The sequence below is a fragment of the Hafnia alvei genome (assembly GCF_034424155.1).
GTDB classification, from domain to species: Bacteria; Pseudomonadota; Gammaproteobacteria; order Enterobacterales; family Enterobacteriaceae; genus Hafnia; species Hafnia alvei.
On record NZ_CP139992.1, the window covers coordinates 3,684,915 to 3,800,257 of the forward strand.

The 115,343-nt window shown below is 50.5% G+C and carries 98 protein-coding genes and 1 other RNA gene (2 of these 99 cut by a window edge); 39 read left to right on the forward strand and 60 right to left on the reverse strand.

Translation table 11 applies throughout. The features are described 5' to 3' along the window. Positions 1-745 carry the beginning of a ferrichrome porin FhuA gene (gene fhuA, locus U0008_RS17215; protein WP_412101730.1) on the reverse strand. Its footprint begins 1,421 nt before the window's first position, so only the first 745 of its 2,166 coding nucleotides appear in the window; its start codon is at positions 743-745; its stop codon lies off the left edge, out of view. Between the two features lie 764 nt (positions 746-1,509). On the opposite strand from fhuA, the gene ompC reads away from it, so the two are divergent. Beyond that, positions 1,510-2,646, forward strand: a complete 1,137-nt coding sequence (gene ompC / locus U0008_RS17220; protein WP_043495319.1) for a porin OmpC — start codon at positions 1,510-1,512, stop codon at positions 2,644-2,646. A 181-nt stretch (positions 2,647-2,827) separates the two neighbouring features. Here the strand turns inward: ompC and mrcB are convergent, their stop codons facing one another. Both mrcB and hrpB read right to left on the reverse strand, forming a co-directional pair. Next, on the reverse strand, positions 2,828-5,392 hold the full coding sequence (gene mrcB / locus U0008_RS17225; protein ID WP_043495321.1) for a bifunctional glycosyl transferase/transpeptidase: 2,565 nt from the start codon (positions 5,390-5,392) through the stop codon (positions 2,828-2,830). A 106-nt stretch (positions 5,393-5,498) separates the two neighbouring features. Continuing rightward, positions 5,499-7,937, reverse strand: coding sequence for an ATP-dependent helicase HrpB (hrpB, locus tag U0008_RS17230; RefSeq protein ID WP_043495323.1), 2,439 nt, complete (start codon positions 7,935-7,937; stop codon positions 5,499-5,501). Positions 7,938-8,028: 91 nt separating this feature from the next. On the opposite strand from hrpB, the gene thpR reads away from it, so the two are divergent. From thpR to panD, 9 genes are all read left to right on the forward strand, one after another. Beyond that, positions 8,029-8,589: an RNA 2',3'-cyclic phosphodiesterase gene (gene thpR, locus U0008_RS17235; RefSeq protein ID WP_043495325.1), complete on the forward strand. Its 561-nt coding sequence runs from the start codon at positions 8,029-8,031 to the stop codon at positions 8,587-8,589. Between the two features lie 55 nt (positions 8,590-8,644). Then, positions 8,645-9,352 (forward strand): DNA/RNA nuclease SfsA, encoded by a 708-nt coding sequence (gene sfsA, locus U0008_RS17240; protein WP_043495326.1) that lies wholly within the window; start codon positions 8,645-8,647, stop codon positions 9,350-9,352. A 192-nt stretch (positions 9,353-9,544) separates the two neighbouring features. Beyond that, the gene (gene dksA / locus U0008_RS17245; RefSeq protein WP_025800273.1) at positions 9,545-10,000 is read left to right on the forward strand and encodes an RNA polymerase-binding protein DksA; all 456 of its coding nucleotides are present in this window, start codon (positions 9,545-9,547) and stop codon (positions 9,998-10,000) included. A gap of 151 nt (positions 10,001-10,151) precedes the next feature. Then, positions 10,152-11,027, forward strand: a complete 876-nt coding sequence (gene gluQRS, locus U0008_RS17250) for a tRNA glutamyl-Q(34) synthetase GluQRS (protein ID WP_043495328.1) — start codon at positions 10,152-10,154, stop codon at positions 11,025-11,027. 151 nt (positions 11,028-11,178) lie between these two features. Then, a complete protein-coding gene (pcnB, locus tag U0008_RS17255; protein ID WP_038503004.1) occupies positions 11,179-12,573 on the forward strand; it encodes a polynucleotide adenylyltransferase PcnB in 1,395 nt (464 codons plus the stop codon). Further along, entirely contained in the window at positions 12,570-13,049 is a 480-nt protein-coding gene (gene folK / locus U0008_RS17260; protein WP_043495330.1) for a 2-amino-4-hydroxy-6-hydroxymethyldihydropteridine diphosphokinase, read from the forward strand. The genes pcnB and folK overlap by 4 nt, the downstream gene beginning before the upstream one ends. Before the next feature lie 221 nt (positions 13,050-13,270). Then, a complete protein-coding gene (gene panB, locus U0008_RS17265; protein WP_025800277.1) occupies positions 13,271-14,065 on the forward strand; it encodes a 3-methyl-2-oxobutanoate hydroxymethyltransferase in 795 nt (264 codons plus the stop codon). A 68-nt stretch (positions 14,066-14,133) separates the two neighbouring features. Then, positions 14,134-14,994, forward strand: coding sequence for a pantoate--beta-alanine ligase (gene panC, locus U0008_RS17270; protein ID WP_025800278.1), 861 nt, complete (start codon positions 14,134-14,136; stop codon positions 14,992-14,994). A gap of 127 nt (positions 14,995-15,121) precedes the next feature. Continuing rightward, positions 15,122-15,502, forward strand: a complete 381-nt coding sequence (gene panD, locus U0008_RS17275) for an aspartate 1-decarboxylase (protein WP_008814566.1) — start codon at positions 15,122-15,124, stop codon at positions 15,500-15,502. A gap of 269 nt (positions 15,503-15,771) precedes the next feature. Here the strand turns inward: panD and U0008_RS17280 are convergent, their stop codons facing one another. The 13 genes from U0008_RS17280 to U0008_RS17340 form a co-directional block, all read right to left on the reverse strand. Then, positions 15,772-17,091, reverse strand: coding sequence for a polysaccharide deacetylase family protein (locus tag U0008_RS17280; RefSeq protein WP_043495346.1), 1,320 nt, complete (start codon positions 17,089-17,091; stop codon positions 15,772-15,774). A gap of 243 nt (positions 17,092-17,334) precedes the next feature. Next, positions 17,335-18,189 (reverse strand): tagatose bisphosphate family class II aldolase, encoded by an 855-nt coding sequence (locus U0008_RS17285; protein WP_025800280.1) that lies wholly within the window; start codon positions 18,187-18,189, stop codon positions 17,335-17,337. 12 nt (positions 18,190-18,201) lie between these two features. Continuing rightward, a complete protein-coding gene (gene agaF, locus U0008_RS17290) occupies positions 18,202-18,645 on the reverse strand; it encodes a PTS galactosamine/N-acetylgalactosamine transporter subunit IIA (protein WP_043495348.1) in 444 nt (147 codons plus the stop codon). A 9-nt stretch (positions 18,646-18,654) separates the two neighbouring features. Next, entirely contained in the window at positions 18,655-19,548 is an 894-nt protein-coding gene (locus tag U0008_RS17295; RefSeq protein ID WP_025800282.1) for a PTS system mannose/fructose/sorbose family transporter subunit IID, read from the reverse strand. Continuing rightward, entirely contained in the window at positions 19,538-20,329 is a 792-nt protein-coding gene (gene agaW, locus U0008_RS17300) for a PTS N-acetylgalactosamine transporter subunit IIC (protein ID WP_025800283.1), read from the reverse strand. Before agaW ends, U0008_RS17295 begins: the two co-directional genes overlap by 11 nt. A gap of 12 nt (positions 20,330-20,341) precedes the next feature. Beyond that, positions 20,342-20,824, reverse strand: a complete 483-nt coding sequence (gene agaV, locus U0008_RS17305; protein ID WP_025800284.1) for a PTS N-acetylgalactosamine transporter subunit IIB — start codon at positions 20,822-20,824, stop codon at positions 20,342-20,344. A gap of 17 nt (positions 20,825-20,841) precedes the next feature. Beyond that, a complete protein-coding gene (locus U0008_RS17310; protein WP_043495350.1) occupies positions 20,842-22,020 on the reverse strand; it encodes an SIS domain-containing protein in 1,179 nt (392 codons plus the stop codon). After that, positions 22,017-23,333 (reverse strand): D-tagatose-bisphosphate aldolase, class II, non-catalytic subunit, encoded by a 1,317-nt coding sequence (locus tag U0008_RS17315; protein ID WP_043495351.1) that lies wholly within the window; start codon positions 23,331-23,333, stop codon positions 22,017-22,019. The genes U0008_RS17310 and U0008_RS17315 overlap by 4 nt, the downstream gene beginning before the upstream one ends. Before the next feature lie 42 nt (positions 23,334-23,375). Further along, complete coding sequence (gene agaR, locus U0008_RS17320; RefSeq protein ID WP_043495353.1) at positions 23,376-24,149, reverse strand: transcriptional repressor AgaR; 774 nt, start codon at positions 24,147-24,149, stop codon at positions 23,376-23,378. Between the two features lie 480 nt (positions 24,150-24,629). Further along, entirely contained in the window at positions 24,630-25,094 is a 465-nt protein-coding gene (locus tag U0008_RS17325; RefSeq protein WP_025800288.1) for a YehS family protein, read from the reverse strand. Between the two features lie 129 nt (positions 25,095-25,223). After that, a complete protein-coding gene (locus tag U0008_RS17330; protein ID WP_043495355.1) occupies positions 25,224-25,676 on the reverse strand; it encodes a PTS sugar transporter subunit IIA in 453 nt (150 codons plus the stop codon). Positions 25,677-25,917: 241 nt separating this feature from the next. Beyond that, complete coding sequence (locus tag U0008_RS17335) at positions 25,918-26,688, reverse strand: ABC transporter permease (RefSeq protein WP_025800290.1); 771 nt, start codon at positions 26,686-26,688, stop codon at positions 25,918-25,920. Further along, on the reverse strand, positions 26,685-27,632 hold the full coding sequence (locus U0008_RS17340; RefSeq protein WP_025800291.1) for an ABC transporter ATP-binding protein: 948 nt from the start codon (positions 27,630-27,632) through the stop codon (positions 26,685-26,687). Before U0008_RS17340 ends, U0008_RS17335 begins: the two co-directional genes overlap by 4 nt. A 353-nt stretch (positions 27,633-27,985) precedes the next feature. Here U0008_RS17340 and can point away from each other — a divergent pair, with 353 nt between their 5' ends. Then, complete coding sequence (gene can / locus U0008_RS17345; protein WP_025800292.1) at positions 27,986-28,636, forward strand: carbonate dehydratase; 651 nt, start codon at positions 27,986-27,988, stop codon at positions 28,634-28,636. 89 nt (positions 28,637-28,725) lie between these two features. Here the strand turns inward: can and U0008_RS17350 are convergent, their stop codons facing one another. Beyond that, positions 28,726-29,094, reverse strand: a complete 369-nt coding sequence (locus U0008_RS17350) for a DNA-binding protein (RefSeq protein ID WP_043495357.1) — start codon at positions 29,092-29,094, stop codon at positions 28,726-28,728. A gap of 420 nt (positions 29,095-29,514) precedes the next feature. Here U0008_RS17350 and U0008_RS17355 point away from each other — a divergent pair, with 420 nt between their 5' ends. Further along, complete coding sequence (locus U0008_RS17355) at positions 29,515-29,820, forward strand: YmdA family protein (protein ID WP_043495358.1); 306 nt, start codon at positions 29,515-29,517, stop codon at positions 29,818-29,820. Positions 29,821-29,879: 59 nt separating this feature from the next. Here U0008_RS17355 and hpt read toward each other — a convergent pair whose 3' ends face one another. From hpt to cueO, 3 genes are all read right to left on the reverse strand, one after another. Then, positions 29,880-30,416: a hypoxanthine phosphoribosyltransferase gene (hpt, locus tag U0008_RS17360; protein WP_025800295.1), complete on the reverse strand. Its 537-nt coding sequence runs from the start codon at positions 30,414-30,416 to the stop codon at positions 29,880-29,882. Between the two features lie 220 nt (positions 30,417-30,636). Continuing rightward, positions 30,637-31,242 (reverse strand): nitroreductase family protein, encoded by a 606-nt coding sequence (locus tag U0008_RS17365; RefSeq protein ID WP_043495359.1) that lies wholly within the window; start codon positions 31,240-31,242, stop codon positions 30,637-30,639. A gap of 104 nt (positions 31,243-31,346) precedes the next feature. Beyond that, positions 31,347-32,969, reverse strand: coding sequence for a multicopper oxidase CueO (gene cueO, locus U0008_RS17370; protein ID WP_043495361.1), 1,623 nt, complete (start codon positions 32,967-32,969; stop codon positions 31,347-31,349). Between the two features lie 263 nt (positions 32,970-33,232). Here cueO and U0008_RS17375 point away from each other — a divergent pair, with 263 nt between their 5' ends. Then, the gene (locus U0008_RS17375; RefSeq protein WP_025800331.1) at positions 33,233-33,580 is read left to right on the forward strand and encodes a YacC family pilotin-like protein; all 348 of its coding nucleotides are present in this window, start codon (positions 33,233-33,235) and stop codon (positions 33,578-33,580) included. 86 nt (positions 33,581-33,666) lie between these two features. Here U0008_RS17375 and yacL read toward each other — a convergent pair whose 3' ends face one another. The 3 genes from yacL to acnB form a co-directional block, all read right to left on the reverse strand. Further along, positions 33,667-34,032 (reverse strand): protein YacL, encoded by a 366-nt coding sequence (gene yacL, locus U0008_RS17380; protein WP_043495363.1) that lies wholly within the window; start codon positions 34,030-34,032, stop codon positions 33,667-33,669. Between the two features lie 196 nt (positions 34,033-34,228). Beyond that, on the reverse strand, positions 34,229-34,882 hold the full coding sequence (locus U0008_RS17385) for a tellurite resistance TerB family protein (protein WP_043495365.1): 654 nt from the start codon (positions 34,880-34,882) through the stop codon (positions 34,229-34,231). 163 nt (positions 34,883-35,045) lie between these two features. Next, a complete protein-coding gene (acnB, locus tag U0008_RS17390; protein WP_043495367.1) occupies positions 35,046-37,643 on the reverse strand; it encodes a bifunctional aconitate hydratase 2/2-methylisocitrate dehydratase in 2,598 nt (865 codons plus the stop codon). 532 nt (positions 37,644-38,175) lie between these two features. Here acnB and U0008_RS17395 point away from each other — a divergent pair. Then, the gene (locus tag U0008_RS17395) at positions 38,176-38,433 is read left to right on the forward strand and encodes a hypothetical protein (protein WP_043495368.1); all 258 of its coding nucleotides are present in this window, start codon (positions 38,176-38,178) and stop codon (positions 38,431-38,433) included. An 83-nt stretch (positions 38,434-38,516) separates the two neighbouring features. Here the strand turns inward: U0008_RS17395 and lpdA are convergent, their stop codons facing one another. The 4 genes from lpdA to pdhR all read right to left on the reverse strand — a co-directional run bounded on the left by lpdA (position 38,517) and on the right by pdhR (position 45,710). Next, positions 38,517-39,941 (reverse strand): dihydrolipoyl dehydrogenase, encoded by a 1,425-nt coding sequence (lpdA, locus tag U0008_RS17400; RefSeq protein WP_025800335.1) that lies wholly within the window; start codon positions 39,939-39,941, stop codon positions 38,517-38,519. Positions 39,942-40,232: 291 nt separating this feature from the next. After that, positions 40,233-42,107 carry a pyruvate dehydrogenase complex dihydrolipoyllysine-residue acetyltransferase gene (gene aceF / locus U0008_RS17405; RefSeq protein ID WP_043495370.1) on the reverse strand — a complete coding sequence of 625 codons (1,875 nt, stop codon included), beginning with the start codon at positions 42,105-42,107 and terminating at the stop codon, positions 40,233-40,235. A gap of 13 nt (positions 42,108-42,120) precedes the next feature. After that, positions 42,121-44,784 carry a pyruvate dehydrogenase (acetyl-transferring), homodimeric type gene (aceE, locus tag U0008_RS17410; RefSeq protein ID WP_043495372.1) on the reverse strand — a complete coding sequence of 888 codons (2,664 nt, stop codon included), beginning with the start codon at positions 44,782-44,784 and terminating at the stop codon, positions 42,121-42,123. 161 nt (positions 44,785-44,945) lie between these two features. Continuing rightward, on the reverse strand, positions 44,946-45,710 hold the full coding sequence (gene pdhR / locus U0008_RS17415; RefSeq protein WP_025800338.1) for a pyruvate dehydrogenase complex transcriptional repressor PdhR: 765 nt from the start codon (positions 45,708-45,710) through the stop codon (positions 44,946-44,948). A gap of 867 nt (positions 45,711-46,577) precedes the next feature. On the opposite strand from pdhR, the gene U0008_RS17420 reads away from it, so the two are divergent. The 3 genes from U0008_RS17420 (at position 46,578) to U0008_RS17430 (ending at position 50,575) form a co-directional block, all read left to right on the forward strand. Next, entirely contained in the window at positions 46,578-47,975 is a 1,398-nt protein-coding gene (locus tag U0008_RS17420) for an amino acid permease (protein WP_043495375.1), read from the forward strand. Positions 47,976-48,195: 220 nt separating this feature from the next. Continuing rightward, complete coding sequence (locus U0008_RS17425) at positions 48,196-49,599, forward strand: glycoside-pentoside-hexuronide (GPH):cation symporter (RefSeq protein WP_025800341.1); 1,404 nt, start codon at positions 48,196-48,198, stop codon at positions 49,597-49,599. Between the two features lie 25 nt (positions 49,600-49,624). Continuing rightward, positions 49,625-50,575 carry a glycoside hydrolase family 43 protein gene (locus U0008_RS17430; RefSeq protein ID WP_043495377.1) on the forward strand — a complete coding sequence of 317 codons (951 nt, stop codon included), beginning with the start codon at positions 49,625-49,627 and terminating at the stop codon, positions 50,573-50,575. A gap of 753 nt (positions 50,576-51,328) precedes the next feature. Here the strand turns inward: U0008_RS17430 and ampE are convergent. Next, positions 51,329-52,183: a beta-lactamase regulator AmpE gene (gene ampE, locus U0008_RS17435; RefSeq protein ID WP_025800343.1), complete on the reverse strand. Its 855-nt coding sequence runs from the start codon at positions 52,181-52,183 to the stop codon at positions 51,329-51,331. A 20-nt stretch (positions 52,184-52,203) separates the two neighbouring features. Next, the gene (gene ampD / locus U0008_RS17440) at positions 52,204-52,761 is read right to left on the reverse strand and encodes a 1,6-anhydro-N-acetylmuramyl-L-alanine amidase AmpD (RefSeq protein WP_025800344.1); all 558 of its coding nucleotides are present in this window, start codon (positions 52,759-52,761) and stop codon (positions 52,204-52,206) included. 211 nt (positions 52,762-52,972) lie between these two features. Between ampD and nadC the strand changes: the two genes are divergently transcribed. Next, positions 52,973-53,863, forward strand: coding sequence for a carboxylating nicotinate-nucleotide diphosphorylase (gene nadC / locus U0008_RS17445; protein ID WP_025800345.1), 891 nt, complete (start codon positions 52,973-52,975; stop codon positions 53,861-53,863). Between the two features lie 7 nt (positions 53,864-53,870). Here the strand turns inward: nadC and U0008_RS17450 are convergent, their stop codons facing one another. Then, complete coding sequence (locus U0008_RS17450) at positions 53,871-54,053, reverse strand: hypothetical protein (protein WP_131000539.1); 183 nt, start codon at positions 54,051-54,053, stop codon at positions 53,871-53,873. Here U0008_RS17450 and ppdD point away from each other — a divergent pair. The 3 genes from ppdD to hofC are packed head-to-tail and all read left to right on the forward strand — an operon-like array spanning position 54,045 to position 57,130. Continuing rightward, a complete protein-coding gene (ppdD, locus tag U0008_RS17455) occupies positions 54,045-54,527 on the forward strand; it encodes a prepilin peptidase-dependent pilin (protein WP_051874177.1) in 483 nt (160 codons plus the stop codon). The two genes, U0008_RS17450 and ppdD, sit on opposite strands and share 9 nt — an antisense overlap. A gap of 44 nt (positions 54,528-54,571) precedes the next feature. After that, on the forward strand, positions 54,572-55,927 hold the full coding sequence (locus tag U0008_RS17460; RefSeq protein WP_051874178.1) for an ATPase, T2SS/T4P/T4SS family: 1,356 nt from the start codon (positions 54,572-54,574) through the stop codon (positions 55,925-55,927). Positions 55,928-55,933: 6 nt separating this feature from the next. After that, a complete protein-coding gene (hofC, locus tag U0008_RS17465; RefSeq protein WP_043495380.1) occupies positions 55,934-57,130 on the forward strand; it encodes a protein transport protein HofC in 1,197 nt (398 codons plus the stop codon). A gap of 84 nt (positions 57,131-57,214) precedes the next feature. On the opposite strand, the gene U0008_RS17470 is transcribed toward hofC, so the two are convergent. Continuing rightward, a complete protein-coding gene (locus U0008_RS17470) occupies positions 57,215-58,261 on the reverse strand; it encodes a GMP reductase (protein WP_025800349.1) in 1,047 nt (348 codons plus the stop codon). 394 nt (positions 58,262-58,655) lie between these two features. On the opposite strand from U0008_RS17470, the gene coaE reads away from it, so the two are divergent. From coaE to yacG, 3 genes are all read left to right on the forward strand, one after another. Then, entirely contained in the window at positions 58,656-59,279 is a 624-nt protein-coding gene (coaE, locus tag U0008_RS17475) for a dephospho-CoA kinase (RefSeq protein ID WP_043495381.1), read from the forward strand. Continuing rightward, entirely contained in the window at positions 59,272-60,024 is a 753-nt protein-coding gene (gene zapD, locus U0008_RS17480; RefSeq protein ID WP_025800351.1) for a cell division protein ZapD, read from the forward strand. The genes coaE and zapD overlap by 8 nt, the downstream gene beginning before the upstream one ends. A gap of 64 nt (positions 60,025-60,088) precedes the next feature. After that, a complete protein-coding gene (gene yacG, locus U0008_RS17485; RefSeq protein WP_025800352.1) occupies positions 60,089-60,283 on the forward strand; it encodes a DNA gyrase inhibitor YacG in 195 nt (64 codons plus the stop codon). A gap of 72 nt (positions 60,284-60,355) precedes the next feature. Here the strand turns inward: yacG and mutT are convergent, their stop codons facing one another. The 19 genes from mutT to mraZ all read right to left on the reverse strand — a co-directional run bounded on the left by mutT (position 60,356) and on the right by mraZ (position 82,374). After that, complete coding sequence (gene mutT / locus U0008_RS17490) at positions 60,356-60,745, reverse strand: 8-oxo-dGTP diphosphatase MutT (protein ID WP_040045447.1); 390 nt, start codon at positions 60,743-60,745, stop codon at positions 60,356-60,358. 106 nt (positions 60,746-60,851) lie between these two features. After that, positions 60,852-63,560, reverse strand: coding sequence for a preprotein translocase subunit SecA (secA, locus tag U0008_RS17495; protein WP_025800354.1), 2,709 nt, complete (start codon positions 63,558-63,560; stop codon positions 60,852-60,854). A 75-nt stretch (positions 63,561-63,635) separates the two neighbouring features. Next, a complete protein-coding gene (gene secM / locus U0008_RS17500) occupies positions 63,636-64,163 on the reverse strand; it encodes a secA translation cis-regulator SecM (RefSeq protein WP_025800355.1) in 528 nt (175 codons plus the stop codon). A gap of 260 nt (positions 64,164-64,423) precedes the next feature. Next, a complete protein-coding gene (gene lpxC, locus U0008_RS17505) occupies positions 64,424-65,341 on the reverse strand; it encodes a UDP-3-O-acyl-N-acetylglucosamine deacetylase (protein WP_025800356.1) in 918 nt (305 codons plus the stop codon). Positions 65,342-65,454: 113 nt separating this feature from the next. Next, a complete protein-coding gene (ftsZ, locus tag U0008_RS17510) occupies positions 65,455-66,615 on the reverse strand; it encodes a cell division protein FtsZ (protein ID WP_025800357.1) in 1,161 nt (386 codons plus the stop codon). A gap of 69 nt (positions 66,616-66,684) precedes the next feature. Next, positions 66,685-67,941 carry a cell division protein FtsA gene (ftsA, locus tag U0008_RS17515; protein ID WP_025800358.1) on the reverse strand — a complete coding sequence of 419 codons (1,257 nt, stop codon included), beginning with the start codon at positions 67,939-67,941 and terminating at the stop codon, positions 66,685-66,687. Then, entirely contained in the window at positions 67,938-68,804 is an 867-nt protein-coding gene (gene ftsQ / locus U0008_RS17520; protein WP_025800359.1) for a cell division protein FtsQ, read from the reverse strand. Before ftsQ ends, ftsA begins: the two co-directional genes overlap by 4 nt. A gap of 1 nt (position 68,805) precedes the next feature. After that, complete coding sequence (locus U0008_RS17525; protein ID WP_025800360.1) at positions 68,806-69,726, reverse strand: D-alanine--D-alanine ligase; 921 nt, start codon at positions 69,724-69,726, stop codon at positions 68,806-68,808. Next, a complete protein-coding gene (murC, locus tag U0008_RS17530) occupies positions 69,719-71,176 on the reverse strand; it encodes a UDP-N-acetylmuramate--L-alanine ligase (RefSeq protein WP_040045448.1) in 1,458 nt (485 codons plus the stop codon). The genes U0008_RS17525 and murC overlap by 8 nt, the downstream gene beginning before the upstream one ends. A 105-nt stretch (positions 71,177-71,281) precedes the next feature. After that, positions 71,282-72,361 (reverse strand): undecaprenyldiphospho-muramoylpentapeptide beta-N-acetylglucosaminyltransferase, encoded by a 1,080-nt coding sequence (murG, locus tag U0008_RS17535; protein WP_043495383.1) that lies wholly within the window; start codon positions 72,359-72,361, stop codon positions 71,282-71,284. Further along, positions 72,358-73,512 carry a cell division protein FtsW gene (gene ftsW, locus U0008_RS17540; RefSeq protein ID WP_230676541.1) on the reverse strand — a complete coding sequence of 385 codons (1,155 nt, stop codon included), beginning with the start codon at positions 73,510-73,512 and terminating at the stop codon, positions 72,358-72,360. The genes murG and ftsW overlap by 4 nt, the downstream gene beginning before the upstream one ends. Before the next feature lie 83 nt (positions 73,513-73,595). After that, positions 73,596-74,912, reverse strand: coding sequence for a UDP-N-acetylmuramoyl-L-alanine--D-glutamate ligase (gene murD / locus U0008_RS17545; protein WP_043495385.1), 1,317 nt, complete (start codon positions 74,910-74,912; stop codon positions 73,596-73,598). Between the two features lies 1 nt (position 74,913). Beyond that, complete coding sequence (gene mraY / locus U0008_RS17550) at positions 74,914-75,996, reverse strand: phospho-N-acetylmuramoyl-pentapeptide-transferase (protein WP_025800365.1); 1,083 nt, start codon at positions 75,994-75,996, stop codon at positions 74,914-74,916. Then, a complete protein-coding gene (murF, locus tag U0008_RS17555; RefSeq protein WP_043495387.1) occupies positions 75,990-77,366 on the reverse strand; it encodes a UDP-N-acetylmuramoyl-tripeptide--D-alanyl-D-alanine ligase in 1,377 nt (458 codons plus the stop codon). The genes mraY and murF overlap by 7 nt, the downstream gene beginning before the upstream one ends. Continuing rightward, positions 77,363-78,850, reverse strand: a complete 1,488-nt coding sequence (gene murE / locus U0008_RS17560; protein ID WP_043495389.1) for a UDP-N-acetylmuramoyl-L-alanyl-D-glutamate--2,6-diaminopimelate ligase — start codon at positions 78,848-78,850, stop codon at positions 77,363-77,365. The genes murF and murE overlap by 4 nt, the downstream gene beginning before the upstream one ends. Beyond that, positions 78,837-80,600 (reverse strand): peptidoglycan DD-transpeptidase PBP3, encoded by a 1,764-nt coding sequence (locus tag U0008_RS17565; protein WP_043495391.1) that lies wholly within the window; start codon positions 80,598-80,600, stop codon positions 78,837-78,839. The genes murE and U0008_RS17565 overlap by 14 nt, the downstream gene beginning before the upstream one ends. 51 nt (positions 80,601-80,651) lie before the next feature. Next, positions 80,652-80,972: a cell division protein FtsL gene (ftsL, locus tag U0008_RS17570; protein ID WP_004094561.1), complete on the reverse strand. Its 321-nt coding sequence runs from the start codon at positions 80,970-80,972 to the stop codon at positions 80,652-80,654. Beyond that, positions 80,969-81,913, reverse strand: a complete 945-nt coding sequence (gene rsmH, locus U0008_RS17575; RefSeq protein ID WP_025800369.1) for a 16S rRNA (cytosine(1402)-N(4))-methyltransferase RsmH — start codon at positions 81,911-81,913, stop codon at positions 80,969-80,971. Before rsmH ends, ftsL begins: the two co-directional genes overlap by 4 nt. 2 nt (positions 81,914-81,915) lie before the next feature. Then, on the reverse strand, positions 81,916-82,374 hold the full coding sequence (mraZ, locus tag U0008_RS17580; protein ID WP_004094563.1) for a division/cell wall cluster transcriptional repressor MraZ: 459 nt from the start codon (positions 82,372-82,374) through the stop codon (positions 81,916-81,918). Positions 82,375-83,253: 879 nt separating this feature from the next. Here mraZ and U0008_RS17585 point away from each other — a divergent pair. After that, the gene (locus U0008_RS17585) at positions 83,254-83,721 is read left to right on the forward strand and encodes an L-alanine exporter AlaE (protein ID WP_043495393.1); all 468 of its coding nucleotides are present in this window, start codon (positions 83,254-83,256) and stop codon (positions 83,719-83,721) included. Between the two features lie 61 nt (positions 83,722-83,782). On the opposite strand, the gene cra is transcribed toward U0008_RS17585, so the two are convergent. The 5 genes from cra to leuO form a co-directional block, all read right to left on the reverse strand. Then, the gene (gene cra / locus U0008_RS17590; RefSeq protein WP_025800372.1) at positions 83,783-84,787 is read right to left on the reverse strand and encodes a catabolite repressor/activator; all 1,005 of its coding nucleotides are present in this window, start codon (positions 84,785-84,787) and stop codon (positions 83,783-83,785) included. A gap of 185 nt (positions 84,788-84,972) precedes the next feature. Continuing rightward, entirely contained in the window at positions 84,973-85,464 is a 492-nt protein-coding gene (ilvN, locus tag U0008_RS17595) for an acetolactate synthase small subunit (RefSeq protein ID WP_025800373.1), read from the reverse strand. A gap of 2 nt (positions 85,465-85,466) precedes the next feature. Next, entirely contained in the window at positions 85,467-87,185 is a 1,719-nt protein-coding gene (gene ilvI, locus U0008_RS17600; protein WP_025800374.1) for an acetolactate synthase 3 large subunit, read from the reverse strand. A gap of 334 nt (positions 87,186-87,519) precedes the next feature. Continuing rightward, positions 87,520-89,322, reverse strand: coding sequence for an AMP-dependent synthetase/ligase (locus U0008_RS17605; protein WP_025800375.1), 1,803 nt, complete (start codon positions 89,320-89,322; stop codon positions 87,520-87,522). Between the two features lie 376 nt (positions 89,323-89,698). Further along, the gene (gene leuO, locus U0008_RS17610) at positions 89,699-90,652 is read right to left on the reverse strand and encodes a transcriptional regulator LeuO (protein WP_025800376.1); all 954 of its coding nucleotides are present in this window, start codon (positions 90,650-90,652) and stop codon (positions 89,699-89,701) included. A 785-nt stretch (positions 90,653-91,437) separates the two neighbouring features. On the opposite strand from leuO, the gene leuA reads away from it, so the two are divergent. From leuA to leuD, 4 genes are read left to right on the forward strand one after another with little or no spacing between them, the layout of a single operon-like run. Then, positions 91,438-93,024 carry a 2-isopropylmalate synthase gene (gene leuA, locus U0008_RS17615; protein WP_040045389.1) on the forward strand — a complete coding sequence of 529 codons (1,587 nt, stop codon included), beginning with the start codon at positions 91,438-91,440 and terminating at the stop codon, positions 93,022-93,024. A 2-nt stretch (positions 93,025-93,026) separates the two neighbouring features. Next, entirely contained in the window at positions 93,027-94,118 is a 1,092-nt protein-coding gene (leuB, locus tag U0008_RS17620) for a 3-isopropylmalate dehydrogenase (RefSeq protein WP_043495395.1), read from the forward strand. A 2-nt stretch (positions 94,119-94,120) separates the two neighbouring features. Then, entirely contained in the window at positions 94,121-95,533 is a 1,413-nt protein-coding gene (leuC, locus tag U0008_RS17625) for a 3-isopropylmalate dehydratase large subunit (RefSeq protein ID WP_040045391.1), read from the forward strand. A gap of 15 nt (positions 95,534-95,548) precedes the next feature. Next, entirely contained in the window at positions 95,549-96,151 is a 603-nt protein-coding gene (gene leuD / locus U0008_RS17630; protein ID WP_025800380.1) for a 3-isopropylmalate dehydratase small subunit, read from the forward strand. Positions 96,152-96,290: 139 nt separating this feature from the next. On the opposite strand, the gene U0008_RS17635 is transcribed toward leuD, so the two are convergent. Next, complete coding sequence (locus U0008_RS17635; protein WP_043495397.1) at positions 96,291-97,763, reverse strand: DASS family sodium-coupled anion symporter; 1,473 nt, start codon at positions 97,761-97,763, stop codon at positions 96,291-96,293. A gap of 249 nt (positions 97,764-98,012) precedes the next feature. Then, the gene (locus U0008_RS17640; RefSeq protein ID WP_043495399.1) at positions 98,013-99,191 is read right to left on the reverse strand and encodes a sugar efflux transporter; all 1,179 of its coding nucleotides are present in this window, start codon (positions 99,189-99,191) and stop codon (positions 98,013-98,015) included. Positions 99,192-99,427: 236 nt separating this feature from the next. On the opposite strand from U0008_RS17640, the gene sgrR reads away from it, so the two are divergent. Then, on the forward strand, positions 99,428-101,146 hold the full coding sequence (sgrR, locus tag U0008_RS17645) for an HTH-type transcriptional regulator SgrR (protein WP_043495400.1): 1,719 nt from the start codon (positions 99,428-99,430) through the stop codon (positions 101,144-101,146). Positions 101,147-101,239: 93 nt separating this feature from the next. Here the strand turns inward: sgrR and U0008_RS17650 are convergent. Then, positions 101,240-101,315: non-coding RNA, sX9 sRNA (locus tag U0008_RS17650), on the reverse strand. Positions 101,316-101,507: 192 nt separating this feature from the next. Between U0008_RS17650 and thiB the strand changes: the two genes are divergently transcribed. Genes thiB through thiQ form a run of 3 tightly spaced genes read left to right on the forward strand, consistent with a single transcriptional unit; the run spans position 101,508 to position 104,748 of the window. Beyond that, positions 101,508-102,476 carry a thiamine ABC transporter substrate binding subunit gene (gene thiB, locus U0008_RS17655; RefSeq protein WP_226929847.1) on the forward strand — a complete coding sequence of 323 codons (969 nt, stop codon included), beginning with the start codon at positions 101,508-101,510 and terminating at the stop codon, positions 102,474-102,476. Next, entirely contained in the window at positions 102,452-104,056 is a 1,605-nt protein-coding gene (thiP, locus tag U0008_RS17660; RefSeq protein WP_043495402.1) for a thiamine/thiamine pyrophosphate ABC transporter permease ThiP, read from the forward strand. The genes thiB and thiP overlap by 25 nt, the downstream gene beginning before the upstream one ends. After that, the gene (thiQ, locus tag U0008_RS17665; protein WP_043495404.1) at positions 104,053-104,748 is read left to right on the forward strand and encodes a thiamine ABC transporter ATP-binding protein ThiQ; all 696 of its coding nucleotides are present in this window, start codon (positions 104,053-104,055) and stop codon (positions 104,746-104,748) included. Before thiP ends, thiQ begins: the two co-directional genes overlap by 4 nt. A gap of 7 nt (positions 104,749-104,755) precedes the next feature. Here thiQ and U0008_RS17670 read toward each other — a convergent pair whose 3' ends face one another. Further along, positions 104,756-105,523: a DedA family protein gene (locus U0008_RS17670; protein ID WP_043495406.1), complete on the reverse strand. Its 768-nt coding sequence runs from the start codon at positions 105,521-105,523 to the stop codon at positions 104,756-104,758. Between the two features lie 910 nt (positions 105,524-106,433). Here U0008_RS17670 and U0008_RS17675 point away from each other — a divergent pair. From U0008_RS17675 to U0008_RS17700, 6 genes are all read left to right on the forward strand, one after another. Then, positions 106,434-108,788, forward strand: coding sequence for a DNA polymerase II (locus U0008_RS17675; protein ID WP_043495408.1), 2,355 nt, complete (start codon positions 106,434-106,436; stop codon positions 108,786-108,788). A gap of 230 nt (positions 108,789-109,018) precedes the next feature. After that, complete coding sequence (gene rapA, locus U0008_RS17680; protein WP_025801445.1) at positions 109,019-111,925, forward strand: RNA polymerase-associated protein RapA; 2,907 nt, start codon at positions 109,019-109,021, stop codon at positions 111,923-111,925. An 83-nt stretch (positions 111,926-112,008) separates the two neighbouring features. Then, the gene (rluA, locus tag U0008_RS17685) at positions 112,009-112,662 is read left to right on the forward strand and encodes a bifunctional tRNA pseudouridine(32) synthase/23S rRNA pseudouridine(746) synthase RluA (RefSeq protein WP_043495470.1); all 654 of its coding nucleotides are present in this window, start codon (positions 112,009-112,011) and stop codon (positions 112,660-112,662) included. 164 nt (positions 112,663-112,826) lie between these two features. Further along, entirely contained in the window at positions 112,827-113,978 is a 1,152-nt protein-coding gene (locus tag U0008_RS17690) for a double-cubane-cluster-containing anaerobic reductase (RefSeq protein ID WP_040045402.1), read from the forward strand. A 10-nt stretch (positions 113,979-113,988) separates the two neighbouring features. Continuing rightward, the gene (locus U0008_RS17695; protein WP_043495409.1) at positions 113,989-114,777 is read left to right on the forward strand and encodes an acyl-CoA dehydratase activase; all 789 of its coding nucleotides are present in this window, start codon (positions 113,989-113,991) and stop codon (positions 114,775-114,777) included. Continuing rightward, positions 114,767-115,015, forward strand: coding sequence for a putative Se/S carrier protein (locus U0008_RS17700; RefSeq protein ID WP_043495411.1), 249 nt, complete (start codon positions 114,767-114,769; stop codon positions 115,013-115,015). The genes U0008_RS17695 and U0008_RS17700 overlap by 11 nt, the downstream gene beginning before the upstream one ends. Positions 115,016-115,070: 55 nt before the next feature. Here U0008_RS17700 and djlA read toward each other — a convergent pair whose 3' ends face one another. Next, positions 115,071-115,343: the final stretch of a co-chaperone DjlA gene (gene djlA, locus U0008_RS17705; protein WP_025801440.1), read on the reverse strand. It continues 564 nt past the right edge of the window; 273 of the gene's 837 nt are visible here — the last part of the coding sequence; the start codon falls outside the window, past its right edge — the gene reads right to left on this strand; it ends in the stop codon at positions 115,071-115,073.

Here is a 115,343-nt window from a genome sequence, read left to right on the forward strand (position 1 = left end):
GGAAATATGACAAGAACGTGAAGTTAGTTTGCTCGCTCGGACGCCAAGAGAACGTTGGGGCAATGGCGTAACGTTTCTGCTTGGCACCGTCCTGCTGTTCGTTATTAGAACGCGCCATACCAGTTAAACGGTATGAGAACTCTCCGTTATCATCCAACGCATCGCTGAAATCAAAACCCGTTTGGAACAGGTTATCTGTCCCCATTTTAAACTGCACTTCTTTCAACGGTTCTGTCGTCGGACGCTTGCTGACCATAGAGATGATCCCGCCAGGGTTGCTTTTGCCATAAAGCACTGACGTTGGCCCACGCATGAGTTCGACACGCTCAAGCATATAAGGATCAATGACGGCGTCGTTATAGAAATCGCCCTGTAACTTCAAACCGTTCAAATAGTTATTCTGGTTCAAACCAACCGAAGAGAAACCACGAATGATGGCAAAGTCATAGGTGCTGGAGGCGCCGCGGCTGTTAACCGTTACGCCAGGCGTATAGCCCAAAGCCTCTTTGACCGATTTTGGCTGGCGGATTTGCATTTCTTCATAGGTTACAACCGAGACAGACTGTGGAGTCTTCTCAATTGGCGTATCGGTTTTCGTTGCCGTTGCGCTGCGCTTAGCGGCAATCGTTGGCGCGGGACCCCATGCGCTCTCCTGCTGAACACCACCGCCGGCGGTGACAACCAGCGTGTCGTCATTTTGATTTTTTTGAGTTGTATCAGCAGCATTGGCGAAAGAGGCCCACATCCCCAAGCTGGCAGCAATAGAAACTGCAACCTTGGTTCGTGAATATTTGAACGATGGTAAAGTCATGTTGGTTTCTCTGGCGAAAGACAAATAATAAAGCAAACGAGAATGATTATTATAAAGATCGCATTTTATGCGTAACTAAATGTAAAGTTCAAGAGAAATTAATCCTTATAAGAACCAAGGGAACAAAAAATAGCCTTTATTTTAATAAGGCTTAAATCAATAGGTTTTATCTATCTAAAAAGAGGATTGAATCATGATGTAAATATAAATGAGACGTATTTCATAGTTATGTAATTGTTATATTTGGTTTGCGTAAATGGTTTAATTAAAACCATACAAAGAATGGATTTAAAGATGCGGAATCGGTGCCATATTCTATTTATTGGCGCTTACTCATCACGGTGCAATTTTTCACCTTACAAAACGAGGCTACACCTACCTTTGCGCCTCTACGCATTTTTATTTAAATTAAACAAAACACTTAATTAAGCACCAATTAAATCAATGAAATTTAATACAACATTAAATAAAAAACTCTCAATTACTTATTAAAAAAGTATAATTTCCAACGAATCATAATTCACCAATATTGTAATTTATTATATTTATATTCCTCGTCACAAAATTAATTATTTATTTCATGAACCATATTGTCTTTTAATAACCAAGAGTTTTATCCTGCTAGCGTTTTAAAAAGGAATCGTTATTAAACATAAGGGATAAGAATAATACAAAAGCGTCAATTCAAGGAAATGATAATGAAGCGTAAAATTCTAGCGGTGGTAATTCCTTCTTTATTAATAGCGGGCATGGCACATGCCTCTGAGATTTATAATAAAGATGGTAATAAATTAGATCTGGAAGCTAAAGTCGATGCGCGCCATCAGTTCTCTGACGCCAGCAGCCAAGATGGTGATGAAACCTATTTACGTGTTGGCTTCAGAGGCGAAACCCAAATCAACGATCAACTGACCGGCTTTGGTCAGTGGGAATATAACGTCCAAGCTCAAACCACTGAGTCTGAAGGCGTTGGCAGCAATGGTAATGCCACACGTTTGGCTTTTGCTGGCTTAAAATTCGGTGATTTTGGTTCGTTTGATTACGGTCGTAACTACGGTGTCGTATACGACGTTGAAGCGTGGACCGATATGCTGCCAGACTTCGGTGGCGATAGCTACACCCAAACTGACGTGTTCATGAACACCCGTGCCAATAACCTTGCAACCTATCGTAACACCAACTTCTTCGGTCTGGTTGATGGCCTGAATTTTGCTCTGCAATACCAAGGCGCTAACGATAATGGTGGGGCTGAAGGCAACAACGGCACCAACAATGGCGACCGTAAAATTGCCACTCAAAACGGCGATGGTGTTGGTTTCTCTACCACTTATGACACCGGCATGGGCCTGAACTTTGGCGCATCTTATGCGGCTTCTAACCGCACCTATGACCAAGAACATCGTTCATTGGCAGGCGGTAATACCGCTGATGTTTGGACTTTGGGTGCCAAATATGACGCGAACAATGTTTACCTGGCCGTTATGTATGCTCAAACTCAAAATATGACCGCCTTCGGTGATACTGACGGGTATATTGCTAACAAAACTCAAAACGTTGAAGTCACGGCTCAGTACCAGTTTGATTTCGGCCTGCGTCCATCTTTAGGCTATGTTTATTCTAAAGGTAAAGACCTTGACTATAACGCCGGCGGCAAACATTACGATAACGAAGATTTAGTTAATTACATTGATGTTGGTACCTACTTCTACTTCAATAAAAACATGTCTACCTACGTTGACTATAAAATCAACTTGCTGGATGACAATAATTTCAGCCGTTCAGCAGGCCTGATGACCGACGACGTTGTTGGTGTTGGTTTGGTATACCAGTTCTAATTTAGCTTAATCATTGCATTAATGAATATCGCGGGTGGCTTAGGCCACCCGTTTTTATTTGTCTATAAAATGATCACCAAAGCGATTTAATACTCCATTGACCACCTTGCTTATTATTCATTATTCATCTAATAAAAAAGGCCTCTTAACAAGAGGCCTTTTCGTTCACACTAGAATATTATTAGTTACTGCCAAACATATCCTTAATCCAACCGGCTACACCATCACTACTTTGTTGTTGCTGTGCTGGTTGCTGCTGCCCTTCAGTTTGTGGCTGCTGAGTCTGGGCTGCCGGTTGCTGCGCTGCGGATGCAGCACATAGCCCCTCAGGGTTTTCCGTCCATACAGGAATGCTGCGCGAACCGCCACCGTTGCACACAAAGTTACCAGATTCATCAATATTCATCGTGGTAATCCCTTCCGGTGGCACCAAATTCAGTGGCAGCGGAGTCTGGTTTTCCAGATAGCGACGATAAAGCGTTAACGCACCGTTTGCACCGGTTAACTTGGCCGGGCCATTGTTATCACGCCCAACCCATGCAATGGTCACCTCTTTACCATCAACACCGGCAAACCAGCTATCTCGCAGATCGTTTGTGGTACCCGTTTTCGCCGCCAGATGGTAATTACCAAATTTAGCCGTCAGAGAACGCGATGTCCCACGTGCAACAACCTGCTGCATACCATACAGCGTCAGATAAGCTGCCTGCGGTGGCACCACGCTTTGTGCCTGCGGCAAGCTTTGATACAGCACGGTTCCATCTTCTGCAATCACCGAACGCACGGCCGACAGCGGCGCGCGATTCCCACCCCCAGCAATCGTTTGATACTCCTGCGCAACTTCCATCGGCGTGAGGCTAATCGCCCCCAGCAACATGGATGGAACCGGATTAATCACATCTTTAGGAATACCTAAACGCTGCAATGTCGCACTGATTTGATCTAACCCTACCGCCATACCCAGATTCACCGTCGGCACGTTCAGCGAGTTCGCCAACGCATCCACCAGCATCACCTGACCACGATACTGACGATCGTAGTTTTTCGGCTGCCATATGCTGCCATTTGGCTGCTTCAGCGAAAGTGGCTGATCCGCAAGCCACGTGTTCAGACGATATTTATCTGGCTCGCTCAACGCGGTGAGATAAGTCGGTGGTTTTGCCAGAGAGCCCACTGAACGGCGGGCGTCCATTGCGCGGTTAAAACCAGCAAACTGTGGCTGAGCACCGCCTACCATGGCACGAACTTCGCCGCTGAAACGGTCTACAATCACCATGGCAGCTTCAAGATCGTTCACATGACGCGCCGCTTTCAGTGCAGGAACGCCATCTTCCACCGCTTTTTCTGCCGCGTCTTGCGACACCGGATCGAGCGTGGTGAAGATTTTCACCCCAGACAAATCATTGATCTTGTTGCCCAGTTTTTGCTGTAGCTCTTGGCGAACCATTTGCATAAACGCAGGCTGTGGCGAGATAACGCCGCCTTTTGGCTGCACGCCGAGCGGACGAGCACTCAGCATATCGTAAAGCTCTTGGTCGATGATCTGCTGGTTTTCCAGCAATTTCAGCACCAGATTACGACGCTCTAACGCCAGTTTCGGGTTACGCCACGGGTTATACAGCGAAGCACCTTTTACCATGCCTACCAGCAATGCTTGCTGGTCGAGGCTAAGTTCATCAACCGGACGTCCGAAATAGTAGAGGCTCGCTAACGGGAAGCCACGGATCTGATCGCTTCCACTCTGGCCCAGATACACTTCGTTGAGATACAGCTCCAAGATGCGATCTTTGCTATAGCGATAATCAACGATCAGCGCCATATACGCCTCGTTGATCTTACGCCACAGCGAACGTTCGTTAGATAAAAACAGGTTTTTAACCAGCTGCTGCGTCAGCGTGCTACCGCCCTGTACCGCACGTCCGGCAGTAAGGTTAGCCACCACAGCACGACCAATGGAATAGAAACTAATCCCATCATGCTGATAAAAATGGCGGTCTTCGGTCGCAATCAGCGTATCCACTAACAGATCGGGGAATCCGCTGCGCGGTACAAATAAACGCTGCTCACCGTTGGGAGACTGCAACATGGTAATTAAGCGCGGATCCAAGCGGAAGAAACCAAACTGGCGCTGGTTGTCCATATTTTGGATCTGGCTTAGACGATCGTTGCTGAATACCAAACGCGCATGGATCTGCCCTTCTTTTCCGTCTGGAAAATCAAACGGGCGGCGCAACAAATCAATATTGTTGCCGTTCACCGAGAATTCACCCGGACGCGTGATGCGGCTCACCTGACGGTATTGCATACCTTCCAGCAAATTCACCATCTCTTTTTTGCTGTAGGACATTCCAGGCTCGAGATCGACCATCCGGCCATAGACGGTCGCTGGCAGCTGCCAGACTTTCCCATCGATACGGCCACGGATCTGCTGATCCAAATAGAAACCGTAAATCGCCAGCAGCACAAAGACGATCAGCGCTAGCTTGATCAGCAAACCTAACAGCTTGCGTTTACGCGATTTTTTCACTTTCTTACGCGCCACGTCGTCCTCTCTGTCTTCATCATCATAATCATCATCTTCTTCGTAATCGTCATGATCGTCCGCGGTATCACGGAAATCATCGCGATAGTCATCGTCCTCGTCGTCATAACGGCGACGGCGATTAGGTACCGCTTTACGGGACGGTGGAGTGCCACCTTTTTTACCCTTACGTCCGATCGGCTCGCGATCGTCATCCCTAGACATTGTTCAGTTCTCCGGCAGTGGCGCCTAATCTGTTCCTCACCGCCGAAATGGGGAAGAGGAAACCTCCGAAATTAGCGCAGCATCATGGCTGCGCCGTAGGAATTTCTTACTGGTAGCGTTTCGTTCGACGCGTCGGCAGCGCATTTCCCGGATCGTCCGGCCATGCATGCTTTGGATAACGCCCTTTCATCTCTTTTTGCACTTCACGGTATGAGCCCTGCCAAAACGCGGCCAAATCACGGGTAATTTGTAGCGGACGATGGGCTGGCGATAACAACTCCAACACCAACGCCACTCGCCCTTCGGCGATTTTAGGGCTGTGCTGCTCACCAAAGACCTCTTGCAAGCGCACGGCTAACACCGGTGGTTTATCGCTAAAATACTGTAGCGGTAAACGCGATCCTGTCGGCACAGTGTAATGAGTCGGCAGCGCGGTATCTAGACGCTGTCGCATCGACCAATCCATTAAGCTCAACAGTGCATCGGTCAGATTGATATTCTGTAAACCGCGCAGATCGCGCACGCCGTCTAGCGCAGGCAGTAGCCAGCTTTCTAGCGAATCCAGCAGACTATCATCATCTACCGTAGGCCAGTTAACTTCTGGTAACCACTGCGCTGCACACTGTAACCGTAAACGCAGCTGCTTGGCAGAGTCGCTCCAATTCAAAGCGCTAATACCCTGATTGCGAACCCAATTTAGTAGCGCCAGCGACAGCTCCTCAGCCGATGGTTTAGCCAGCGGCTGTGCCTTAATCACTAAGCGCCCTAGCTGCTGGCGCTTCCATGCGCGTAGCGTACCTTTCGCTTCATCCCACTCCACGCTGGTTTGCTCGCTGATCAGATGCGGCAGGCGGGCGGCTAAAAGATCAATATCACAAGGCAACGCCAGCAAAATACGCGCTTCGCTGTTATTCACGCCCTGCAAAAGATTCGCCACAATCAACCACGGCGTCCGCGCCAGCGCGTCATCGGCTTCCATTGCCGCACCGAGACCATTCGCCAACAAATAACGCCCATCTTGCCCACGTAGATTAGCAATACGATCGGGAAAAGCATGAGCAAGCCAAAATGCAGTATCGTCGAGCGCGACGCGCCCCTTCCCGTTCCCCAAACGCTTAATCAGTTGATTGGCGCGGCGTTGCCAATGGCTCTGCGGATGATAAAGCGCATTGCGTAGATCGACGCCGCCGTTCCGCGGTGGCTCTTCAATGATAGCGGCCAGCAACGCCGCCGTCGCAAGCGCATCCTCACCGGCGCTTTGCGCGGCACAGAGCATTGCCGCCAATCGCGGATCGCTACCCGCATCGCCCATAGCGCGACCGGTTGGCGTTAAGCCGCCCTGTTCATTAATTGCCCCGAGCTGAAATAACAGCCGCTGCGCGGCAGAGATCGCCGCAGTCGGCGGCGTATCCAGCCATTTTAACTGAGAGACATCGTGACATCCCCACTGCAAAAGATTCAGCCACAGGCTGCTCAGATCGCTATGGAGAATTTCGGCTTCGCTATATTCTGCGGTACGTTCGGCCTGTTCTGCCGCCATTAGGTGCCAGCAGATACCCGGTTCTAAGCGCCCCGCGCGCCCGGCACGCTGCGTCATGGAGGCCTGACTGGCTCTTTGCGTAACCAGCTTCGTGAGCCCGCTACGCACATCGAATTGGCTGACACGCTCAAGCGTGCTGTCGATAACTAAACGAATCCCGTCGATGGTCAAACTCGTTTCCGCAATATTGGTGGCCAGCACCACTTTGCGCCGCCCTGACGGTGATGGATCAATCGCCTTCTGCTGCTCGGCCAGCGGCAACGCGCCATAAAGCGGACAAATATCGGTATTGGCATCCACGCGCTGTTCGAGCAGTTCGGCGGTACGCTTGATTTCTCCCACGCCGGGTAAAAACAGCAGCAGCGAGCCTGACTCTTGGCGTAACAAATTCAGCGCCGCATGAGAAGCGCTGTGATCCAGCCGTTCATGCGCAGACACCGGCATGTAACTGCGCACCACGGGGAAGCTGCGTCCTTCGGAACGGATCACCGGTGCATCGGGCAGTAAATGAGTCAAACGCGCGTCGTCCAGCGTGGCAGACATAATCAGCAAACGCAGATCGTCACGCAATCCTTCCTGCACATCCAACAACAGCGCCAAGGCTAAATCAGCCTGCAAGCTGCGCTCATGGAACTCATCGAGGATGACCAGCGATACGCCTGATAGCTCGGGATCCTGCTGAAGCATACGAGTCAAAATACCTTCGGTAACCACTTCCAGCCGCGTTTGCGCGCTAACTTTGGTTTCGGCACGCATGCGGTAGCCTACGGTTTGCCCCACAGTTTCACCCAGTTGTTGCGCTAAGCGATGAGCCACGCTGCGCGCTGCCAACCGGCGAGGCTCAAGCATGATGATTTTACCGTTCAGCCAATCAGCCTTAAGCAATTGCAACGGTAGCCAAGTTGACTTACCCGCACCGGTGGGTGCATTCAGTAGCACCTGAGCTGAAGATTGCAGCGCGGCCAATAATGATTCAAGAACCGCAGCAACAGGAAGTAAAGACACGAAGGCTCCAAACTAATTAGGATTAAATGCTTTAACATCGACTAGACGGCATTGTAGCATTCAGCGGTGAAACTAAGAGAAACCAGAAAGCATGTCTGATACCCGCCGCCTATTTTTTGCCTTACCAATACCGCCCAAAACCCAACGTGCGTTGGTGAAATGGCGCGCAGATCAGTTTTCTGCCGAAGCGGGGCGCCCTATCGCCGCCGCCAATCTGCACATCACTCTGGCATTTTTAGGTGACATCAGTGAACAGAAATCTCAGGCCCTGCAAAATATGGCTGCGCGGATCAAACAACCGGCTTTTAGCCTCGATCTCGACGACGCGGGCCATTGGCCGGGCGCGGGCGTTGTCTGGCTGGGCACCCGCCGCGCACCGCGGGGGCTGCTGCAATTGGCCGAGCTTTTACGCTCGCAGGCTGCGCGTAGCGGTTGTTATCAAAGCCCTTTACCTTTTCACCCCCATATCACGCTGCTACGCGGGGCGACGAAAGCCGTAGCACTCCCGCCATCAGGGTTTCATTGGCCGATTGATTTTGAATATTTCACGCTCTACTCGTCGGAGTTCCGCCGTGGCCGAACCCGCTACGAGCAAATTGCCGCTTGGCCGCTCATTACGCCGAAAAAAACGTCGGAAAACACGGAGTACTGAATTTTCAGAATTATCTCGGCATATATATAGAAAGAAAAAAATATAGAGAGAACTTATGATTTTTTCCCCCTCGCTAAAATCAGCGCGCTTGCTTCAACGCTACAAACGTTTTTTAGCCGACGTTCGCCTTAATGATGGCACTGAAATGACGATGCACTGTGCCAATACCGGTGCGATGACAGGATGTGCAACGCCGGGGGATACGGTTTGGTATTCCACGTCAGACAACATTAAAAGAAAATATGCGCATTCTTGGGAGCTTACTCAGACTCAGCAAGATCACTGGATTTGTGTAAATACCATGCGTGCCAATACGTTAGTGCAAGAAGCCATCGAGGCTGGACGCATCAACGAATTATCTGGTTACACAAAACTACGCACCGAGGTGCGCTACGGTGAAGAAAATAGCCGTATCGACTTGTTATTACAGGCAGAAAATCAACCTGACTGCTATATTGAGGTGAAGTCTGTGACCCTGCTAGAACAGGATTGTGGTTACTTTCCCGATGCTGTTACGCTACGCGGGCAAAAGCACCTTCGGGAGCTGGCGCTGCAGGTACAAAACGGACAACGCGCAGTACTGTTTTTTGCCGTACTGCATACCGGTATTACGAAGGTTGCGCCAGCACACCATATTGACCCGCAATACGCGGAATTACTGGCGCAAGCCTGTGCGCTTGGCGTAGAAGTTATATGCTATGGTGCACAGATTAACGCGGAAGGAATGGAGCTAAACATCCCGTTGCCGTTTGGGTTGTCTTGAGCCCGCTATTTCGTCTTCTGTTGAAAAAAACGACAAAAAACGCAGAGCAGCTCGCCAAATACGCCGTCCTTCACACCATTGTCAAGCATTATGCAGGAATAATTGCCAACGTTAACGGCATCTGCTATTTATAGCGGCCTGATTTTTCCCCCATTTGGGGATCGCTAATGCGTGTTATGTAGGAGAAGCAACATGCAAGAAGGGCAAAACCGTAAACCGTCGTCCTTAAGCATTCTCGCCATCGCTGGGGTGGAGCCGTACCAAGAGAAGCCAGGCGAAGAGTACATGAATGAAGCCCAGCTGGGTCATTTCAAACTGATTCTTGAAGCGTGGCGTAACCAGCTCCGTGACGAAGTTGACCGCACTGTGTCCCATATGCAGGACGAGGCGTCGAACTTCCCGGACCCGGTAGACCGTGCGGCACAGGAAGAAGAATTCAGCTTAGAACTGCGCAACCGCGATCGTGAGCGCAAACTGATTAAAAAGATCGAAAAAACTCTGAAGAAAGTCGAAGACGACGATTTCGGCTTCTGTGAGTCTTGCGGTGTTGAGATCGGTATTCGTCGCTTAGAAGCGCGCCCAACGGCCGATCTCTGCATCGACTGTAAAACTCTGGCTGAAATCCGCGAAAAGCAGATGGCCGGTTAATCTGGGATATTAAGATCCTCCAACGCCCTAAACGGGCGTTGATAGTTTCACTAACCCAGCCTCACCACGGCGTTAATGCAGGAAGCCAACACCGTGGTGAATTCTTCCCGTACTGCGGCATGACGCCGACGTAACGAAATTCATCAAACCCATGCCATCACATCACTATATTGGCCGCTTTGCCCCTTCTCCATCCGGTGATTTACACTTTGGTTCGCTTATCGCCGCTCTCGGTAGTTATTTACAAGCTCGCTCACGGCAAGGCCGTTGGCTCGTCCGCATCGAAGATATCGATCCGCCTCGCGAAGTTCCCGGAGCCGCCAGCCGTATTTTGCGTACGCTTGAGCACTATCAACTGCACTGGGATGGCAGCGTGCTGTATCAATCGCACCGCCACGATGCCTACCGCGCCGCACTCGACTCCCTGCGCCATGAGCACAAAGCCTATTTCTGCACCTGTACCCGCAGCCGTATTCATTCCCTCGGTGGATTTTATGATGGTCACTGCCGCGCTCTGCATCTGGGGCCTGAGCACGCCGCGCTGCGCTTACAGCAAACCGAGCCGGTGTATGGATTTGAAGACGCGCTCCATGGCTGGCTAGCCGCCGACCGCGCCATGGCTGAGGAAGATTTTATTATTCACCGACGCGATGGCCTGTTTGCCTATAATCTGGCCGTGGTGGTAGACGATCATTTTCAGGGCATTACTGAAATTGTGCGCGGTGCCGATCTTATTGAGCCAACGGTGCGTCAGATGGCACTGTATCAGCAATTGGGTTGGCAGGCCCCGCGCTATCTGCACCTGCCTTTGGCGCTGAACCACGATGGAAACAAGCTGTCGAAGCAGAATCACGCCGAACCTATCCCAATGAGCGATCCTCGTCCTGTGCTCATTTCAGCGCTTAGCTTTTTGGGGCAGCCGGTCGTGAAGAGTTGGGAAGATTTAAGCACCGAAGCGCTGCTAGAATATGCAGTCGCTCATTGGGACGTACGACAAATCCCCAAAAACTCACGATTAATGCCGTGAATTTATCAGCGGCATTCTCAAAATGCCCTGCTTAGGCTATGATGACCCGCTATTTTTTCTGCATATACTCATCAGACCTCAAGTTGCTGGCATTAGCTAGGGCTTGAATGATTCAGAGCATACGACTAACAAGACACTATCGAGGTGCACCATTTTTACCCGAGTCGCCAACTTTTGCCGTAAGGTTTTAAGCCGAGAGGCGGAGAGCGCACAAGCGGAGGAGTCACGTTCAATGACGGTGATCCCGCGCGATCAACATAACATTTCGCGCCAACAAATCAGTGAGAACGCCCTCAAGGTTCTCTATCGCCTGAACAAATCAGGATACGAAGCGTATCTGGTTGGTGGTGGCGTGCGCGATCTGCTGCTCGGTAAACAGCCTAAAGATTTTGACATCACCACCAGCGCGACGCCGGAACAAGTGCGTAAACTGTTCCGTAATTGCCGTCTCGTTGGCCGCCGCTTCCGCTTGGCCCATGTGATGTTCGGCCCTGAAATTATCGAAGTTGCTACCTTCCGTGGCCACCATGAACACGCCGGTGATGGCAAAAATATCTCCCAGCAGGCTCAGAACGGCATGCTGCTGCGCGACAACGTCTATGGCAACATCGAAGAAGATGCCCAACGTCGCGATTTCACCATCAACAGCCTGTATTACAGTATTTCAGATTTCACGGTGCGTGATTACACCGGCGGCCTGCGTGATTTGCAGGAAGGCCGTATTCGCCTGATTGGCGATCCTGAAACGCGCTACCGCGAAGATCCTGTTCGCATGCTGCGTGCGGTGCGCTTTGCTGCCAAACTGGACATGACTATCTGTCCACAAACCGGCGAACCGATCCCACGTTTAGCTTCATTGCTGCATGAGATCCCATCGGCTCGTCTGTTTGAAGAGTCGCTGAAACTGCTGCAATCCGGCTATGGTTTTGCAACTTACACGCTGCTGTGCGAATACCAGTTGTTCCAACCGTTATTCCCAGTGATTGCGCGCCATTTCACGCCCAACGGCGATAGCCCGATGGAACGCATCATCAATCAGGTGCTGAAAAACACCGATCATCGTTTGCAAAACGATATGCGCGTGAATCCAGCATTCCTGTTTGCGGCCATGCTGTGGTATCCGCTGATTGAGCTGGCGCAGAAAATCAATGACGAGAGCGGTCTGACCTACTACGACGCCTTTGCATTGGCGATGAACGACATTTTGGATGAGCAATGCCGCACGCTGGCTATTCCAAAACGAATTACCGCATTAGTGCGTGATATTTGGTCATTGCAATTGCGCTTATCCCGCCGTCAGGGCAAACGCGCGCATAAACTGATGGAACAACCGAAGTTCCGCGCGGCCTTTGATCTGCTGGCGTTGCGCGCTCAGGCAGAGAATAACCATGAGCTGCAGCGTTTGACACAGTGGTGGGACGAGTTCCAGAAAGCGCCTCTGACACGTCAGAAAAGCATGGCGAATGAGCTGGGCGATGATGGTGTTCGCCGCCGTCCGCGTCGCCCACGTCGTCGCGCACCGCGCCGTGAAGGCAGCAGCGAATGACACGCGTCTATATAGCCTTAGGCAGCAATTTGGCTAATCCTCTGCATCAGGTTCAGTCGGCGCTTAACGCGCTGGCCGAACTGCCGCAGACGACGCTGATTGCAACCTCATCGCTATATCGCACACCGCCGCTCGGGCCTCAGGATCAGCCTGATTACCTGAATGCGGTGGTGGCTTTAGACACGGATTTATCCGCTGAAAATCTGCTAGACCATACGCAAAAAATCGAGCAGGAGCACGGTCGCGTGCGTAAAGATGAACGCTGGGGCCCACGCACGTTGGATCTCGATATTTTGCTGTTCGGCGATGAAATAATAAACACCGAACGCTTAACCGTGCCGCATTACGACATGAAAAATCGTCAATTCATGCTATATCCACTCGCTGAAATTGCCCCCGAATTGCGTTTTCCTAGCGGTGAAAGCCTGCAATCTGTCATCGCACAACTGAGCGCTGAGCCACTCACGCGGTGGTAACGTATGCCGTTATATCAATGAAATAACTATAAATAATTACTCTCTGATATATATCCTTTCCTTACTACTTTGCTTAATTCCCTTTCTATTTCCATCAGTTACTGATGTTTCCCCCCTAATACCTTTCCCGAGCAATAGGCCGATAAAGCGCTATCCCTAGGGCATAACATCTCTTAGAATGCGCTTTTGTTTCAGTCTGAATGAAGCCGTCAGGGGACACCATGAAGCCGACCAGCATCACCCATCTGTTACAGTTAAAACAACAAAAAACAAAATTCGCCACCATCACCGCTTACGATGCCAGCTTCGCCAAGCTGTTTGAAGATCAGGGCATCCGCGTCATGTTAGTGGGTGATTCACTCGGAATGACGTTACAAGGGCACGACTCCACGCTGCCTGTCACCATTGAAGATATCGCCTACCATACGCGCGCCGTGCGTCATGGTGCGCCACACTGTCTTTTACTCGCCGATTTGCCTTTCATGACCTATGCCACGCCGGAACAAGCCTGCATAAATTCAGCTACGCTGATGCGAGCCGGAGCCAATATGGTCAAGCTGGAAGGCGGTAGCTGGCTCGTTGAAACGGTGCAAATGCTAACCGAGCGCGCGGTGCCGGTTTGTGCACACCTTGGCTTAACGCCACAGTCTGTGAATATTTTTGGCGGCTATAAGGTTCAGGGGCGCGACAAAGACGGTGCCGACAAGCTGCTCGAAGATGCGCTGGCATTAGAATCCGCCGGTGCTCAGCTGTTAGTTTTAGAATGTGTGCCTGCGGCGCTGGCAAAAACCATCACCGAAGCGCTGCGTATTCCGGTTATCGGTATTGGCGCGGGTAAAGACACCGACGGCCAGATTTTGGTCATGCACGATGCCTTGGGGATTACCGGCGGACATACGCCTAAGTTTGCCAAGAACTTCTTAGCGGGCCAAAGTGATATTCGCGCAGCCATTCGTCTATACATTGAAGAGGTTGAACAGGGTTTGTATCCGGCTGCGGAGCATACTTTCAACTAATCGGTCAGTCCGTGTCTAGCCTCTCGTCAAAGGGAGGTTAGCGTGGCTCATAAGTTTGGAGAACCACTGTGTTAATCATTGAAACAATCCCTTTGCTACGTCGTGAAATCCGCCGTTGGCGTCAAGAAGGCAAGCGCGTTGCGCTGGTGCCGACGATGGGAAATCTGCACGAAGGTCATCTCACGCTGGTTGAAGAAGCGAAAGCGCGGGCTGATATTGTCGTCGTTAGCGTATTTGTGAATCCGATGCAGTTTGATCGCCCTGACGACCTCGCTCGCTATCCGCGTACGTTGCAGGAAGATTGTGAAAAATTAACGCGCCTAGGCGTGGATTTGGTCTTCGCTCCGTCTGAAAAAGAAATCTATCCGAAAGGCTTAGAACAGCAGACCTACGTCGATGTACCGTCACTCTCTACCATGCTGGAAGGCGCAAGCCGTCCGGGACATTTTCGCGGCGTCTCGACCATCGTGAGCAAACTGTTCAATCTCATCCAGCCAGACATTGCCTGTTTCGGTGAGAAAGATTTTCAGCAGTTGGCGCTGATCCGCAAAATGGTTGCCGACCTCAGTTTTGATATTGATATCGTGGGCGTGCCTATCGTTCGCGGTCAGGATGGGCTGGCGCTGAGCTCACGTAATGGCTATCTCACGCCTGATGAACGTCGCTTAGCCCCTCGCCTATATAACATCATGAGCCATTTAGCGACTCAGTTGGAAAACGGCGAACGCAACATCGACGAGCTGTTAGAACAGACCGCAGGTCGCTTGCGGGAAGCCGGTTTACAGCCTGACGAACTGTTCGTTCGCGATGCTGACACTCTGCTAGACGTGAATGTGGATACACAAACCGCGGTGATTTTGGTGTCTGCATGGTTAGGTAAAGCGCGTCTGATTGATAACATGCGCGTGCCATTCAACGCAGAAAGCTAATTGTTTTGCATACAGTGGTAAACTTATTTATTAAAATATAGTAGACCGCTTAATCGGTAACAAAGAGAACTGCCGCCTCTGATTTCAGGGATGGCCGCCATCAATAGATGTTAATGAAGGTATTGTTATGGTACGCACTATGTTGCAAGGCAAGCTGCACCGCGTCAAAGTGACTCAGGCAGATTTGCACTACGAAGGTTCCTGCGCCATCGATCAGGATTTTTTAGACGCCGCGGGGATCCTGCAATATGAAGCTATCGATATCTACAACGTAGATAACGGTCAGCGCTTCTCGACCTACGCGATTGCCGCCGAACGCGGTTCAAAAATTATTTCCGTCAACGGTGCTGCGGCTCGCTGTGCATGCGTCGGCGATACTATGATTATCTGCTCTTACGTACAGATGTCTGATGAACAGGCTCGCTCACACAATCCTAAAGTTGCCTATTTTGAAGGTGATAATGTGATGAAGCGCTTGGCTAAAGCCGTTCCAGTGCAGGTGGCGTAATTATTTAGTTTCCCCGCTCTCATTGACCCCACCCTAACCCTCCCCTTCGCAGGGGAGGGAACCGTTCTGTGATGTTTATATGAATCTCGTGCGGCTCCTCCCCCTGCCAAGGGGGAAGCTGGGAGGGGGTTGCTGCAATAACGAATACCCCACCCTAACCCTCCCCTTCGCAGGGGAGGGAACCGTTCGGCGATGTTTAAACGAATCTCGAGCGGCTCCTCCCCCTGCCAAGGGGGAGGTTGGGAGGGGTCTTTCACAACAGCAAAATATTATTTCACCGCCGCCGCTGGCACCTTAACCACACCAGCATCCGGCTTTTCTGGCACCGGCTGTGGCTTGTTAGCAATCAATGACGCCATGCTTTGCACCGAATCCGTACGCAGCACATATAAACGCTTCAACGCGAACGGGTTGTCCCCCATTCGAACCCTTCCTTTCACCGTCGTCACCGCTAGATGAAATCCTGCATCACGCGCCGCGTCCATCGCCTTTTGGTTATAGCCTCCGAAGGGATACGACAAATATTGAACATGCGGATTAAACTGCGACAGCGCCCTTCTCGAATGTTGGAAATCAAACAAAATATTATGATAAGAACGGCTGAATAAAATCGGCTGTTTGTTTGCACTCACGCGATGTAAAAAGTGCGTATGCGACTGGATATCAAATACATCCTGCATCTCACGCAGTTCTGAAATGCTCGTAAACTGTAACCCGTTAGGGTTCCAAGCCTGCGGATGACGTTTGATGCGCGAAGAGATAATAAACGCCGTCGCGCGTTGCCCATTCTGTTTGAGCACCGGATACGCATAGCGATAGACCGATTTGAGTCCATCATCAAACGTCAGCACCACCGCTTTAGCGGGTAAGTTCATGGTGCCGTTTAAGTAGCCTTCCAACTGATACATAGAGAGCGTGGTATAGCCAGCCTGTTTCAAATAGGCCATTTGGTTGCTAAATGCCACGTCAGACGTTGTGGTCGACGTATGGCGAAAACGCTTATTCTCTTCATTTTTCAGGATATGATGGTAAGTCAGCACCGCAATGCCGTTATCCAGCTCCGCGTCCAGTTCGCTCACATAGCCAAGACGATCGCCTAAGTTGATTTCATACCATGTCTGGTTAAGACGATCCTTTTGTTTATTCAGGATCGGATAACGCAGGTTTTCCTCCAGCGTAGCGACTGGCGCACTTTGATTATCAGCTTGGCTATACACGGCCACCGAGCGACTGGTGACAAGATTTTGAAAACTTTTCTTGCGCAGATCGCCCAAGTTATCACGCGGCGCTTCAGGGTTTTTACGCTCGCTCAGATCTTCACGCGCGATAAAGCCAGTGCCGTTGCCAAAGCGAAACTCGTAATACTCAGCGTCGGCCTGAAAGACGTTCAGCACCTGTCCCTGCTTAATTTGCCCAACGGGGATCACATGCTCTCCCACCAGCGAATAAATTTCACTATCACGCTCGGCTTGCATGTATTGATATTGCTGCCAGCTATCGGGCAACAAGTCTGCAAGGGCCGTTTGCGGTATAAAAATAACATAGAGAGAAAACAGCAATCCGGCTGTTATTGATTGAAATAGCTTCATTTTTATATTTAGAAAAGTCAGGTGCCATCAGGCATAGAAATCATTCAGGAACAACAGAATAGCATGGGTGATGGGTTAGGTGCATGGTTAAAAGAGGAACAGGAAATGGTAGTGTAAACTTATGAGGCTCCCCCTCCCAACCTCCCCCTTTACAGGGGGAGGGGCCGATCGAGATCCGTATAAACGTTACTGCACGGTTCCCTCCCCTGCGAAGGGGAGGGTTAGGGTGGGAGCAATCCCCCACTAAAGCTTCCCTTCACTCCCACAGATTCTAATCTTCTCCTCAACCACTTCGCGCATGGCCTGTTTACCCGGCGTGATATATTTGCGCGGATCGTTCGCGTCAGGATGTTCGGTAAAGTAGCTTTTTACCGCATCCGCAAACGCGATTTTCAGATCGGTGGCAACGTTCACTTTGCAGATCCCAAGCCCTATCGCCTCACGTACCATATGTTCTGGAATACCCGATGCGCCGTGCAGCACCAGCGGTATATCAACGGCCTTGCGCACTTCGGCCAAACGAGCAAAATCCAAATGCGGTTCGCCATGGTACAAGCCGTGCGCCGAGCCGATGGCCACAGCGAGGGAATCAATGCCAGTGCGCTGAACAAACTCACGTGCTGCGGCAGGATCGGTAAAGAAGCTGTCTGCGCTGTCAACGTTTAGGTCATCTTCTTGCCCGCCTAACCGCCCCAGTTCAGCTTCCACGCTCACGTCATAACGCTGACATAGACGCACCACTTCAGCCACCGTGCGAATATTCTCTTCAAACGCAAAGTGCGAACCATCAATCATGACCGAGCGTACGCCGGCGGTCACTTTGGCACGAATATCGTCCAATTTTTCGTGGTGATCCAAATGCAGCGCTAGCGGTAAATCATGTAGGTGCGCAGCTTCTTGGCAAATAGATACCAAATAATCAGTGCCGGCGTAGGTAAATGTGCCCGGAGTACCGGCTAAAATCACCGGCGATCTCAGCGCGGCCGCGGTTTCCACCACCACTTGTACAGTTTCTAAATTATGAACGTTGAATGCGGGTACGGCGTAACCTTCGCGCTGAGCCTTTTTGAGCATTTCCCGGTTTGAAATCAGGTACATAAAATGGGCTCCTTAAATACCGTCTAAGCTGACGGAATCATTTTGTTGTTGATTACACTTTTGTTCTTCGTGCCACAGGCTGGTCACACCACGCCGCCCGCACTCCAGCGCCATATCGCGAAACGACTGAGGGTTCATCCCTTCTCGCTCTAGCATCATCTCTGCCGCAAGCTGCATATTGGTGCCGGTAATCACTTGATAATCTGCATGTTGCTTAGCAATTATCGCTGCCTGCCGAAACGGCGAGCCACCCAGTAAATCGCTCAGGATCACCACGCCTTCCCCGCTATCACAGGCCGCACAGGCTTGCTCTAACATCACCATCAGCTCAGTAGTGCTCACGCCTTCAGGAAAATCCACCGCACGGCATTGCGACTGCTCACCAACCACCTGTTCCACGCCCTGCAACAGTCCGCTGGCAAAGCGGCCATGTCCGGTAATCACTAGACCTAACATCGCGCCTCCTTAAAGGAATCCAATAAACTTGCCAACCACGCCAAACAACACCGTTAAACCGATCAGTTTCACCGGTGAAAAACCGCGTTTCATTAGCCAAAACACCAGCAGCGTGAAGCACAGCGGCAAAAGATTGGGCATCAGCTTATCCAGTACGTCTTTCTGGAGCGCGACGCTGGCTTTACCCGCATGCATCACTAACGGCGTTGAGAGATGAACATACGACGCCACCAGCGCCCCGATCACCGTCATCCCGACAATTGACGCCGCATGAGATATCTTTTTGGTGTGAGTTTTTAGCAGCGCCAACGCGCTGGTGCCTGCATGGTAGCCGTAATGCGCCAGCCCGAAACGCAGGCCAAAATGCACAACGTTGAACATCAGCAGGAAGACAATCGGCCCAAACAGGCTGCCCTGAAGCGCTAACGAAGCACCGATACCGGCGCAGATTGGCAGCAGGGTGAGCCAAAACAGTGCATCACCAATGCCGCCCAACGGCCCCATCAGCGCCACTTTGACCGCACGGATGGTGGATACCTTTTCTTTGCTGCCTTCCATTGCCAGCACCAGGCCGGAAAGGAATGTCACATCGAAGGGATGCACATTGATAAACTCCATGTGCATTTTCATCGAGTTCGCCAGATCCTGAGGGTTCTTATGGATCTTGCGCAGGCCAGGGATCAGGGTATACAGCCAGCCGCCCGCCTGCATACGTTCATAGTTGAACGAGGCTTGTAACAGCAAAGAACGCCATGCCATGCGATTTAGGTCTTGCTTGGTCAAGGCTTCCGCTGGCGTGCTGTCGATATAGTCGTCTTGCTCAACTTGGCTAGTCGCCAAGGCCTGCGCCATACGCTGCTCGGCTTTGGCCGCCATCACAGCTTCGTTGTCATTAAATCCCATCTTCCATCTCCTGAGCATGAGTCGAAGAAGAAGGCGCGTTAGTATCGCCATCCTGTTCGTTGCGGGAACGGTTAAAGAAGTCGATCAACGCGATGGCGAATGCGCCCAAAGCAACGGCGATAATCGGCATATTGAGAAAGGTCACGGAAATAAAACCAAGGATGAAATAAGCCACATAGGTCTTTTTCATCATGATTTTCATCAGCAGTGAGAAACCGATGGCGGGCATCATTCCGCCTGCAACGGCCAGACCATCCAGCAGCCACGTTGGCGCTTTCTGCACCATCGCACTGGCGGCGTCGGCACCGAAGTAAACCGGTAAGAAGGCCACAATGAAGTAGAAGCAGAATAGAATAGCTATGCCGAGATAGTTCACGCGCTCAATGCCGCGCCAGTTGAGCTCTTGTACCATTTTGTCGCACTTGTGCATCATCGGGGAAAACGCCGTGAACAGCAGCGTGATACAGCCCTGCACCGCGATAGCAAAAGGCACCGCAATGCCTATCGCTACTTTGGGGTCGGCATGGGTCAGAATGGCAAACGCGGTACCAATGACTCCGCCAATGACCACGTTTGGCGGCTGAGCCCCCGCCAGCGGCACCATTCCCATCCAAACGAGCTCTAATGAACCACCGACCAGCAGGCCGGTTTGCACATCACCTAAAATCAGCCCGACCAGCGGGCCAATTACTACCGGACGATGGAAATGGGTGAGACCATCGAACAGGTCTACCCCCGCCAGTCCGGCTAATAAGCCAATCAATAACGCATCTGTAAACATGGTTTACTCCGGTTATGCTAAGAGTTTGGCAATGGATTCACCGGACTCATCCGGCACGCGCCGAACTTCACAGGTGATACCCAGTCTCTCCAGTTCGCGAAACGCCGCCGTATCGCTGTCATTCACGGATACGGTTTTGTGGATCTGCCGTTTTCCCTCGGCAAAGTGCATATTGCCAACGTTGACGAAGTTGATTGGCACTCCGCCTTTCACCAACGTGAGGACATCCTGTGGGGTTTTGCATACGATGAAAATTTTCTGCCGATCGGCCGCTTTATGAATCACGTCGATGGTTTTCTCCAGCGTGAAATAGCGGGTTTGAACGCCTTCCGCCACCACCATATCCATCAGGTTTTGCTGTACCGGATCGGCTGCTGCGGCGTCATTGGCAACCAAAACCAAATTAGCCCCTAGCGTATTTGTCCACGTCACACCTACCTGTCCGTGAACTAATCGGTTATCAATGCGGGTCATTAAAATATTCGGGGTCGACATGCTCCACTCCTGACTTGTTATTTTGCTAAATGAGTGTTGATGGAACGAACTGCGGTAAACGGATAGATTTCCACCCCTTTCACCACGCGGTTGACTTCCCCTGTCGGGCATGGATTATCTGGCGTCATGCCCAGTGCCAAAGACGTTTCAAACGCCAACATCTGCAAATACATCAGATAAGGAAATAGCAGCCAGATATCATCCAGATCGCTATCGAGTACGGTATGGAAATCTCCCGGCGTACCGCTCAGCGCTACGATCTGCTTAGCCAGATCATCATGGCGCAGTTCACGCAGTAAATCAGCGTCATAGCGGTGGCAATAAGCCTCGGAAGACATCATCAGCAGCACCAGCGTGTCGCCATCCACCATGAATTTCGGCCCATGGCGCACGCCCATTGATGAGTCATAGCGTGTGGCAATCCGTCCGGCGGTGAGTTCGAGCATCTTCAGCGCGGCTTCCTCGGCGATACCGGTAAAACAGCGTCCGCCTAAGACCATCGCGCGCTTAAATCCGCTGTTCGCCAGCGCTTTTACCTGCTGTTGCCAATGCTGTTGTTCACGACTGCACAGCGCGGTCATCTGTTGTAACGACGGTGCGCTCTGCGCTAGCGTTAACGGCCCTAGCAGCAGAACGGTAGCCAGCGTCATGCAGCTAAAGCTGGAGGTCATGGCAAAACTTTGATCGTGCGAACCCTGCGGCATAATCAGCGAGCAGACATTGCGTCGCCCTTCTGCGTAGCGCGCCAGTGCCCCATCGGGGTTGCAGGTCAGCATTAAATGGTGGCAATGCGGCAATATCTGATCGGCTAAGCGCACGGCCGCGACGCTTTCAGGGCTATTGCCTGAGCGTCCGTAGGACACCAGCAACGTAGGCCGTTCAGGGTCCAGATATTGCAGCGGCGAAGGTACAATATCGGTGGTGCCATAGGCCACTACGTCCAAACCACATTGCTCGCGCAGCCAAGGAGCCAGCGCACGTCCCACAAACGCAGAAGAACCCGCACCGCATAACACAATTTGCAGAGTAGGATCGGCCAATAGCGGCTGCAAAAACGGCTTCCAATATCCCTGACTCTCGCTCAACTCATCGTGAAGCTGTCGCCACAGGCGTGGCTGCTGATCGATTTCACGCGCGGTATGTAGCGCATGGTGCTCATGCAGCCATGCTTCAGAATAGGAAAACAGCTCACTCATGCTAAGGCTCCTTGCGCCTGAGATTGGATAGTTTCAGCCTTGGGTTCGCAGGCTTCGGCGTAGCTCAAAAGTACACGCTGTATTTTGTCTAGAACCCACTGCTGTGGATCTTGACCCAGCGTTCCGGCGTTCAACGCCTGTGCCTGTTCGGGGAGATACTGGCTGAGCAGCGCCATCGGAACCGGATGACTGCGCAGATTATTCATCAGTAAATCAACGGCCTGTTGTACCTGAGGATGAGGCCAGTAGTAGCGAACGCGGTCGCTGAGGCTGTATTGGCGATCGATAAATTGTTGGTGTGGAGAACCGTGGTAATAGCGATTCCACTGCTGCGGCTGCTCGCGCATCACCTGCTCCAGCGTGTCACGTAGATGTGCCGCTTTAAGCTCACCGTTCCATTCACGATCGATACGATCGAGAGCAAACAGGGCTTCACGTAACGCAAAGGTTAAGGCTGGGCCAACTTTTAAGATCGCAAAGTGATCGCGCACCAGCTCGCGATAGGCATGCGGCGTTTGGTAGTCGGTGGAATGAGCTTCATAAATCATATGCGGCTGGCTTTCGATAAACTGGCTCAGCGCCTGTGCTTTTTCCGGCTGGTAATGCACCACGCTGTGGTGATCAAACTCGACGCCCGGCTGTACGACTAGCGCAATCACTCTTTCCCACACGCTGTCCAATCCAGCCTTGCACCATGCTTTTTGGTGAATATCCAGCGTCGCCGCCGCGGCCTGCGGCGTGGTCACCTGCATGCCGTCCATATCTTCTTGAGCACCGCCGGGAACCGGAACTTCGGTGCCAATCACATACACAGGACGTTCACCACCCACCTGCTGCCATGCATTTTCTGCCACTGCACAAAGGCGAGCCGCACGTGCGGCAACTTCCATATCCCCCAAAGGAACAGGATCGCCGAGGCATGACATAGAACAATCGAGATGGATCTTGCGAAAACCGGCGCTCACGTAATCATGAATCAGCGTTTCCGCGAGCTGCATGGCTTCATCAGCGCTGCGCTCCTGCCAAGCATTGGGCCCGAGATGATCGCCGCCTAACCACACCCGTTCGCGCGATAACCCAACGCGGTCGGCCTGTGCCCAAACCGCATCACGGAACTGCGCGGGAGTCATACCGGTATAGCCACCAAACTGGTTAACCTGATTTGAGGTTGCTTCAATCAAGACCGCGCTGTGGCGGGCTTTCGCCAGCAGTAAGGCACTTTCTAATACCCACGGATGCGCGGAACAGACCGAATAGATCCCCACCGCCTCGCCCGATTTGTGGCGACGGATAAGCTGTAATAAAGGCTGCATGATGTCTCCATGCAGGCATATTTAATCGATCAAGAATGTCGATCAGTCGTCGGCAATAATCACTTCTACGCCGAGTTCTGTTAATGCCCGCTTGTAGTTGTCGGGGATCCGGCTATCTGTGATCAGCCGGTGGATCTGACCGGCCTCACGGATCATGCAGAAGCTTTTGCGGCCAAATTTGCTGGAGTCCACCACGGCGATAATTTCATGTGCCACCTCGCACATCACGCGGTTGAGGTGAGCTTCGCCGGTATGTGGCGTGGTTATTCCTGCTTCCAGGTCAAACCCATCGACGCCCAGAAATAAGGTATCAAAGCGATGTTGACGCAATTGCTGTTCTGCAGCCGGACCATAGAGCGAATAGGAGTTCTGACGAACGCTTCCGCCCAGCACCATCACTTCAATCCGTTCAAACCCCGCCAGTTCATAGGCGATGTTCAGCGCGTTGGTCATGACAACCAGATCGCGTCGCCCCTTGAGGTGCGGCGTAATCTGCGTTGTGGTCGATCCAGAATCTAAAATCAGCGTATCGCCGTCTTTCACGTACTCCGCCGCTTTGGCAGCGATACGCGATTTAACGTCGCGATTCATGCGCCCTTTGTCTTGCAAAGGCCGATCAAACGCGAATTGCTGATTAAGCATGGCGCCGCCGTAAGAGCGCAGCGCACAGCCTTTTTGTTCCAGATAACGCAGGTCGTTACGGATGGTGACGCTCGATACCCCAAACCGCGCGCTAAGAGGTTCAACGCGCACGCTGCCCTCGTGGCACAACAGGTCAATAATCTGTTCGCGGCGTTTTACGGTATCTAACGTCATATCCATGACTCCTTGGAGTGTGGTGTTTGAATCAAGAAGCTTTCGCTCTCTTTCGAATGCATTACAGCAAAGGCAGTGAAGTGAAATTGTGATCGCGGTTACAGCCTACTTTTTGGGCAAAATAGGCCAAAAAACCTTTCGATGTAAAATACAGTGAAAGCCAGACAACGAAACAACGAAGGGGGAAATTTGTGAGTTGAATAGCTCTCTAGCGCTTCTCACAGAGAAAATACCCGTTAAAAAACGAAAGCAGGTTCTTTTGAAGTGAAGGGTTAAGATTTTATTTAGTGAAGTGACAGTGATCACATTTTAAAAAGTTAGCAATAAATCTGACGCGACTTTGCTGTCTGATTTTAGCTATGGATATGGTGGCTGTTAGGCAGGTAATACCGAAATACAGATGGCAGTTTTAACGCGGCGAGAAATAAAAAAACCGCTACAACGGCAGAACCGTGAGCGGTTTTTTTAACGCCGTTAGAATTAGCCTTTACGCACGCGTGCAGCTAAACCTTTCAGGAAGTAACGCAGCAGTTGGTCACCACATTCACGATAATGTTTGTGGCCGTCGGCGCGGAAAATAGCGCTCAGCTCGGATTCGGTAATCGCGAAATCCTGAGATTTTAAGATCTCAATAATATCCACGGATTTCAGCTCAAATGCCACGCGCAGCTTTTTCAGAATAATGTTGTTGGTGATACGGCGTTCAACTTTTGGCGCAGGATACTTTTCGTCTTTGCCACGTTTGAAGAAGATCAGGCCATTCAGGAAATATCCCATTACGACGTCAGGGCAAACCTTAAAACCTTCTTCGCCTTCTTTGGTTACGAAGCTCGCCATTTCTTCCAGCGTCACCTTGGTGTCGGCCAGAGCTAAGATGCTGATCATTTTCTCATTATTCAGATTCAGCATGTAGCGAACGCTGCGTAAAACATCATTATTCATCATTACCGGGTACATCCTCTCGATTTTAGTTCGCAAAAAGCGTCAGGGCGCATTATAGAGATATTCTGTGCTTCACGTTGAAGAAATCGTCATCCGTTTGCATTGAAGGCTCTATTCCCACGCTTTTGGCTTCTAATTCTCGATGTTACAGGCCTCCGAACTACGCACCATTACCGTTGGATGGCGGTTTTGTTCGTGCCACAAACTGGTCGCTTGCCCACGTGTTAGCTCTAACGCATGGTCGCGGAACTCAGAAGCGGTGAGAGCCCCACGCTGAGGGAACAGCTGAATCATCGCACCTAAGCTAATTCCCACCACCACTTCGCATTTAGAATGCTTATGGCTCATCAACGCTGCGCTGCGAAACGGCGCCGCGCCTAAAATATCGGTAATAAAGACGACACCATCACCGCTGTCTGCGGCGTGCAGCGCATCGCACATCATTCGGCTAAGCATATTGGTGCTCAGCCAATCAGTGTATTCCACGCTGATACATTGCTCTGGCAGCGCCCCCAGCAAATGCTTGAGTGATTTTAGCGTACCACTGGCAAAGCCAGTATGTCCTGCTAAGACAATCCCTAACATGCGCGTTCTCCCCTTGCTGCTTGATACGGCATCCTGCCGTTCGTCGCCATAATAAATAATAAAATCTGCTGCTGGCTTTTAGGAGCAGACTCTCAGATTAGTCTCATAAGTATTAGGGTTTATCAGGAAATGACGTTCACCGCAGCAAACATAATCAATGACGATGCAGGAGTGTGAGATAAGGCAGAAATGATGCTATTTAAAACAAAAAAGCCCCCGTTTTCACGGAGGCTTGGGGCGATTAGGAACGCAGACCGCGCCCACGCTCAATGAGGTACCACGCCAACAGGTAGAACACCACGATAAATGCCAGCAGTACCACGAAGGTAAAGATAAGCGGCACATCGTTAATGCCTAGGAACCCAAAGCGGAAGCCGCTGATCATATAGACGATAGGATTCAGCTTAGATATCGCCTGCCAGACAGGAGGCAGCAGGGTCAGCGAATAGAATACGCCGCCCAGATAGGTCAATGGCGTCAGCACAAAAGTTGGCACCAAGCTGATATCGTCAAAGGTTTTAGCGAATACGGCGTTCAGCAGCCCGCCTAGCGAGAACAGGATGGCAGTACACAGCAGCGTTGCCGCCACAATGCCCCAGCTGTGAACATGGAATGGCACGAAGAATAATGAAACCAGCGTCACCAGAATCCCCACGCAGACGCCACGAGCCACGCCGCCGCCGACGAAACCGGCGATGATCACGTGCGTTGGCACTGGCGCAACCAGAAGCTCTTCAATGTTGCGCTGAAACTTCGCGCTGAAAAACGACGACGCCACGTTGGCATAGGAGTTCGTAATCACCGACATCATGATAAGACCCGGCACGATAAACTGCATGTAATCAAAACCATGCATTTCGCCGATGCGAGAACCGATCAGATTGCCGAAAATGATGAAGTACAGCGTCATGGTGATAACCGGAGGCACCAACGTTTGGATCCAAATTCGGGCAAAACGATGAACTTCTTTGGTCCAGATACTTTTCAGCGCGACCCAATAGAGTGCGTTCATGCCTTTTTCTCCGTATTCACACGCGGTTTTTCATCATGGTCGTGGACTAAGGTCACGAACAGCTCTTCCAAACGGTTAGCTTTGTTACGCATGCTCAATACCTGAATTCCCTGTGCGCTTAGCTGGCTGAATACGCCATTCAAACCTTGCTCACGCAGCACTTCAACCTCCAGCGTTGAGGTATCACGCAGGTGGTGCTTATAACCATCAAGCTTCGGTAGTGGGCTTTTCGCCGCCAAATCCAAAATGAAGGTTTCAGATTTCAGCTTTGAAAGCAGCTCTTTCATCGAGGTGTTTTCGACCAGCTCACCGTTCTGGATAATGCCGATGTTGCGGCACAGCATCTCAGCTTCTTCCAGATAGTGCGTGGTCAGAATAATGGTGGTTCCTTGAGCATTAAGCTCTTTCAAGAATCCCCACATTGAACGACGCAGTTCAATATCGACACCCGCGGTCGGTTCATCAAGAATCAGTAGTTTTGGCTCATGCATCAGCGCACGGGCGATCATCAAACGGCGTTTCATGCCGCCAGAAAGCATACGAGCCCGCTCGTCACGTTTTCCCCAAAGATCCAACTGCTTGAGGTATTTCTCCGCACGAACCAAGGCTTCTGAGTGCGTGACGCCGTAATAGCCTGCCTGATGAACAACTATCTGCATCACCGTTTCAAACGGGTTGAAGTTGAACTCCTGCGGCACCAAACCCAACTGGCGTTTAGCGTTAACGATGTCACGGTCGATGTCATAACCGAACACGTTGACCTTACCGGAGGATTTATTCACCAAGGAGCTAATAATGCCGATGGTGGTCGATTTCCCTGCGCCATTTGGCCCAAGCAGGGCATAGAAATCGCCAGCCTCAACCTGTAAATCAATACCGCGCAGCGCCTGCACGCCACCCGCATACGTTTTGGTGAGCTGGGAAAGTTCCAGTGCGTTTGTCATTATGATTAGCGTACCTTTGCGCCTGAGCTATCAGGCTTTTTTTGGAACGGTTCCCAAACAGTAATAAGCAGAAACCGTCAATAATCGGGATGTGAACGTTGACCGAAGAGTGTCTATTTTACATAGCCATAACAGTATTAGCTACCGTATTTACGGCTTATAGGCACCTGATGCTAATATACTTTTTGAGGAACATTTGCATAACTTAATGTTAACGGATGGTAATTTTTTCAAGGAATAACGCCGTTATTTTCTATGCCATTTTTTGCTGAAGGCACTGTTCCGATTTCAAAACTGTGACGATTAGCCTATATTAACCATCGCAAACCGCATGTTACAGACGATTAACCTCAATGAAAGAAATCGAAAAACTTATTGCGAATAACCATGCATGGTCGGATACCGTGAGCCAAGAAGACCCAGAATTTTTTGGTCGTCTTGCTCAATCACAACGTCCGCGCTTTCTATGGATTGGTTGTTCTGATAGCCGTGTACCGGCTGAACAGTTAACAGGGCTGGAAGCTGGCGAACTCTTTGTTCACCGTAATGTTGCCAATCTGGTTATCCATACCGATTTGAATTGCCTGTCGGTTGTTCAATATGCCGTCGACGTATTACAGGTTGAGCATATTATTATCTGTGGCCACTTGGGCTGCGGCGGGATTGAGGCTGCGGTCGAAAATCCTGAGCTTGGGCTGATCAACAACTGGCTGCTGCACATTCGCGACCTATGGTACAAACACAGCTCGCTGCTGGGTGAACTCCCGCCAGAAAAACGCTTGGATACCCTGTGCGAACTGAACGTGGTTGAGCAGGTCTATAACCTCGGTCATTCCACCATCATGCAATCAGCATGGAAACGTGGGCAAAAAGTGATGATCCACGGATGGGTTTATGGTCTGAAAGATGGCCGCCTGCGCGATCTGGATATCACCACCACGAGCCGTGAAACCCTCGAACTGCGTTATCGCAACGCCATGTCTACCCTGCTGCAACAAGGCTAATTAGACACTTGCGTGACAACACAACCGCTGACGTTCTTAATGTGATAACAGCGGTTGTGTTTCCTTTCCAATAAACGCTGTCGTCATCTCTAGCGCAACGCTAATGATGATGCCAAACGAAAAAACAACGCATTAACCCCTTCTAATAATGCCAGCTCAACGAGCTTTTCGCGTTGCAGCAACGGTATTTTTCCACACACATCGTCCCATAGCTGTGTCCCAATGCTTTCATCATTCGACTTGAGTCGATAAAACGCCCTCGTCTCGTTTACCTGATGTAAATGCAGCACCTCTTTAACCTCTTCAGGCAGGCTATCGATATGGTATTCAATCGTTTTCCCATCGCGCTTACGCCTTATCCATTCCGATTTTCTCGCATGCGAATGCAATCCCTGCGACGTTGTGGGCAAAGGCGCTATCTCGGTGAGTTGTTTCGCCGTAAACCATTCTGATTCCATAATCACTTCCTTCCCAAGGGATACTCGGTATCCACATTAATAGAAATTGCTGTAACGGGAATTAGTAATAACACCATTTCTTAAAATTGATAATTTAAGAATGTTTTATAGAAAATTAACTATTAAATTTAACCATAGAAACAAGCAATTAATAAAAACAAAATATTCACCACCCAGATCAATTAACGGATGAACATCTAAAGTTTTATTTTATATTGTAATTTAAACTTAAATCACTTTTAACTAACGCTTATTATTGCTAGATTACGCTTCCACAACGCAACAAAAAAACAACATCCATAGGAAGGATAAAAATCGAAAGATAGCTTATGTTTTTAGTTGTGTTATTTAGTTAATGAATAAATTAACTCACCACGCAATGGAAGGCTAAATACTCAATAAACACTATTTGAGGTAATTATGAGCCTATATCGTTCATTTCTTTTTTTAACAACCGCTATTACGCTAATGCTCTCAGCCTATGCCAGTGCAGTTGATGGAGTCATCCATTTTATTGGCAGCATAGTTGATAGCGATTGTAATATCAGCCAAATACAGTCATCGCTTCAGGCAAGCTGTTACAGAAATGGAAAAGTGTTCAGACAGACCACGACAATTAATGAATCGAATGGAAAAGTATTTTTGCCTGAGAATCTTGGCTGGACTCAAATTGAGCCAGTGGATGAAGAGAAGAATTTAAAGCTTCTTACCATTAACTATTATTAAATAGTCTAAACAAAAACGCCGTCAACAATGACGGCGTTTTTTTGTATCAACAAGCTAACTTATTCGTCTAACATGACCACCTTGCCGATATAAGGCAGGTGACGATAACGCTGAGCGTAGTCAATGCCGAATCCAACCACGAATTCGTCAGGAATAGCGAAGCCAACATATTCAACTGGAACATCAACTTCGCGGCGGCTTGGTTTGTCTAATAAAGTACAAATAGCCAAAGATTTAGGGCCACGCAGGGCAAATAACTCACGCACTTTGCTCAGGGTATTACCTGAATCAATAATGTCTTCAACGATCAATACGTCTTTTCCGCGAATATCCTCATCCAAATCTTTCAGGATTTTAACGTCACGGGTGCTATTCATACCGTTGCCATAGCTAGACGCGGTCATGAAATCGACTTCATGCGGAACATCAATCTGGCGGCAAAGATCAGCCATAAACATAAAGGAACCACGTAGCAAACCAACCAGAACCATCTCGCTGCCGCTATCACGGTAATCTGCTGAAATCTGACGGCCTAGTTCAGCAATACGCTGACGCACTTCCTGTTCAGAGATCATTACTTCAACTGTATGTTTCATCGCTATATACCTTTAGACCGAGTCCTGTAAATCGTTCTTTCACCTCTACCAACCCTTCATCATAGCGCCAAAATGCACCGAGTTGCCGCATTCATGCTGACAGTTTTTAATGATGAGAGGAGGAGTGGAGCGTTTAAGGGCGCAGAGTATAGCAAGGTAATAGAGCGCCGTCATGGGCAGCGCTCTTCTCATCACCTACATAAATAATTTTGCTAAGAAATTAAAAACGGTCGGTTTTAACAATTTGCTCAAACGGCAACTTGCCGATACGTGGATACGGTTGGCTCACGCCTTTTCCGATCGCGATCATCAGGCAAATTTCATAGTGTTCTGGCTTATTGATGATTTTCCCAACGGCGTCAAAATCAAAACCATCCATAGGGCAGGAGTCGTATCCATGCGCCTTAGCAGCCAGCATCAGCGTTTGGGCAAAGATACCCGCGCTGCGCATAATTTCGTCACGTTGGGTCTGCGCTTTGCCACGATAGTAGCTATCCACGGCAGGCACCATATATTGCTGCACAGGCTCGGCGGCTTCTGCCCAAATATTTTTTACCTGAGATTCCCAGCTAGAGAGATCGCCGCACAGCACGACCAGCATCGACGCATCGGTAACCTGAGCTTGGCCCCATGCCGCTTCACGAATTTTCTCACGCTGGGCGCGGTCTTCAATCAGCAATGGACGCCAATGTTGCAGATTAAACGCACTTGGCGCATTTTGCAGCGCAATATTCAGCAGCTCTTTTTTTTCGTCCAAAGTCATGACATAACCAGCATCAAACTGCTTAGTCGCACGACGCTGTTGGATCACTTCGATAGCATTCATTTTCAGTTCCGTCCTCATTATTACTTTCACCAAACCATTGTCATTAAATTAGACCAGTTGTCTAGTGATGCTTTGAGGCTGTTAGATTTTTACGCTTAATAAGCTCAGCTCACCGTAAACGACATCATCATTCCCGTATCTTCATGCTCGAGCAGATGACAATGCGCCATGTACGCGCGTTCTTTCGGTGCTTCGTGATCGAATTTCACCAAAACTTCGCTTCGCCATCCTTCAACACGTACCGTATCTTTCCAGCCACTACGATGAGCCGCTGGCGGTTTACCGTTTTCAGAAAGGATACGGAACTGCGTGCCATGGATATGGAATGGATGCAGCATCATGTCGCCTTCACCGGAAATGGTCCATTTCTCGTAGGTGCCACGTTTCACATCAAACATCGGTTTGGCCATATCAAACGCAATACCGTTGATTTTGTTGCCGTGCATGAAGTCATAACCCGCAGACATTTGGTTATCCTGCTCCATGCCGCCATGATGCATTTTCCCATGGCCCATCTGACCATGAGTCATTTGCCCCTGCATCTGACCGTGATCCATACCGGCCATATTACCGTGACCTTTCATATCCATGCCTGCCATCGACGCCATGCCATAGCGCTGCATCATCATTTGCATGCCCATCATGTCGAGTTGTGGATCCATCATCAGCTGTAACCAACGCGTTTTCACATTATCCGCGGCGGGAACAGCAGGCATATTGACTAAAGCATCAGGCAATTTTGCTTCGTTACTCTTCAGCGTAGGCTGAATATGCAAAACAGGCAGAGCGCGATCGAACGGCGGCAGCGTCATCCCCATTTGTTTGACCGGCAACGTGATAATATCGAACGCCTTACCGTCGCGAGTATCCACTAAAACCTCAAAACGCTCACCCATCAGGATCGGCAGTTCCGTCAATTTAACCGGCTCGCCCAGCAATCCACCATCGCTGCCCACCACATACAAAGGGCGTCCGTCGCTGGTCGCCAGATTTAATGAACGCGCATTACATCCGTTGAGGAACCGCAGTCGCAACCATCCACGCGGCGCGAGGTGCTGAGGGTATACTGTGCCGTTGGTCAGCATCATATCGCCAAACCATCCTACCGCCGCCGTAATGATATCGAGCTGGTAATCAATATGGCCTTTGGCATCAAGGCGCTTGTCTTGCAGGATCACCGGCACATCATCAACGCCCCACTCTTTGGGCAATGGCAGCTTGGTGCTTTCCTCATCATCAATAATAATCAGACCGCCTAGCCCCATCGCTACCTGACGTCCGGTTAAACCATGCGTATGCGGGTGGAACCATGCGGTTGTTGCGGGTTGATCCACTTTAATTTCAGCCGTCCACATTTTGCCAGGCTCAATCACCGCCTGCGGGCCACCGTCAGACGTGCCCGGAATTTCCATGCCGTGCCAATGCATGGTGGTTGCCTCTGGCAGTGCGTTAGTAACATTAATCGCGACGTCCTTACCTCGCTGCAAACGCATGGCAGGCCCTAACAGCGGGCCATTAATGCCCCACGTTGGGGTTTGCATCCCCGCCTTCCATTTCATGCTACCGGTTTGTACATTCAGCGCTATTTTTCCTGCGGCATCTGGCGTGAGTAGCGCAGGGATCGGTAATGTAGGATGCTCGGCGGCAAAAGCAGCACGGCTCCATAAAGGTAAGGCGCTAGATGCACCCAGCATGGCAGTCAGTTTGATAAAGTCGCGGCGAAGCATGTCAGATTCCCTTGTGCGTCAGTGAGTAGACTCGGTTAAACTTAGACGTGTTTAGCTTCATACGTGAAGCTACGAAATGTTTAGCTGCAGTTAACTATTGCCATTTTAGGGTAGACCTTCCAGTAAGGGGAAAGTCAAGCTAGCACTTGATTTAATGGAAAGTAGGTTCCAAAAATTGATTGATGAAATGAGCAAGAAACACTGTAGAAACAGGGCTGAAATATGATACCGTCAAGCTACAACTACATAATGTGCATCTGTTTATGAAAAAAACCTCGCTGGTGCTTTTGCTTTTAGGTTTGCTGAGTTTTACCTCTGCCAGCCAGGCTCTTGATGATATGCAATCCGAAGATTTAGCCGATCTCACCGCTATCTTCGTATTTCTAAAAAATGACTGTGGTTATAACGATTTGCCCAATGCGCAAATCAAAAAAGCGATCGTCTTTTTTGCCAATCGTAACGGATGGGATTTATCCAACTATAACACCAAGAAAATGAAAGCGTTGGGTGAAGATAGCTATCACGATCTCAGCCGAATTTCGATGCCAACCGCAACGAAATGCAAGTATCTCGCCCGAGATTCTCTGAGCCTGCTCGCTTACGCTAACTAATCTATCCCCATAGCAGCCATTTAAACGGCAGAGCTTATCTGCCGTTTAATATATCAGTGAAAGATAAACTCAGCGTCTCAACTGAACTAACGTGTCGAAACGATAAAAGCGCGATATTTCTCTAGCGCCAGTAAAAAATCTTCTAAGCCACAGAATGAGAGGCTTTCTTCATCGTAGTAACTCATCCCCTCTTCCATTTCATCACCTTCCACCGCCATCTGATTAGCGCGAACCATCACTTCTTCACCGTCTAACCACAGCGTGTATTCATGCCCGGTTAACTGCCACTGGCGTTCGCTGCCTTTCACCTCAGCCGCGGCCTGCTCCACCTGAGTCAGCAAAGCCAAATCGCCTTTAACCTCCTCGTTTAGCCAGTGCCCAATGACCTCGTGCCCCATCGAAAATACGGCGACAACCTGCCCCGTTACATCATGGCGAAATTCATAATCCATCGTTCAGCCCTCCGCGACTTTCCCCTATTTTTTCTGGGGATGACCTACTTATAGTGTAAACATCCATCGCGTAGCTGCACTGTCAAGGCTCGCAAACTGGAAAAATAAAACGGAGGCCTTGGCCTCCGTTGCGCGTTATCTGCCCGATTTTCACTGGAAAACCGGCGCGGTATATCAGCAAAAATAGCGTCGAGGGTCAAGCCAGCTCGCGTTTCTTCTCGCTGATATCGTGCTCAATTCCTTGCTTCACATCGGCGGGGATTTTCAGAGCCTGCGCCAACGCATCCAGATAGCTACGCTCCATAAAGTGATCGATGTCGATCACCACACAGCTGAGGTAATAGACCTCAAGCGCCTCGTCTTCATTCTTAATATCTTGCGCTAGCAGCGCTGGATTTAACGGTTGTGCCAATGCCTCTTGCACCCAATGCTCTGCTTCAGCGCCAAGACCGAGTTCGTGCAGGCTATTGTCAATGGCCTGACGCTCAGCATCGTCAACGTGCCCATCGCTTTTTGCCGCAAACACGATTGCCTGAATCAGGCGCTTGGTTCGTGTATCAATCGGCGACGTGCGCATGCCAAACTGGGGTTCGTCCTGATGCGTCTCTTTGACTCGTTGTTTATATTTATTCCACAACACCGCACCTACCGCGGCAGAACCACCGATAATCAGCGCATTTTTGCCGAACTTACCCGCCATTTTACGGGTGGATTTATTGCCTAAGAGCACACCAACTAAGCCACCTAACGCGGCCGGAGCTAATAATTTACCAAACCCTTCAGACCCGCCGATCGATTTAGTTTTATCACCGAGCATAGATTGAATCTGCTGCATCCAACTGTTTTTCATAACACACCCCATAGGCGCAATTTATTGATGTTATTGCATGCAGATTACGGATTTATCTGTCAGTTTACGTATGGGAAGTGAAAACTTGCTTATGGCGTGAGCTGGAGGATAGCCGATAAAAAAGGAGGCCGAAGCCTCCTCGATATTCAGTCACATCTGAAAATTAAACCGCGGTCTGGAAAATCACGCCGTCAGCTTTTTCAGTGTACTGTTCCAGCTTGTCAAAGTTCAGGTAACGGTAGGTGTCTACCGCCGTTTTATCCACCTGTTCCATGTATTGCTGATACTCTTCTGGATTTGGTAAACGGCCTAACAGTGAAGCCACCGCAGCCAGCTCGGCCGAGGCCAGATACACATTTGCTCCCGTGCCTAAACGGTTCGGGAAGTTACGTGTTGAAGTCGATACCACCGTTGCGCCATCGGCCACTCGTGCTTGGTTACCCATGCACAGTGAACAACCAGGGATCTCAACGCGGGCGCCACTCTTACCAAAGATGCTGTAGTAGCCCTCTTCGGTCAGCTGAGCCGCATCCATCTTAGTTGGCGGTGCAACCCACAAACGCGTTGGCAGTTGGCCTTTATGCCCATCCAACAGCTTACCCGCGGCACGGAAGTGACCAATGTTAGTCATACACGAACCGATAAAGACCTCGTCGATCTTCTCGCCAGCGACGTCAGACAACAGACGCGCATCGTCTGGATCGTTTGGCGCACACAGAATGGGCTGTTTGATCTCGGCCAGATCGATGTCGATCACTGCCGCATATTCTGCATCCGCATCGCCTTCCAGCAGTTGTGGATCGGCCAGCCATTTTTCCATGCCCTGAATACGGCGCTCAATGGTGCGACGATCGCCGTAGCCTTCTGCGATCATCCATTTCAACAGAACGATGTTAGAGCTCAGGTATTCCGTAATCGGTGCTTTATCAAGTTTGATAGTACAACCCGCGGCAGAACGCTCAGCGGAAGCATCCGCCAGCTCAAACGCCTGCTCAACTTTCAGCTCTGGCAAACCTTCGATTTCCAGAATGCGGCCAGAGAAGATATTTTTCTTACCTTTCTTCTCAACCGTCAGTAGGCCCTGCTGAATCGCGTAGTAAGGAATGGCGTGAACCAAGTCGCGCAGGGTAATACCCGGCTGCATTTTACCTTTGAAGCGCACCAGCACAGATTCAGGCATATCCAACGGCATCACGCCGGTTGCAGCGGCAAACGCCACCAAACCAGAACCCGCAGGGAAAGAGATCCCGATTGGGAAACGTGTATGGGAGTCACCGCCGGTACCAACGGTATCAGGCAGCAGCATGCGGTTCAGCCATGAGTGAATAATGCCATCGCCCGGACGCAAAGAGACACCGCCACGGTTCATAATGAAATCAGGCAGCGTATGGTGCGTGGTCACATCTACTGGCTTAGGATAAGCCGCTGTATGACAGAACGACTGCATCACTAAATCAGCGGAGAAGCCCAGACAAGCCAAATCTTTCAGCTCATCGCGCGTCATTGGCCCCGTGGTATCTTGCGAACCCACAGACGTCATCTTAGGCTCACAGTATTGCCCCGGACGAATGCCTTTGGTGCCACAGGCACGTCCGACCATTTTCTGCGCCAGAGAGAAACCTTTGTTACTCGCAGCGACAGGTTTAGCGATACGGAATACTTCGCTGTGAGGCAGATTCAATGCTTCACGTGCTTTGGTGGTTAAACCACGGCCAATGATCAGTGGAATACGGCCACCGGCACGCACTTCATCCAGAAGCACTTCGGTTTTCAGCTCGAATTTTTCCAGCAGTTCATTCGTTTCGTGATTGCGCACTTCGCCTTTGTACGGGTAGATATCAATCACATCGCCCATATTCAGCTTAGAAACGTCAACTTCGATCGGTAATGCACCCGCATCTTCCATCGTATTGAAGAAGATCGGGGCAATTTTACCGCCGAGAACCACACCGCCACCGCGCTTGTTTGGCACATGAGGAATATCGTCGCCCATAAACCACAGCACGGAGTTAGTCGCTGACTTACGCGAAGAACCGGTTCCGACCACGTCGCCAACATAGGCCAGCGGGAAACCTTTTTTGTTCAGTAATTCAATTTGCTTGATCGGGCCCACGCTGCCCGGCTGATCGGGAACAATGCCGTCGCGTTCGTTTTTCAGCATCGCTAATGCGTGCAGAGGAATATCGGGACGAGACCACGCGTCAGGAGCAGGAGATAGATCGTCGGTGTTGGTTTCACCGGTCACTTTAAACACGGTTACGGTGATTTTCTCGGCCAGTTCTGGGCGAGATAAATACCAGTCGGCATCTGCCCACGATTGTAAAACCTGCTGCGCATGCTTGTTGCCGGCTTTGGCTTTCTCTTCCACATCATAGAAGTTATCAAACATCAGCAGCGTATGAGACAGCGCTTTCGCGGCGATTGGTGCCAGTTTGGCATCATCGAGGGCATCAATAAGGGGATGGATATTGTAACCGCCCTGCATGGTACCGAGCAGTTCAACGGCTTTTTCTTGAGAAACCAGAGGAGAGGTCGTTTCGCCTTTAGCAACAGCGGCTAAAAAACCCGCTTTGACATAAGCGGCTTCATCAACACCCGGTGGCACACGATTGATCAGCAAATCTAACAGAAATTCTTCTTCACCAGCGGGCGGCGATTTCAGTAACTCAACCAACCCAGCCATTTGCGTCGCATCCAGTGGTTTAGGAACCACGCCTTCTGCCGCACGTTCAGCGACGTGCTCGCGATATTCTTTTAGCACGACTTTATCCTCGCTCTCATTGTTGGAGTCATTATGTGTGCAGAGGGTGTGTTTCGTAGTACGTTCTCGATACGGTGTAAAAACCTACTACGGAACACACCCACCACCGGGTTACGGGTAAGTAAGATGCCTTTAGAGCGTTGTCCCACGCTCTGAAAGTACCCCCAAAATAATTCAAGCTGATTGAAGGCAGCAAACCTGTGAGTCCCTAGGAACTTACTCAAGTAAGTGACTAGGGTGAGCGGGTGCAGCCAACGCATAAGCAGCTTGAAGTATGACGGGGATAAAACCTTTCAAGTTACAAGGTCTTCATAAGTAGAGTACCCGGTTATGCCCGTCCAGCATATCAGGATTTAACTCGGTTGTTAAACTGTTCACATAAAAGCAACATAAATAGCGCATAATGCAAATTGGTATCGTTCTGTAACAGTATTAAATGTTGAAAACTGATAAATCTTGATCTGTTCTAGGATCTAAGCGCGGTTTTTTTCGCTATGATCCACTATCACCACGAGTAGATGCAGGATGCGGAATGATACTTAAAAGGAAGTCGAAAACTTTTTATCTTACAGTGCTACAGATTGCCTCCGTTTTGTTGGCCGTCGCAGCACTGTTCTTCCTGATAGACAATACTCAGTCGCAGTATCTGGTACTCAACGGAAACGATCTCGCGCACACCGATTTAGACAATGGCCCCATGATTTGGGGAATGAATTTCTTCTTGTTTGCGCTTTTGATTGGAGTATTGCTGTTCACCATCGCCTTTTTTATTGGATTTAAAGACGATTAGCAGCATGAATTGCGGTTGAAAATGACATAAAAAAACGGCTCCCGAGGGAGCCGTTTTGCATTTCAGCGTAGTCCGCGAAAAAATTATTTCTTCTTCGCTTTCGGATTCGGCAGGTCAGTGATGCTACCTTCGTAGATCTCTGCGGCCAAACCAACGGATTCATGCAGCGTTGGGTGAGCATGGATAGTCAGCGCGATATCTTCAGCGTCGCAACCCATCTCAATGGCCAGACCGATTTCACCTAACAGCTCGCCGCCGTTAGTACCGACAATGGCACCACCGATGATACGGTGAGTTTCTTTGTCGAAGATCAGTTTGGTCATACCGTCGGCACAATCGGAAGCGATAGCACGACCTGAAGCAGCCCACGGGAAGGTGGAAGTTTCATAGCTGATGCCTTTTTCTTTCGCTTCTTTCTCGGTCAGACCAACCCAGGCAACTTCTGGCTCAGTATAAGCAATAGAAGGAATCACCTTAGGATCGAAGTAGTGCTTCATGCCCGCGATAACTTCAGCGGCAACGTGACCTTCGTGAACACCTTTGTGTGCCAGCATTGGCTGACCGACGATGTCGCCGATAGCAAAGATGTGCGGTACGTTGGTACGCAGCTGTTTGTCGACGTGGATAAAGCCACGCTCGTCAACTTCTACACCCGCTTTGCCTGCTTCTAGCAGTTTACCGTTTGGTACACGACCGATAGCAACCAGAACCGCATCGTAACGCTGTGGTTCTGCTGGCGCTTTTTTGCCTTCCATCGTGACGTAGATACCATCTTCTTTGGCTTCTACCGCGGTCACTTTGGTTTCCAGCATCAGGTTAAACTGCTTGCTGATACGCTTGGTGAAGACTTTCACCACGTCTTTGTCAGCGGCAGGGATGACCTGATCAAACATTTCAACAACGTCAATCTGAGAACCCAGCGCGTGATAAACGGTACCCATTTCCAGGCCGATAATACCACCGCCCATCACCAGCAGACGTTCTGGGACTGATTTCAGCGCCAGCGCATCGGTTGAATCCCAAACGCGTGGATCTTCATGTGGAATGAACGGCAGCTGAATTGGACGAGAGCCCGCAGCGATAATCGCGTTGTCGAAGTTAATCACGGTCGTGCCGTTTTCGCCTTCAACTTCCAGTGTGTTAGCACCGGTGAATTTGCCCAGACCGTTAACCACTTTCACTTTACGGCCTTTTGCCATCCCAGCCAGACCGCCGGTCAGCTGAGTGATCACTTTTTCTTTCCAGACACGAACTTTATCGATGTCAGTTTTCGGCTCACCGAAAACAATGCCGTGCTCTGCTAAGGCTTTGGCTTCTTCAATCACTTTAGCGACGTGCAGCAAAGCCTTAGAAGGGATACAACCGACGTTTAAACATACGCCACCCAAGGTGGAGTAACGTTCAACGATGATGGTTTCTAGACCTAAATCCGCGCAACGGAAAGCCGCAGAGTAACCTGCAGGGCCCGCCCCAAGTACCACGACCTGAGTTTTAATTTCAGTACTCATCATGACCTCTTTATTGTTTGTCCGGCGGGTGCGACATCATCCACATTGATAACATCACTGCCAACGTCATTGTTTGGCTCACAACCTTTATTTCCAAAGGAAAGAGGAGAGTCATTCATAACGCCCATCTACCACCGGGACGCTCGTACTGCCCATAGTTTACAAAAATGTTAACAATTCTGTAAAGCTTTGATCGGGTGACGAAAGTCTCACTATCCAATGCTGAACCGTATTAGCTCCAGCACTGACGCACTTGAAGAAAAAAGCCGGCCGTTTGGCCGGCTTTTAGGGTTACATCACCAGGCGACGAATGTCTGACAGCATATTGTTGATGATGGTGATAAAGCGAGCACCATCAGCACCGTCAATCACGCGGTGGTCGAAGGAAAGAGAAATCGGCATCATCAGACGCGGCATAAACTCTTTACCATTCCATACCGGCTCAATCGCTGATTTAGAAACACCCAAGATAGCGACTTCAGGCGCGTTAACAATCGGCGCGAAGTGGGTTGTACCCAGGCCACCGATGCTGGAGATGGTGAAGCAACCGCCCTGCATTTCGCCAGCCGTCAGCTTGCCATCACGCGCTTTCTTAGAGATCACCGTCAGTTCACGGGACAGCTCAGTAATGCTCTTCTTGTTAACGTCTTTGAAGACAGGAACAACCAGACCATTTGGCGTATCAACCGCAACACCGATGTTGATGTATTTCTTCAGCGTCAGGCGCTGCGCATCTTCAGACAGAGAGCTGTTGAAACGTGGCATCTGCTCAAGCGCTGCCGCAACGGCTTTCATGATGAAGACCACTGGGGTGAATTTCACGTCCAGTTTACGTTTCTCAGCTTCGGCGTTCTGCTGTTTACGGAACGCTTCCAGATCGGTGATATCTGTTTTGTCGAAGTGCGTAACGTGCGGGATCATCACCCAGTTACGGCTCAGGTTAGCACCAGAGATTTTCTGGATACGACCCAATTCCACTTCTTCGATTTCACCGAACTTGCTGAAGTCAACTTTCGGCCAAGGCAGCATGCCCGGAATACCGCCACCCGCAGCCGCTGCCGGAGCAGATTCAGCGCGTTTAACCGCATCTTTCACGTAAGCCTGAACGTCTTCACGCAGGATACGACCTTTACGGCCAGAACCTTTGACTTTCGCCAGGTTCACACCGAATTCACGTGCCAAGCGACGGATAACCGGCGTTGCGTGAACGTAAGCGTCGTTTTCAGCAAACTCGCCCTTCGATTCAGCTTTAGCCGCTGGCGCAGGGGCCGCTTTCTGTTCTTGTTTAGCTGGAGCCGCGTCCTGTTTAGCCGCTGGTGCAGCCGCAGGTGCCGCGCCTTCTACTTCAAAGGTCATGATCAGTGAACCGGTTTTGACTTTATCGCCGGTCGCGATCTTGATTTCTTTAACCACACCCGCGAACGGAGCTGGGACTTCCATAGAGGCTTTATCGCCTTCTACGGTAATCAGTGATTGTTCAGCGGCCACTTTATCGCCCACTTTTACCATCACTTCAGTCACTTCAACTTCGTCACCGCCGATGTCTGGAACTTCAACATCTTTCACCGCTGATGCAGCCGCAGCAGTTGGAGCCGCTGACTGTGCCGGTGCAGAAGCGGCAGGCGCAGCGCCAGCCACTTCGAAGACCATGATCAGTGAGCCAGTTTTCACTTTGTCACCGGTCGCAATCTTGATCTCTTTAACCACGCCCGCAAACGGTGCAGGAACTTCCATAGAAGCTTTGTCGCCTTCTACGGTGATCAGAGACTGTTCCGCTTCAACGGTATCGCCTACTTTCACCATCACTTCGGTGACTTCAACTTCGTCGGCGCCGATGTCTGGAACTTCAACATCTTTTGCTGCAGCGGCGGCTGCCGGAGCAGGTGCGGCCGCTGGTTTCTCTTCGGCTTTGGCAGGTGCAGCGGCTGCTGCACCTTCGGCTTCAAAGATCATGATCAGTTTGCCGGTTTCGACTTTGTCGCCCACGGAAACTTTAATTTCTTTAACTACACCGGCCTGTGGTGATGGGACTTCCATGGAAGCTTTGTCACCTTCAACGGTGATCAAAGACTGTTCGGCTTCCACTTTATCGCCCACTTTTACCATCACTTCGGTAACTTCAACTTCATCAGCACCGATGTCCGGTACATTAATTTCGATAGACATTCTTCTGTACCTCTTATGCCAGACGCGGGTTAACTTTTTCTGGGTTGATGTCGAATTTCTTAATTGCATCAGCAACCACAGAAGCTTCGATTTCACCGCGTTTAGCCAGTTCACCCAGTGCAGCAACCACAACGTATGAAGCATCAACTTCAAAGTGGTGACGCAGGTTTTCGCGGCTGTCTGAACGACCGAAGCCGTCAGTACCCAGTACGCGATAATCGCTGGCTGGAACGTAAGTACGAACCTGTTCTGCGAACAGCTTCATGTAGTCGGTAGACGCAACCGCTGGCGCATCGTTCATCACCTGAGCGATGTACGGTACACGTGGAGTTTCGGTTGGGTGCAGCATGTTCCAACGCTCACAGTCCTGACCATCACGAGCCAGCTCGGTGAAGGAAGTTACGCTGTAGGTATCAGAACCCACGCCGTATTCTTCAGCCAGGATCTTAGCCGCTTCACGAACGTGACGCAGGATAGAACCTGAACCCAGCAGCTGTACCTTACCTTTGCTACCTTCCAGAGTTTCCAGTTTGTAGATACCTTTACGGATACCTTCTTCTGCACCCTGCGGCATTGCCGGCATGTGGTAGTTTTCGTTCAGCGTAGTGATGTAGTAGTAAACGTTTTCTTGTGCTTCACCGTACATGCGCTCCAAGCCGTCATGCATGATGACTGCCACTTCGTAAGCGTATGCTGGATCGTAAGAGATACAGTTCGGGATAGTCAGAGACTGAATGTGGCTATGGCCATCTTCGTGCTGCAGACCTTCACCGTTCAGGGTTGTACGACCTGAAGTACCACCGATCAGGAAGCCACGTGCCTGTTGGTCACCCGCTGCCCAGCACAGGTCGCCGATACGCTGGAAACCGAACATGGAGTAGTAGATATAGAACGGGATCATTGGCAGATCGTTGGTGCTGTAAGAAGTTGCCGCCGCCAGCCAAGATGATGCTGCACCCAGTTCGTTGATACCTTCCTGCAGGATCTGACCTTTTTCGTCTTCTTTGTAGTAAGCAACCTGCTCACGGTCCTGCGGGGTGTACTGCTGACCGTTAGGGCTGTAGATACCGATCTGACGGAACAGGCCTTCCATACCAAAGGTACGCGCTTCGTCGGCGATGATTGGAACCAGACGATCTTTGATCGACTTGTTCTTCAGCATCACGTTCAGGGCACGAACGAAAGCGATGGTGGTAGAAATTTCTTTGTTCTGCTCTTCCAACAGAGAACCGAAGTCTGACAGCGCAGGCATTTCCAGTTTCTCGGTGAAGTGAGTCAGACGAGTTGGCAGGTAGCCTTGCAGCGCCTGACGGCGTTCGTGCAGGTACTTGGACTCTTCAGAATCTTTATCAAACGTCACGTATGGCAGTTTTTCGATTTCAGAATCAGCCACAGGTACGTTGAAACGATCACGGAACTGGCGCACGCCGTCCATGTTCATTTTCTTAACCTGGTGAGCGATGTTCTTACCTTCGGCGGTGTCACCCATGCCATAACCTTTAACGGTGTGGGCAAGAATAACGGTCGCTTGGCCTTTGGTATCTTTCGCTTTTTTCAGTGCAGCGTAGACTTTCTTAGGATCGTGGCCGCCACGGTTCAATGCCCAGATTTCGTCATCGCTCATGTCTTTAACCAGAGCGGCGGTTTCAGGGTAACGACCGAAGAAGTGCTCACGAACGTAAGCGCCGTCTTTGGATTTGAAGGTCTGGTAGTCGCCGTCCAGCGTTTCGTTCATCAGCTGGATCAGTTTACCGCTGGTATCTTTACGCAGCAGCTCATCCCAACGGCTACCCCAGATAACCTTAATCACGTTCCAGCCAGCGCCTTCGAAGATGCCTTCCAGTTCGTTAACGATTTTGCCGTTACCGGTGACTGGGCCATCCAGACGTTGCAGGTTACAGTTGATGATGAAGCACAGGTTGTCCAGTTTTTCACGCGTTGCGATAGTGATCGCACCTTTAGATTCTGGCTCATCCATCTCACCGTCGCCCAAGAAAGCGTAAACGGTTTGTTCAGAGGTGTCTTTCAGGCCACGGTGTTCCAGATATTTCAGGAATTTAGCCTGATAGATTGCACCGATTGGGCCCAGACCCATTGATACAGTTGGGAACTGCCAGAATTCAGGCATCAGTTTAGGATGCGGGTAAGAGGACAGGCCTTTACCGTGAACTTCCTGACGGAAGTTGTTCATCTGTTCTTCGGTCAAACGGCCTTCAAGGAAGGCACGAGCGTAAACGCCCGGAGAAATGTGGCCCTGGAAGTACACCAAATCGCCGCCGTCTTTCTGGTTACGAGCGCGGAAGAAGTGGTTAAAGCAGACTTCGTATACCGTTGCGGAAGACTGGAAAGAAGCCATATGACCACCCAGTTCCAGATCCTTTTTCGATGCACGCAGAACAGTCATGACCGCGTTCCAACGAATCGCTGAACGGATGCGGCGTTCCAGCTCCAGATTACCTGGGTACGCAGGCTCGTCTTCTACCGCAATGGTATTGACGTAGTTGCGGCTGGTCGCTCCGGTAGGCAGGTTTACGCCGCCTTTACGGGCTTCACCCAATACTTGATCAATCAGGTACTGAGCGCGCTCTACACCTTCTTCACGGATGACCGATTCGATCGCCTGCAGCCAGTCGCGGGTTTCGATCGGGTCCACGTCATTGTTTAAACGTTCTGACATGGTGGTATTCCTTATCTGTCTAATGGTTTGTCAGGAGCCTGTCTTCGTGTGTTTTCTTCATGTCGGGAAAAAACACGAAGACAGGCCCAATCAGGGTTTAGTTGCCTAGTGGTGTTGCAATAAAACGGATTATCAAAGGGCTAAGCTTTCACAATCCGTTTTTAATCCTTGCGTTGCTGGAGTCTGCGCAGCGACCGCTCACGGCGGCTATGCTCACGATTGAGTTCCAACAAGATATCCTCAATAAATGCCAGATGGCGGTGCGATGCTTCACGAGCTTTCTCTGGCTCGCGTGCCACAATCGCCTCAAAAATGCTGGCACGATGGTCGTTTACCTTGGCCAACATTTCACGGCGCGAGTAAAGCAACTCAAAGTTCTGTTTCACGTTTTGCTCCAGCATCGGCGCCATACAGCGCAGCAAATGCAGAAGGACCACGTTATGTGCAGCTTCGGTCACCGCGACCTGATACTGCATCACCGCATCCGCTTCAGCGTCTAAATCGCCGCTTTCCTGCGCCTCTTGAATAACCAGATGGCAAGTGCGAATACGGGTTAAATCTTCGTCTGTGCCACGCAGTGCTGCGTAATAAGCAGCAATACCTTCAAGCGCATGACGGGTTTCAAGCAAATCGAATTGTGATTCTGGATGGTCTGCCAGCAGTTCAGCCAAGGGATCGCTAAAACTTTGCCAGAGGTTGGTTTGAACGAAGGTACCGCCTCCCTGACGACGCAACAGCAATCCTTTTGCTTCTAGCCGCTGTATCGCTTCTCTTAAAGAAGGTCGAGACACATCAAACTGTTTCGCCAGCTCACGCTCGGGAAGAAGTTTTTCTCCTGGGCGCAGCGTGCCTTCCAGAATCAGATATTCCAGTTGCTGTTCGATGACATCTGATAGTTTCGGTTGACGAATTTTGCTGTAGGCCATGTCGCTCTTTTCTTCTCTGCGAGTGCTTCTTCTTATTAACGTTATTTTGTTCGCGAGCCGCTTAAAATCTCTGCGAGTGGCGCAAAGTCAATTGGTAATACCAATTTCAAAAACGTGACGCTAAAGTAACAAAGTATTCACCTGCTGTCCATACAGGCTTTGATTGAAATCATGAAAGCGAGCATTTTTTAACAAAGTCACTCAAACAACACAGCAATACTATAACTGTAACGTGGTAATACCATTTACGAGGCAAGAAAGTATTTTAACTTTATTGAAACTAAAAGACACTCAAGCTGAAGCGTGAAAGCAGTGCAAAATTCGCATAACAATTCAAATAAACGAATAGTTATTTAATCACCAGATGTACTAACAATGCTAATTGCTTGAAGATAAATATGTTACGCGCGGTAGGTAAAATTAGGTAAAGAAGTCACGGCTATACGGTGTTTATCAAATCCGCTCGCTCAGCCAGCATGAAATTTATCCAATCGGCAATTCTCCTCGTCCTCCAAAAGAAGTACCTCCACCACCGGTGCTTCATTTTGTAAAATATTGCTTTTTTTTCGTCTCTTTCGCCAATTTCGCTCAAAGCGTCTATTTTATAAACAATGCTCATTTTCTCTGAATGAATGAGCAAAAACTCATTGAGCTCTCTCTGTGATCTATATCGGTATTTAACATTATAAATGTGGTGCAATTTCTTTCGCTTATCATTATTCTCCAGTCATTGGTAGCCAATAAAACAAATCAAATTGGCAATCCATGTAAACAATAAATTACGCATTTCGTATTTTAATAATTACAAATGACAGTAACAGTGAGCCAGAGGTCGTTTTCGACCGGCGTATTTAGAGGATGAAAGACATGAGTGATCAGCAGCATCGCGCTCAGCCTCACGGTGAACAACTGAAAAGGGGATTGAAAAATCGCCATATTCAGCTGATTGCTCTGGGTGGTGCCATCGGCACCGGACTGTTTTTAGGTATTGCACAAACCATCAAAATGGCGGGCCCTTCCGTTATTTTGGGCTACGCAATTGGTGGTTTTATAGCGTTCCTGATAATGCGTCAATTGGGTGAAATGGTGGTTGAAGAGCCTGTAGCAGGGTCTTTTAGCCACTTTGCCTTTAAATACTGGGGGAACTTTGCAGGTTTTGCCTCGGGCTGGAACTATTGGGTTCTTTACGTGCTCGTGGCGATGGCAGAGCTCACCGCCGTCGGCATTTATGTTCAGTACTGGTTCCCCGATATCCCTACATGGGTTTCTGCGGCCGTCTTCTTCCTTGCGATTAACGCCATTAACCTTGCGAACGTCAAAGTCTACGGTGAAATGGAATTCTGGTTTGCCATTATCAAAGTCGTCGCCATTATCGGCATGATTGTGTTCGGCGCATGGCTCTTACTGAGCGGCCACGCAGGGCCTGAAGCCAGCGTGACGAATCTGTGGCAGCAAGGTGGATTCTTCCCTAACGGCACGATGGGTCTGGTGATGGCGATGGCCGTTATCATGTTCTCATTCGGTGGGTTAGAACTAGTTGGCATCACCGCAGCCGAAGCCGATAACCCAGAGAAAAGCATTCCTAAAGCCACGAATCAGGTTATTTACCGCATTCTGCTTTTCTATATTGGCTCTCTGTCTATCCTACTTTCGCTTTATCCGTGGGGCAAAGTAGTGGAAGGCGGCAGTCCATTCGTGATGATTTTCCACGAATTAGACAGCAACGTGGTCGCCACCATCCTGAATATCGTGGTGTTGACCGCTGCGCTATCGGTTTATAACAGCTGCGTGTATTGCAACAGCCGTATGTTGTTTGGTTTAGCCAAACAGGGCAACGGGCCGAAAGCGTTATTGAAAGTCGATGGACGCGGCGTTCCCGTCGTAGCGATTGGGCTATCGGCTGCAGCCACTCTGCTGTGCGTGCTGATTAACTACGTCATGCCGGGCAAAGCCTTTGAGCTGCTGATGGCGCTGGTTGTTTCTGCCTTGGTGATCAACTGGGCGATGATTAGCTTAGCGCACCTGCGTTTCCGTGCGGCTAAAAATCGTGAAGGCGTGGTACCTAAGTTTCAGGCGTTTTGGTATCCGTTCGGCAACTACCTGTGCTTAGCATTCCTGTGCGGGATCTTAGTCATCATGTACTTCACGCCGGGTATTCAGATTTCCGTGCTGCTGATACCGGTATGGCTGATTATTCTCGGTATTGGCTACGCCATCAAACAGCGCAATCAACGCAATACGAATAGCGTATCCAGCCACTCGTAAGCGATTTTCTTTAATATTCTTAAAGCCTCCGCATGCCGGAGGCTTTATTTTTATGATGCGCTTTCTTTGCGAAAGCGAAAATTGTTACCCCGTTCACAGTTCCAAGTCAGTAGCACATTTATCCATCTCGCCAGCTAAACCTTTACCCATAGAATCAAGGTATTCGAGCACATAATCCTCATCAAGATAGCTAAATAATTTCTATGTGAGGATGTTAGCCATGAATGAAAACAAGCTCTCGGTAAAAGAAAAGATCGGGTACGGAATGGGGGATGCGGGTTGCAACATGATCGGCGGTGCCATCATGATGTTCCTGAGCTATTTCTACACCGATATCTTCGGTTTAGCTCCCGCATTAGTTGGCGTGTTGCTCCTCTCAGTGCGTGTTTTGGATGCCGTTACCGACCCGATTATGGGCGCTATTGCCGACCGCACTCAAACCCGCTGGGGGCGCTTTCGTCCTTATCTACTCTGGGTATCATTCCCTTACGTCATTTTCAGCGTATTGATGTTTACCACCCCAGAATGGACTTATAACAGCAAAGTTATCTATGCGTTCGTGACCTATTTCCTGATGTCACTGACCTATACCGCCATCAATATTCCTTATTGCTCACTGGGCGGCGTTATCACCGCCGATCCCAAAGAGCGGGTTTCCTGCCAGTCTTACCGTTTCATCATGGTTGGGATCGCCACGTTGATTTTGTCTTCTACCCTTCTGCCAATGGCGGATTGGTTTGGCGGCGAAGATAAAGCGAAAGGCTATCAGATGGCGATGGGCGTGCTGGCGCTGATCGGTCTCTTCATGTTTCTGTTCTGCTTTGCCACCGTTCGCGAGCGTATAAAACCCGCAGTTCCCAGTAATGATGCTCTGAAACAAGATTTACGCGACGTATGGAAGAACGATCAGTGGGTACGTATTCTGCTACTCACGTTCTGCAACGTCTGCCCGGGCTTTATTCGCATGGCCGCAACCATGTATTACGTGGTGTGGGTAATGGAAAAAAGCACGCATTTCGCCACTCTGTTTATCAGCTTGGGCGTGATTGGCATGATGTTCGGCAGTGCGCTGGCGAAACCGTTAACCGATCGCTACTGCAAACTTAAGGTCTTCTTCTGGACCAATATCGTGCTCGCGATCTTCTCCTGTGGCTTCTATTGGGTAAACCCTCACGCGACCACTCTGGTTCTAGTGCTCTATTTCTTGCTCAATATCCTGCACCAGCTCCCTTCCCCGCTGCACTGGTCGCTGATGGCCGACGTTGACGACTACGGCGAATGGAAAACCGGTAAGCGCAGCACCGGGATCAGCTTCTCAGGCAACCTATTCTTCCTCAAAGTCGGATTAGCCGTGGCAGGTGCGATGGTGGGATTCTTACTTTCAGCTTACGGCTACGACGCCGGTGCAGCACGTCAGAGCGACAGCGCCGTAGGCGGCATTATCCTGCTTTTCACCATCATTCCGGGGATTGGCTATTTGATTACCGCAGGTGTTGTGCGCCTATTGAAAGTTGACCGCAATATGATGATTCAAATTCAGAGCGATCTGGCTAAACGCCGTGAAAACTATCAAGAGCTCAATGCGCTAATCGATGCCAAACAGGCGAAGCCACATACCGTTTAATCCACGAGATATCAGGGAGCTATACATGACCGTTTTTCCTAACCCGCTGATTGAACAGCGCGCCGATCCCTATATTCATTTGCATCAGGATGGTTGGTATTACTTCATCGCTTCGGTGCCCGAATACGATCGCTTGGAGCTACGTCGCGCCCAAACGCTAGAACAACTGGCCGACGCGAAACCCGTGACGATTTGGCGCAAGCCAGAAAATGGCCCAATGAGCCACCTGATTTGGGCGCCAGAGCTGCATTTCTTCAATGGGCAATGGGTGATTTATTTTGCCGCCGCACATTCGCCAGAGATTAAAGAAGCGTTATTCCAGCATCGAATGTTCGCTCTAACCTGCAACGACGCCGATCCGCTAAGCGGAAACTGGATTGAGCGCGGCAGAGTCATCACGCCGCTGGATACATTTTCACTCGATGCCACCAGTTTTGAATACCAAGGTAAACGCTATTATCTTTGGGCGCAGAAAGATCCTGAGATTTACGGTAACTCTAATCTTTACCTCGCTGAGCTTGAAAACGCATGGACGATAAAAGGCCAACCAGTGATGTTGAGCAAACCTGAACTGGAATGGGAAACGTGCGGTTTTTGGGTCAACGAAGGGCCTGCGGTCATTCGTCGTGGGGGAAGAGTTTTTATCACTTACTCCGCCAGCGCCACCGATGAAAACTATTGTATGGGGCTGCTATGGGTGAAAGACGGCGCCGACATTCTAGACGCCTCTCAGTGGCATAAAATGCAAAAGCCCGTATTTGGCACCGCACGCCATAACCGCCAATTTGGTCCGGGGCATAACAGTTTTACGCAAACCAAAGAGGGGGATGACGTACTGGTTTACCACGCCCGTAACTACACTGAAATCGAAGGCGATCCGTTGTATGACCCCAACCGCCACACGCGTATCAAAATCTTTGCGTGGGATGAGCAAGGGATGCCAGTGTTTGGGGAGCCGTTGGCGGATAATAGGTAGGAGGGTATCTGGGGGGCGATTCAAATGATATTGCGGTGAAAGGTTTCGTCTGCCGGTACTGTATGTGTATATGTTAGAACTGTGAAAGTTTTCGTACGCCAGTACTGTATTAGATCAGTGAAAGGTTTCGTCCGCCTGTGAGCAAATATACTCCCATGAAACCAATGGCGTAGGCGTCCGATGAGAGCCCCGTTGCGCGGGGGCTCTCAACTCACGCGCTTTTATCCGAGACGCCATCTCCGCTCCGGTTTGGTATCGCCCATCCAGGGCGCCCCAAACTCCGCCGGTACATCCCTGTACCGGCGGCTCTCTCTACCAAAACTTAAACAATTAAAAGAAAAGAGAGAAATAAAAAGATAAGAAGACAAAAAAATCTTTTGTCTTTTCATGTTTAAAGAATGCATTTTAGAGCCGCCAGCAGGGATGCTGGTGGCAGGTTGAGGGCGCACAGGACGTGCGCTCCGAAACCGGTCGGCCAAACAACGCGGTAAAAAGCGCGAGAGTCGAGAGGTTGCGCGCCAGCAACCTTTCGTCGGACGCCTACGCCAATGGCTTCATAGAAACACAAATGCTCACTGGCGGACGAAACCCTTCATCGTTCTAACATAAAAGAGCCCGGATGCAAGGCGGCGGCGATTGAGCCGCCTTGCTCGGACGCCAGCACAATGTTTATGTGAAACTCGGTGTATTCGGCGGACGAAACCTTTCACTGTTCTGACATATACAGTGCTGACAGACGAAGCCCCACTCCACCTACATTAACGCCCCATAAATCGTCAGCAGCGCCACAACCACCAGCAACACCATAGTGATCTTTCGCGCTAACGTTACCGCCGCACGCGGCGTCTTAATCGGATCGAGATGTGGATCGCGCGCTAAGGAGAACTGAGCCAAATTAGTCAGCACTTTATATTGCGACGTATGAACATCACCCAGTGACGCGATCCATGCTGGCAGCGCCCTTTCACCATGGCCTAGCAGCGCATAGGTCACACCGGCTAAACGCACGGGGATCCAATCAAGCCAGTTCAGTATCAAATCCACGCCTGATTGTGCGCGCAATAGCGGTGAAGCCTGACGTGTTAGCCATGTTTGGTAAGCACGTAGCATGGCATATCCTGCTAATGCAACGGGGCCATAAGGACCGGCTACCACAAACCAAAATAGCGGCGCGAGATAGAAACGAAAGTTAATCCAAACCAGCGCATTTTGCAGTTCACGCAAACGAACATCAGCCGTGCAATCCGTCGGTAAACCATGAATCAAGGCCAGCTCAGTCGCCATCTGATCGGTGGCATGTTCATCGCCTTTGCGAGCAGCCGCCAGATAGGCTCGATAGTGCTTACGGATCTCACCGGCACCAATACAAAACAGCGCAATGATAATCCACAGCGCCAATGACAGCACACCGAAGAACATGCCGTGTGCAGCCCACAAAGCGGCAAACACCACCGCCATCCAAACAATCGCCATCAGCAATGTTTTGAGCAACGATGCACCCGAACCCATGCGAAATACCGGCTCAAAACGGTGATCGATTTGCCAATGGTGGCCGAGCTTAAACAAACGCTCCCACGCTAATACCAGTAACAACGAAAACAGAGTCATGCTTCTTAACTCCCAACTTTTTATTTATTTTTTATGTAACGACTTAAAATCTGGCGATATTCATCCCAGAAAAACATTGGGCCTGGATCGGTTTTTCGTCCTGGCGCAATATCGCTATGTCCAGTCACACGCTGAGGCGTTATCGGGTATTCATCCATCAGCAATGCGTTAATTTCAGCCAGCTTGCGATACTGCTCGGGCTCAAACATTTGGGAATCCGTGCCCTCTAACTCAATGCCAATCGAAAAATCATTGCAGCGTTCACGCCCTTCAAAACAAGAGACTCCCGCATGCCACGCTCGGCGATTAAAAGGCACATATTGAATCACAGTTCCATCGCGGCGAATCAGGCAGTGTGCTGAGACACGTAAATGCTGAATTTCAGCAAAAAAAGGATGCTCATCGGCACGTAATGTCCCGGTAAAAAGCTGGCTGATATACGGCCCGCCAAACTCACCCGGCGGTAAGCTAATATTATGAACCACCAGCAATGACGGCTCTTCACCATCTGGGCGATCGTCAAAATGAGGCGAAGGCACGCGCTCAACGCCAACAATCCAGCCGTCTTTTAATCGCATTTCTTACTGCTACTCCTGACCGAATGGGTGTTGTCTATAGCCAACATAATTAGAGTTGCAGCCAACACAGATGCAGCTTCAAGTATGACGGCTATATATGGTACTTATAGCGGCAACAGAGTAGCATGATTATTCTTAATACTTGGACCTATATCAACAGTCCAGGTTTATGGCCTGAAGGTCATCACCTGCTACTTTCGGAGTTTTTATTATGCCGACACGCCGCTACAGCGCCGATACGCGCCGAGCCGAGCTGTTAGAACGTATTGAAAACGACATCCCTTACGCGGTGTCTCTGGCTCTACGAGAAGATCTAGGCGGCGAGGTAGACGCTGACCGTGATATCTCTGCGCAACTATTGCCAAACGATAGGGAAGCCACCGCCACCATCATCACCCGTGAAGCCGGTGTGTTTTGCGGCGTTCGCTGGTTAGAAGAAGTTTTTCTGCAGCTAGGGCGGAAAGTCACTATCGAGTGGCAAGTGAAAGATGGTGACACATTGGTTCCAAATCAATGCCTGTGTAAACTGACCGGCCCTGCCCGCATCCTACTGACCGGCGAAAGAACCGCGTTGAACTTTTTACAAACGCTCAGCGGCGTATCAACAACGGTCAGCCACTATGTGAAGATTTTGGCCGGAACAAAAACGCAGCTGCTCGACACGCGAAAAACCATCCCCGGTATGCGAACCGCGCTGAAGTATGCGGTATTGTGCGGCGGCGGAAGCAACCACCGCCTTGGGCTTTCTGACGCTTTCCTAATTAAAGAAAACCACATCATCGCCGCCGGTTCGATAAAAAAAGCCGTCGAACAAGCATTTTGGATGCATACCGATGTGCCGGTCGAAGTGGAAGTCGAATCCATCGACGAGCTCAGAGAGGCGCTGGATGCCGGAGCCGATATTATCATGCTCGATAATTTCACCACCGATATGATGCGTGAAGCCGTGGCGCTAACCGGCGATCTCGCCCAGCTAGAGGTGTCTGGCAATGTGACCGATGAAACGCTGCGCGAGTTTGCTGAAACCGGCGTTGATTTCATTTCGGTCGGAGCCCTCACCAAACATATTAAAGCGCTCGATCTCTCCATGCGTTTTCAGTAGTACCTGATTAAAGCGTTAAGCATTCCCCTACGCCATATTGCGGCGCTGTTCGCAATATGGCGTGGAAACCTGCAACAGGTTTGAATTTCTCGTCAATCACCTTTCCAGTCTTATCCTTCGGCACTTGGCTGCCACGATCGCTCATTGCATGCTGCGCTACACAACACAGCGGAGACTCATCATGCAGCAAACAACGATTCCTCACTTAATAGCCCATCATCAAAGCGGCTTTACCCTCATTGAGCTAATGGTCGTGATCGCCATCATCGCCATTCTCAGCGCCGCAGGCATTCCGGCGTACCAAAGCTATATCCAAAAAGCGGCGATGACCGACATGTTACAGGCCATGATGCCCTATAAAACGGCGATTGAGCTGTGCGCACTGGAACAAGGTAGCCTCTCTGAATGCAATATCGGGGCGAGTGGTATCCCTCAAAGTAAAAGTACAACGTATGTCAGCAGCCTCAACGTGTCTCAAGGCATTATCACTGCGGTAGGGCAGCAGGCGTTAAAAGGATTAACCGCATCGCTCACACCACAGTTTGACAGCACCAGCGGAGATCTCAGTTGGCAAAAAAACTGTCAGGCGTCGGGTGAAAACAGCGCACTTGTCACCGCCTGCGAGCAGGTTCTGCGCTTCCCATCCGCAGGAGGCTCTCAGTGAACCAGCCACATATTGAGCAGCTATGCCACCAATTTGGCTGCGTCATGATCGAAGCTGATAGCCAAGCGATCCAGATCGCAGGGCCTCACGCAGTGGCTCCGAGCAAACTCATCGACGCAATAAAATTCGCCAGCGGGAAATCCGTCGTTTGGCATGTGTGGGGCGTAGCCCAGCTAGAGTCAGCCCAACAACATCATGCAACAGTATTAAACCCACCAGACAGCACCGGTGATGATGTTAAAACCAAGCAGTTACTCGAATATATTATTCAGCAAGCGCTCAAGCGAAGAGCCTCAGACATCCATCTTGAACCTAGACGAGACGGCCTAAGCGTTCGCCTACGCATTGATGGCGTATTACAGCCGCTGCGGATCCCGAGCGGCAGCGAAACTCTGCGCATCATCCCTCGGCTAAAAGTGATGGCTGAACTGGATATCGCGGAACGCCGCATTCCACAGGATGGGCAACTTAACATCGCGCTAAATGCCCAGAGCGCAACCTTTCGTATTTCCACCCTGCCCACTCGGCTTGGTGAAAAAGTGGTACTGCGTCAGGTGCAAGATGGGGCTCAGCCTTTCGAACTCGACGACTTGGGGTTCGAACCCCAAGCGCTTAGCACGTTTAAATCCACATTGAGCAAACCTCAGGGGCTGATTTTAGTCACAGGGCCAACGGGAAGTGGAAAAACAGCCACGCTCTATAGCAGCCTTAACTATTTGCATTCGCCAGAGATCAACATTTGCAGCGTAGAAGATCCGGTTGAGTCGCCGTTGGAAGGTGTCAACCAAACCGCAATTAACACCAAAGCCGCGCTCGGATTTACCACCGTCCTACGTGCGCTGCTGCGTCAAGACCCCGATGTAATTATGATCGGCGAGATCCGCGATGCTGAAACGGCGGAGATTGCTGTCAATGCAGCACAAACGGGGCATCTGGTGCTATCTACACTACATACCAATTCTGCTAGCGAAACGCTGGTGCGTTTATCTCAGCTAAATGTTAAGCCTTACCTTATCGCCGCCAGTTTGAGCCTCGTTATCGCACAGCGGCTGGTGCGCAAACTTTGTCAGCATTGTCGCCAACGCGATCACACCGCTCAAAAACTCACCCCCAGCCAGTGGCAAGGCGATGAGTTTCATCACTGGATAGCCGTTGGCTGCGAGCACTGCTTCAACGGTTACTATGGTCGAAAAGCGGTTTACGAAATCTTGCCGATTTCCCGTGAAATCCAACACGCGCTGCTCGCTCATGCCTCCGCGCTAGACATTTACTCGCTGTCACAGCAACAAGGCGTTGTGTCGCTATGGCAGGCAGGTCTTCAGCTTGCTCATCGAGGAGAAACCTCACTCGCGGAAGTCGTGCGTGTATTGGGTAGTCATTATGCTGACAACACACGGTGAACATAGATGGCTTATGCGCTCTTCACGTGGTTAGCGATAGATCCCGCGCAACAATTGCAAACGGGCATCTGTCTCGCCAAACAAAAAGATCAGGCATTTTTACAGCTACAGAGACAAGACCTCACACCGTTAAAAATGCAGCGGCAGTATAGCCTGCGCCCCTTGGCGTGGAAGAATGCCGATTGCATTCATGTTATCGAACAGCTCGCCACGTTGCTGCATGCGGGATTACCTTTGGCTAAATGCCTACTGATGCTGTCAGAAGATCACCCACATCTGCATTGGCGGTGCTTACTTCAACGACTTGCACAGCAGGTGAGTATGGGTACTCCTCTTTCAGAAGCGATGGTCACTTTCTCAGACATCTTTCCTCCGGTGTATAGCAAAACCATTGCCACGGCAGAATTGACAGGAAGGCTGGATCAAAGCTGTTTTGCGCTAGCAGAACAGCAGAAGCGCCAAGCCGAACTCAAAGCCAAGATCGGCAAAGCGTTGCGCTATCCCGCTCTCTTACTCAGCGTCACACTGGTCGTGATCGTCATTATGCTGGTTTGGGTATTACCGCAATTTTCCGATCTCTACCGAAGTTTTAATGCCCCCTTGCCTGCGTTCACGCGCGCATTGATGGCTTGCTCTCAGATGCTAATTCAGCATGCGCCATCGATTGTTGGGATTAACACTTCAGCAGCGCTTCTGATGTTGTGGCGCTATCAGCGCTCTCCATCATTCAGAAAACAAACCCAGCGAATGTTATTACGGTTACCCATCATCGGTTGTTTGATATCAACGGCAAATCTTAGCCAGCTCTTTTTCAGTCTCGCCATGACCCAACAGGCAGGATTGCCGCTATTAAAAGGGTTAGATAATGCGGCTCAGGCGCAGCAGAATCCTATTTTTCGGCAGGCAGTCGAAGATGTGAGCCAGAATTTACAGCAGGGAGATGCCCTAAGCGTCGCCATAAAACAACAGTCAGTATTTCCAACGCTGTGTTTTCAACTAATACGAGTCGGTGAGGAATCCGGCGGGCTTGACCACATGATGTCGCGCTTGGCACAGCATTATCAGCATCAGGCTAATAGCCTAAGCGACGCGCTGGCACAGATGGTAGAACCTATCATGATGGTGATTATGGGTATTGTTGTTGGCGGCTTAGTGCTTGCAATGTATCTCCCTATTTTTCAGTTGGGCAGCGTATTGCAATAAGAAATGATGACGGGCAAAGAAGGCATAAAATAAAACAAAACAGCCACCCTGTATCAACAGAATGGCTGCATTGAGAGTGCTAAATTAGTTAGAACCGTAAACGCGGTTTTCCTGTTCCGCAACGCGGATAAAGGTGGTGCGCTTGGTCAGCTCTTTCAAACGCTCTGCACCCACATAGGTACACGCTGAGCGCAGGCCACCCAAGATATCACGAACGGTGTTATCTACCGGTCCACGCAGCGGGAGGCGCACGGTTTTGCCTTCAGCGGCACGATAGCCAGCCACACCGCCAACGTGGCGATTCATGGCAGATTCAGAGCTCATGCCGTAGAACAGCATGAATTTATCACCGCTTTCGTCTTCAACGATACGGCCTTCACATTCATCATGCCCAGCCAGCATACCACCCAGCATTACGAAATCAGCGCCACCGCCGAAAGCTTTAGCCACATCACCCGGAACGGTGCAACCACCGTCGGATACAATTTGCCCACCCAGACCATGCGCAGCATCGGCACATTCAATCACGGCGGACAGCTGTGGATAGCCAACGCCGGTTTTCACACGTGTGGTGCAGACTGACCCCGGCCCGATGCCGACTTTTACGATGTCTGCGCCGGACAAAATCAGCTCTTCGACCATTTCACCGGTCACAACGTTACCCGCACAGATCACTTTATCTGGGCATGCTTCGCGCGCTTTACGCAGGAATGCCACAAAGTGCTCTGAATAACCATTAGCAACGTCGATACAGATAAATTTCAGTGATGGGGATAAAGCCAGAATCTGCTTCATCTTCACGAAGTCAGCTTCAGAGGTACCGGTAGAAACCATAACATGACGCAGTACGCTTTCAGACGAACGCTGAACGAACTGCTGCCACTGTTCTACGGTGTAATGTTTATGAACGGCGGTCAGAACATCGAAAGAAGCGAGCGCTTCTGCCATGCGGAAAGTGCCTACCGTATCCATATTGGCTGCGATAACCGGAACGCCGGACCACTTCCATCCTGAATGCTTAAAGGTGTACTCACGCTCCAGCTCAACTTCAGAACGGCTTTTTAAGGTTGAACGCTTAGGGCGGATCAGGACATCTTTAAAGCCTAACTTCAGATCTTCTTCAATACGCATGTGTTTGGTTTCCTGGTTAACGGCGACGATTCGCAGGGAATGCAATCATACAAACGATTGGCTGTTGCATGACGCCAGTTCCAGTGACGTTATCATACGCAAGAATTCCACCTCGACAAGACTGCTTTTTCATCAAAATTTAGGTTACACTCCCATAAATTTACTTCAGCCAGCCAACCCCTTCCATATCACATTTTTCTGCATCAAAAAGCGCAAACCTTACAATTGCGCCTGTTTTTTTCTCAAAATAGTCGAGCCAATAAGATCCTTGCTTGCACTTGGCGCTAGGACCATTATGATTCGCATGGCATTTATTTCTCGCACCCATTGTGGGTTGATTAAGGTGTTAGCCAGCAAACAGTGATGCGCTAATTGGCTATGAAAAGGTGGCTTGATGACCTACATCGTTGCATTAACCGGTGGGATCGGCAGTGGTAAAAGCACTGTCGCGGATGCGTTCAGCCAGTTGGGCGTTCCCGTTGTTGATGCCGACGTCATTGCCAGACAGGTCGTAGCCGTTGGCGCTCCCGCGCTACAAAAAATTGCCGCACATTTCGGTCAGAAGATATTGCTGGGTGATGGCTCATTAAATCGGGCATTACTGCGAGAAATTATTTTTAATCAGCCGCAGGAAAAAAGGTGGCTCAACAGCCTGCTGCATCCCATGATCCATCAAGAGACGCAGCGTCAACTCGCCACTATTGATGCCCCTTACGCGTTATGGGTAGTTCCTCTGTTGATTGAAAACGGATTAACTCAGCGAGCACAGCGCGTGTTGGTGGTTGACGTTGATCCTGAAGTACAGCTTCAGCGGACAATGGCTCGCGACGGTGTTTCTCGCGAACAAGCCGCAAACATTTTGGCAGCTCAGGCCACACGTTCACAACGTTTAGCCTATGCTGATGATATTATTGAGAACAGCGGTAGCCCTGAAACCATCGCGCCGCGCGTTGCCTCACTGCATCGTCACTATCTAGATCTGGCGGCAGCGACCCAACAGGATCCACACCATGAGTGATACATCTACGACTGTTTTGTTTGAACATCCGCTAAATGAAAAGATGCGTACTTGGCTACGAATTGATTTTCTACTTCAGCAATTACAGCAACATAGACATCTACAAGATATCACTGGCGCCCTTGCCTTTTTTCGTACCACGGCCGATTTGCTTGATGTTCTAGAGCGCGGCGAAGTGCGCACCGAGCTGTTAAAAGAGCTTGAGCGCCAGCAGCGAAAACTTCTGCAATGGACTGAAGTTCCCGGCGTCGATCAGGAGATGATCCGCCAATTACGTAGCCAACTGAAAAATCAGGCCGCCACATTGATGGCTGCGCCGCGTATTGGCCAACAGCTGCGTGAAGATCGTCTTATCGCCTTGGTTCGTCAGCGTTTGGGTATCCCCGGTGGTTGCTGTAGTTTTGACCTGCCAACGCTGCACATTTGGCTTCATCAGCCGCAAGAAATTCGTGACGAACTCGTCGACTCTTGGCTCATCTCCCTTGAACCATTGTCCGCAACGCTAACGTTAATTCTAAACTTAATCCGTAACTCTGGCGTGTTCAAACCGATGATCAGCCTCAACGGTTTTTATCAGGATAACGCGGAAGATGCCGATCTGCTGCGAATGAATATTGCGTTGAATTTGCAGGTATACCCGCAGGTTTCTGGCCACAAAACGCGTTTTGCGATCCGCTTCTTACCGCTTGATAGCGAGCAAGGAACTGTTCCAGAACGTTTGCAGTTTGAACTGGCCTGCTGCTAAAAATGCACTAAAGGCTCACGATGCTGAGGCGTTCTCAAAACGTGAGCACGAAAGGAAATAGAAAATGACAGATGAAACTATGACGGTGAACTGCCCTATCTGCGGCAAATCCGTAATTTGGGGCGAGCAAAGCCCATATCGCCCTTTCTGCTGCAAGCGCTGCCAGCTGATTGACCTTGGCGAATGGGCCGATGAAGAGAAACGCATTCCGAGCAATTCAGATCTTTCAGAAAGCGATGACTGGAGTGAAGAGCTGTAATGCACTCACAGGCGTAGGTTTTGCCTACGCCATTTGAGCTATGTTTTGAGTAACAAAATGCTTTGAACGGCGCTATGCCTTGTTAAGCTGTTCGATAACTGGCTTGTTAGGCTCAGGAAACTCTTCGGCTTTCAGCTGATGTTGATGCACCCAACGCATTGGCTGGCCTTCTCGCCCGTATGGCGTTTTATTCCAACGCTTAACCAAATAAAAATAGAGCGTAACGATACGGTCGCTAAAACGATGATCCAGCTGGTACAGCAATTCACTGTCTAAGACTTCGATCCCCGTTTCTTCTAATAATTCGCGCTGCAATCCCTGAACCGGGCTCTCATTAACCTCAATTTTTCCGCCGGGAAACTCCCACAGGCCGGATAAATGCGAGTCGCCGCCACGCTGAGTAATGAAAATCTCCCCTTCGTCATTGCGAATAATGCCTACTGCAATGTGCAAGTGTTTCAGGCTCATAGCTTATTCCTTCTGATGACATTCTTACCTGAGAAGATAAGAAAAAGGGATACGCCAAAGCGTATCCCTTGATAACGATTATGTTCACAGCGTTAAGTGATTAGCCTTGCAGGCGACCATGACACTGTTTGTATTTTTTGCCAGAACCACAAGGGCATGGATCGTTACGACCAACTTTGCGCTCACCGGTCTGAGAAGCCAGATCCTGTGCAACCAGAGTTGCATCGTCGACGTGGCTCAGCTGCTGTTGGCGAGCCAAGCGCTCAGCTTCTTCACGACGCTGCTGTTCCATTGCCTCAACTTCTTCTGGCATGCGCACCTGAACTTTGCTCAGCACGCTGATCACTTCGTATTTCAGCGATTCCAACATGGCGGCGAACATCGCGAAGGATTCACGCTTATATTCTTGCTTAGGATCTTTCTGCGCATAGCCACGCAGATGGATACCCTGACGCAGGTAGTCCATGGCAGCCAAATGCTCTTTCCACAGGGAGTCCAGCGTTTGCAGCATTACGCCTTTCTCAAAGTTGCGCATCATTTCAACGCCCACAACTTCTTCTTTACGCTGATAAACTTCAACAGCCTGCTGGAAAATACGTTCGCGCAGGGTTTCTTCATGCAATTCTGGCTCTTTATCCAGCCACTCTTTGATTGGCATTTCCAAATCAAAGTCATTCTTCAGACGCTCTTGCAGACCTTCGATATCCCACATCTCTTCCAGCGACTGCGGTGGAATATAGGTATCAAGCACGGTTTTAAAGACGTCTTCACGGATGCTGGTAATGGTTTCGCTAACGTCGCTTACGTCCAGCAGCTCGTTACGCTGGGTGTAGATCGCACGGCGTTGGTCATTGGCCACATCATCATATTCCAGCAGCTGCTTACGAATATCGAAGTTACGGCTTTCAACTTTACGCTGCGCATTGGCAATGGCTTTAGTGACCCAAGGATGCTCGATGGCTTCGCCTGGTTTCATCCCCAGTTTACGCATCATGCCGGTAACGCGGTCAGAAGCGAAGATACGCATCAGGGCATCTTCCATAGACAGGTAGAAGCGAGAAGAACCAGCATCACCCTGACGGCCCGCACGGCCACGCAGCTGGTTATCGATACGGCGTGATTCGTGACGTTCGGTACCAATGATGTGTAAACCGCCCGCTGCCAGAACTGCGTCATGGCGGATTTTCCATGCGGCTTTAATAGCCTCAATCTGCTCATCAGTTGGTTCAACCAGCTCTGCGACTTCCGTTTGCCAGCTGCCGCCCAACACGATGTCAGTACCACGACCCGCCATGTTGGTTGCGATAGTTACCGCGCCTGGCTGACCGGCGTTGGCAACGATATCGGCTTCTTTCGCATGGAACTTGGCGTTCAATACGTTGTGTTTGATACCCGCTTTAGTCAGCTCCTGAGAAACCACTTCTGATTTTTCAATCGAGATAGTACCCACCAGCACCGGCTGTCCACGTTTAGTACATTCACGGATATCTTCAATAATCGCACCGATTTTTTCCATTTCAGTCATATAGACCAGATCTGGCATATCTTTACGGATCATTGGGCGGTTAGTAGGAACAACGATGGTATCCAGCTTGTAGATAGAGCTAAATTCGAATGCTTCGGTATCAGCAGTACCGGTCATACCGGCTAATTTTTCATACAGACGGAAGTAGTTCTGGAAGGTGATAGAAGCCAGCGTTTGGTTTTCGTTTTGGATCTCAACGCCTTCTTTCGCTTCAACCGCCTGATGCAGACCATCAGACCAGCGACGACCTTGCATGGTACGGCCGGTGTGCTCATCGACGATGATAACTTCACCATCTTTAACGATATAGTCAACGTCACGCGTAAACAGCACATGTGCACGCAATGCCGCGGTAACGTGATGCATCAGCATAATGTTAGCTGGAGAGTACAGGGACTCGCCTTCTTCCATGATGCCCGCTTCAACCAGCATCTCTTCAATCAGGATCAGACCACGTTCGGTCAGGTTAACCTGACGGCTTTTCTCATCAACCGAGAAGTGGCCTTCGCCTTGGAAGGTATCCGAGTCTTCTTTTTCCTGACGGATGAGCTTAGGAATCAGCTTGTTCACACGGATGTACATCTCGGAGCTGTCTTCTGCAGGGCCTGAGATGATCAGCGGCGTACGCGCTTCATCGATCAGAATGGAGTCGACCTCATCCACCAGCGCATAATGCAGTTTGCGCTGAACGCGTTCTTCAGGGCTAAACGCCATGTTGTCGCGCAGGTAGTCAAAACCGTATTCGTTGTTCGTACCGTAGGTGATATCAGCGGCGTAAGCGGCACGTTTCGCGGGTGCGGTCATACCAGGCAGGTTGATACCCACAGACAGACCAAGGAACTCGAACAGTGCACGGTTGTTTTCGGCGTCACGCTGTGCCAAGTAGTCGTTCACGGTAACAACGTGCACGCCTTTGCCGCTCAGCGCATTCAGATAAGCCGGCAGGGTTGCTGTCAGGGTTTTACCTTCACCAGTACGCATTTCTGCAATACAGCGGTCATTCAGAACCATACCGCCTAACAGCTGAACGTCGAAGTGACGCATACCGAACACACGCTTACTCGCTTCACGAACGGTCGCAAAGGCTTCTGGCAACAGACTTTCTACCGTTGCGCCTTTGGCCAAACGCTCACGGAACTCATTGGTTTTTGCTTTTAGCTCGTCGTCGGAGAGTTTTTCCATCTCCGGTTCCATCTGATTAATCAGCGCTACGGCTTTGCGCATACGGCGCAGCGTACGATCGTTACGGCTACCAAAAACCTTGGTCAATAATTTAATTAACATAATTCTTAATATCTCTTAAGGAGCGATGCTTGACGATCGCCCAAATTTTATAGTGATGAGATGGTATAAAAACGATTAGATATGGCGCAGTTGGGGTCCGGCACGGATGCCCTGAACCTGAGCAACCCAAAGTGCTGGCGTATGCGCGATAGGCGCAGTATCCGACTCAGGCATCAATAAAACGGGGGTAGAAGGCGTGATAGCTGGCTGTAGCGTTAACAACGAGCTTAAAGAACTGAGTAACACCAGTTGCTGAGCATGTAGCTCATCAACCTTAATATCATTGACGGGTTCACTCGCCGCTGCCTGTGGCGTCATGCGATAGCTTAAATGCCGAATCGCCGTGCGCAGCGCGTGCTGATGCCAATAATCCACGGATTGGAAACTACCGCGGCGTTTGCTGGCCTGAAGCCACGCGAATTCATTTGTGTTGTGGGCGTTGATTAAACGCTGCAAGCTGGCGGAAGGGTCGGCAACTTTAGTCTGTTCGGTATTCGCTAATGCAGTAGGCACACCAAGCGTAGCCGCGACCATCCCCCATAGGAGATGCGGCCAAAAATAGCGTCTGCCAAATTGTCGCCAACGATTGAGAATACCAATCACATCAGATTTCCGTGTTTCCACTTACACATAGGCCGCAGATTTTACCATTATTATCATCAATCCACATCAGGATTCATCAATACCAACTGATAGAAATAATAATAATGATGCGTTTACATCATAGTAGTTTGATTATGAAGAATTAAAGCAGGGAATAAAGCACTAACAGAAGATTTAAGCAGGGGTAAAAATTAGAACGACTGGCTTCATTAGCCGGAGAGAGTACTAACTCCGCCAGTCGTGATCAGAAACAGTAGGCGTTAAGCCAAAACTGTTGTTGGTGCGCGGAATGCGATTGGCATTTCGGCATCATCTTCAAACGTTACGTATTCCCAAGCTTCCTGCTTAGCCAATACTGCTTGTAACAGTTTGTTGTTCAATGCATGACCTGATTTGAATGCGGTGAATGCACCAATGATGTTATGTCCACACATGAACAAGTCACCAATCGCATCCAGCATTTTGTGACGAACAAATTCGTCTTCAAAACGCAGGCCATCTTCGTTAAGAACGCGGTAATCGTCCACAACGATGGCACAATCGAAGCTACCGCCCAGGCACAAACCACGGGACTGTAAATATTCGATATCGCGCATAAAACCAAAAGTACGCGCACGGCTAATTTGGCGCACAAACGATTCGGCGGAGAAATCCATCCGGTAACGCTGTGAGCTGGAATCAATCGCTGGATGATTGAAGTCGATAGTAAAGTCTAAGCTGAAACCGTTATACGGAGACAGTTCGGCCCACTTATCGCCATCCTCAACACGCACAGTCTGCTTCAGGCGAAGGAATTTCTTCGCACAGTTCAGCTCTTCGATACCCGCTTCTAACAGCAGATAAACGAAAGGACTGGCGCTGCCATCCATGATAGGAATTTCTGCCGCATCAACTTCAATAATTAAGTTGTCGATACCTAAACCTGCCAGAGCAGCGTTTAAATGTTCTACGGTAGAAATACGTACGTCATGCTCATTAACCAGGCAAGTACAGAGCATGGTATCACGCACGGATTTTGCATCAGCCGGAAAATCAACCGGTGGATTCAAGTCAGTGCGACGATAGATGACCCCGGTGTTAGCCGCGGCTGGGCGCATAGTCAGCGTGACCTTCTTGCCGGTATGAAGACCGACACCAGTCGCCTGAATAATACGTTTTAATGTCCGTTGTTTGATCATCGTTTTATCTCGCAGTGTTTATCCATCCAACCACCTTTAGCAAAGTTAACTTTATACTAAGGGCGGCGGGACAGTTTAGCACAAAGAGCGGAGATGCCAAATATCTGAGTAAATTAGTCAGCTTGCTTACGCAAGAAGGCTGGAATATCCAGATAATCTGGTTCTTTATTGCTCCCCTGAGCAGTTTGGTCGTTAACGACTTTTGCCGCTGCAGGTTTGTTTTCTTGTGGTAACGGAGACAAGCCGTGCTGCTGATAACGCTGGTCAATCACCGGCTGTGGAGCCTGTTTGCTTGTTACCAGTGTAATTTCAGGACGCTTATCCATGCCGATGCCGGTCGCAACAACGGTCACGCGCAGTTCATCGTTCATCTCTGGATCCAGAGATGTACCGATAACCACGGTTGCATTGTCAGAAGCAAATGCACGAATAGTATTACCAACGGTTTCGAACTCATCTAAACGCAGGTCGAAGCCCGCAGTGATGTTAACCAGCACGCCGCGCGCACCAGACAGATCGATGTCTTCTAATAATGGAGAAGAGATAGCCATTTCAGCCGCTTCTTCTGCACGGTCTTCACCGCAGGCGATACCTGAACCCATCATGGCATAACCCATTTCAGACATAACCGTACGCACGTCCGCGAAGTCGACGTTCATCAGACCTGGGCGTGTAATCAGTTCCGCAATACCCTGTACCGCACCTTTCAGTACATCGTTAGCTGCGCCGAAAGCATCTAACAGGGAGATACCACGACCCAGAACTTTCAACAGCTTATCGTTCGGGATAGTGATCAGGGAGTCCACGTGCTTGGACAGTTCAGCGATACCCTGCTCTGCAAACGCCATGCGCTTTTTGCCTTCAAAGTTGAAAGGCTTAGTCACCACGGCAACAGTCAGAATACCTAAATCTTTGGCTACTTCAGCCACAACTGGCGCAGCACCCGTACCCGTACCACCGCCCATACCGGCCGCGATGAATACCATGTCAGCGCCTTCCAATGCAGCGCGCAGACCTTCACGGTCTTCTTCTGCAGAGTTACGGCCGACTTCTGGGTTTGCACCCGCACCCAAACCTTTAGTGATTCCACTACCGATCTGAATGGTTTGGCCGACAGCTGTTTTACGCAACGCCTGAGCATCCGTGTTAACGGCGAAGAACTCTACGCCCTCGATACGCTCACGCACCATGTGCTCTACGGCATTGCCACCGCCGCCGCCGACGCCGATGACTTTAATCACCGCGTCATTGGTTAATTCCATTGGTTCAAACATAGTTTCTCTCCGTTTTGTGCCTGTCGCTTCGAGATCATAACGCGTAAGGATGATCTCTTTTTTTAAACATTAAAACTCTTTTCTCAGCCAGCCGTTGATTTTCTTGAACCAATTGCCCACTGAAGCTCTTTTTTCTACTTCAGCCTCACCGCTAAGGTGCGACTCTTTTCCGTAATGCAGCAACCCAATCGCCGTTGAGTAGTAAGGTTCCTGCGCATAATCTGTCAGGCCAGTGATATTCAGAGGCTGTCCAATACGCACTTGCGTATGGAAAACCTGTTGCGCACACGCTGCCAATCCGTCGATCTGCGCGGCACCACCGGTCAACACGATCCCTGCTGCCAGATGATGTTTGACACCCTGCTGGCGAAGCTGTTCCTGCAACTGCAGAATTTCATCATTCACCAGATTTAACAGTTCGGTATAACGAGGTTCGATAACCTCAGCCAGCGTCTGACGCTGCAAGCTGCGTGGCGGACGTCCACCTACGCTAGGAACTTCAACGCTTTCGTCTTTGCTGACCAACGTCCCCATCGCGCAGCCGTAACGAACTTTAATCGCTTCGGCGTCGGTAGGAGGTGTGCCAAATGCATAGGCGATATCGCTCGTTACCACGTTACCTGCATACGGGATAACCTTGGTATGACGCAGTGCTCCACCGGTATAGACTGCCATATCCATGGTGCCACCGCCGATATCTACCACACAAACGCCCAGTTCACGCTCATCTTCGGTCAATACAGCATAACTCGCTGCAAGTCCTGCAAAGATCAGTTGATCAACCTTAAGCCCACAGCGCTCAACTGCTTTGACAATATTCTTTGCCATATCATTATGGCAGGTAATCAGATGAACCTTAGCTTGCATACGCACGCCAGATAGGCCAACCGGATTTTTGATGCCTTCTTGATAGTCGATGGCATATTCCTGCGGGATAACATGCAGAACACGGTGCTCATCACGCACACGAACAGACTTCGCGGTATGAACCACATTCTCTACATCTTCCAGTGTCACTTCTTCTTCGGAAATAGGAACCATCCCTATTTCGTTCTGGCAACTGATATGTTTGCCAGAAAGCGCCAAATAGACTGAAGAAATTTGGCAATCTGCCATCAGCTCGGCTTGATCAATAGCGCGTTGGACGCATTTAACGACGGATTCCAGATCGTTAACACCGCCCTTATCCATGCCACGGGATGGGCAACTACCCACACCGATGATATTGACCATGCCATCGGGCAGAACTTCCCCTACCAGAGCGGCTACTTTCGCCGTTCCGATCTCCAGTCCAACTACCAGTTTTCTGTCCGTCGACTTGATCATTGTTGTTTAACCTGTGCCTGATTCTGTTGCTGATTAGCGTTTTGCTGTGTCTGCTGGTCAAGCGGCGCTGGAGCCCATCCAACGGCTGCGCCGGTGTCATAGCGCAGATCAACGTAGCTAATACGCTGATTGGTTGCCTGCGCTTGCTGCTGTAACGCGGGATAAAGTTCCTCAAACCGCGCCAGTCGTCCAGAAGGATCATCACGTCCCAGCTCAAGACGAATGTCGTTATCCAGACCTAGCTGCCATGAGTGACGTGCACTCATTGACACCATTTTCAGCTTAAAATTATTCTTCGCCAGTTCCTGACTCATCGAGTGGTAACCTTCCAGCACATCATTTTCGCTGCCTTCTGGGCCATACAGCAACGGCATTTTCTGCTGCACTGTACGCTCTGCTGGCACGCTGAACGATTTGCCTTCAGCATCGACCAAACGTAAGTCATTCCAACGCGCGACCGGAACGTACTCAACTAAATGGATCTTGAGTTCGTTAGGCCACTGCTTACGCACGCTGGCCTGCTTAATCCACGGTAAACGCTCAATCTGTTGCTGGATAACATCAACGTTTTGCGTCATAAACGTGCCCGGCGCACCCAGCGACAAAATCGCCTGACGAATATCGTCATTCTTCGTGAAATGACGCTCACCGGTCACTACCAGCTTGGAAAGCGGCATTCGGCTGGCATCTTTCATCCAGCTCACCACCATCCAACCACTAACCACTATTGAACCCAGTATGATCAGTAAAAAGATCATACCAAACAAACGAATACCATTACTGCGACGCAGACCTGCACCACTACGGCGTTGGCCAGAACCAGTTGGTTCACGGTCGCGAGTGTTCAGGGCTGCCTGCGACATATCAGTTAGCCAGCTCCAAGATGCGGGCAACTAGCTGAGAGAAGCTCAACCCATACTGGCGCGCCGCCATTGGAACCAGACTATGGCTGGTCATTCCCGGCGCCGTATTCACTTCCAGCAAATAGAACTCTCCGTCGGCATCCATCATAACGTCTACACGTCCCCAGCCACTGCAATCCAGCGATTTATAGGCTTTACGCGCCAGCTCGGCCAGCTCACGTTCGCGCTCTTCGCTCAAACCGCTTGGGCAGAAGTATTCAGTCTTATCCGACAAGTACTTAGCTTCATAATCATAGAAGACTCCCGGCGCTTGTATACGAATTGATGGTAAAATCTCTTCGCCCAAGAAAGCCACGGTGTATTCAGGACCGCTTAACCACTTCTCAACCAGCACGTCATCGTCATGGCGGAAAGCCTCAACCAGCGCATCGTCAAACTCGCTGGCATCGCTCACTTTACTCATACCGACGCTTGAACCTTCACGGCTGGGCTTAACGATCAGCGGTAAACCGAGCGCGTTCAGCTCAACCAACATTTCTTGAGTTAAGCCTTCATCAAACTGGTCGCGGCTGATTGCCACAAAAGGCGACACCGGTAAGCCAGACGCCTGCCAAACCAGCTTGGTGCGCAGTTTGTCCATAGTCAGCGCCGAAGCCATTACGCCGCTGCCGGTATAAGGCAGTTGCAGGAACTCCAGAACCCCTTGCAACGTGCCATCTTCGCCACCACGGCCATGCAGAGCGATAAAGACTTTATCAAAGCCCGCGTCTTTTAATTGTGTCGCAGGGAAGTCTTTTATATCCACCGGATGTGCGTCAATCCCCGCCTCTTTCAGACCATTCAGAACCGCTTGGCCTGACTGTAAAGAGACTTCACGCTCTGCGGAGGTACCACCCAGTAATACAGCAACTTTCTCAGCCATGATGTTTTTCATCCGTACTTGTTCTGTCAACGTTAATCGGCTGCAATTTCTGCTCAGCCAAAGTCCGCGCCACTTTGCCAATATTTCCGGCGCCCTGAGTCAAAATCAGGTCGTCATTTTCTAAAAACTGAGCCAGCGTCGCTGGCAATGTTGCAGCGTCAGACACCAGTACCGGATCTAACTTGCCACGGCCACGAATGGTGCGGCACAGAGAGCGGCTATCGGCTCCTGGAATTGGCGTTTCACCGGCGGAGTACACATCCAGCATCAATAAAACGTCAACCTGACACAGCACATTCGCAAAATCATCATACAGGTCGCGGGTACGCGTGAAACGATGCGGTTGGAATACCATCACTAGACGACGATCTGGCCATCCCGCACGAGCCGCTTTAATCGTGGCGTCCACTTCCGTCGGGTGATGACCATAGTCATCCACCAGCATGGCTTTACCTTCTTTGCCGTTCACATTCTCCAGCGAGTACTCGCCAAGGAAATCAAAGCGACGTCCGGTGCCTTGGAAGCCTTCTAGCGCACGTAGAATGTCTTCATCCGCAATCCCCTCTTCGGTGGCAACCGAAACGGCTGCTGCCGCGTTCAGGGCGTTGTGGCGACCTGGCGCATTTAACGTTACCGCTAAACGAGGCTTATCCTGACGACAGATGAAGAAAGTGCCCTGTGCGCCATTTTGCTGATAGGACTCGATACGCACATCCGCATCTTCGCTAAAACCGTAAGTAGTGATATGACGTCCTACGCGCGGTAATAACTCACGCACCACAGGATCATCAATGCACATCACCGCGCGGCCATAGAACGGCAGGTTGTGCAGAAAATTAATAAACGTCTGCTTTAGATTCTCGAAGTCGCCATGATAGGTATCCATATGATCGGCTTCGATATTAGTGACCACGGCAACCATCGGCTGTAAGTGGAGGAAAGAGGCATCACTTTCGTCTGCTTCAGCAATCAGATAGCGGCTTGAGCCTAAACGCGCATGCGTGCCTGCGGCTTTCACCAAACCACCGTTAACAAACGTTGGATCCAGACCGGCTTCCGCATAAATACTGGAAACCATTGCCGTTGTCGTTGTTTTTCCGTGGGTGCCCGCAATCGCAATGCCATGACGAAAACGCATCAGTTCAGCCAGCATTTCAGCACGGCGTATCACGGGAATACGGGCTTCACGTGCAGCAACAATCTCTGGGTTATCCGCAGAAATCGCCGTCGACACCACAACCACGCTCGCGTCTTTGACGTTTTCAGGGCGATGGTTGAAATAAATCTGCGCACCCAGTTCGGTTAACTGCTGCGTAACGGGGTTCGGCGCTAAATCAGAACCGCTAATTTGATAGCCTTCATTAGCCAACACTTCGGCAATACCGCCCATGCCAGCACCGCCGATGCCGACAAAGTGAATGTGCCGGACGCGACGCATCTCAGGCACCATGGTACGCAGTTTCGCGAGTTGTTGAGTATTTACGTTCTTATTCACTGTTTCTCAGTTCTGTCATTTTGGCCGGTGCTAACAATTAGCGACCCGCTCAGCGGTAAATTATTTCGCAACTTCACAAATCACGGCGGCGACACGTTCAGTCGCATCGGGAATTGCAGCAGCGCGAGCTTTCTCTGCCATTTCTAATAGGGTTTGGCGATCCCATCCTGCTAACGTCGCCGTCACTGACTCCACGGTCAACTGTGGTTGTTCAATGATTTTTGCAGCGCCTGCTTTTTCTAGCGGCAACGCATTCCAATACTGTTGGCGATCTTTATGCATGAACGGTACGAACAATGCAGGCAGCCCAGCGGCCGCGATTTCGCTCACCGTCAGAGCACCGGAGCGACATACTACGATGTCTGCCCAGTCATAGGCCGCCGCCATGTCATCGATAAACTCGGTCACTTTGTGCTGCGTCTGTCCGACTTTTTCATAGTCGGCTAATACCGTTGGCAAAGCGCCCTTCCCTACCTGATGCCACAGCGTAATTCGGCTACCCAGCTGTTCAGCAACTTTTGGCATGGTTTGGTTCAGGATGCGAGCGCCTTGGCTTCCGCCAACCACCAGCACGCGAATCGGCCCCATACGGCCAGCTAAACGCTGTTGTGGGGCCGGTAGCGCCAGAACGTCTTCACGCACCGGGTTACCCACCACTGGCGCATTCGGGAATGCGCCCGGAAAAGCCTGCAATACGCGCTTAGCAATCTTAGACAGCCAGCGGTTGGTTAAACCGGCAATCCCATTCTGTTCATGCAGCACAACCGGAACACCACACAGCCACGCAGCCAAACCACCAGGGCCAGAAACATATCCGCCCATGCCTAAAACAGCGTCTGGCTTATAGGCTTTCATAATGGCTTTAGCTTGGCGAACCGCGCGGAAAATGCGGATTGGCGCACCTAACTGGGCCTTCAATCCTTTACCACGCAGGCCAGAAATCTGAATAAAATCAATTTCTATGCCGTGCTGTGGAACCAACTGGGCTTCCATTCGATCGGCGGTGCCTAACCAACGCACCTGCCATCCTTGAGCCTGCAAATAATGCGCAACGGCTAAACCAGGGAACACATGCCCACCGGTGCCACCCGCCATTACCATCAGGCGTTTATTCTGTTGATGATCAGCGTTGCTACTCATCGGGAACCCCTTACTACCGCCTGTGCTTTTTCCAGACGAGTTTCATAATCAATGCGTAACAGTAATACCAATGCGGTCGACATAATCAGCAAGCTGGAACCACCGTAACTAATTAGCGGCAACGTCAGACCTTTCGTCGGTAACATCCCTGCGGCAGCCCCAACGTTAACCAGTGCCTGAAAACTAAACCAAATACCGATGGCGCAGGCTAAAAAACCGGAAAAGCGCTGATCTGCCTCTAACGCGCGACGTCCGATGGACATAGCACGAAAAGCGACGAAGAATACCATTAACAAAGCAAGAACCACACCGAAATACCCAAGTTCCTCGCCTAAAATTGAGAAAATAAAGTCGGTGTGCGCTTCAGGTAAATACTCCAGTTTTTGCACCGAGTTACCCAAGCCCTGTCCCCAGAATTCACCGCGGCCAAAGGCCATCAGCGATTGCGTCAGCTGGTAACCACTGCCGAAAGGATCGGCCCATGGATTCCAGAACGACGTCACGCGGCGCATACGATACGGTTCTGCAATAATCAGTAACACAACGGCAAAAATACCGGAGCCGATAATGGCTAAGAATTGCCACATTTTGGCACCCGCCAAGAACAGCAAACCGAGCGTGGTAACGAACAACACCACCACGGTACCTAAGTCAGGCTGAGCCAGCAGCAGCACCGCTAATACCACCATCACGCCCATCGGTTTACAGAAGCCCCAGAAGTTCGAGCGAACCTCTTCAACTTTGCGCACCAGATAGCTGGAGAGATAGCAAAACAGCGCCAGCTTGGAGATCTCTGCGGGCTGAATACGTAGCGGACCAAACGCAATCCAACGCGAAGCACCGTTCACCGAGCTACCGACCACGAGAACAATCAGCAGCATAGCAACGGCCATTAGCAATAATGCGTTGCTATAGCGCTGCCAGATTTCCATCGGCACACGCAGCGTCACCATCGCCAATCCAAACGCCAATGCCAGATACAGCGCATCACGTTTCGCAAACAGGAAAGGATCGTCTGCCAAACGTTGACCAATTGGCATGGATGCTGATGTCACCATCACAAAGCCAATTGCCGCCAAACCAAAGGTCAGCCAGAGCAAGGTGCGATCGTATAGCACCACCATCGCAGCATCGCTCTCGCCCGCCCCCATCACCCACTCACGCAAACGCGTGATTAAGCCAAAATGTGGCAACGAGAATTTAGGGCGCGGTAACCGCGGGAGTCGCAGACGCATCAGCCAAGCTCCTTGGCTAAACGGCTGAATTCGTCGCCGCGTTGTTCAAAGCTTTTAAACTGGTCAAGGCTCGCGCAGGCCGGAGATAACAGAACCATATCGCCGGTTTTCACTTTGGCAGCAATCATTCGCATCGCTTGTTCCATGGTCTCTGTCTGCTCGGCAATCTCAGGACGCAAAGCAGCCAGCTGCGCGCCATCGCGACCAAAGCAGTACAAACGGACGTTATCGCCCTGCAGGTATGGCGCCAATGCGCTGAAGTCTGCTGATTTACCATCGCCGCCGAGCAACAGATGCAAAGTGCCATCAACGTGTAAACCATTGAGCGCAGCTTCAGTGCTGCCAACGTTGGTAGCTTTGGAATCATTAATCCAACGCACGCCGTTATGTTCCAATGACAGCTGGAAGCGATGTGCCAAACCGGTGAAGGTCGTTAGTGCTTTTAAGCTTGAAGCTCGTGGAATACCAACAGCATCCGCTAGCGCTAACGCAGCCAATGCGTTAGTGAAGTTATGTTTGCCGGTGACTTTCATTTCACGCGTATTGAGAACTTTTTCACCACGCACGCGCAGCCAAATCTCACCCTGCTGGCGATTCAAATGATAATCGCCCACGTCAGCACCAAAACTCACGCAGCGGGAATCTGCACCGCGAATCGGCATCGTGAGTGCGTCGTCGGAGTTAACCACGCAAACTTTGGCATTCTCATACACGCGCAGCTTGGCAGCGCGATATTGCTGCAATCCAAGCGGGTAGCGATCCATGTGATCTTCGGTAACATTCAGGATCGTGGCCGCAGCCGCTCGCAGGCTATTGGTGGTTTCTAACTGGAAGCTAGAGAGTTCAAGCACGTAAAGATCGCACTCTTGCTTAAGCAGCATTAACGCAGGCAAACCGATATTGCCGCCCACGCCAACGTTCCAGCCCGCAGATTTAGCCATTTCGCCCACTAACGTTGTCACGGTACTTTTACCGTTAGACCCCGTAATGGCCACAATGGGTGCCTGCGCTTCGCGACAAAACAGCTCGATATCCCCCACGATCTCAACACCCGCCTCTGCCGCCACGCTGAGCGCAGGAGAGGCAAGTGCAATTCCGGGACTTGCAACGATGAGGTCGGCATCCAGCAGCCACTCTTGGTTCATATCACCCAAGTGACGCTCAACGTTTTCCGGCAGCTTATCCAGCCCCGGTGGAGAAATACGGGTATCGATAACACGCGGCGTTACGCCACGTGCCAAGAAGAAATCAACGCATGACAGGCCCGTAAGCCCGAGGCCAATGATGACGACTTTCTTACCCTGATAGTCCACCATATTAACGCACCTTCAAGGTTGCCAGGCCAATCAGCACCAGCATCAGAGAGATAATCCAGAAGCGCACGATAACGCGAGGTTCTGGCCAGCCTTTCAGTTCATAGTGGTGATGGATTGGCGCCATACGGAAAATTCGCTGACCGCGTAGTTTGAAGCTGCCCACCTGCAAAATAACCGAGAGGGTTTCCATCACAAATACGCCGCCCATAATTACCAGTAGGAATTCCTGACGCAGCAGCACAGCAATCGTACCCAGCGCACCACCCAAAGCCAGCGAGCCGACATCGCCCATAAAGACCTGAGCCGGATAAGTGTTAAACCATAAGAATCCAAGCCCTGCACCGACAATGGCCGTGCAGACAATCACCAGTTCACCTGCGTGACGCAAATAAGGAATATGCAGGTAAGCAGCAAAGTTCACGTTACCGGTCGCCCAAGCCACCAGCCCCATCCCTGCCGCTACGAAAACGGTAGGCATAATAGCCAATCCGTCTAAACCATCGGTGAGGTTAACGGCGTTACTGGTACCCACAATCACAAAGTAGCTCAGCAGGATATACAGCAGACCCAGCTGCGGCATGACATCCTTGAAGAAGGGAACCACCAGCTCGGTTGCCGGAGTCCCTTTACCGATAGAGTACATGGCAAAAGAAACTACCAGCGCGATCACCGACTGCCAGAAGTACTTCCAGCGCGCAATCAGGCCCTTGGTATTTTTACGTACCACTTTGCGATAATCATCAACAAAGCCAACAACGCCGTAGCCGAGCAATACAAACAGCACGCACCAGACGTAAGGGTTAGAGGGATATGCCCACATCAAGACAGAAATGGTGATGGAGGTCAGGATCATCAGACCGCCCATCGTTGGCGTACCGCGTTTGCTGAAATGTGACTCAGGACCGTCGTTACGAACAACTTGACCGAAAGACATCTTTTGCAGGCGAGCAATCATTCGCGGCCCAATCCACAGCGACAGGAACAGCGCCGTCAATAAACTGACAATGGCGCGGAACGTCAGATAGGAAAAGACGTTGAAGCCGGAATAGTATTTGACCAAGTGTTCGGCCAGCCAGACTAACATGATTGATTCTCCTGCATTTCCTGCACAGATAAGCCTCGTACTACCTGCTCCATAGCGGCACTACGTGAACCTTTAACTAAAATGGTGATCGCCGCATGTTCGCATAACAGGTTTTTTAGGCGCTCAATCAGAGCCGTTTTGTCCGTGAAATGTTCACCACAACCACTGGTCTCGCTGATGAGATGGCTTAAACGCCCAACGCTCAGCACTTTATCAATCCCCGCCTCGCGAGCCGCAATGCCCACCTGACGATGACAATCTTCTTCTTCAGCGCCCAACTCGCCCATATCACCCACTACCATGACGCGATAGCCAGGCATTGAGCCCAACACCTGCGCTGCCGCGGTCATAGAGCCCACGTTGGCGTTATAGGTATCATCGAGAATCAGCTGTTCTGAATTCAAACGGATCGGGAATAAACGTCCGGGAACCGCTTTGAGTTCGCTTAATCCGTTGCGCACATTCTCAAGCGTTGCACCTACCGACATCGTCAGCGCAGCCGCCGCAAGCGCATTCGCGATATTGTGGCGACCCGGCAACGGCAGAACCACCGGCGCAGTACCAAACGGCGTGTGCAGATTAAATTCGGTGCCTTGATGTGTCACGCGGACATCGCTGGCAAAGAAATCCACTGACTCGGCGGCCTGCGGAGAAAAACGCCATACACGCTGGTTGGCGATCTTTTCCTGCCAATGCGGCCAGTCGTTATTATCGGCATTGATAATGGCAGTACCGTTTGCGGCCAAACCATCAAAAATCTCACCTTTAGCTTTGGCAACACCGGCTAAGGAGCCGAAACCTTCCAAATGCGCCGCCGCCAGATTATTGACTAAGGCGCTTTCAGGCTTAACTAAATTTACCGTGTAGGCAATTTCGCCCACGTGGTTGGCGCCCAGCTCGATCACCGCATATTCATGCTGTGGCTCAAGGCGTAATAACGTCAGCGGCACGCCGATGTCATTATTAAAATTGCCGGAGGTATACAGCACGTTGCCACATTGGCGCAGAATCTCCGCGCTCATCTCTTTCACCGACGTTTTACCCGATGAACCGGTAAGCGCGATAACGCGAGCGGGCATTTGCTGACGAATCCATGCGCCAAGTAACCCCAGCGCAATACGCGTATCGGCAACCACAATCTGCGGAGCATCAATCGGTAAGTGTTTACTTACTAGTAAAGCACCAGCGCCCTGACTCACAGCATCGGCCGCAAAATCATGAGCATCAAACTTTTCGCCTTTCAACGCGATAAATAAGCAGCCGTCGGTTAACTTGCGCGTATCGGTCACAACATCAGTAATTTGTGTATCAGCACCAATCAACTGACCGTTAACTGCCTCGGCGATGGCCTGCAAAGAAACAGGGATCATGCTATCACCCCCAGCAGACGTGCTACGGTCACGCGATCTGAATAATCTAAACGGCGATTGCCGACCAGTTGATAATCTTCATGGCCTTTGCCTGCCACGAGAATCACATCATCAGGCTTAGCCTGCATGATGGCTCCGGTAACGGCTTCAGCACGGCCAGAAACGGCCTGTGCGCGGCCTGCATCAAGCATACCGTTCAGAATATCGGCCATGATGGCACGAGGCTCTTCACTACGCGGGTTGTCGTCAGTGACAACAACGCGATCGGCATATTGTTCGGCAATCGCCCCCATAAGTGGGCGCTTACCTTTATCGCGATCGCCGCCGCAGCCAAATACGCACCACAGCTGGCCTTTGCAGTGCAAACGCGCTGCTTCAAGCGCTTTCTCTAGTGCATCCGGCGTGTGCGCATAGTCAACAACAACGGTTGGCTTGCCAGGAGCTGCGAACACTTCCATGCGGCCACATACGGGTTGCAGCTGAGCGGAGCTTTTGCACAGTGCTTCTAATGGATAACCAATAGCTAACATAGTAGCGGCAGCAACCAGCAAATTGCTGACGTTAAAGGCTCCCATCAAGCGGCTTTCCAGCAAGCCTTTACCCCATGAAGAGTCAAAGCTGATACTTGCGCCACCATCGTGGTAATCAACGTCGGTCGCTGAAACCCAGCGCCCAGACCAATTTTCTGGCAAGCGCTGTTCCATGGTTACGGCAACGGCATCTGGAGACTTAGCCAACCAGCGCTGACCGACTTCGTCGTCAGCGTTAATAATTTTTTCACCGCCGTGGTGAGTGGAGAACAGCAGCCATTTGGCCTGTTCGTAATGCGCCATATCACCATGGTAATCCAGATGATCGCGGCTCAGGTTGGTGAATACCGATGCGGCAAACGGCAGAGCGGCAACGCGGTCTTGCACCAAACCATGGGAAGAGACTTCCATCGCAGCCAGCGTGGCGCCTTGAGACACCAAGCTGCGCAGTAAATGCTGCACATCAACCGCTGAACCAGTGGTGTTTTCACTTGGATGAACTTGCCCCAACAGGCCGTTGCCGACCGTTCCCATTACCGCACTGGTTTCGCCTAATAGCTGGCCCCACTGTGCCAACAATTGGGTAATGGTCGTTTTGCCGTTGGTTCCTGTTACGCCGATTAAGCGCAAATCAGCACCCGGCTGATGGTAAAAGCGTCCTGCCAACGCGGATAAGCGCTGGTTTAACTGACTCAGGTAGATAACGGGAACGCCGTGGCTCTCGCGAACGGTGCCATCTTCTGCTTCCCCATCTGCCTCAGCGATGACTGCAGCAACGCCTTGCGCTATCGCTTGCGGAATATAACGGCGACCATCTGCCGCGTGGCCAACGATCGCCACAAACAGATCACCCGCAGCCGCAACGCGGCTGTCTAATGTCATCTCTCGCAAAACGCGCTCCGGAGCATCTGCTACCCAAGGAGCCAAAAGCGCGCGCAAATTACGATCTGCCACCTGAACCCTCTTTTTTATTGTTCACTAATTCGTTTTTATCACCCGTGGGCAACGCATCCGGCTCAACGTTCATGGTGCGCAGAACGCCGCCCATGATAGCGCCAAAGATCGGAGCGGATACCGCACCACCGTAATACTTCCCTGCCTGCGGATCGTTAATGACCACAACCAGAGCAAATCGAGGATTACTTGCTGGCGCAACGCCAGCGGTATAAGCAATGTATTTGTCTACATAACGGCCATCTGGACCGACTTTTTTCGCGGTCCCGGTTTTAATCGCGATGCGATAGCCTTTGATTGCTGCTTTCGTCCCACCGCCGCCCGGCAACGCAACGCTTTCCATCATGTGCACAACCGTACGAACGATGGGCTCAGGGAATACGCGTTCGCCCGGAACCGGTGGATCGACTTTGGTAATCGACAGCGGACGATAAATCCCGAGGCTGCCAATCGTTGCATAGACACGTGCTAGCTGTAACGGCGTTACCATTAGCCCATATCCGAAAGAAAAGGTGGCCCTCTCTATGTCAGACCACCGTTGTTTTTTTGGGTACATGCCACTGCTTTCTCCGACCAGCCCCAAATTGGTCGCCTTACCCAATCCAAAGTGCGAGTAGGTTTCTACCAGCGCAGAGGACGGCATCGCTAACGCCAGCTTTGACACACCGACGTTACTCGACTTCTGTAGAATCCCCGTAATGGAGAGTTCTGAGTAACGGGCCACGTCTTTAATCTGGTGCCCGTTAACAAAATAAGGGAGCGTATTCAGTACGCTATTCTCTTTCACCACGTTGTGCTGTAACGCGGTCATCACCACCATCGGCTTCACCGTGGAACCCGGTTCGAAGATGTCGGTAATAGCGCGGTTACGCATGGTTTCTTTTGGCGTATCGGTCAAGTTATTTGGGTTATACGACGGGCTATTGGCCATCGCCAACACTTCACCGGTATTCACATCGACCAGCACAGCAGTACCGGATTCCGCTTTGTTAAATGCCACCGCGTTATTCAACTCACGGTAAACCAGCGCCTGTAGGCGTTCATCGATGCTAAGCGCCAAGTTATGTGCGGCTTGGCTATCCACTGAGGAAATATCTTCAATCACGCGGCCAAAACGGTCTTTACGGACGGTACGTTCACCCGGCTGGCCGGTTAGCCAGCGGTCAAAGCTCTTTTCAACGCCTTCAATCCCCTGACCGTCAATGTTGGTCACCCCAATGATGTGAGCGGTTACTTGCCCTGCAGGATAATAACGGCGGGACTCTTGCTTGAGGAAAATACCCGGCAGCTTCAGCTTATGGATGTAATCAGCCATCGCCGGATTCACCTGACGAGCGAGGTAGACAAATCGCCCTTTCGGGTTGGCATTGATGCGCGCGGCCATTTTATCCAGCGGCATTTCTAGTGCATCGGCCAACGCTTTCCAACGCGAGTCCAACGTGATGCCACCACGTTCATTCACTTCCTTCGGATCGGCCCAGATGGCATTAACAGGCACGCTCACCGCCAACGGGCGGCCAGCGCGATCGCTAATCATCCCGCGCGAAGTCAGAATAGGCTGCGTACGCAAAGAGCGCGCATCGCCTTCACGCACTAAGCGGTCGGGATTAATCACCTGCAAATAAGCCACGCGGCCTAACAAACCCATCAAGGCAATAAATATGCACCCACAGAGCAACGCAAAACGCCAGCTGACAAAGCTGGCCTGATCTTCCTGACGCTTTAACTTTCCGGGTCGCACTGCTTTCATTGATTACACATTTACCTACGTCGGAGGTGGTCTGTTGAAAACATCGTTAAATCATTGCTTAACAACAATATTTTCTTGAGATGGATCTACGTGCTGCATCTGCAGCTTCTCGGTGGCGATACGCTCGACACGGCTGTGATCACCTAACGCATTCTCTTCCAAAATCAGGTTGCGCCACTCGATATCCAGAGCATCGCGTTCGAGTACCAGCTGCTCACGCTGTGCGGTTAGCAAGCGTGTTTTGTGCGTGGTCGTCACCACAAGCACTGCCGATACCAAAACACCGATAAACAGAATCAGAGGCAGTTTACCGTGGCGGAGAATATCTCCGCCGATAACGGCAACTAGCGTATGGCGCTCATTGCCGATCATTCTGTCGTCCTTTCCGCAAAGCGCAGCACCGAGCTACGAGCACGTGGGTTAGCATTAACTTCCTCACCGCTCGGTTTCATTTTGCCCAACGCTTTCAGCTTACGTCCGCCCTGACTGCGCAGCTGCGCCTCTGTCAGAGGAATACCCGCAGGAACCTGTGGTCCACGGCTATGATGACGAATAAACTGTTTTACGATACGGTCTTCCAGCGAATGGAAACTGATAATCGACAGGCGACCTTCCGGAGCGAGAATCTCCAGCGCACCGTTGAGCGCGCGCTCGATCTCTTCCAGTTCGCTATTGATATAAATACGAATCGCTTGGAAGCTGCGCGTTGCCGGATGCTTGTGTTTTTCACGGAATGGGCTGGCATTTGCAATCAGCGTAGCCAGCTCATGCGTGCGGGTCATTGGCTCCAGACGATTACGTTCCACGATGGCGCGCGCAATACGCTTGGCAAAGCGCTCTTCGCCAAAGGTCTTCAACACCCAAGCAATATCTTCTTCTTCCGCTTTCATCAGCCATTCAGCCGCGGATAAACCACGCGTTGGGTCCATACGCATGTCCAACGGCCCATCTCGCATGAAGGAGAAGCCGCGTTCAGCATCATCGAGCTGCGGGGAGGAAACGCCCAAATCGAGAAGAACGCCGTTGATTTGGCCTTCTAGGCCGAGTTCGCGTACATAGCTCGCCATATCGGAAAACGGGCCATGAACAATAGAGAAACGTGGATCGGTGATTTCTGCTGCGGCGGCAATAGCCTGCGGGTCACGATCGATAGCCACTAAGCGTCCTTCTGGCCCAAGCTGGGACAAAATAAGACGTGAGTGACCACCGCGACCAAAAGTGCCATCAATGTAAATGCCGTTACTGCGCAGATTAAGGCCGTTCACAGCCTCATCCAGCAACACGGTCTTGTGTTGGTAATTTTCTTCTGACATGACTATAACGACAAATCCTGTAGCCGCTCGGATAAAGGCTCCGTTGCGGTCTGTTGTGCGTCAATATCTTCCTTGACTTGTTGATACCAGTTTTCTTCATCCCACAGTTCAAACTTATTGAACTGCCCAACTAGCATCACTTGTTTTGTAAGCCCAGCATGCTGACGCAACGTACTTGCAATCAGCAATCGACCGGCGCTATCCATCTGGCATTCGCTGGCATGACCTAGCAGCAGACGCTGAATGCGACGCTCGACAGGATTCATACTCGAAAGACGCGATAGTTTTTGTTCAATCACTTCCCACTGCGGAAGTGTGTAGAGCAACAGGCATGGCTGGTGGAGATCGATGGTGCAAACCATTTGACCTTGCGATTCCTCAAGCAGTAATTCGCGATAGCGCATTGGAACCGCTAAGCGTCCTTTACCGTCAAGGTTGATGGTTGTTGCGCCACGAAACATACCTAAATTACCCCTCGTTGCCCCATCTCACCACTTTACACCACAAATTCCCACATAAGGAAGTTTACGGAGGGTAGGAAAACCTTGTCAAGCCAGAGCGGATGCGGTTTGGGATTATTTTTACCTGAAGTGAAATTAAAACCATTCACTACGAAAACTCTGAAAGAGAAATAATAAAATTAACATCATGATAAATTAAGGGAAATTCTTGGAAGGGAGTGTTACTAACGAGAAACACAAAATTTTTACCAAAAATTAAAATTTAACCAGACTTTGCAATATAGCTCTCATTTTGAACATGTCTTGTATAATTTACATACGCTTTACAGTAGTAAATAGAAAGCTAATTCGACCTAAGCTAATCGCCGTCAGGAAATTAAAAATACCTTTAAAAATCAATAAAATAATTTAATTACAATTCAATATAGTTTTTCTGATAACCATTTTATCTCACTTTATCCCGAGATAATAATCGGTTTGAAGATTAATTATCTAACTGCCTTTTTTCAAAAGTAATTAAGTGTTTCGTTCTCTCAATCCTTTCCACCTCAGATAGTTCTCAAATATTCATTTTTATTTTATTCAGGCCATTATTAGAACAACACAAACCATTCATTATCCTTCCCTGTACAATTTCCATCCAACAAATTGAATAAGAACATAAAAATTAACAGCATGGTGAGAAATCATGCATTTTGCCCATTCTTGTCATTTGCGCAGATTTTTGTAGCAAATCCGTCTTTAAATAATAATTTTTCACTAGTTAAAAAACACACAGCAAACATGTATGCTATTCATACAAAAATAAGCAGTTCATAAAACCATTAAGAACGATAAACCACAGTATTAATGACTAGTTTCAACATGGAGTTAGCCGTTATGTTTTCATCCGATTCCCGTGCTCGTAGTGCAGCCGCCGATATTTTTGCACTGGTGGTTTATTCTTTCATTGTCGGTATGGCGATTGAAGTCTTTCTCTCTGGAATGAGCTTTAGCCAATCACTGTCATCTCGCCTACTTTCCATTCCGGTCAACATTCTTATCGCTTGGCCGTATGGCATATATCGTGATTGGTTTATTCGTCAGTCACAGCGTTGCAGCCCAACTGGTACGGCAAAAATCGTGGCCGATCTGCTTGCCTATGTCTCTTTTCAGTCGCCGGTATACGCCATTATTTTGTGGTCTGTGGGTGCCGACGGTGCGCAAATTATCGCGGCGGTCACCAGTAACGCCGTGGTATCGATGGCAATGGGCGTCGCCTACGGCTATTTTTTAGATTATTGCCGCAGGTTGTTTAAAGTGTCTGCCCATACCAATAAAGTTCAGGTCAATAAAGTACAGGCGTAAAAAAAGCGCCGGTTGCCACCGGCGCCTTCTCACTTCATCGTTTTACTTAATTCTTTCAACATTACATCCGGTTAAGGCGACCACGCTTGAGCAGTACACGGCGCATTCGGCTTAAACCCGCTTTCGGCTTCTTCGGCTCATCTAAACTCGCCAACACTAATTCCAGCACGCGTTCGGCAATATCACGATGACGCTGCCCTACCGATAAAACAGGGCAATCGAGGAAATCCAGTAGTTCATTGTCGCCAAAGGTCGCAATCGCAAGATCGGTTGGTAAATGCCCATGATGCTTCAGCGTGACATCCAGCACCCCCTGCAAAAGCGGGAATGACGTGGTGAACAAAGCCTGCGGCATTTCATTATCTTTAAGCCAATTAGAGAACGCCACGCCTGCAGCATCGCGTTCGTAGCTATTGGTGTAAAGATATTGTACTTCTCGCGGATCGTCACGCCATGCGTCTCTGAATCCCTGCTCGCGTAAGAAGCTCACCGATAGCTCAGGCAAAGCGCCGAGATACAGAACCGATTTAGCAGGGAATTTGCGTAATTCCTCCGCCAACATCTCGGAATCCTCACGATCGGCCCCCACAACGCTAATAAAGTTTTCAGGATCTAACGCGCGATCCAGCGCAATGATCGGCAAAGGATCGTTGACCCAACGCTGATAGAACGGGTGTTCTGGCGGCAGTGCGGTAGAAACAATGATCGCATCAACCTGACGCTGTAACAGGTGCTCAATGCACCGCATTTCGTTGTCTGGCTGATCTTCTGAACAGGCAATCAATAGTTGATAGCCTCTTTGGCGTGCCTGACGCTCCAGATAGTTTGCAATGCGGGTGTAGCTGGTGTTTTCCAAATCAGGAATCACCAGCCCAATAGAACGGGTGCGGCCAGCACGTAAACCTGCAGCCACGGCGTTTGGATGATAGTTATGCTCACGTACCACAGCCATCACTTTTTCAACCGTTTTATCACTCACACGGTACTGTTTGGCCTTACCGTTAATGACATAACTGGCCGTCGTCCGCGAAACTCCAGCAAGACGCGCGATTTCATCCAACTTCACGTTATCCCCTTACGCATCAAATTAATTAAGAAGACCGAATGGTCGTCAATACAAATGATCTAACCGCATAAAGAAGAAAGGAGCAACCGCTTTTGCTGAATGGCATCAGCAAATAAGAAAAAGTAAGAGGCCCAGCACAAAGCTGAGCCTCTAAATAGCACTATTACACAGAAAATTGACCTGTGTTAACGCATTATTTTGTCACCACGAGATACCCCGACAACACCTGAACGAGCTACTTCAACAATTTCAGCAACCTCTCGTACGGCGCTTAGGAAGGCATCGAGCTTGTCACTGGTGCCAACTAGCTGAACTGTGTAAAGCGCCGCGGTGACATCCACGATCTGCCCACGGAAAATATCGGTGCTACGCTTTACTTCTTCACGCCCATAACCCGTTGCTTGCAGCTTCACTAACATAATCTCACGCTCAACGTGCGAGCCCTGCACCAACTCGCTCACGCGTAGGACATCTACCAGTTTGTGGAGCTGTTTTTCAATTTGCTCAAGCACTTTCGCATCACCAACGGTTTGGATCGTCATACGCGAAAGCGTGGGATCGTCCGTTGGAGCAACGGTCAAGCTTTCAATGTTATAGCCACGCTGAGAGAACAGGCCCACCACGCGGGACAGTGCGCCTGATTCGTTTTCCAGTAGTACAGATAAAATCCGGCGCATTATTAAGTCCTCTCCGTTTTGCTTAACCACATTTCGTCCATTGATCCGCCGCGGATTTGCATCGGATAAACGTGCTCAGTTTCATCAATGGTAACGTCGACAAACACTAAACGATTCTTCACCGCCAGCGCCTGCTCCAGCTTGCTTTCTAGCTCATCAGGCGTGCGGATTGAGATCCCAACATGCCCGTAAGCCTCAGCCAGCTTCACAAAATCCGGCAATGACTCCATGTAAGACTGTGAATGACGACCTGCATAGATCATGTCTTGCCACTGCTTCACCATGCCAAGGAAACGGTTGTTCAGATTCACCACCACCACAGGCAAATCATATTGCAGTGCCGTAGACAGCTCTTGAATATTCATCTGAATACTGCCGTCACCGGTGACACAAATCACGGTTTCTTCCGGCAATGCTAATTTGATCCCCAGTGCCGCAGGTAAGCCAAAGCCCATGGTGCCGAGGCCTCCCGAATTCACCCAGCGGCGTGGTTTATCAAAACCGTAGTACAAGGCGGCAAACATCTGATGTTGACCCACGTCCGAAGCAACGTACGCCTCACCGTGGGTTAATCGGTGGAGAGTTTCAATAACCTGCTGCGGTTTAATGCGACCGCTGTTCGTGTCATAGCTCAGGCATTTACGGGCACGCCATTGAGCGATGTTTTGCCACCAATCACGCAGGCCATCAAAATCTTGCTTGGCTTCTTTCTGCCCCAGCAGCTCCAAGAAAGTCGCTAATGCCTCTTTAGCATCACCAACGATCGGAATATCGGCATCAACGGTTTTGGAGATTGAGGTAGGATCGATATCGATATGTAGCACTGTCGCATTGGGACAGTACTTTGCCAGATTGTTGGTGGTACGATCGTCGAAACGCACACCGACGGCAAAAATAACGTCGGCGTTGTGCATCGCCATATTGGCTTCGTAAGTGCCGTGCATACCCAGCATGCCTAGGCTTTGAGCGTGAGATGCGGGGAAGCCTCCCAAGCCCATCAGCGACGTTGTCACTGGAATATTCAAGCGTTCGGCTAACTGACGCAGTTCCTCGTGACAACCAGAGCTAATCACGCCGCCACCGGCATAAATAATCGGCTGTTTTGCCGCCAGCAGCGTTTGCAGCGCGCGCTTAATCTGGCCACGATGCCCTTGTAAAGTTGGGCTATACGAACGCATTTTGACGTTTTCAGGATAGGAATACGGCAGCTTAATCGCCGGATTCATGATGTCTTTAGGCAAATCAACGACCACGGGCCCCGGACGTCCTGTGGAAGCCAAATAGAATGCTTTTTTGATAATGGTTGGAATATCTTCAGTGTGCTTCACTAAAAAACTGTGCTTCACCACGGGTCGTGAAATCCCGACCATATCGCACTCCTGAAAGGCATCATTACCAATCAGAGACGTGGCGACCTGACCTGAAATAACCACCATCGGAACCGAGTCCATATAAGCGGTCGCAATACCGGTAATGGCATTTGTTGCTCCTGGGCCTGAAGTCACCAGCACCACGCCCACTTCTCCGGTTGCACGCGCAAAACCGTCGGCCATGTGCACTGCGCCTTGCTCGTGGCGTACGAGGACGTGTTCAATTCCTCCAACCGTGTGCAGGGCGTCGTAAATATCAAGAACGGCCCCGCCCGGATAACCGAATACATGCTTCACGCCCTGATCGATTAACGATCGAACGACCATCTCGGCTCCTGACAACATCTCCATGGGTTTGCCTCCAGGCTGACTTTGCGTAGGTATCATATTCAGGGTGGATCCCTGTTTTTTTGTGTGTTGTGTTTGATTCATTACCTTAACGTGGGAATAACAAGTGCGCAAACGGCAAACGGATGGAGAAAAGAGAGGAAGTTACAACCTTACTGCATTCAGCCATTTTTTAGGAATAAAACGCTGAGGGTCACGGAATTAGCTCCGCGCTTATCGCTGCGGTCAGCCAAATTACAGAACTAAATCATTCTCTCACGACAAAATATGCGAGTGCCGTTTGAGAAAAGAAAACGGCCAGTAAAACTACTGGCCGTTGAGCAAAATCCGTTTACCGCTATCGTTCCAAATACATGGATTCAATTTCCAGCTGGTAACGAGAGTTAATGATCTTGCGACGCAGCTTGAGCGTTGGTGTTAGCTCGCCCTGCTCCATGGAGAATGCCTCTGGCAGCAGAGTAAACCGTTTAACCTGCTCAAACTTGGCTAAGCCTTTCTGCATTTCACGCAGGCGTAAATCAAACATCTCAACGATATGACTATGACGCAGCAGATCTAAGCGATCGTGATATTTCAGGTTGATCGACTTAGCGTACTCTTCCAAAGATTCAAAACACGGAACGATCAGCGCAGACACAAATTTACGCGCATCAGCGATAACCGCAACCTGCTCGATAAAACGATCCTGCGCTAAGGTGCCTTCAACCATCTGTGGCGCAATGTATTTACCGTTAGAGGTCTTCATCAAGTCTTTCAGACGCTCAGTAATAAACAAATTGCCGTTCTCATCTAATGCCCCTGCATCACCGGTTTTTAACCAGCCATCTTCAGTAAAGGTCGCGGCGGTTTCCAGCGGTTTATTAAAGTAGCCACACATGACGATAGGACCCCGTACCTGAATTTCATTTTCATGACCGATACGGACTTCAACGTCAGGTAATGGTTTACCAATAGAACCAAAGCGAAAATCGTTCTCTTCCCAGCAAGACACCGTGGCGCAGGTTTCTGTCATGCCATAACCGTATTTAATGTTGGCACCCAGCGCTTGGAAAAACAGGATGACATTATCATCCAGCTTTGCACCAGCGGCTGGCAGAAAACGCACTCGCCCACCTAAAATTCCACGCAGTTTGCTGAGAACGAGCTTGTCGGCCAGCTTATGCATTGCGGCTAGCGCAGGGCTTGGTTTGCGGCCAGTACGCTCGGTCAGGAAACATTTTTCCCCCACCCAAATAGCCCACTTAAACATGGCACGCTTATGCCACTTCGCCTGAGCCACTTTTTCATGGATGGCACTGAAGATTTTCTCGTAAAAACGCGGAACGGCACACATAACGGTAGGCTTCACCGATTGCATCGCCTCGCGCACCTGATTGGTATCGCCAAGGTAAACATTCTGTGCGCCAGAGTGCATCACATAGAAGCTCCACGCACGTTCAAATACGTGAGAAAGTGGCAGGAAGCAGAGAGAAACATCATCGGCAGTAACGGTTAAACGCTCATCATGCAGGCGGAGTTGCGCCCCCATATTGGTGTAATTCAGCATCACACCTTTTGGCTCGCCGGTGGTACCGGAGGTATAAATTAGCGTGAACAAATCGCTCATATCAGCCTGAGCAATACGTTCGGCCAACTGCGGCAAATAAGACTCTTGTGCGCTAGCGGCAAAATCGTCCAGCGTGCAGGCGATTTCACAGCCCTGCATGTCAATGTTGTCCGACATAACAATAATGCGTTCTAGCTGCGGGCAAACACCGCGCAGCGCTAGTGCCGCATTATATTGAGATTGACCGTCAACAAATAGGATGCGCACGTCAGCATCATTAAGCACAAAGGCTGTCTGTCCGGCGGTATTTGTGGAGTACACCGGAACGGTGATCGCGCGCAGATGTAAAATAGCCAGATCGACCAAGGTCCAAGAAACTGAGTTGTGAGCAAAGATAGCCACACGATCCTGCACATCAACGCCTAAAGCGCACAATGCTAGCGCGAGTTTCTCAACCCGACGCCCTACTTGTTGCCAAGTAAATGAAGTTTCGCCTTGAGCAGACCACTCACGTAGCGCAACACGCTGCGGTATGGTTTTGATCTGCTGCTGAATTCGTTCAACTAGATGGTATTTATTTAACTCATTGATCATAGAAGAAGTTCATTGAATTTATCGGAATGGATGTCGCAGTAAGATATGAGTGAAAAATCTTATTCAGCTTACAGCTGTGCGCTCTTTTCGCCGAAGTCTACCTGTTCTAGCTGAAGGGTCAACGATTATTAAACGCAAAAATGTGAGTAAAGATGGGTTTTTTGAATAATTTCCCATCAAGCTATGGCGAAGGATAATGTAAATATTGAGCTCCTTCGCCACGAATGAAAAGAATTTAAAATAATATAAAAAACCAATAAAACAGCCGATAGCCTCTATAAAACACTAATACAGCAACTAATCCCAGATAACCCTAGATATAAAAAAGAGAGCTTAATGCTCTCTCTTTATTAACTTAGTTTTTTAAGCGTGCAGTTTAAAACTTACTGCCGAAATCGCTCAGTACAGCTTTCATCCATTGATGACCGCTATCACGCTCTGCGGCATGGTGCCAGCTTAGGTAACAGGTACGTTCTCTTTCCAAATCACTGAGTAACACAACAGAAAGGTTTAAGTGTTCTGCATAGTCCTCAACCAGCCAGCGCGGGGCAATAGCCACCATTTCAGTTTTAGATACCACGCTTAATACGCTGTTCATATCAGTACCTTGATATGCAACACAACGGGCTAACTCGCTCGCTTCATAATAACTACGGCTCAGCGATGAGAATAAATTCAAACCAACAACAGCATGTTGTTCAACCAAGAGTTGCTGATAGCTGACCATATTATTAATTCTTGGATGGTCCTTGGATACGGCTAAAACGAATTCATCTTTAAATAGAGGTTCGCAAGAGTATTCTTCACTTTCAAAATGACTGTAGCTGATCAAGAAATCTTTTTCTTGGTAGCGTAATTTGCGCTCAATATTTTCATTTACTGATGAGTTTAAATGTAACTGAACGTGAGACGCGCTCTCTTTAATTTGATTAAACAGTTTTGCTGTTAGTCGAATATCTAATGGGCTACAAATCGCCACATTAAATACGCGCTCACTTACCAGCGGGTTAAAGCCAGCGCCAGGGAGTTCATTCTGAACAATCTGCAATGCTTGACGGATCGAACCAAACAACTGATATGCCCGATGCGTTGGCTGGATACCACGGCCATAGCGCATGAAGAGTTCGTCGTTAAACATAATTTTCAGTCGAGCAACGGCATTACTTACCGCAGGCTGAGACATACCTAAAGCATGGGCCGCACGCGTGATATTTTGCACTTGCATAACCGCATCAAAGACAGTCAGCAAATTAAGGTCAACGTTTCTGAGTTGAACCAGTTCTGTACTTCCATTTTCGGCCAAAGACATAACCTCGTTTTGTACTGACATACATCACCTAATATAATTTATATTTCAGCATCGCGATTAGAAAATATAAGCGCGAATTAATTAAGATATGAACACAGCCGAAAATTTAAATACCAATCAGCCGTCCAGTCTGGGAGTTTTTAAACGCTATCCCTAGCTATAGAAATAAATTCAGTAATAAATAAACGATAAAAATAAATTGTTTTATTTAGAATTAGAATGACACAGAAGGCTGCCAATCACTCATTAACCTGTCATTCATTCAACACCAATGCATTCTAGTGATTAATGATTTAGTTGTACTTAAAATTCAAGGAAGCAATAGTTAACTAACAAAGAATAATAAGTATGTATATTTTAAAAAATAAGCTTCCTATCCAATTAGTTACCGTCAAAACAAACCAAGTTATAGAACAACCCCATCGTAATTAGCGCGCTAATGTTTGATTAAAATTTCAGAGACACTTCACAATCCTGTTTTACTTGATAAGCAGAACATTTATCACTACGTCAATCTGATATGAGTTTTTTTCACCTACTGAAATTCCCGTTGACAAGACTTTGGCTATCCAGTATCACTTTAAGCATTGAAATTATTCATCCAGATTAAGAGCGGAATCACATGATCCAGACTACTCGTCTCCTCAGCCTCCTCCTTCTCGCATCCAGCATGCGCGGTGAGCCTGTGGGCGGTAATCAAAACTGATTCCAACCAAACACAAGAAAGCCCGCGCAAATGCGCGGGCTTTTTTTTACACCAAAAGCAGCGCAACGCGACAAATAAGAACGATTGAGGAGCAACCTGCATGAGCCAACAAGTGATTATTTTCGACACCACGCTGCGCGATGGTGAACAAGCATTACAGGCCAGTCTGAGCGTCAAAGAAAAGATGCAAATCGCCATGGCATTAGAGCGCATGGGCGTTGACGTAATGGAAGTCGGCTTCCCAGTCTCTTCCCCTGGTGATTTTGAATCAGTTCAAACTATTGCGCGTAATATCAAAAACAGCCGAGTCTGTGGTTTGGCACGCTGTGTAGATAAAGACATCGACGTCGCCGCTGAAGCACTGCGTGTCGCTGAAGCTTTCCGTATTCATGTCTTTTTGGCTACCTCAACGCTGCATGTTGAATCAAAGTTGAAAAAATCTTTCGAGGATGTCGTCGCAATGGCGGTGCATTCCGTGAAACGTGCACGTAACTATACGGATGACGTTGAGTTTTCCTGTGAAGATGCGGGCCGTACCCCGTTAGACAATCTGTGCCGTATCGTTGAAGCCGCCATCAAGGCCGGTGCCACCACCATTAATATTCCCGACACCGTCGGTTACACCACGCCTTATCAATTTGGTGGCATCATCACCAATCTGTACGAGCGCGTACCCAACATCGATAAAGCCATTATTTCCGTGCACTGTCATGACGATTTGGGCATGTCGGTCGCCAACTCCATTACCGCAGTTCAGGCCGGTGCACGTCAGGTCGAAGGAACCATCAACGGCATTGGCGAGCGAGCGGGCAACTGCGCATTGGAAGAAGTGATCATGGCCATCCGTACGCGTTCCGAAATGCTGGGTGTGCATACCAATATTCGCCACCAAGAAATTTACCGTACCAGCCAGTTCATCAGCCAAATGTGCAATATGCCAATCCCAAGTAATAAAGCCATTGTCGGCTCCAATGCTTTTGCGCACTCTTCTGGCATCCACCAAGACGGCGTGCTGAAAAATCGCGAAAACTACGAAATCATGACCCCTGAATCGATTGGTTTGAATCAGATACAGTTGAATCTGACCTCTCGCTCTGGCCGCGCTGCCGTGAAGCATCACATGGAAGAGATGGGTTATCAGGAAGGTACCGACTTTAATCTGGACACCTTATACGATGCCTTCCTGAAACTGGCTGACAAAAAAGGACAGGTATTCGACTACGACTTAGAAGCGCTGGCGTTTATTAATAAACAACAGGAAGAGCCTGAACACTTCAGTTTGGATTACTTCAGCGTGCAGTCGGGTACCAGCGTGATGGCAACCGCATCAGTTAAATTAAACATCGGTGGAGAAATCAGCGCAGAAGCCGCCACCGGTAATGGCCCTGTCGACGCCGTGTATCAAGCCATCAACCGCATCGCTGGTTACGACATCGATATTGTTAAATACCAGCTGTCAGCGAAAGGCCAAGGTAAAGACGCACTGGGTCAGGTTGATATCGTCGCGAATTACAATGGCCGCCGCTTCCACGGCGTCGGCATTACTACCGATATCGTAGAATCTTCCGCTCAGGCGTTGATTAACGTTCTGAATAACATCTGGCGTGCGCAGCAGGTCGAAAAAGAAAAACAGCGCATCCATCAAACACAAACATCACCTTCTCATTCTAATCAGGAAGCGATCTAATTATGAGCCAAACACATCACATTGCCGTTTTACCCGGAGACGGCATCGGTCCAGAAATTATGGCGCAGGCATACAAAGTCATCGACGCCGTGCGCCAGCGCTTTGGCCTGAGAATTTCTACCAGCGAATATGACGTCGGTGGCGCAGCTATCGACAAGCACGGCACGCCTTTGCCCGCAGCAACCATTGCAGGCTGCGAACAAGCCAGCGCGATTCTGTTTGGCTCCGTCGGTGGCCCAAAATGGGAAAACCTACCGCCCGCACAGCAGCCTGAACGCGGCGCATTATTGCCATTGCGTAAACACTTCAAACTGTTTAGCAATCTGCGCCCAGCGCGGTTATATGAAGGATTAGAAGAATTTTGCCCACTGCGCAGCGATATCGCGGCGCGCGGCTTCGATATTCTGTGCGTACGTGAATTAACCGGCGGGATCTACTTCGGCCAGCCGAAAGGCCGCGAAGGCCAAGGCATGCATGAGCGTGCTTTTGACACCGAGGTTTATCACCGTTTTGAAATCGAGCGTATCGCGCGCATCGCCTTCGAAGCCGCACGCAAACGTCGTGGCAAAGTCACCTCCATTGATAAAGCGAACGTGTTGCAAAGCTCGATTTTGTGGCGCGAAATTGCTACCGAGATCGGTAAAGACTACCCAGACGTCGCGCTGAATCACATGTATATCGACAACGCGACCATGCAGCTGATTAAAGATCCGTCGCAGTTCGACGTCATGCTGTGCTCCAACATCTTCGGCGATATTTTGTCTGACGAGTGCGCCATGATCACCGGATCAATGGGCATGCTGCCTTCTGCCAGCCTGAATGAACAAGGTTTCGGTCTGTATGAACCTGCGGGTGGCTCTGCGCCAGATATCGCAGGAAAAAACATTGCCAACCCTATTGCTCAAATTCTGTCATTTGCCCTGTTGCTGCGCTATAGCCTGAATGCAGACGATGCGGCTAACGCCGTTGAGCAGGCCGTTAATAAAGCATTAGAGCAAGGCTTCCGCACCAGCGATTTAGCGGGTGATGGTAAAGCGATTTCAACCTCAGAGATGGGCGATGCGATTGCCCGCATTATCGCACAGGAGGCCTGATCATGGCGAAAACCTTATATCAAAAATTGTTTGATGCTCACGTCGTTTACGAAGCTGAAAACGAAACGCCGCTGCTGTATATCGACCGCCACTTGGTGCATGAAGTCACTTCACCACAGGCATTCGATGGGCTGCGTGCCATGGGCCGTCCTGTTCGCCAAACCAGCAAAACCTTTGCCACGATGGATCACAACGTTTCTACGCAGACTAAAGATATTAACGCCTGTGGCGATATGGCGCGTATCCAGATGCAAGAACTGATGAAAAACTGCAAAGAATTTGGCGTGCAGTTGTACGATCTGAATCATCCCTTCCAAGGCATCGTTCACGTCATCGGCCCAGAACAAGGCATGACATTACCGGGTAACACCATTGTTTGCGGCGACTCTCACACCGCAACCCATGGCGCATTCGGCGCATTGGCCTTCGGTATCGGCACTTCCGAAGTCGAACATGTTTTAGCGACCCAAACGCTGAAACAAGGCCGTGCAAAAACCATGAAAATTGAAATTGCTGGCGACGCCGCCGAAGGCATTACGGCCAAAGATATTGTGCTGGCCGTGATTGGCAAAATCGGCCACGCCGGTGGTACCGGACACGTGGTGGAATTCTGCGGCAAAGCCGTAGAAGCCCTGTCGATGGAAGGCCGTATGACGCTGTGCAATATGGCCATAGAAATGGGCGCAAAAGCAGGTTTAGTGGCACCAGACGAAACTACTTTTGCCTATCTGAAAGGTCGTCAGTTTGCGCCAAAAGACGAAAACTGGACCAAAGCCGTAGAATACTGGCGCACGCTGAAGTCTGATGAGGGCGCACAGTTTGACGCTACCGTCACGCTGAACGCTAGCGACATCGCCCCGCAGGTCACTTGGGGAACCAACCCAGGTCAGGTGATTGCCATCAACCAACCAATTCCAGCGCCTGAATCGTTTAGCGATCCAATGGAACGCGCCTCGGCAGAAAAAGCGCTGGCGTATATGAATTTGGCAGCCGGCGTTAAGCTGACCGACGTTGCTATCGACAAAGTCTTTATCGGCTCATGCACCAACTCACGCATCGAAGATTTACGTGCCGCGGCGGCTATCGCCAAAGGGCGTAAAGTTGCTAACGGCGTACAGGCCATTGTGGTTCCGGGCTCGGGTCCAGTGAAAGCACAGGCTGAATCTGAAGGTCTGGATAAAATTTTCATCGAGGCCGGTTTTGAATGGCGTTTACCGGGTTGCTCAATGTGCTTGGCGATGAACAACGATCGCTTGAATCCCGGCGAACGCTGCGCATCCACCAGCAACCGTAACTTTGAAGGCCGTCAAGGCCGCGGTGGCCGTACGCATTTGGTCAGCCCTGCAATGGCCGCCGCCGCCGCCGTGAGCGGGCATTTTGCCGACATTCGTGAATTAGCGACCGCAGCGGTCTGATAAGGAGCACTACCCATGGCTAAATTTATTCAGCACAGCGGCATCGTTGTTCCGTTAGACGCCGCGAACGTCGACACCGATGCGATCATCCCTAAGCAGTTTTTACAGAAAGTCACCCGCACCGGTTTTGGTCAGCACCTGTTTAACGACTGGCGTTTTTTAGACGATGCAGGTCAGCAACCTAACCCTGACTTCATCCTGAACCAGCCCGCCTTCAAAGGCGCAAGCATCTTACTGACGCGCGAAAACTTCGGCTGTGGCTCATCGCGCGAACACGCCCCGTGGGCATTAACCGATTACGGCTTTAAAGTGGTGATTGCGCCAAGCTTCGCAGACATTTTCTACGGCAACTCGTTTAACAATCAGCTGTTGCCCGTCACATTAAGCGAATCCGAAGTCGATGAATTGTTTGAACAGGTCAAAGCTAACCCCGGAATATCGTTCACCGTCGATCTGGAAACGCAAACCGTTCATGCGGGAGACAAAACCTATAAGTTTGAGCTAGACAGTTTCCGTCGCCACTGCATGATGAATGGCTTGGATAGCATTGGTCTGACGCTACAACACGAAGCGGCTATATCCGCTTATGAGGAAAAATTGCCGGAGTTTTTGCGCTAATTCAATCCTCTTACTTACCCCACCAAGCGCCCCCTTACCAGAGGGAGGATTAGATCGAGATAACATCACGAAACGGTTCCCTCCCCTGCGAAGGGGAGGGTTAGGGTGGGTACTGGGAGGGGGAACTAAAATTCACACCTCACCAATATCCCAACCATTTCCACCACAAACTCCCGATCACAATCCAAATCAGCAGGTTCACTACGCTGAGAATAAATCCGGTTTTCCACCACTCGCCCAAAGTTACGTAGCCCGAACCGAAGATAATCGGCGCAGTCCCCGTCCCATAGTGCGTCAATGACATCATCAGTGATGAAGAGAACGCCAGTACTAAGCCTAACAAGGCAGGCGGTGCACCCAGCGCCAGACCCGCTGCGAAGAATGCGGCGAACATTGCGGTGATATGCGCCGTGGTGCTAGCAAAAAAGTAGTGCGAATAAACATAAACCAGCGTCAGCAGGATCATCCCGCCCACCCATCCCATACCGAGATGAGAAATCGCGTTACCCACGCTCTGTGAAAGCCAACTGATCAAGCCCAGCTTGCCTAAATAGGTCGCCATCATCACCAGCGCGGCAAACCACACCACCGTGTCCCAAGCGCCTTTGTGTTTTAGCACGTCGTCCCAGCTCAAAACGCCTGTCGCCAAGAGGATCGCCAGCCCGATAAACGCCGCCGTCGTTGGGTTAACCGCCCACGCGCTGCCGAAAAGGAATGCAGGGATCCCCGCCCAAAGGCACAGCAATAACGCGAATACCCCCAAGGTGATTTTTTCCGCCAACGAAATATTCCCAAGCTCAGCTAACTTATCTTTGGCAAAGCGCGGCGCATTGGGCGTTCTTTTGATGGTTGGCGGATAGAGCCAGTAAACAATCAACGGCATTACCAACAGAGAAATGATCCCCGGCACCAACGCGGCAATCGCCCACATTGACCACGTGAGCTCAAACGTTGAGCCAGTGCCTTTCAGCAATAAGTTCACAATCAATGGGTTTGGCGCCGTGGCGGTAATAAACATCGCCGATGTAACCGGGTTAATGTTGTAGTTCACTAAAGCCAGATATCGACCAATCTTCTGCGTGGAGCCCGGTTCTGGCTTCGAGCCAAAACTGTCGGCAATAGACTTCATGATAGGGTGAATAATGCCGCCGCCGCGCGCGGTGTTACTTGGCGTCACCGGCGCTAAGGTGGTTTCGGCCAATGCCAATGCGTAGGCAATTCCTAGGGTTTTCTTACCAAACAACGAAATGAAATAGTAACCGATACGCGCCCCAAGCCCGGTTTTATTCAGGCTGAGCGATATCATGATGGAAATCCCGATGAGCCAGATCAGCTGATTGGAAAAACCACTCAGCGCGTCATCCAACGCTGCGGTAGGTTTGCCCGGATTGGTCACCTGCGTCAGCGCAACTAAAGCAATAGCAATTATCGATACCGCGCCGATCGGCATCGCTTTACCGATGATAGCGGCGATAGTACCCACAAATAGCGCGAGCAGATGCCAAGCATTGGGGCTCACGCCTTCAGGCACGGGAATGACAAACCAGATAATCAGGGCGATTGCGATGGAAATTAGAGAAGGTATAGGCTTAAGCGGTGTTAGTTTACCCATATTATTATCAACTCTTCCTAGGTGAGTCGGCATCTCCGTACCGTTGGAGATAAATAAAAAGCAGAGGAGTTTAGTGCGCAGGTAAGGTGAATTGAAATATTTTGTTTGCAGGTAATACCTATGCACTTGCATTAACGCTATATGAATAGCTCAGCTAAGGCGTTGCGCGGTATCAAAAAACGACAAATTGGTTATTTTCTTAGCAGTTAAATGGGATCGCAATGTCTAGACGATCCCACCGGTCTCACACTAAGCCTCTCGAACACGAGAACACAGAATTAAGGCCACAATCGCCAGCGCCGCCGCCAGCCAATAAACCGCATGATGCCCCAAGGTTTCAGCTAATGCGCCTTGCAGAACGCCTGCCATAATCACGCCGGTTGAAATACTGTTGGTAAATAACGTGGTCGCGCTGCCCGCCCTACCCGGCATCAAATCCTGAAAATAGAGCATGCCAATACCGGCAATAATGCCAATGAAAACGGCGTTAAACAGCTGTAATACCATCAGTGCCAGCTTAAATTTAAACAGCACCAAACCCGCATAAAACAAGACGCCGGCCGCCACCGCAAACAGCATCATGTTACGTTTGCCAAAGCGTTTAACGTAGTAGCCCGCCAGAATCATGGCCGGAATTTCTAGACCCGCTGCGGTGCCCATCAACAGTCCAGCCAAATTCTCCGGCAGGCCGAGATCTTGCGTGATATACAGCGGCATATCAATAATATACATGGTGTTGCAGGTCCACATCAGCATCGAGGATATGAACAGCAGAACCACATTCTTGTCACCAAACGCATTAGTTGGAATGACAACCGCTTCGCCCACGCTTTCAGTTCGCGGCATTGACGGTAACATCAACGCCACCAGCACGATCGCCAACACGAATACGCCTGCGGCAATCAGATACATAAACGTAAAGCCGTAGTTCAGCGCCAGCATAAACGACAACGGCGGGCCGATAACCCATGCTAAAGAAAGCTGCGCACGCATCACCGAACTAAACATCACCACTTCACTCGCCGAGCGATCGGCATATTCACGTGCCAAAGCAAAAATCTGCGGCATTCCCGTATTCGCTAGCGCGGCTAAAAATACCCCAGCGGAAATCAGCAGCAAATAACTGCGGCAAAAAGCGAATAGCAGGCAGTTTCCAACCGCCATAGCGCAGCAAAACATAATCAGTTTACGGCGATCGCCCTGACGATCGGATCGTTTCGCCAGCAGGAAGCTCACCGCGATCCCCACGATCGCATTGACGGTATAAAACAGCCCAACCCACAGCGGGCGAACCTTAACCTCTGTCGTCAAAAATAGGCTAAGCGTGGGAGCCTGAAGCGCGCCCGCAATCCCCGTCAGAAAGGCAACAATAAGAAACGCGGCATAGATAGGGTTAATTCGACGGCGGGCAGTCAACAAAGAGGTCATCCTGATTTCCTAAGCTGGCATGAGCAAATACGGCGTGTCGTACGATAACAGAACACGGATATAAAAAAACCAGCAGGTAAACCTGCTGGTCGGTGAAAAGCACCATTACTCAGAAACACTCTTTGATGTCGGAGAGACAAATGATTACTCACCTCTTTCTCTTTCATCTGCTGAAATTATCTGCGTAATATAGGGAAAGAAAAATTGATAGCTTTACCTAAAAAGGTTCCTCTTTTATGGCGACATCGCGCTTACAACATCAGTTCATTCGTTTATGGCAAAGCTTTAAGGGCCAGTCTGCGGAAACCACGCTGGGCGAGCTTGCAGAAACGCTAAGTTGTTCACGTCGTCATGTCAGAACCTTATTAAACTCGATGCAACAACAGGGTTGGCTGCATTGGCAGGCCGAGTCGGGCCGAGGAAAGCGCTCAACGCTCACGTTCCAGTCAACGGGCCTTCAGGTACAGCAGCTGCGCGCAGAGGAGTTGCTGGAGCAGGATCACATTGAGCAGTTGGTTCAACTGGTGGGCGACCGCAGCTCAGTACGCCAAATGCTACTCTCCCAGCTAGGCCGCAGCTTCCGTCAGGGTAAGCATATTCTGCGTATTCTTTACTATCGCCCGTTGTTTAATCTGCTCCCGGGCACGCCAATGCGCCGCTCTGAAACCCATTTAGCGCGACAGATCTTCAGCGGGCTGACCCAGCTAAATGAGGAAAATGGGGAACTAGAATCCGATTTAGCTCATCACTGGCAGGCGATTACGCCTCTGCACTGGCGTTTCTATCTACGTCCCGCGATCCGTTTTCACCATGGGCGCGAACTCGAAATGATCGACGTGATCCAATCGCTCGAGCGTTTACGCGATCAGCCGTTATTTTCACATCTTAAAACGATCACTTCACCCAATCCTTACGTCATCGATATCCACTTAAGCACGCCCGATGCATGGCTACCTTGGCTGCTGGGCAGCGTCAGCGCCATGATCCTGCCACACGAGTGGCAATCATTACCAAACTTCACGCGCTCGCCTATCGGCACCGGTCCTTATCAGGTGGTACGCAACACGCAGACGCAACTGAAAATCCGAGCTTACGACGACTACTTTGGTTTCCGCGCGCTGATTGACGAAGTTAACATCTGGGTTTTACCTGAAATTTCGGAGGAATTGGTTCATGCAGGCGTGCAGCTACAATCCGATGATACGGGAAAAGATGAGTTGGAAAGCCGCTTGGAAGAAGGCTGCTACTTTATGCTGTTTGACCAACGTTCACCGCTGACCTCCGATCCCGCAGTGCGCGAATGGCTCTGTCAGGTCATGACGCCAATTGCCCTGCTCAATAAAGCAGGAAAAATTCATCAGCGTTACTGGTCTCCGGCCTACGGCATCCTGCCGCGCTGGCACCATAATTTATTGATCAGTGAAAATAAAAAACCAGAGCATCTGACTCATCTAACGTTAACGGTCTACACCAAACATTCTGAATTCTACGCCATCTATTTAGCGCTTAAGCCGCTGCTGGCCGAATATGGCGTTGAGCTCACCATGCAGGAGATCAGCTACAGCCGCTGGCACGAAGGCGATGCGCAAAGCGATCTCTGGGTCGGCAGTGCCAATTTCTATTTGCCGTTAGAGTTTTCTGTTTTTTCAATGCTCTATGAACTTCCCTTGCTCCAGCACTGCCTCAGCGGTGATTTACAGCAAGACGCCAGCCGATGGCGCAACAATGCCCTGCCCATGGCCGAATGGTGCCAACGCTTGGTGCAAGAACATCAGCTTCATCCCCTGTTCCATCATTGGCTAAAACTGCACGGACAACACAGCATGCGCGGCGTACGCATGAATACGCTCGGCTGGTTCGATTTCAAATCCGCGTGGTTCTCCCCGCCGGAGCTTCCCTCCGACAGTCATGTGCATGAATTAACCGTTTCAACCGGTTGTGAAAAACCTCGGTAACGTTATTAATCCTTTCTAATAACAGAGGCTCTCTTTACAATAGCGCCCTGTTCTCAACGGGGTGCAAAAAAATAGACCGGTAATTTCCATCGCCGATCTAAAAACGTCGCGAGCTGCGTTCAGCAGGTGTCGGACAGCGCGGAAGAACCGGAGCATACACAAAGTATGTGAGGATTCTGAGCACTGCCCGACATCAGATCAACGCCTGCGCAGCACGTTTTTGCTGAGAGAAACCCGTCGAACCTGATCCGGCTAACACCGGCGGAGGGATTTGAGAGTGTACCCACGCTTGCTCAAAGACCTTTGCGACCTGACTTAACTCACGGAGTGCAAAGTGTTGAAACGATTGATTCCTGCCTTAATGCTGATCGCCGCACCTATGCTGGCTCACAGCGCTGATAAACCTGTTCTCACTGTTTATACCTACGATTCTTTTGCCGCTGAATGGGGCCCTGGCCCAAAGGTGAAAGCGGCGTTTGAAAAAGAGTGTGGCTGCGAGCTGAAGTTTGTGGCGCTAGAAGACGGCGTTTCGGTGCTTAACCGAGTCCGCATGGAAGGCAAAAAAAGCAGCGCCGATGTGGTGTTGGGATTGGACAACAATTTGGTGCAGGCTGCCGAGAAAACCGGCCTGTTTGTGCCTAGCGAAGTCGATACTCAGTCGCTCACCGTTCCCGGTGGTTGGCAGAATAAAACCTTTGTGCCTTATGACTACGGCTACTTCGCTTTCGTTTACAACAAAAACACGCTGAAAAACCCACCCACCAGTTTGAAACAGTTGGTCGATGGCCCTGAAAAATGGAAAGTGATCTATCAAGATCCGCGCACCAGCACGCCGGGGTTAGGTTTAATGCTTTGGATGCAAAAGGTTTACGGCAATGACGCTCCGCAGGCGTGGCAAAAACTGGCGAAGAAAACCGTGACGGTGACCAAAGGCTGGAGTGAAGCCTACGGCCTGTTCTTGAAAGGCGAAGCGGATTTGGTACTGAGCTACACCACGTCACCGGCGTATCACATTATCGAAGAGAAAAAAGATAACTACGCAGCCGCCGAATTTAGCGAAGGTCACTATTTACAGGTGGAAGTTGCAGCTCAGCTCGCCGGTAGCAAGCAGCCACAGCTGGCACAGAAATTTATGCAGTTTATTACCACTCCGGCTTTCCAGAACGAAATGCCAACCGGCAACTGGATGTATCCGGTGATTAAAACCACGCTGCCTGCGGGGTTTGAACAGCTTAACGTTCCAGCAAAAGCCTTAGAATTTACGCCTGCCGAAGTGGCTCAAAACCGCGCAACATGGATCCGCTCATGGCAAGCCGCCGTCAGCCGTTAATTCCTTTCTGGTTAATCCCTGGATTGTTCGCAGCGGTAGCAATTATTGCCATCGCTGCGGCGTCTTTCGGTTCACTCTGGCGTCATGCGCCAGCGTCGGATTGGCGTAGCCTGTGGCAAGACGATTATCTGTGGCACGTTATTCGTTTTACCTTCTGGCAGGCATTTCTCTCTGCCGTTTGCTCGGTTATTCCCGCTATTTTGCTGGCTCGGGCGCTGTTTCGCCGCCGCTTTTTAGGCCGCCAGCTATTGCTGCGTCTGTGCGCTATGACGCTGGTATTGCCTGTGCTGGTCGCGGTCTTTGGGATCCTCAGCGTGTACGGCAGACAGGGCTGGCTGGCACAAATTTGTCAGTTCCTCGGCCTTGAGTACACTTTTTCACCCTATGGCTTACAGGGTATTTTGCTGGCGCATATTTTCTTTAATCTACCGCTCGCAGCGCGTTTGTTGCTTCAGGCCTTAGAAAATATCCCGACCGAACAGCGCCAACTGGCTGCACAGCTTGGTATGAACAGCTGGCAGCAGTTTCGTTTTGTCGAATGGCCTTATCTACGCCGCCAAATTCTGCCCGCCGGTGCGCTGATATTTATGTTGTGCTTTGCCAGCTTTGCCACCGTGCTTTCTCTCGGCGGCGGCCCGCAGGCAACCACTATCGAGCTGGCGATCTATCAAGCCTTAAGCTACGACTACGATCTCAGCCGCGCCGCACTGCTGGCCATACTGCAATTGCTATGCTGTTTAGGCTTAGTTTTGCTGAGTCAAAAACTTAGCGGCATTCTGCCTGTTGGCCATACGCGAGCATTAAAATGGCGTAATCCCGTCGATACTTTGGCTGCGCGATTGCTGGATAGCTGCGTGATTTTCTGCGCGCTGTTGCTTATCCTTCCCCCGCTGCTCGCGGTGATAGCAGACGGCGCGAATCATGCGTTTGCCAGCGTACTGACTCAACCCGTGCTATGGCAGGCAACATTTACATCGCTCAAAATTGCGTTAGGCGCAGGCCTGCTGGCCGTAACGCTGACGATGATGTTGCTATGGAGCAGCCGTGAACTTCTGCTACGCCAGCATCGCTGGTTAGGACAAGGCATGGAACTGACCGGAATGCTGATATTAGCCATGCCCGGTATTGTGCTCGCAACAGGCTTCTTTTTACTGCTCACCGATACCATTGGCATTCCACAATCGGCCTACGGACTGGTGATTTTAACCAACGCGCTAATGGCCATTCCTTACGCGCTTAAAGTGTTAGAAAACCCCATGCGCGATTTGGCCGAGCGCTACAATCCTCTCTGCCTGTCGCTGCGAATTCAGGGGCTTAACCGATTAAGGCTGATAGAACTGCGCGCGCTTAAACGCCCGCTCTCTCAAGCTATGGCCTTTGCCTGCGTGCTGTCATTGGGCGATTTTGGCGTAGTTGCGCTGTTTGGCAACGAGCAATTCCGTACGCTGCCGTTCTACCTGTATCAGCAAATCGGGGCCTACCGTAGCCAAGACGGCGCGGTCACCGCGCTATTATTACTGATCCTGTGTTTCTTACTTTTCACTCTGCTGGAACGTCTTCCGGGGCGAGATAAATCATGATTACGCTGAACGATCTCACTTATATCTATGAGCATCAGCCGATGCGTTTTTCACTTAACATCTCTGACGGAGAACGCGTGGCCATTTTGGGCCCGAGCGGTGCGGGAAAAAGTACGCTGCTTGCCTTGATTGCTGGGTTTTTAATGGCCGATCAAGGCGTCGTCACGTTAGATGGCGTGAATCATACCCATACGCCGCCGTCCAAACGTCCGGTATCAATGCTGTTCCAAGAGAACAACTTGTTTTCTCATCTAAGCATTGAGCAAAATCTAGGGTTGGGGTTAGATACGGGATTACGCCTAAATGGCGCGCAGAAAAAGCGCTTGAATGAGATTGCCCAGCAGGTGGGAATTCTTGATTACCTACCGCGATTGCCATCGCAGCTTTCCGGTGGTCAGCGACAACGCGCCGCGCTGGCTCGCTGTTTGTTACGCGACCAGCCTATTTTACTGCTCGACGAGCCTTTTTCCGCGCTCGATCCCGCGCTGAGGGGAGAAATGCTACAGCTGTTAGATCAGGTTTGTTCAGAGCAAAATCTCACCCTGCTGATGGTGTCACATAATCTCGATGATGCAGCACGCATCGCTACGCGTACTTTGTTGGTTGCCGATGGACGCATTGCCTATGACGGCACCACTCAAGATCTGTTAGATGGAAAAGATCCGGCGGCTGCAGCGTTGCTTGGGCGGTAGCGCCGTTTTAAAACTGAATCACCTTCCACAGCAGTGAACGATAGATTGGCATCAGCGGATGGTTATGCATCAGCACAAAGCTCACGACAGCGGCTATCCACATGGCAACGGTTGCAATACGCAGGCGCAGTGGTGTAAGCCACTGAGACAGTTTATCCGCCGAGCGTTTACCCTCGCGCCACCAGCGCCAACTCAGCCATGCCGCAAGCCAAATCGAAACCACCACCAGCGCCAATAACACTTTAAATAACGTGCTGCCGCTGCCTGCCGGTATATCAATCGCGACACCGGCTAAAATCCCCGGTAGGAAATAAATCGGCGGCCACGTGATACAGCCAATAATATTAGGTGGAATAAATTTGCGCGGAGGTAGCGCCAGCATGCCCGCAACCATCGGTACAACCGGCCGCGTTGGACCAACAAAACGACCAATCAGCACTGTCATCATGCTATGGCGATGAAGAGCATGTTCGGTTCTATCGAGCAGCGCTTTGTTCTTCTTGATAAATGACCATCGATGGAGCGGCTCTTTGAAAGCGCGGCCAATAAAATAGGAAATCCAATCGCCGGCAAAACACGCCAGAATCCCCACGCCCCACGCATAGTAGAAATTCACCTGTCCGCTGCCAATTAATGCGCCCAGCGTTGCCATCATTACCGTACCTGGTAAAAGCAGCCCGACCAATGCTAAAGACTCTAAAAACGCCACTAAAAACACGGCGATCAGAGAGTAGGTTACCGATTGGGTCACCAAGTGTTGCAGGTACGCTTCCATAATTCTTCCACCGGAAATAATGAGCCAGCGATTTTGCGGAGCCGACCGTTTGCCGTCAACCTATCATTGCGGGGATAAACGTTTATTTACAAATGAGTAACTTAATGAGTATAGGTAATGGTGGGGGTTTTGGAGCAGCGACTTTATAGGTGCGGTGTTACGTACGCAGCTCATCTATAGAGGTGCTGTGTGATATTACGTACGCCTAACGCATCGGTGCTAATCTCAATATCGTGCAGACGTCCGTGCTAGGGGGCTCACCGCCGCCCCCTAGCGACCCGGCTCGGCACCGTCCCTCAGCCTGCTACGCAGGTTCCTTCATCTCGTCATTTCGGTTTTAACGGAACGAACGGCAATCGCCATCCTGGCTCCTCCGTTCTTTCGCCGACGTCCCTGTCGGCGAATCCTAACCTGCATTCCTCAATTCAGCTGAAGGACAACGTGCCATATCAGGTCAACGTCAAAAGATAACATTGCCCATCAACTCTTTTAGCTTTGGATTTTTAGCTTTTAGTTATGGCTGTTGACCTTCTCCGGCACGTTACCGTACAGCCGAACGAAAAACGACGGGTCAGCACGAGCCACAGGGATGTGGCGAGAGTCGTAGGGGCGCCGGGAGCGCCTCTGCGACGGTGCGGTTAAACCCATAGTTTGTAGAGAGGGAACCCGCGCAAGCGGGCTGGAAGGTGGTGCCAAGCCCGGATGCAAGGCGGCGGCGACTGAGCCGCCTTGCTTGACCGCTTTCGCCCATAGCTAAATGGAAAAACATTGCTGATAAGCGGGCGAAATTTTCACTATCCGTATATAGGCTTATTTAACTCGCCACAATGCGCCACCATCATAGACAACCACTGTATAAATACTCATACTAGCTATGTTCCCAACAACCTAATCGGTAAAAATCACCGCGATGGCAAATACCCCACAGCAAGGCTTCGTCCTCACCCGTCATTGGCGGGATACACCGACTGGCGTGTCGGTGGAGCTGTGGTTGGCAACCGATAATGGCCCGCAGAAAGTCTCTATTGCGCCGCAGCAGGCCGTCGCGTTTTTACCTGCGGAACAGCTGCCGCAGGCCGAAACAGTGCTGAAAAACGAGCGTAACGTTGAAATAAAACCTCTGCCGATGAAGGATTTTCATCAGCGCCCCGTCGTGGGGATTTATTGCCGTAGCTATCGTCAATTGATGAACCTTGAGAAAACCCTCAAGGAACAAGGCATGACGCTGTATGAAGCGGATATCCGCCCGCCAGATCGCTATTTGATGGAGCGTTTTATCTGCGCGCCAGTGTGGTTTTCAGGTCAGCAGGATACACAAGGCGTTTGGCGCAATACGCAGCTAAAACCGAATCCCAACTATCGCCCGACGCTTAAGCTGGTATCGCTGGATATCGAAACCACCATGCACGGCGAGCTTTACTCTATCGGTCTGCATGGCTGCGGCCAGCGCGTGGTGTATATGTTAGGTCCTGAAAATGGGGATGCTAGCCAGCTCGATTTTGATCTGGTTTACGTAAACAGTCGGCCACTGTTGCTCGAAGCCTTAAACCAGTGGATGGCGTGCTACGATCCTGATGCGATTATCGGCTGGAATCTGATCCAGTTTGATCTGCGCGTACTGCAAAAACACGCTGAGCGTTATGGCGTTCCCTTGCGTTTAGGCCGCGGCGGCGATGCGTTAGAGTGGCGTGAACATGGCTTTAAACAAGGGCACTTTTTCGCTGCGGCCACCGGACGCCTGATTATCGACGGCATCGAAGCCCTAAAAAGCGCATTCTGGAATTTTCCCTCTTTCAGCTTGGAAAATGTGTCTCAAACGCTGCTGGGCGAAGGTAAGGCGATGGACGATCCCTACAGCCGAATGTCTGAGATCGATCGTCGATTCCGCGAAGATAAACCTGCGCTGGCGCACTATAACCTGAAAGACTGCGAACTCGTCACCCGCATATTTGAGCATACCCATCTGATGACGTTTCTGCTCGAACGCGCCACGGTAACGGGCTTAAATGCCGATCGCAACGGCGGTTCGGTTGCCGCGTTCACCCATCTTTATTTGCCACGCATGCACCGCGTCGGTTTTGTCGCACCGAATCAAGGCGATTTACCGGAAGAAGCTAGCCCTGGCGGCTTCGTGATGGATTCACGTCCCGGCCTGTATGATTCTGTACTGGTGCTGGATTATAAAAGCCTGTATCCCTCGATTATTCGTACTTTCTTAATTGATCCCGTTGGGCTTATCGAAGGCCTACGCCAGCCTGACGATGAACACTCCGTCGCCGGTTTTCGCGGTGCGCGTTTTGCCCGCGAACAGCACTGTTTGCCGGATATCGTGAGCCAAATATGGCAAGGCCGCGAGGCCGCTAAGCGCGAAAAAAACGCCCCGCTTTCCCAAGCGCTCAAGATTATTATGAATGCGTTTTACGGCGTACTAGGTTCAAGCGGATGCCGCTTTTTCGATCCACGCCTCGCCTCATCCATAACGATGCGTGGCCATGAGATTATGCGCCGCACGCGAGAATTGATTGAAGCAGAAGGCTATCCGGTGATCTACGGCGACACGGATTCAACCTTTGTGTGGCTCAATCATGCGCACGATGAAAAACAGGCTGAAGCTATCGGACAACGCCTGATCGGCCTGATAAACCAATGGTGGAAAAATCATCTTCAAACGGAGTACGGCTTAGACAGCGCGCTAGAATTGGAATATGAATGCCACTATCGGCGTTTTTTAATGCCGACCATTCGCGGTGCCGAACTTGGCAGTAAAAAGCGCTATGCCGGTTTGAAAGGCGACGAAATGGTGTACAAAGGCATGGAAACCGTGCGTAGCGACTGGACGCCGCTGGCGCAGCAATTTCAGCAGGAGCTGTATGCGCGCATATTTAAAAATCAGCCTTACCAAGAGTTTATCCGCGATTACACCCAACGCTTGTTAGCGGGCGAATTTGATGACCGATTGGTTTACCGCAAACGGCTAAGACGCAAACTGAGTGAATATCAGCGTAATGTTCCCCCCCATGCTCGCGCGGCGAAAATTGCCGATGACTATAATCGTGAGCTTAATCGACCGTTGCAGTATCAAAATGGCGGTTGGATTAGCTATGTGATTACCACCGCGGGTCCTGAGCCGTTAGAGCGCCAACGTGCGCCTATCGACTACGATCATTACCTTTCGCGTCAGCTACAACCGGTTGCCGATGCCATTTTGCCATTCATGCAGGATGACTTCACTACGTTGGTCGCAGGCCAACTCGGGTTATTTTAGTTAAGACAATTCCATGTTTGGGGGGTGACGAAAGCGCCGTCATCCTTTAACATAGCGCCCTTCCCTCAGTTAAAACATTTACTTCATTGCTTGATTCAAGCAACGAAGCGGCCCGCTATCGCTAATAATGTAGGCCAAGTGAAAATCACTTACCCACGGCAGCGCCTGCTGCCCATGCAGTAGTTGTTCAATCATCAGTGTTCAATACATAAAAGTTGAGTCGATAATCTATGCCATTTACCTTAGGTCAACGCTGGATCAGCGATACGGAAAGCGAATTAGGATTAGGAACCGTTGTGGCGATCGATGCCCGCATGGTGACATTGCTTTTCCCTGCGACCGGCGAAAACCGCCTTTACTCACGTAATGACTCCCCAATTACCCGCGTCATGTTTAATCCGGGTGACACTATCACCAGCCACGATGGCTGGCAGCTAAAGATAGATGAAGTCAAAGAGGAAAATGGTCTGCTGACGTATATCGGCACCCGATTGGATACTGAAGAAGCTAACGTTGTGATGCGCGAAGTATTGCTCGATAGCAAACTGACCTTCAGCAAACCTCAAGACCGCTTGTTTGCCGGGCAAATCGACCGTATGGATCGCTTTGCGCTGCGTTTTCGTGCGCGTAAATATCAGAGCGAACAGTTCCGTCTTCCGTGGAGCGGCCTGCGCGGTATGCGCGCCAGCCTGATCCCGCATCAGTTACACATTGCTTATGAAGTGGGTCAGCGCCACGCGCCTCGCGTTCTGCTCGCCGATGAAGTGGGCTTGGGTAAAACCATTGAAGCAGGGATGATCATCCATCAGCAACTGCTGGCGGGTCGCGCTGAGCGTATCCTGATTGTGGTTCCAGAAACCCTGCAACATCAGTGGCTGGTGGAAATGCTGCGCCGCTTTAATCTGCGTTTCTCGCTGTTTGACGATGCCCGCTACGCTGAAGCCATGCAGGATGCAACCAACCCGTTCGAAACCGAACAGATGGTGATTTGCTCGCTGGACTTTGTGCGCCGCAATCGTCAGCGCTTAGAACAAATGGCAGATGCCGCGTGGGATCTGTTAGTGGTCGATGAAGCACACCATTTGGCGTGGAGCGAAAATGCCCCAAGCCGCGAATACCAAGTGATCGAGCAACTGGCCGAGCATATTCCTGGCGTGCTGCTGTTAACCGCTACCCCTGAGCAATTAGGTCAAGAGAGCCATTTCGCTCGTCTGCGCCTGCTCGATCCAAACCGTTTTCATGACTATCAAGAGTTTGTCAGCGAACAGCAGAAATATCGTCCGGTCGCCGACGCGGTCACGCTGTTGCTCAACGATGGTCATCTGACCAACGAAGAACTCAATATGCTGAGCGAAATGATCGCCGAGCAAGATATTGAGCCATTGCTAAAAGCCGCTAACGCAGGCGGCACCGGCAGCGTTGACGCCCGTAACGAGCTGGTGAAAATGCTGATGGATCGCCACGGCACCAGCCGCGTGCTGTTCCGTAACACCCGTCAGGGCGTGAAAGGCTTCCCGCAGCGCGAACTGCATCAGATTACGTTGCCATTGCCTTCGCAGTATCAAACCGCAATTAAAGTGTCCGGCATTATGGGCAGCAAAAAAACGGTTGAAGCGCGCGCCAACGATATGCTGTATCCAGAGCGTATTTATCAAGAATTCGAAGGCGAAAATGCCACGTGGTGGAACTTCGATCCACGCGTTGAATGGCTGATGAATTTCTTAACCTCGCATCGCGATGAAAAAGTGCTGGTGATTTGCGCTCAGGCGGCGTCAGCGGTCAATCTGGAACAGGTGCTGCGCGAGCGCGAAGCGATTCGCGGTGCGGTATTCCACGAAGGCATGACCATTATTGAACGTGACCGTGCGGCGGCCTATTTTGCTTCTCAGGAAGATGGCGCGCAGGTATTGCTGTGTTCTGAAATCGGCTCTGAAGGGCGTAACTTCCAGTTCGCTCATCATCTGGTGATGTTCGATCTGCCGTTCAACCCTGATCTGCTGGAACAGCGTATTGGCCGTCTGGATCGTATTGGCCAGAACCACGACATCAAGATTTTCGTTCCTTGCCTAGAAAACACCGCGCAGTCGGTTTTGGTTCGCTGGTATCACGAAGGTCTGGATGCCTTTGAGCATACCTGCCCAACCGGACGCACCATCTATGACAGCAGCTATCAAACGCTGTTGGGCTATTTGGCTGCACCGTCTCAGTTGGAAGGCTTTGATGATTTCATCAAAGAGTGCCGCACTCAGCACGATGCCCTGAAAGCCCAACTAGAACAGGGGCGCGACCGTCTGTTAGAAATGCATTCTAACGGTGGCCAAGCGGCGCAAGAGCTGGCTGAGGCTATTGCCGATCAGGATAACGACGTTGGCTTGGTTAACTTTGCGCTCAACCTGTTTGATATCGTAGGCATCAATCAGGACGATCAGAGCGACAACATGATCATCCTGACGCCGTCAGAACACATGCTGGTGCCTGATTTCCCTGGCCTGCCGCAGGATGGCTGTACCGTCACCTTCGACCGTGAACAGGCGCTATCACGCGAAGATGCACAGTTTATTAGCTGGGAACATCCGATTATTCGCAACGGCTTGGATCTGATCCTGTCTGGCGATACCGGTAGCTGCGCAGTTTCTTTGCTGAAAAACAAGGCATTGCCGGTTGGTACGCTGCTGTTAGAAGCCATTTACGTGGTGGAAGCTCAGGCACCGAAACACCTGCAACTGACCCGTTTCTTGCCGCCAACGCCGGTACGTATGCTGTTGGATGCGAAAGGCACCAACTTAGCCGCTCAGGTTGAGTTTGAGAGCTTTAACCGCCAGTTGAACTCCATCAACCGCCATACCTCAAGCAAGCTGGTGAACGCCGTTCAGCCGAACGTTCACGCCATGCTGCAAGCAGGCGAAGCGCTGATTGGCGAACAGGCAACCGCGCTCATCAACGAAGCAAAACGTGAAGCCGATGAAAAGCTCAGCGCCGAACTGGCACGCTTGGAATCCTTGAAAGCCGTTAACCCAAACATTCGTGATGACGAGCTGGAAACGCTGGAATTCAACCGTCGTCAGGTGCTTGAGAACTTGGATCAAGCGGGCTGGCGTTTGGATGCGATTCGCCTCATCGTGGTGTCTCATCAATAATGACGACTCCCGTGCTCCATAATATCCTGATCAATCCGGTCGCTGGCGGCGTAGATCCTGCGCTGTCGGGGGGAACGCCGCCGCTGGGGGATTACCATCCCCCACGCGAACCTTGGCTGCATGTTCTATATCAAGATGAGCATATCATCGTGGTTAACAAGCCAAGTGGATTGCTGTCTGTTCCGGGACGTGCTGAAGAGCACCGAGACAGCGTGATGACTCGAGTTCAGGCTGATTTCCCTGTAGCAGAATCGGTGCATCGGTTAGATATGGCGACCAGCGGCGTTATTGTCGTTGCGTTAACAAAAGCTGCTGAGCGCGAGCTTAAGCGTCAGTTCCGCGAGCGCGAGCCGAAGAAAAGCTATATTGCCCGTATTTGGGGTCATATGGAGCATGATGAAGGCCTGATTGATTTGCCTTTGATCTGCGATTGGCCAAATCGACCTAAGCAGAAAGTCTGCTTTGAGCACGGAAAATCAGCGCAAACCGGCTATCTGGTGCTGAGCCGCGATGCCGATGGTTCCACGCGAGTGAAACTCACGCCCATCACCGGTCGCTCACACCAGCTACGCGTGCACATGTTGGCACTGGGGCATCCTATTCTCGGCGATAAGTTTTACGCACATCCCGAGGCCAAAGCGATGGCTCCGCGCCTTCAACTACACGCTCAAGAGCTGCGTATCACCCATCCTGAGTTTGGCACCGCGATGCATTTTAGCTGCGAGCCTGATTTCTAACATCTTTCCCAATAAGGTGGCTCTGTGAGCCACCTCCTATAACCATTATCTTCTTAAGGTTATAGTCCCCTGCGATCGTTTAGTTTTTCTACGGTACACCGTGACCGTAAGTTTTCTATCTAAATCCAAATAATCGTTCGCCCGGGTCCGGGGAAGGAATAGCCATGTCACTCATCAATGAATTACCCGCCATTTTCGATAGTTTTTCCGACGCACGCCGTCAGGGATTCCTCACCGTTTTAGAGCTCAAAGAACAAAACATCCCGCTGGTAGGGACCTACTGCACCTTTATGCCGCAAGAAATTGCCTTGGCCGCGGGCGCGGTGGTGGTGTCACTTTGCTCAACCAGCGATGAAACCATTGAAGAAGCGGAGAAAGATCTGCCACGCAACCTTTGCCCACTTATCAAGAGCAGCTACGGATTTGGCAAAACGGATAAATGTCCCTATTTCTATTTTTCAGATCTGGTTGTGGGGGAAACTACCTGCGACGGAAAGAAAAAAATGTATGAGTACATGGCCGAGTTCAAACCAGTCCATGTCATGCAGTTACCAAACAGCGCCAGCGATGACGCTTCACGTGCGCTATGGCGAGCTGAGATTTTGCGGTTGCAGGCCACGCTCGAACAGCAGTTTGGCCGTAAAATTAGCGAGCACGATCTGCGTGCGGCCATTGCGCTAAAAAACCAAGAGCGTGAAGCCTTATCCTCTTTTTATCGTTTGGGCCAACTAAACCCTCCCGCCCTATCCGGGGTGGAAATCCTTAAAGTCGTGTACGGCGCCACCTTCAAATTCGATAAAAATGCGCTGATCGACGAACTCAATGCCTTAACGGCAAAAGTGCGGCAAGAATACGAGCAAGGCAAACGTCTTGAGCCACGCCCTCGCATTTTGATTACCGGCTGTCCAATCGGCGGTGCGGCGGAAAAAGTGGTTCGTGCCATCGAAGAAAACGGTGGTTGGGTGGTGGGCTATGAAAACTGCACCGGTGCGAAAGCCACTGAGATGCAGGTTAACGAAGAAGGCGACGTGTACGACGCATTAACCGACAAGTATCTGGCGATTGGCTGCTCCTGCATTTCCCCCAATACCCAGCGCCTGAATCTGCTGAGCCAGATGATTGACGAGTATCAGGCCGACGGCGTTATCGACGTTATCCTTCAGGCCTGCCATACCTACGCGGTGGAGTCTCTCGCCATCAAACGGCATGTGCGCCAGCAGCATGATATTCCTTATATGGCGATCGAAACGGACTACTCCAACTCCGATATCGGCCAGTTGAATACCCGCGTGAGTGCGTTTATCGAAATGATGTAAGGAGCAGCGCGTGAGTTTAAGTATTGGCATAGACTCTGGATCTACGGCCACCAAAGGGATTTTAATGAGCGCCGCTAACGGCGGTGAGATCCTGCGCCGTTTTCTCGGGCCCACGTCGTTTCGCCCGCAGGACACCATTGATGAGGCGTGGTCACAGCTGAGTGCAAATCTAAGTGAGCGTCCCATGCTCACGCTCACCGGCTATGGACGTGCCTTGGTAGACTACGCCGATAAGCAGGTAACAGAAATTACCTGCCATGGCATAGGCGCACGGTTTTTGTGCCCTACCGCTCATACGGTTATCGACATTGGTGGGCAAGACAGCAAAGTGATTCATCTGGATAGGGATGGAAGCCTCACTGACTTTCTGATGAACGATAAGTGTGCCGCAGGAACTGGGCGCTTTCTCGAAGTGATATCTCGCACGCTAGGCACCGAGGTCAGCCTGTTGGATAAACTGGTTGCTGGCGTAGCTCCGCATCCAATTTCCAGCATGTGTACGGTTTTCGCCGAGTCAGAAGTTATCAGCCTGCGTTCTGCTGGCGTGGAACCTGAGGCTATTTTATCCGGCATCGTTTATGCCATGGCGCGCCGCAGCGCCAATTTTATTGGCCGACTCGGCGTGCGCCCGACGATCTTATTTACCGGGGGCGTAAGCCATTGTGACGCGTTTCGCCTGCATCTTACTGAAGCGCTAGACACCGAGGTAAAAACGCATCCTGATGCCCAGTTTGCAGGGGCACTCGGCGCTGCGCTGGTTGGTGGTCGCCAGAAAAAGAGAGGCCTGCATGGAGGATGAATACCTTTTTTTGTTCCACAGCACGCTAGGAGTGGTGCGCTTGAAAAAACGGCTTCAGGCACATAACGTGGCGTTTAAGGTCGCAGATATTCCACGCCAACTAAGCAGCGGCTGCGGGTTGAGTATCCGGCTATGCTGCCCCAAGCCTGAATTGTCACAATGGTGGGTTGATGGGGAAACATCGGCGATTTTTCGCTGCGAGGGTGAGACGTACCACGCGGTCTCGCTAGACGCGTAAATCGACATAAAAAAGCCCGCAATAAATTATTGCGGGCTTTTTTTCGGCTAAAGGATTACTTGAACCCTTTTTCCTTCTTAATTAAATCGTAAGCAGCCTGAATTTCTTGCGCTTTCTGTTTAGCCATTTCCATCATTTCCGGCGGCAAACCTTTCGCCACCAGCTTATCGGGATGGTGCTCGCTCATCAGCTTGCGGTACGCACGTTTGATCGTCGTAGCATCATCGTTTGGCTTAACACCTAGCACTTTGCAAGCATCCGCCAACGTCGGCCCACTTTGGCGCTGATAGCCACCACCGTATCCGCCTTGCTGCTGATACTGCCCTTG

Excerpts from the sequence above, each read along its gene's own strand:
- murG (WP_043495383.1), bottom strand. The coding sequence starts at position 72,361 with ATGAGTAGCAACGCTGATCATCAACAGAATAAACGCCTGATGGTAATG.
- U0008_RS17315 (WP_043495351.1), bottom strand. The coding sequence starts at position 23,333 with ATGCAGCCTTTATTACAGCTTATCCGTCGCCACAAATCGGGCGAGGCG.
- cueO (WP_043495361.1), bottom strand. The coding sequence starts at position 32,969 with ATGCTTCGCCGCGACTTTATCAAACTGACTGCCATGCTGGGTGCATCT.
- U0008_RS17365 (WP_043495359.1), bottom strand. The coding sequence starts at position 31,242 with ATGAATGCTATCGAAGTGATCCAACAGCGTCGTGCGACTAAGCAGTTT.
- ampE (WP_025800343.1), bottom strand. The coding sequence starts at position 52,183 with ATGACTCTGTTTTCGTTGTTACTGGTATTAGCGTGGGAGCGTTTGTTT.
- mraZ (WP_004094563.1), bottom strand. The coding sequence starts at position 82,374 with ATGTTTCGTGGCGCAACAACCATCAACCTTGACGGTAAAGGACGCTTA.
- panD (WP_008814566.1), top strand. The coding sequence starts at position 15,122 with ATGGTACGCACTATGTTGCAAGGCAAGCTGCACCGCGTCAAAGTGACT.
- sgrR (WP_043495400.1), top strand. The coding sequence starts at position 99,428 with ATGGCGACATCGCGCTTACAACATCAGTTCATTCGTTTATGGCAAAGC.
- agaV (WP_025800284.1), bottom strand. The coding sequence starts at position 20,824 with ATGTCGACCCCGAATATTTTAATGACCCGCATTGATAACCGATTAGTT.
- ppdD (WP_051874177.1), top strand. The coding sequence starts at position 54,045 with ATGCAGCAAACAACGATTCCTCACTTAATAGCCCATCATCAAAGCGGC.
- U0008_RS17470 (WP_025800349.1), bottom strand. The coding sequence starts at position 58,261 with ATGCGTATTGAAGAAGATCTGAAGTTAGGCTTTAAAGATGTCCTGATC.
- U0008_RS17350 (WP_043495357.1), bottom strand. The coding sequence starts at position 29,094 with ATGGAATCAGAATGGTTTACGGCGAAACAACTCACCGAGATAGCGCCT.
- U0008_RS17525 (WP_025800360.1), bottom strand. The coding sequence starts at position 69,726 with ATGGCTGAGAAAGTTGCTGTATTACTGGGTGGTACCTCCGCAGAGCGT.
- U0008_RS17675 (WP_043495408.1), top strand. The coding sequence starts at position 106,434 with ATGGCAAATACCCCACAGCAAGGCTTCGTCCTCACCCGTCATTGGCGG.
- mraY (WP_025800365.1), bottom strand. The coding sequence starts at position 75,996 with ATGTTAGTCTGGCTGGCCGAACACTTGGTCAAATACTATTCCGGCTTC.
- ftsL (WP_004094561.1), bottom strand. The coding sequence starts at position 80,972 with ATGATCGGCAATGAGCGCCATACGCTAGTTGCCGTTATCGGCGGAGAT.
- rapA (WP_025801445.1), top strand. The coding sequence starts at position 109,019 with ATGCCATTTACCTTAGGTCAACGCTGGATCAGCGATACGGAAAGCGAA.
- ilvI (WP_025800374.1), bottom strand. The coding sequence starts at position 87,185 with ATGGAGATGTTGTCAGGAGCCGAGATGGTCGTTCGATCGTTAATCGAT.
- agaW (WP_025800283.1), bottom strand. The coding sequence starts at position 20,329 with ATGTTTACAGATGCGTTATTGATTGGCTTATTAGCCGGACTGGCGGGG.
- U0008_RS17280 (WP_043495346.1), bottom strand. The coding sequence starts at position 17,091 with ATGAAGCTATTTCAATCAATAACAGCCGGATTGCTGTTTTCTCTCTAT.
- leuA (WP_040045389.1), top strand. The coding sequence starts at position 91,438 with ATGAGCCAACAAGTGATTATTTTCGACACCACGCTGCGCGATGGTGAA.
- hpt (WP_025800295.1), bottom strand. The coding sequence starts at position 30,416 with ATGAAACATACAGTTGAAGTAATGATCTCTGAACAGGAAGTGCGTCAG.
- lpxC (WP_025800356.1), bottom strand. The coding sequence starts at position 65,341 with ATGATCAAACAACGGACATTAAAACGTATTATTCAGGCGACTGGTGTC.
- can (WP_025800292.1), top strand. The coding sequence starts at position 27,986 with ATGAAAGAAATCGAAAAACTTATTGCGAATAACCATGCATGGTCGGAT.
- U0008_RS17690 (WP_040045402.1), top strand. The coding sequence starts at position 112,827 with ATGTCACTCATCAATGAATTACCCGCCATTTTCGATAGTTTTTCCGAC.
- U0008_RS17635 (WP_043495397.1), bottom strand. The coding sequence starts at position 97,763 with ATGGGTAAACTAACACCGCTTAAGCCTATACCTTCTCTAATTTCCATC.
- yacG (WP_025800352.1), top strand. The coding sequence starts at position 60,089 with ATGACAGATGAAACTATGACGGTGAACTGCCCTATCTGCGGCAAATCC.
- U0008_RS17385 (WP_043495365.1), bottom strand. The coding sequence starts at position 34,882 with ATGAAAAACAGTTGGATGCAGCAGATTCAATCTATGCTCGGTGATAAA.
- U0008_RS17430 (WP_043495377.1), top strand. The coding sequence starts at position 49,625 with ATGACCGTTTTTCCTAACCCGCTGATTGAACAGCGCGCCGATCCCTAT.
- U0008_RS17310 (WP_043495350.1), bottom strand. The coding sequence starts at position 22,020 with ATGAGTGAGCTGTTTTCCTATTCTGAAGCATGGCTGCATGAGCACCAT.
- yacL (WP_043495363.1), bottom strand. The coding sequence starts at position 34,032 with ATGGATTATGAATTTCGCCATGATGTAACGGGGCAGGTTGTCGCCGTA.
- thpR (WP_043495325.1), top strand. The coding sequence starts at position 8,029 with ATGTCTGATACCCGCCGCCTATTTTTTGCCTTACCAATACCGCCCAAA.
- sfsA (WP_043495326.1), top strand. The coding sequence starts at position 8,645 with ATGATTTTTTCCCCCTCGCTAAAATCAGCGCGCTTGCTTCAACGCTAC.
- lpdA (WP_025800335.1), bottom strand. The coding sequence starts at position 39,941 with ATGAGTACTGAAATTAAAACTCAGGTCGTGGTACTTGGGGCGGGCCCT.
- ftsZ (WP_025800357.1), bottom strand. The coding sequence starts at position 66,615 with ATGTTTGAACCAATGGAATTAACCAATGACGCGGTGATTAAAGTCATC.
- U0008_RS17395 (WP_043495368.1), top strand. The coding sequence starts at position 38,176 with ATGATACTTAAAAGGAAGTCGAAAACTTTTTATCTTACAGTGCTACAG.
- agaR (WP_043495353.1), bottom strand. The coding sequence starts at position 24,149 with ATGACGTTAGATACCGTAAAACGCCGCGAACAGATTATTGACCTGTTG.
- rsmH (WP_025800369.1), bottom strand. The coding sequence starts at position 81,913 with ATGTCAGAAGAAAATTACCAACACAAGACCGTGTTGCTGGATGAGGCT.
- U0008_RS17670 (WP_043495406.1), bottom strand. The coding sequence starts at position 105,523 with ATGGAAGCGTACCTGCAACACTTGGTGACCCAATCGGTAACCTACTCT.
- leuD (WP_025800380.1), top strand. The coding sequence starts at position 95,549 with ATGGCTAAATTTATTCAGCACAGCGGCATCGTTGTTCCGTTAGACGCC.
- coaE (WP_043495381.1), top strand. The coding sequence starts at position 58,656 with ATGACCTACATCGTTGCATTAACCGGTGGGATCGGCAGTGGTAAAAGC.
- aceF (WP_043495370.1), bottom strand. The coding sequence starts at position 42,107 with ATGTCTATCGAAATTAATGTACCGGACATCGGTGCTGATGAAGTTGAA.
- U0008_RS17605 (WP_025800375.1), bottom strand. The coding sequence starts at position 89,322 with ATGATCAATGAGTTAAATAAATACCATCTAGTTGAACGAATTCAGCAG.
- U0008_RS17335 (WP_025800290.1), bottom strand. The coding sequence starts at position 26,688 with ATGAACGCACTCTATTGGGTCGCGCTGAAAAGTATCTGGACCAAAGAA.
- dksA (WP_025800273.1), top strand. The coding sequence starts at position 9,545 with ATGCAAGAAGGGCAAAACCGTAAACCGTCGTCCTTAAGCATTCTCGCC.
- nadC (WP_025800345.1), top strand. The coding sequence starts at position 52,973 with ATGCCGACACGCCGCTACAGCGCCGATACGCGCCGAGCCGAGCTGTTA.
- pdhR (WP_025800338.1), bottom strand. The coding sequence starts at position 45,710 with ATGGCCTACAGCAAAATTCGTCAACCGAAACTATCAGATGTCATCGAA.
- U0008_RS17295 (WP_025800282.1), bottom strand. The coding sequence starts at position 19,548 with ATGGGATTTAATGACAACGAAGCTGTGATGGCGGCCAAAGCCGAGCAG.
- panB (WP_025800277.1), top strand. The coding sequence starts at position 13,271 with ATGAAGCCGACCAGCATCACCCATCTGTTACAGTTAAAACAACAAAAA.
- U0008_RS17420 (WP_043495375.1), top strand. The coding sequence starts at position 46,578 with ATGAGTGATCAGCAGCATCGCGCTCAGCCTCACGGTGAACAACTGAAA.
- secA (WP_025800354.1), bottom strand. The coding sequence starts at position 63,560 with ATGTTAATTAAATTATTGACCAAGGTTTTTGGTAGCCGTAACGATCGT.
- murF (WP_043495387.1), bottom strand. The coding sequence starts at position 77,366 with ATGATCCCTGTTTCTTTGCAGGCCATCGCCGAGGCAGTTAACGGTCAG.
- ftsW (WP_230676541.1), bottom strand. The coding sequence starts at position 73,512 with ATGGGGGCGGGCGAGAGCGATGCTGCGATGGTGGTGCTATACGATCGC.
- leuB (WP_043495395.1), top strand. The coding sequence starts at position 93,027 with ATGAGCCAAACACATCACATTGCCGTTTTACCCGGAGACGGCATCGGT.
- U0008_RS17585 (WP_043495393.1), top strand. The coding sequence starts at position 83,254 with ATGTTTTCATCCGATTCCCGTGCTCGTAGTGCAGCCGCCGATATTTTT.
- U0008_RS17565 (WP_043495391.1), bottom strand. The coding sequence starts at position 80,600 with ATGAAAGCAGTGCGACCCGGAAAGTTAAAGCGTCAGGAAGATCAGGCC.
- ampD (WP_025800344.1), bottom strand. The coding sequence starts at position 52,761 with ATGCGATTAAAAGACGGCTGGATTGTTGGCGTTGAGCGCGTGCCTTCG.
- agaF (WP_043495348.1), bottom strand. The coding sequence starts at position 18,645 with ATGTTAGGTCTAGTGATTACCGGACATGGCCGCTTTGCCAGCGGACTG.
- ompC (WP_043495319.1), top strand. The coding sequence starts at position 1,510 with ATGAAGCGTAAAATTCTAGCGGTGGTAATTCCTTCTTTATTAATAGCG.
- leuO (WP_025800376.1), bottom strand. The coding sequence starts at position 90,652 with ATGTCAGTACAAAACGAGGTTATGTCTTTGGCCGAAAATGGAAGTACA.
- aceE (WP_043495372.1), bottom strand. The coding sequence starts at position 44,784 with ATGTCAGAACGTTTAAACAATGACGTGGACCCGATCGAAACCCGCGAC.
- U0008_RS17640 (WP_043495399.1), bottom strand. The coding sequence starts at position 99,191 with ATGACCTCTTTGTTGACTGCCCGCCGTCGAATTAACCCTATCTATGCC.
- thiB (WP_226929847.1), top strand. The coding sequence starts at position 101,508 with ATGCTGATCGCCGCACCTATGCTGGCTCACAGCGCTGATAAACCTGTT.
- folK (WP_043495330.1), top strand. The coding sequence starts at position 12,570 with ATGACACGCGTCTATATAGCCTTAGGCAGCAATTTGGCTAATCCTCTG.
- U0008_RS17330 (WP_043495355.1), bottom strand. The coding sequence starts at position 25,676 with ATGTTAGGGATTGTCTTAGCAGGACATACTGGCTTTGCCAGTGGTACG.
- hofC (WP_043495380.1), top strand. The coding sequence starts at position 55,934 with ATGGCTTATGCGCTCTTCACGTGGTTAGCGATAGATCCCGCGCAACAA.
- U0008_RS17355 (WP_043495358.1), top strand. The coding sequence starts at position 29,515 with ATGAGCCTATATCGTTCATTTCTTTTTTTAACAACCGCTATTACGCTA.
- U0008_RS17325 (WP_025800288.1), bottom strand. The coding sequence starts at position 25,094 with ATGATGAATAATGATGTTTTACGCAGCGTTCGCTACATGCTGAATCTG.
- gluQRS (WP_043495328.1), top strand. The coding sequence starts at position 10,152 with ATGCCATCACATCACTATATTGGCCGCTTTGCCCCTTCTCCATCCGGT.
- leuC (WP_040045391.1), top strand. The coding sequence starts at position 94,121 with ATGGCGAAAACCTTATATCAAAAATTGTTTGATGCTCACGTCGTTTAC.
- ilvN (WP_025800373.1), bottom strand. The coding sequence starts at position 85,464 with ATGCGCCGGATTTTATCTGTACTACTGGAAAACGAATCAGGCGCACTG.
- murD (WP_043495385.1), bottom strand. The coding sequence starts at position 74,912 with ATGGTGGACTATCAGGGTAAGAAAGTCGTCATCATTGGCCTCGGGCTT.
- ftsA (WP_025800358.1), bottom strand. The coding sequence starts at position 67,941 with ATGATCAAGTCGACGGACAGAAAACTGGTAGTTGGACTGGAGATCGGA.
- ftsQ (WP_025800359.1), bottom strand. The coding sequence starts at position 68,804 with ATGTCGCAGGCAGCCCTGAACACTCGCGACCGTGAACCAACTGGTTCT.
- U0008_RS17460 (WP_051874178.1), top strand. The coding sequence starts at position 54,572 with ATGATCGAAGCTGATAGCCAAGCGATCCAGATCGCAGGGCCTCACGCA.
- U0008_RS17700 (WP_043495411.1), top strand. The coding sequence starts at position 114,767 with ATGGAGGATGAATACCTTTTTTTGTTCCACAGCACGCTAGGAGTGGTG.
- mrcB (WP_043495321.1), bottom strand. The coding sequence starts at position 5,392 with ATGTCTAGGGATGACGATCGCGAGCCGATCGGACGTAAGGGTAAAAAA.
- U0008_RS17340 (WP_025800291.1), bottom strand. The coding sequence starts at position 27,632 with ATGACAAACGCACTGGAACTTTCCCAGCTCACCAAAACGTATGCGGGT.
- zapD (WP_025800351.1), top strand. The coding sequence starts at position 59,272 with ATGAGTGATACATCTACGACTGTTTTGTTTGAACATCCGCTAAATGAA.
- thiQ (WP_043495404.1), top strand. The coding sequence starts at position 104,053 with ATGATTACGCTGAACGATCTCACTTATATCTATGAGCATCAGCCGATG.
- U0008_RS17285 (WP_025800280.1), bottom strand. The coding sequence starts at position 18,189 with ATGTACCTGATTTCAAACCGGGAAATGCTCAAAAAGGCTCAGCGCGAA.
- thiP (WP_043495402.1), top strand. The coding sequence starts at position 102,452 with ATGGCAAGCCGCCGTCAGCCGTTAATTCCTTTCTGGTTAATCCCTGGA.
- murC (WP_040045448.1), bottom strand. The coding sequence starts at position 71,176 with ATGGTGCCTGAGATGCGTCGCGTCCGGCACATTCACTTTGTCGGCATC.
- U0008_RS17375 (WP_025800331.1), top strand. The coding sequence starts at position 33,233 with ATGAAAAAAACCTCGCTGGTGCTTTTGCTTTTAGGTTTGCTGAGTTTT.
- U0008_RS17425 (WP_025800341.1), top strand. The coding sequence starts at position 48,196 with ATGAATGAAAACAAGCTCTCGGTAAAAGAAAAGATCGGGTACGGAATG.